Here is a 115,343-nt window from a genome sequence, read left to right as displayed (position 1 = left end):
AGCTATCGACGATTCTTGGGTAGAACCCGGGAAAGTATTACGTGAAACCACTTTAACCACCCAAGGCGGTTTTGCAGCTATAGATTTTGTAGCAAGCCATAACATGCAATACGTGCATTTTGATGCCGGTTGGTACGGAAACGAAATGGATAACGCTTCTGATGCCACTACGGTTACTTTAGACCCCAAACGTTCTAAAGGTCCTTTTGATATTGAAGCCATTTGTAAATATGCAAAAGAAAAAGGGGTAAAAGTGATGCTTTACGTAAACCGAAGAGCCTTAGAGGGAAAAGTAGATGAAGTTTTTCCTGTACTTAAAAAATGGGGCGTTTCTGGAGTAAAATATGGTTTTGTAAGAGTGGGAGACCAAGATGCTACTACTTGGATGCACGAAGCGGTTAAAAAAGCAGCAAAGTACCAATTGGTTATAGATATACATGATGAATACAGGCCAACGGGATTTTCTAGAACCTACCCTAATTTATTAACCCAGGAAGGCATTCGAGGTGATGAAGAAACTGTGCCAAACGAACATACTTTAATAACCATGTTTACCAGAATGTTGGCTGGAGCAGCCGATAACACCGTGTGTTACTACAACAAACGCGTAGATAGAATGGGCTCGCACGCTTCACAACTGGCAAAAACGGTGTGTATTTTTAGCCCGTTACAATTTTTATACTGGTATGATAAAGCACCAGCAGCCCCAATTAAAGAAGATGGACTTTGGGGTGATACTAAAACTATTGGTAACGAGCCAGAATTAGAATTTTTTAATAATGTGCCTACCACTTGGGATGAAACCAAAGTGTTACAAGCCGAAATTGCAGAAATAGGAGTTATTGCCCGCAGAAAAGGAAGTGATTGGTTTGTTGGTTGTATCAACGGAACAACAGCGCACCAAGTAGAAGTAGACTTTTCATTTTTAGAGTCAGATGCTAAATATAAAGCCAAAGTATATACCGATGACGAAACGGTTAAAACTAGAACGCAAGTTAAAATTGAAGAGATTGAAGTATCAAAAGATTCAAAATTAAATTTAGATGTGAAAAGTAACAATGGATTTACTATTCACATCACTAAACTATAGTAAATTAAAAAATGATGAATAAAAAAACTTTTTTAAAATTATTATCTGTTGTCCTGGTTATAGGTATAGTGTCTTGTAAATCAAAAGACGATCAGAAAATTGCAGAGAAAAAAGAACTACCCACTAAACGCCCAAACATCATCTTTATGATGTCTGATGACCATGCGTATCAAGCCATTAGTGCCTATAGTGATCGTTTAATTAAAACACCTAATATAGATAGAATAGCAAATGAAGGAATTAAGTTTACCAATGCCTGTGTATCTAATTCTATTTGTGCACCGTCAAGAGCTACCATTTTAACAGGTAAACATTGCCATATTCACGGGAAAGTAGATAATGTATTTCCTTTCGATGAATCACAAACTACCTTTCCGCAGTTAATGCAACAAGCAGGTTATAAAACAGCTATGTTTGGGAAATTACACTTTGGAAATAATCCGAAAGGTGTTGATGAATTTAAAATTTTACCCGGACAAGGGCGTTATTACAATCCTATTTTTAATACAAATGATGGTCAAATTACTGTTGAGGGATATGTAACCGATATCATTATGGACATGACATTAGAGTGGTTAGAGGAAAACAAGGATGATGACCAACCATTCATGTTATTCTCTATGCAAAAAGCACCACACAGAGAGTGGTTGCCAGCTCCCCGTCATTTTAAAGAATACACTAAAAAAACATTTAAAGAACCAGAAACTTTGTTCGATAATTACGAAGGAAGAGGTACTGCTGCCAAAACAGCCGAAATGAATTTGTTAAAGCACATGAATTGGGCTGGAGATGCTAAAATTTACCCTGAACTTATGAAAGAACTCGGTTTAAAAGACGAATCGGGTTGGGATATTGAAGCTTTTCATCGTGAAGTTGGAGCAATGAATGAAGAACAACGTGCCGTTTGGGATTCTGTTTATGGTCCTTTAATGGAAGACTTTAAAAAACAATATCCAAACATGAACGACACTGAGTTGATGAAGTGGCGTTACCAACGTTATATGCAAGATTATTTAGGGTGTATTGCAGCGGTTGATGAAAACGTAGGACGTTTATTAGATTATTTAGAAGAATCTGGTCTTGATGAAAACACCATAGTAATTTATACTTCAGACCAAGGTTTTTATTTAGGAGAGCATGGTTGGTTCGATAAACGTTTTGTATATGATGAGTCGTTTAAAACACCATTGCTAATCAAGTGGCCAAATGTTATTGAGCCAGGTATTACCAACACCGAAATGGTTCAAAATTTAGATTTTGCACAAACCATTTTAGAAGCAGCTCATATAGAAGCGCCAAGCGATATGCAGGGAGAAAGTTTAATTCCTCTATTATTAGGTAATGATGAAGAGTGGACTAGAGATGCTGTGTATTACCACTATTACGAATACCCAGGAATTCATATGGTAAAAAGACATTACGCCATCATCACTCAAGAATATAAATTAGCTCATTTCTATTATGATGTTGACGAATGGGAATTATACGATCGAAAAAAAGATCCAAATGAAATGAAAAACGTTATTAATGACCCTGCTTACGCCGATATAGTAGTTAAACTAAAAAAACAACTTAAAGAAATGCGCGCGCATTATGGTGATAGTTCAGAGTTAGATCAAGAAATTTTAAGAAAATACCTTGAAGCAAAAGATAATCCAGATATTGAAACCGTACCGCTTCATTAAAAAAACATAAAATACAGTATGAAACTTATATCTTCCATATTTTTAATTCTAATGCTAAGCGGTAATTTCTTGGTAGCACAACAAATAGGAGATCATCCTAGGTTGTTTGCAACAAAAGAAGACAGGCAAGCTGTATTACAAAAAATAGAAAATGAAGATTGGGCAAATGCCTCGTGGAATTACCTCTTAAAAGAAATTGATGGTTATGTAAACCGTCATATAAAAGACCCAGAATGGATAGTGTCTCGCTTAGCAATGTACTGGAAAGATGGAGAGAGATACACCCAATGTTATATAAAAGGTCAAGATTGGGATTATGGAGAAGGCAATGCCCCCGTACCAACAGTACGTCTTCCTGGAATGCGTAAATGGAACGATTATGTAAATGTACCATTAGAAGACCGTACACCATATAACGAGACTGGAGATATGTGGGGCATAAGTCGCTCCAGTGGCGATAAAACTCCTGTTTTGGTACCGTATAAAAAAAGCGGTCACATGATTCGCCAAAACAATATGGAAATTTTAAAACTGGCCGAAAAATCTGCATTTGCTTATTACATAACTCAAGATGAAAAATATGCCAAATTTTCATCAGATATTTTTTGGACCTGGCTTTTGGGAACCTATTATATGAAACCACCTTTAGATCCTACTGAATCTGCAGGAGGCCCCGGTGGATACAAACCTGGAGGTATTTTAGGATATTATGATTATGAAGTTATTCATGATGACAGACAAATTCCTGCAGCCATTATCTATGATTTCTTATATAATTACTTAAATAAACATCCGCATGAACATTTAAAGACTATTAAAAAAAATACAGTTGATGTAGCCAGTACAGTTTTTAAAAGGTTTATAGAAATAGGATTGGTTAGAGGTGGTAAAAAAGGCAATTGGAATGTTAACCGATATAAAAATATTATTGGAAGCATACTAGTTTTAGAATCTAATAATTTCTATAAAGATGGCAAAGGGCGTGAATATTATATTCCGTTTTATACAGAAAAATCAGGTAAGCATTATGCAGGATTACCTGAAATTATGGCAAACTATAATGAAGTAACTGGTTTGTGGCCGGAGTCTCCAGGCTATGCATCGGGCATGATTCCTTTTGTTTTAGATATGGGATTGAAACTGTATAAATCGGGCGTGAATACGCTATCTGGTAACCCAATAGTAAATAAAGCAGCATTAGCAAATTTAGGTTGGTTAGATGCTCGTGGTAATTTGGTGCTTTTTGGAGATATGAGAGGAGGTCCACCAAACATGTCGGCTTTTGAATCTTTGTTAACTTATGCAACATGGGAAGGTGACACCGAAACAGCCAAAAAAATGGCAACCGTAATTAGAAAAAACATAGCCTCTGGCTATTACGATAGAACACAATCTGATTGGAAAGGAATTCTATTTAATCAACCACTTCCTGAATCAGGTAATGAAATACCCTTTCATAGGGCAGCTTATTCACCATTCCACAGGCATATTATTATGAAAAATGGAAATGATGAAGAAAACGGATTAATGTTTACTCTTTATGGAGGAAAAAAGAAATCACATTTATCAGAAAATGGTTTAGCAATGCAGTTTTATAGCAAAGGTTGGGTTATGTCTCCCGATGCTTCTGCCTACGAATCGTATTGGTCTAAAGATGCGGGTTATCACCGAGGTATAACTGGGTCTAACACAATAGTACCTGGTTATAAGTCTGGCGAGATAACGATTAACGCTATGGATCCATGGGTAGACACTACTAAAAGTTTTTATAACACCAACTATACTTCCAATAAAGTTTCTTTTGCCGATGTATCTGCCAATGAAAAAAGACGTTTGGTAGCTATGATTCGTACTTCGGAAACATCAGGGTATTACGTTGATATTTTTAGATCTAACCAAGACGATAACGATTACATCCACCATAACTTAGGAAATGTAATGGAGCTGAAAGATGTATCGAATAATACATTGACTTTAGAGCATGTAAACAATTTGGGCACTGAATACGATAAAAACTATAACTTTTTCAAAAACCAAAGAAAAGTAGATTATACTAATGATTTTAATGCCACTTGGACGGTAAACAATACACAACCTGCTTTGGTAACAGATATGTGGATGATGGGACAAAAAAATAGAGAAATCTATACTGTTGATGCTCCACCAACTACTTTAAGAGATGATGTAACTCCCGGACAGGTTAATAAAAGTCCAGAAACTACACCAACTTTAATAGTAAGACAAAATGGAATTAATGGAAGTAAAAATCCGTTTGTTTCTGTTTTTGAATCGTATGAAACTGGAAAAAAGCACATAACCAATATTTCTAAGCTTGGGCAATTTGTTGATATGGTAAGTTTAAAAGTAGAATCTAAAAATAGCACGCAAATAATTTGTAATTCTATTGATGAAAACAAGCTTTACAAACCATCAAAAAACATCACATTTAAAGGAATATTTGGGGTGGCTTCTGAAAAAGATGGAGACTTTGAATACTTGTATTTAGGAAAAGGAAAGGTGCTTCAAAAAGAGAACTATAAAATAGAAGCCATAAACGGAACAGTTTCTGCAGAGTTAAAACAGGTTAATGGAGTGTTTTATTATACCGCAAACAAGCCTGTTTCAATTCAATTAAAAAAGGGAAAAGCAAAAACTTACCCTGCAGGTAATAATGTGAAAATTCAATAAAATAAAAAGAATGAATACACTAAAACTATATATTGTTTTAACAGTTAGTTTTTTAATGAGTTCTAGCACATTGATAGGGCAAGAATTAGGACACCCTAGAATTTATATAACCAATGATACTAAGGAAGATTTTATAAAAAATCTTGAAAATGTTTCGTGGAAAAAAGCACTGGTTGAAAAGAAAATTAAAAAGCTAGAAAAGTACATTAAATTATGGAATGAAGACCCTACATGGTTGGTGTCTCGTTTACAAATGAACTGGAAAACTAAGCATGATAAAGTGTATTTAAAAGGCGGAAATTTTTCACATTCCGAAGGTTCAGCGCCCGTGCCAACCGTTAGGTATTCGGGTACTCGAGATTGGGCTACTGATTACAAACGTCCAAAACTTGAGGATGTTGAACCTTATTTTGATGACCCACGCGGACTTTACTTAGAGCATAAAGATACAGGAGAAAAAGAATGGATTCACCCATCAAAAGCGGGGTTTGCTATTGAAAAAATCAATCAAGAAATAATGCAATTGGTTGAAGATGCTGCTTTTTTATATTGGTATACTGGAGATGAAATATATGCCGAATTTGCAACGCCTGTGTTTTTTACATATATAAATGGTATGTATTACAGAGATGCACCAATAGATTTGAATAAGTCTAATCAGCAATTTATTTCAGGGTTGGCCACATTCGAGGTTATTCACGAAGGAATTGTTATTCCGTTGGTAACAACTTACGACTTTTTATATAATTATTTTAAAACGAAAAACAGAGATTTATCAAATACCGCAGCGGTATTTCAAAAGTGGGCAGATCAAATTATAAAATATGGCATTCCCGATAATAACTGGAATTTGTTTCAAGCCCGATTTTTAACCTATATCGCTTTAGTTTTAGAAAATAACGAGGCTTACAAAAACGGAAAAGGACGCGAATATTATTTAGATTATACTTTTAATATTTCAACCGACAGACAAATTGCTGTAAGCGAATCTTTAAATGTTTACGATCAAGAAACTGGTATTTGGCCAGAGAGTCCTACCTACTCAGTGCATGTAATAACTACACTTTTAAAAATATTTACCTTGTTAGACCATGTAACTAATGAAAATGAAATAGCTAAGTACCCCATTTTAGAAAAAGCAGTGTGGGCTTCATTTCAATACTTATTTCCATCGGGTTATATGATTGGTGTTGGTGATGGCGGACATAAAATTTTACCTCCAGAAAATTTCGAGCTTTTAATAGCAAATTACAGAAAGTACAATCAAAAGGAAAAAGAAACACTAATTTCTGGGTTTTTATCAGAGTTTATATCAAAGAATCTTTATAAAAGAGAAGCTAAAGATTTATTCAATTTATTCTATTATGTTGATGATGTTGTAGATGCACAGGCTAATTTAGAAGCCATTACAACACCAACATTTTACGCACCTAATATTAGTGTGTTTAATCAAAGAATAGGAACAGGTAATGATGCTGTTATGTTATCTACAGCGGGGTCTTTTGGTAATCATGCTCATGCTAACGGAATATCAATTGAGTTGTTTGCAAATAATTATGTGCTAGGGCCAGATTCTGGTAAAGGTCCAAGTTACTGGCATCCTACATTTAGGAATTATTACGCTAGAATGCCAGCTCACAATACTGTAATTGTAGATGGAAAATCTAATTACAGTAACATGCGTACTTATCATCCGTTTTCATTAGATAATAGTTTTCCAAAATCTGGCAAGTCAACTATTTTTGATAAACTTACGTATTCAAAAGTGTCTTTTTTAGAACCAGAAACGGTATCCTATCAACAGCGTTTTTCAGCAATTATTAAATCGAAATCCCAAAAAGCCTATGTGGTTGATGTTTTTAGATCTAAAAAACAAAAAGAAGGAAAGCAAAAACATGAGTATTTTTATCGTAATATAGGGCAAACCTTAGATGTTTATGATGATAATTCAAAAGCTCTAAAGTTTCAAAACACAAATGATTTAAGCTCAAAACTTGGCGATTTAAAAGGCTATGACTTCTTTTCAGCTAAAAAGAAAGCAGTCACATCAAAAGATGTAAAGGCGGTGTTTACTTTAGCAGAAGCCAATAATCCAAAAAATAAAATGAAATTATGGATTAAAGGGAGCCCAAATCAAACCATTTACAAGGTAAAAGCACCAAACTCAAATGCTTTAAGTAATGGTACTGCTCCTAAAGAAATTTTAAAAGATTCGTTACATACTTTAGTTATTAAAAGAGAGGAATCTGCTTGGAATAACCCTTTTGCAGTGGTTTTTAATCCTTATAAAGAGGACGATTTAAATCCAGTAAAAAACGTGTCCTATACTTCGTTAAAAGACTATCCCAATGCGCAAATTATTGATGTGTTATTATCAGACAATATAACCACAGATAGAATAGTTGTAAATGCTTCGGAAAATGATATTGCAAAAACCGAAGATTTATATCAAAAAGGATTGCTTTCGGTTATAAGAACATCAAAAAGTAATTCACCTTTAGATTTTATATTTTTATCTGGTGTTAGCAGAGTAGATTATAAAAAGTGGACTATAATTGCATCTGCAAACCCAGTAACTGTATCTATTGAAAAAGTTGATGATGGTTATCTTATTCAAAACGATAACCCAGTTACTATTAATTTACCTTACAAAAAAGGAGAAGAACGCGCTAAAATATTGTTGTATAAAGATGGAGAAATAGTGTCTACAAGAAAAGCAATGTTAAATAGAAACAACCCAGAACAACAATATTTTAAATTAGAAAAAGCTTATGATAAAGTTATAGTAGCAAATTAAAATAAAAAGATGAAAAAGAGTATTTGTATTATAGTATTGTTGTTTGTTGTTACCCTATCCTATGGGCAACAAAACAATAAAAAAGCAGGTAAATTTACACATGAGCTAATTTATAAAATAGTTAATAAGGATACCTTAAAACTACAAATTTATAATCCTGTTAATTTTAATTCGAAAAAAACATATCCAACCATAGTATTCTTTTTTGGAGGAGGTTGGAATGGCGGAACCATTTATCAATTTTTAGATCAAGCCAAATATTTTGCATCTCGAGGTATGATTTCTGTTTTAGTAGATTATAGAGTGAAAAATAAACACGGTACTACACCTTTTGATGCCGTTAAAGACGCTAAATCTGCAATGCGATTTTTAAAAATAAATGCTGAAAAATATAACATTAATGTAAATAAAATAGTTGCTTCTGGAGGTTCTGCTGGTGGGCATTTAGCTGCGGCAACCACTTTGATAGAAGGACTAAACGATTCTACCGATAATTTGTCTATTAGTCCAAAGGCTAATGCACTTGTTCTATTTAACCCTGTTATCGATAATGGTGAAGGCGGCTATGGATATGAAAGAATTGGTGATAGATATATGGAAATTTCACCCCTGCACAATATTAAAAAAGGGGCGCCACCAACTATCTTTTTTTTAGGTGATAAAGACAAACATATTCCTGTATCAACCGCATATAAATACAAAGAAAAAATGGAAGAGGTAGGAAGCAGATGTGAGGTTATAATTTATAAAAATCAACAACACGGATTTTTCAACAAAGGAAAGCAAGAAAATGATAGATGCTATAAAGAAACCGTGAGAGAAGCCGATATATTTTTAGAATCATTGGGCTATTTAAAAGGAAAACCAACTATTTAATTGATTAATAAATTTTTATAATGAACAAACCTTATATTTTTTTACTACTACTATTACTTGTTTTTTCTTGTAACACAAAAGCAGATATCAAACAACTTTATGTTTCAACAGAAGGAAAAGATATCAATGCAGGAACTAAAGAACAACCATTAGCAACCATAGCCAATGCTATAAAAAAGGCAACTGTGTTGAAGGCAGAAAATAAAGACGTTAAGATTGTTATAAATATACTTCCCGGTGATTATCGCTTAACAGAAGCCATTAAAATTACACCACAATTAAGTGGTTTAACCATTAAAGGAACCAATGCCCAAGAGGTACATATTAAAGGTTCACAATTATTGGTGCCTAATTGGGAAAAATACAGTGATAATATATACGTAACTTCTGTAGATGAAAATTTAGATTTTGACCAACTGGTAGTAAACAAACAAGCTCAAATTTTAGCACGTTATCCTAATTACGATGAAAGCGGACATTACTGGCAAGGGTATGCCGCCGATGCTATTTCAAAAGAACGATTGGCTTCTTGGAAAAAACCTGAAGGCGCATTTTTTCATGCTTTGCACAAAGGCAGATGGGGTGGTTTTCATTACGAAATTACCGGTGTTGATGAAAGCGGAAATGCTATTTTAAAAGGAGGGCATCAAAATAACCGAGGGTCAAGATATCATGATGAATACCAAATGGTGGAAAACGTTTTTGAAGAATTAGATAGCCCCAGAGAATGGTATTTAGATAAAGAAAACAACAAGCTATACTTTTGGCCATCTAAAAATGTGAATTTAGAAAAAGACGAGTTTGAAGTTGCCATTTTAAAAGATTTAATTCAGGTTGAAGGTACGCTTGAAAACCCTGTTAAAAACATAACCATTAGCAATATTACTTTTGAAAATACTCAAAGAACTTTCATGGAGGAATTCGAACCTTTATTACGAAGCGATTGGACCATTTACCGTGGAGCAGTAGCATTTTTTGAAGGTACAGAAAATTGCAAAGTTGAAAATAGCGTGTTTACCAATTTAGGTGGTAACGTTATTATGGCTAGTAAGTATAATAAAAACTTAATAGTAGAAGGTAACCATATTTATAATTGTGGTGCCAGTGCAGTGTCTTTTGTTGGAGACCCATCGGCTGTAAGATCACCGTCTTTTAATTATGGTCAATTTGTAGATTTAAAAGATATGGACACTATCCGTGGTCCAAAAAATGAGTTATATCCCCGTGAATGTTTGGTAGTTAATAACTTAATTCACCGAATAGGTCGTACAGAAAAACAAACTGCCGGGGTGCAAATTTCTATGGCAATGGATATTAATGTACGCCATAACAGTATTTACGATGTGCCAAGAGCCGGAATTAATATTGGAGATGGTACATGGGGCGGTCATATTTTAGAATTTAACGATGTGTTTAACACGGTTTTAGAAACTAGCGATCATGGATCGTTTAACTCTTGGGGGCGCGACCGTTTTTGGCATCCTAACCGTCGTAAAATGGACAGCATAACCACGGCAATTCCCGATATGTACACTTGGGATGCCATTAAAACCACCATTATTAGAAATAACCGTTTTCGTTGTGACCATGGTTGGGATATCGATTTAGATGATGGTTCTTCAAACTATCATATTTATAATAATTTAATGCTTAATAGCGGACTTAAATTACGCGAAGGTTTTAATCGTGTGGCCGAAAACAATATCATGGTAAACAACTCCTTGCATCCACATGTGTGGTTTGCAAATAGTGAAGATGTATTTAAATACAACATTGTGGGTGATACCTATCAAGATGTTGGGCTGTTAGGATGGGGAAAAGAATTAGATTATAATTTATTTCCAACCGAAGAATCTATGATGAAATCTCAAATTTATGATAGAGATTTGAATAGTGCTTTTGGAGATCCAATGTTTAAAGATCCTAAACATTTAGATTTTTCAGTAGCTGAAAATTCACCAGCTTTAAAATTAGGTTTCAAGAACTTTCCAATGGATCAATTTGGAGTTCAAAAAGCCTCGCTTAAAAAAATAGCAAAAACACCAGAAGTTCCAAAACTAAAAGACCCTTCAGAAAGTAAAAGTAGTCCTGTAGTCGCATGGTTGCGTAATCAACTAAAAAGTGTAGAGTCTGAGCAAGAACAATCGGCCTATGGTTTAAATACTGCCGAAGGTGTTATTGTGTTACGCATCTGGAAACCTAGTCCTGCTGTAAAAAATAACGGCATTAAAAAGGGAGATGTAATACTTGAAGCCAACGGGCAAAAGGTGAAAAATATTCAAGATTTCTTTAAAATAAATTCAGAAAATAAAACAGACAAGCTAGATTTGGTTATCATGCGTAATCAAACAGAACAAGAAATAACTATTAATACTAAATAAATAAAAATGAAAACTTTAAAAAACATAGTACTATTTGCATTGGTTGTTGTAATGGGCACCAATTTAGGGTTTGCACAAAGCTCTAGTTCTAAAAAGCTCTCTGACGATGAGCGCATGGCTTGGTGGAGAGATGCTAAATTTGGTATGTTTATCCACTGGGGAGCTTACTCTATAATTGGTGGAGAACGTGGCACAAAAATAGCTGGAGGAGGTGCAGAATGGGCCATGGACAAGTTAGATTATACGGTTGAGGAATACGAGAAATTCCCAAAAATGTTTAATCCTGTTTTGTTTGATGCTGATGCTTGGGTGAAAATGGCTAAAGACGCAGGAATGAAGTATATTGTAATTACTTCTAAACATCATGAAGGTTTTTGTTTATGGGATTCTAAAGTAACAGATTACGATATTATGGATACCTCGCCATTTAAACGAGATATCATAAAAGAATTAGCAGAGGCTTGTAAAAAACAAGGTATTAAATTTTGTTTTTATTATTCTATTGTAGACTGGCATCACCCACATGCGCAAGGTAATTTATATCCTAATTATAATATTGCACAGCATGATGATCCATCGGTGGTTAACCCAAAGTTTCCTAAGTATTTCAAAAATTATATGAAGCCTCAAGTAAAAGAATTACTAACCAATTATGGCGATGTTGGAGTGGTTTGGTTTGATGGAGATTGGATTTCAGATTACACTACCGAAATGGGTAAAGAACTTTACGATTTTATTCGCGAAATTCAACCAAATACCATTGTAAACAACAGAGTTGATAAAGGTAGAAAAGGAATGGAAGGAATGGATGCAGAAGGTGATTTTGCTGGTGATTTTGGTACGCCAGAGCAAGAAATTCCAGATACCGGAATAGATGAAGATTGGGAAGCATGTATGACAATGAACGGCACTTGGGGTTACAAACCAGATGATAATAAATGGAAAAGTAGCGAAGATTTAATTCAAAAATTAGTAGATATTGTGTCTAAAGGCGGTAACTTTTTGCTAAATATAGGGCCAGATGGTTACGGAAGATTTCCTGCGCAAAGTATTCGACGTTTAAACGCTATGGGACAGTGGACACAAAAAAATGGAGAGGCTATTTATGGAGCATCGGCTAGTCCTTATGAAAAACCTAAATGGGGACGCTACACTGCAAAAGATGGTGTGATTTATGCTCATGTTTTCGATTGGCCAAAAAGCGGATTATTAAAACTTCATAAAGATATTAAGGTTAAAAAAGCAACGTTATTAACCAATCCTGATGTTGAACTAAAAACATTAGGTACATCAAGGGAATTATTAGTTGAAGTGCCAACTTTAGCACCAGATAATCCTGTTTCTGTGGTAAAAATAGAGTTGGCTAAATAATACCACAAAAAATAAATAATTAAAAGGTTAACAGGCAAGCAATTCATTATTGCCTGCCTGTTTTCTTTAATAATAAAATTTTATAAAATACAGTGAAAATTCAATTTGGTGAATTACCTAATTACTTATTATTTTATAGAATTTTAAAAATAAATAAGATGAATGTTCTCAAGAAAATAATTGTTGCGCTGTTAATTCTTTTAAATGTTTTTCAAGGAGTTGCTCAAACTAATTCTTATGCAAAACCAGAATGGGGGTATTACAGTGCAAAAGACGGGTTTTTATTTGCACATGTAGTTAAATGGCCAAAAGATGGTAAATTGGTTATAGATAGAACAATTAAACCAAGAGAAGCAAGGTTGATTTCAGACCTATCAAAAAAAATGAAAATAAAATTAATTAATGATAAATTAACCATTTTTTTACCAGAGAAAGCTGTTAATACTGATGAAACAGTAATTAAAATAAAATTAATGCCAAATGAAGATTGGGCCAATTTAAAAAGATACAAAAAAGTTAATGAGGCATTGAAAGCTCCAGGAAAAAAAGAAAAACGAGTGGTGTTTATGGGGAATTCCATAACAGATAGATGGGTCGATTTTCGTCCAGAATTCTTCACTAAAAACAATTATATAGGAAGAGGCATTAGCGGACAAACCACATCGCAAATGCTCCTAAGGTTTAGGCAAGATGTAATAGGTTTAAACCCTGAAGTTGTAGTAATACTTGCAGGAACCAATGATATTGCCGGCAATACAGGGCCTATTACAGTACCAGAAATAGCCAATAATATTTTTTCTATGGCAGAACAGGCAAGAGCACATAATATAAAAGTGGTTTTGGCTTCGGTCCTACCTGCAAGTAATTATTCTTGGAGCCCTTCTGTAAACCCCGTTGATAAAATTGTAGAGCTCAATAAATTGATAAAGACTTATGCCGAAGCTAACAATATGGTGTATCTAGACTATTATTCTGCAATGGTTAATGAAGATAAAGGGTTAATAGAAGCGTATGGAAGGGATACTGTGCATCCCAATGCGAAAGGCTATAGTGTAATGGAACCTTTGGCTAATAAAGCCATAAAAAAAGCACTTAAAAAATAGAGAAAGTATTGTGTTATACTGAACTAGGTTGATTTTTTTAGTTAATATTTGTTCGTTTAAAAGTCAGAAAAATAGTTTGAACTAGGTCTGATTTTAAATAGTAAGTCTAGATAAGAGATATTGTTAAAAACTTAGCAGAAAAAAGTAATTTGCATCAGCCTAAAACCAAAATTAATTGTTTTGGAGATTCTATTATAATAGGTGAAGGTAATGGTAAAAATTATCCAAATTATTTGAATAAGTTATTAACCAAGTAATGGTTGGTCTATTAATCTACTTAACTTAAAGATATATATATGTTATTAGTCTATTCTCTTTTAGTTAAAAGTTTAATAAAATTAGATTTGCACAAACAAAATAATACTCATTTTATGAAAAAAACAGCATTATCATTTGCTTTAGTTGTTACTATGTTTAGTTGCAATAGCGTTAAAAATATTAATACATCTTCAGTAACAGAGGCCGCAACATTATTAAGCTCGTTAAGTTCAAACTCTACAGTACAACAAATCTCTACACTTTTTAATTTATTAGATAGTAATGAAGATGAGGCTATTAGCAAAACAGAAGCTATAGGTTCTGTAGCCGAAAACTTTGGTGTTTTAGATACAGATAGCAATTCTAGTTTAAACCTTACAGAATTAACAGGTTTACTAAATTTATTAAAATAGTTTTTAGATTAAAAAAATAAAAAGGGTATAGCTAAAACTATACCCTTTTTTTGTTCAATATAATGATATTGTTTTTTCTTGCTATTTCATCAATAGAATCTCTGTTTTTATTTCAGAATTTTTAAGGTTTCTTTTTAGTAGAATTAATAGTAAAACATTTAAAAATAGTAAAATAGCAAGAAAAGTTAATATTGTTGTTTTTCTACATTTTTTTTCAATATATAACACTGTTTTGAGATAAATGAATCATAATTTAAAGTCATTTGTCATTAGTTTATATGTTAAAAAGTTCTTATGGTCTAGTTTTGTACAAACTAAACTAAATATTTTAAACAATGAAAAAGAACTACTATTTAACTAAATCAATTGTAATTGGTTTTTTATTACTGATTGTGCAACAACTACAAGCCCAAACAGTTACTGTAAATTCTTTGGAGGATTTATTGCCATATTTAAAGCAAGATAATGTAGATGTTAAATTGGCTCCTGGAAATTATTCTATTAGCGCTTTTGATATTACTGCAGGCAAATTTTCTAATCCATTGCTTTTATTTGAAGGTTCCAATAGTACTTATGATTTTACAGATGTTAAAATTAGTATTAATACTTACGTATTTACAAAATTTGGAAATGTAGATGTTAAAGAAATTCAAATATTAGGCAATAACAATGTACTTAAAAATTTAACCATTGAAGATATAGGTAATACTAGGCCAACTAAAACAGCATTAGGAATTGCCATGGATGGTAGGGATAATTTAATAGAAGGTTTTCATTTAACCGTCCGTGGGTCATATCCTTATGGTTACGGAGATGCTTTTGGTAAAGGAGGAACAAATACAGTTATTAAGCACTATAAACATTCGGGTATTTTAATAAGAGGATTAAGAAACCATCTAAAAAACACTACAGTAATTTCACGTTCTTATGGGCATTGTGTTTTTATGCAAGCAGCTAGTTATCCTATAATAGAAGGTTGTTATATAGAAGGTGAAATGCGTACCACAGATGATATGTTAGCAGAAACCTCTGGACCTGCCTATGATGTAGATTTTATGACCACTTGGGGTTACAAGCTTCCCGCAGGTTATATGATGAGTTTGCAAGAAGGCGGTATTAGAGCGTATAATGCTGGCACCACATATATTGATGGTGTTGAAATTCAAAGAGGAACAGATAATCCTACTGTTAAAGATTGTACTATTAAAAATGCAAGAACAGGAGTTGTTCTTGCCCATGCCACAGGAAAAAAATATGTTGAAAATTGTGTGGTTTTAGGGTGCGAATCAGGCTATTCTATAGGTTCTGGTATAGTTTTAAATTGTGGTGCCGATGCAATTTACGGGCCAGTGTATAAAAATGCTTATGCTAGCGATACTGGGTATAATGCAGATATAACCATTTTACCACCAAGTGATGATTATTACAATGGCCATGGTGCAGTAGCCTATATTGGCGGTAAAGAACATAACTTAACGTTTAGATCTGAAGAAACAGATTTTCCAAGTGATTTAAAAATAATGATGGCAGGAGATTTACAAGGTTTAAGAGTGCTTAACGGAAGCAATCCATCACAGAACAATCATACGGTAAATGATGTTTTTCTTAAAAATATGACTAACTTTCCAGTAGTTTTACATGCCGATGCCACTAATAATCTAGTACAAGAATGTAATATTGATGATGTAGTTAATAATGGATCAGGTAATACCATTGAGGCAATAGATTGTAATTCTACTAATTTAGCATTAACAGGAGCAGCAGTTCAGTCTTCAACAGCTTATACAGGTTTAGCAAATAGAGCAATAGATGGTAATACCGATGGTAATTTTAATAATGATTCGGTTACTCATACAAATGCTTCAGATACTGAGGCTTGGTGGCAAGTAAATTTAACAGAAGAAAAACCTATAGGAGATATTGTTGTTTGGAATAGAACAGGAAGTCAAAGCTATATTGATAGATTAGCCAATTTTGAAGTTAAAGTTTTTGATGCTAATGGAGTTGAAACATTTTCGCAAACATTTACTAATGATGCCCCAAACCCTTCAAAGACTATTAATGCCGGAGGTGCATTAGGAAAGGCTGTAAGGATTATTCAATTAAACAGCTCTAATGTGCTGTCTTTAGCAGAAGTACAGGTGTTTGAGTCTTCTTTATCTGTAGAAGATAAAAGTATTTCTTCAATAAACTTATACCCAAATCCAGTAAAAGACGAACTTAAAATTTCTTTAAATCAATCCAATGTTAACGCAGCTAATACTAATTTGGTTTTATATACTTTAAGTGGGCAAAGAGTTTTAGAAAAGAAGGTTATAAACTCTAAAGAAGTTACTTTAGATTTATCTCACTTAAATAAAGGAGTGTATCTTTTAAAAATTAGTGATAGTAAGATAATTACAACTAAAAAAGTAATTAAAATGTAGTTAGTAAATTCAATAAAAACTATAAAAAAATAATTTTCTAAAAGGCTTGGGGTTTCTATCCTAAGTCTTTTTTGTTAATAATAGACAATAATTTCAAGCTCAAACAATAAGTATAAATTCTTTATATAAATTTACTAGCCTATTTGCAGCAAGATAAAGTAGATGCTAAATAATAAGGTAAAAAAAAATAAGCTGTTCTTATTTTAAAATGGGCTATAATTTATCTAAGTAGATTCATAGTTTATACCCAAAATAATTAAGAATTTTTAATATTGTTTTTAAACCGTCATTACGCTAAAAAACAAAAATAAATCAATGCAAAAACACTATATATTTTTATTCATAGCACTTATAGTAACAGGTAATTTAATTTCTCAAACAATTCCGTATACAACAGGTAGAATAGTAATAAGTTCTGATGGGAACGAACATGACCATGATGATTGGGCAGCAACTCCATTAACACTTGCTTTGTTAGCATCTCAAAGCTTGCAAGATAGCTTAACGGTTTATACGTTTAGTGATCATATTTGGGGGAGCAACCATGATAAAACTGATGGTAAAAAGCAAATGCAAATTAGTGCTCTTCAAGGAAAAAAAATTTATAATTTCAAAAATAGTAACTTCATAGAGGCTGTGGAAAAACCAAATAAAGCTATAAATGCCATAGTGCAACAAATAAACAAATCTAACAAGAACAGTCCATTAACAATTATAGCTGCAGGCCCTATGGAGGTTGTAGGAAGCGCCATAGCTTTGGCAAAAACAGAAAAACTAAAATTTGTAAGACTCATTTCGCATTCTAATTGGAATAACAATCATTCAGATAAACCACATAATTGGGAAAAACATTCTGGTTGGAGATGGAATGAAATAAAAGAAAAGTTTCAACCTTATGGTTTAATTTTTGATAGAATTTTAGACCAAAACGGAGGTAAGGATTATGAGGGCTTAAAAGCACCTAAAGAACAATATGATTGGATGAAAACATCAAAGATAAGACAACAGTCTAAAAAACAAAAAAAACAATTAGATTGGTTGTATAGCAGGCAATTAACATGTGTAAAGAAAGGTGATTTTGACCCCTCAGATGCGGGCATGATTGTTTACCTTTTAACAGGGAAGCAAAAAACAAGCCCTGAAGATGTTAAGCAAATTATAGAAACTCCTAAATTTTAATCTAAATAGAATAACTAAGACTTAATTAAAAAATGAAAAGTAAAAATGTACTAAACTATTCAATACTAGTAGTATATGTTTTTTTGTTAATGGGCTGTAAAGAGTCTAAAAAAGAAGTAGAAAATATTCCAAAAGAATCTAAACCAAATATTATACTCATAATGGCCGATGATTTAGGGTATGGAGAATTATCAAGTTACGGAAGCCCAAAGGTTAAAACACCTAACCTTGATAAATTGGCAGAAAAAGGAGTTAAGTTTACAGATTTTCATGCTAACGGACCGGTGTGTAGCCCTACAAGAGCCGCATTAATGACAGGTAAATATCAACAAAGAACAGGGGTAGAAGGTGTTATAACTGCAGTAGGACATAGAGAAGTAGGTTTAAGCTTAGATGAGATTACACTTGCCGAAGAACTAAAAAATCAAGGATATGTAACAGCAATGTTTGGTAAATGGCACTTAGGCTATGCAGAACCTTATAACCCAACATATCAAGGATTTGATGATTTTACAGGCTTTGTTAGTGGTAATATAGATTATCATTCACACATCGATCAAGCTGGATATCTAGATTGGTGGAAAAACAAGAAAATAGAAGACGAACCTGGTTATACCACAGATTTAATTACGAAATACGGTAAGAAATTTATAAAAGAAAACAATCCTAAAAAAACAGGAAAACCATTCTTTTTATATCTAGCACAAGAAGCTCCACATTATCCTATACAAGGGCGCAATGACAAGCCTTTAAGAAAAGAAGGTAGTGGTAAGTTTATTAGGAAAGTACCAAAAGATAGTGTGCCAATTATTTACAAAGAAATGATTGAGTTAATGGATGAAAGTGTAGGTGAAATTATAACAACCTTAGGAGAAGAAGGCCTCAATGAAAATACTATGGTTGTTTTTTGTTCAGATAATGGTCCCGCCGGAAGCAGAGGCGATAGCGGGGGCCTAAGAGCGGCAAAAGCATCCATTTATGAAGGAGGACACCGTGTGCCTGCCATAATAAGTTACCCAGGAAAAGTTAAAGAAGGGTGGGTAAGTAAAGAAACAGTATTGACAATGGACTTTTTGCCAACCTTTGTAGATTTTGCAAATGGAACGCCATCTAGTAAAAATATTGACGGTATAAGTATCAAAAATCATTTATTAAAAAATGAAAGCTTACCTAAAAGAGATTTGTTTTGGAGTTTTAAAGGAAAAACAGCTATGCGCAGTGGTAGTTGGAAGTTAATTGAAATTCCAAAAGAAAACCAAATAGTTTATGAGTTGTACAATTTAGAAAATGATTTGGCCGAAACCAATAATTTAGCTTCGTCTAACCAAAGTTTAGTAGAACAAATGAAGCAAAAAATGAGTGATTGGAAAAAAGATGTAAGACAAGGTGTAGAACCTGTCGCTAACTAAATAATCAATAAATTAAATTTTTGTTAAATGATAAAAAAGTTTGTTCCTTTTGTCTTTGTATGTTTTTATACTGTTTTTTATTCTTATCATTTATTAGCACAAAATAATAAAAACACTAATCAGCGTCCTAATATCATAATTGTTATTACCGATGATCAAGGAAAAGGAGATTTAGGTTGCGAAGGCAATCCGTACATTAAAACACCTGCTATTGATAAATTTTATTCAGATGCAGTTCGCTTTACCAACTACCATGTGTCTACAACCTGTGCACCTACTCGAGGCGCTTTAATGACTGGGCGTCATACCAATAGGGTAAATGTTTTTCATACCATAACAGGGCGTTCACTTCTTTTTGAAGATGAAGTCATCCTACCTCAAATCCTGGCTCAAAACGGCTATATAAATGGCATGTTTGGTAAATGGCATCTAGGAGATAATTATCCTTACAGACCAGAAGACCGAGGGTTTTCAGAAGTGGTACGTCACGGTGGTGGAGGTATTACCCAAGGACCCGATTATTGGGGAAATGATTATTTTGATGATACTTACTGGCATAACGGTAAACCCCAAAAGTATAAAGGCTATTGTACAGATATTTTCTTTTCTGAAGCATTAAATTTTATTGAAGAAAATAAAGATCAGCCGTTTTTCTGTTACATAGCTACCAATGCACCACATGCACCATATAATGTAGATAAAAAATATATTGATATGTATGCAGAATACAATGAAATTTCAGAACGTACACGTCGGTTTTATGGCATGATTACTAATATAGATGAAAATTTTAAAGCCTTAGAAGCCAAACTTAAAGAATTAAAAATTGACGATAATACTATTTTAATATTCACTACCGATAATGGTACTGCTGCAGGCAGAAGTGTTTATAATGCAGGCTTAAAAGGAGGTAAAGGTAGTGTTTATGAAGGCGGACACCGAGTGCCACTATATATACGTTGGCCCAACGGACAACTTACAGGAGGAAAAGACATTGATGAGTTAGTTGCTCATTATGATTTACTACCCACTTTTGTTGATTTATTAGGCCTTGATTTCAATCCTGTTAAGCCTTTAGACGGTAAAAGCTTAAAACCATTAATAAAGGAAGAAAACCCAAAGTGGGAGAATCGTATTTTATATATGGACACCCAAAGAAAACAGAATTTAATCAAATACAAGGCTTATACCGTAATGGATGATAATTGGAGGTTAGTCAATGGTAAAGAGCTTTATAATATAAATCAAGATTTAGCTCAAGAACATAATGTTATAAACCAATATCCAGAGGTAACTTCAAGATTAAAAGAAGGTTATGAAAAATGGTGGCAATCCATTATGTCAGAAACTCCAAATGAACGTTATGCTTATATAAAGGTGGGGTCGTCAAAAGAAAATCCAAGTCGTATTTCATCACATGATATGCTAACAGGTAAATTTGGTCATATGTGGCACCAATACGGGGCTGTAACTGCATCACAGGCCACAGGTAGATGGAAAATAGAGTTTGTTGAAGATGGTGAATATACCATAACATTAAGACGTTTTCCTCGAGAAAGTGGTCTACCCATTAATGCTGTTTTTCCAGAAACAGAGAAAACCATTAAATTAGATAGGGCAATGCCTGCCAGTGTAAAAAACGATTTTACAGAAGCTTACTTATATGTAGCTAATTTAAGTAAGTCTGAAATAATTAAAGAAAATCAAGAAGAAGTTACCTTTAAAGGGTTTATTCCCGAAGGTAAGTATGATATGGAAGCACAATTAATAGATAAAAATAATAGAGTACATCCAGCATACTATGTATATATTGAAAAATTATAAAATGATAAGACAATTTAAAATAACAGCATTTTTATGTTGCGTTATAAGTATTGCTTCAGCCCAAGAAATTAATAAAATTCCATTGCCAGAAAATTTAGAACAAGGCTATCCAAGAATATATATTACGCAATCTGAAAAGAAATCATTGCAAAAAACAATTAAAAAAGAAGCTTGGGCAAAAGAGGTGCTTTCAGGTATTCATAACCGTATAGATAAACATGTAGAACGACATATCTCAAACCCCGAGTGGATGGTTTCCAGACTAATGATGTATTGGAAAACAAAAGCCACCAATGTTTACGTTAATGGTATTTACTATTCGCATGCCGATGGAGAGGCGCCTGTGCCAACGGTGCGTTTTACGGGTTCTCGAGACCATACCACCAATTATGTAATGCCAGATTTAGAAGATATTTTACCTTATATGGATGATGAACGAGGACTCTACCTACGAAATAAAACCAAAGAAGGAAGGCCTTTAGAGTGGGTAGAACAGTCTAAAACAGGAGGTATTATACATCGTCATAACCAAAAGTTATTGGGATTAGCGCGTGATGCAGCTTTTTTATATTGGTTTGAAGATAAAGAACCATTTGCAAAATTCGCATTTGATATTTTTGATACTTACATGATGGGGATGTATTACCGTAATGCACCTAAGGATTTAATGAATGGACACATTCAAACCTTAGTGGGTATGGAATGCTTTCAAGTGATTCATGAAAGTTCTTTAAAAATAGCTTCAGAATTATATGATTTTTTACATCAGTACATTGAACAAAATTATCCAGATAAAATTAAAATTTATGATGCAACTATAAAAAAATGGAATCACCAGATTATTAAAAATGGTGTGCCACAAAATAACTGGAATTTGCATCAGGCTAAAATCATCTTAAAAGCAGCTATGGTGCTGCAAAGCGATGAAAATTATGAAGATGGAAAAGGAAGAGAATATTACATTAATTATATTCTAAACGTAACTTCACCTCGCCAATGGTCTTTAACAAAGTTGTTAGATTACGGATACGATAAAGACAACGGTGTTTGGGCAGAATGCCCAGGGTATTCATTTGGTGTAACTAACGATGTCATGCGTTTTGTTTATGATTTCGATAATACATTCAACCATAACATTCTTCCATATTTACCAGTAATGGAAAAGGCTGTAAAAGTATTGCCACAGTATTTATTCCCTAACAGACAAACCATAGCTTTTGGAGATAGCTATTATGGTTCTTTAAGAACAGACGCTATAAGTGATATTATTCGTATTGCTCAAAAAAACAACAATACGGAACTAGAGAAAGAATTTACAGAAATGTACCGTTTGTTTACTGAAGCTTCAAATCAATCAAACCGCAAGAGAAAACCAAAAGCCGATATCAGTTCGTTTTTTGCTAGTAAACCTCTTGTATTAAACAAAAAGTACGGTACAGCAAAACTAGAAGATTACATTACACAAACCTTTTACGCCCCCAATGTAAGTTGGCATGTACAACGTATGGGGCAAGGCAAAAATGGTATGATGGTGTCTTTAAACGGTTCTTTGGGTAACCACATGCACGCCAATGGAATTAACATGGAATTGTATGGAAAAGGATTTGTTCAAGGTGCAGACCCTGGAAAGGGCGCTGGCTATCTTCAGCCTATTTACTTAGAATACTATTCGCAATTCCCTGCGCACAATACTGTAATGGTTGATGGTGCCTCTTCATACACCGAAATGTTGAGTTACCACGCATTCGATTTAATAGGTGAATATCCAAAATCGGAACAAAAAGATGGATATTATTCTGATATTACATACTCTAATGTTTACTTTTTAGAACCAGAAACCAGAAGTGACCAAACCCGATTGGTAAGTATTGTAAAAACAGGAGAGGAAACAGGGTATTATATTGATATATTCCGTTCCAAAAAACAGCGTAAAGGTGATAAATTTCACGATTATTACTATCACAATTTAGGGCAAACAATGAAAGTGATGGATGTCAAGGGCAACCCTTTAAAACTTACTCAAAGTGAAGAAATGGGCTTTGCGGGAGGACATTTATATGCTTTAGATTATATGTGGGATAAAAAATCTTTAAAAACCAATAAAGACTACCAAGTAGAATGGAAAATAGATTTTGAAGATGGTAAAGACGATGTTTTTATGAATTTATGGATGAAAGGAACCCAAGGTCGTGAAGTGTTCTCAATAAAATCGCCTCCAAATAAGGCTTTTAAAGGTAATCACGGTTTACCATACCAAGTAGATAAACAACCGTATTTAACTTTTGTAGCAAGACAACACGGAGCCGCTTGGGAGAAACCCTTCGTATCAGTTTATGAACCTTTTACAACTTCTAAAGGTAAAAGCATTAAAAGTATCTCTAGTTTTGAAGATGAAAACGGAAATAAAGAGTTTGCGGGCTTAAACATTAGCCATAAATCGGGTCGTCAGGATATCGTATTTTCATCAGCAAATCATAAAAAAGTGAAGTATAAAGATATTGCTACCGATGCCACTTATATGGTGATTGCTAATGAAGAAAACGATGATTGGGTAATCTTCGTTGGAAACGGAAAAGAGGTTACGGCAAAAGGTTATACAATTTCAGCTACTACATACGGAAATATTGTTTTGAAACAACAAAATGGTCAGCTCATGCTACATAATGAGGTACCTGTTGAAATCATTCAAAACTCTAAAAAAGTAAAGTTTGATGTTGGTGATTATAGGGTAATTAAGTTTAAATAAAACAAATCGATTTTTAAATGAAATTAAGCATAAAATCTATTAAAATAATATTTGCCTTAGTGTGTTTCCCGTTAACACTAACGGCTCAAAAGCCTAATGAACAAGAGATTCTTGATACATTTCCAAACAAGGAAACCGTAGTGTATAAAACGGTAAATGGTCAAGAATTAGACATGCTTATTTTTTATCCAGATGCTAAAAAAATGACATCTAAAAACCCATGGATGATGCATGTTCATGGAGGAGGATGGGCTGGTGGCAGTAAATACAATATCCTTAAAAAAGCATTTTTAGGTAGTCTAAAATCTTTATTAGAAAATGGAGTGGTTTGTGTAACCATTCAATACAGAAAGGCAAAAAGAAATTCAAATGCCTACGATGCTGTAGTAGATGCCAAAGATGCGGCGCGTTTTCTTTTAAAAAATGTTAAACGTTTCAAATTAAATAAAAAACGCTACGGTGTTTGGGGTGGTTCTGCTGGGGGGCACTTGAGTTTAGTAACTGCTTTAGGAGATAACTCTGATTTTATAGGAGATGCAGAATTCATTAAATACAAACCCAATTTTAAATGTGTGGTGTCGTACTTTCCTTTTACATCTTGTGTGAATCCTGACCTTAGACCAGGTTCTATTTTTGAAGACGGTAAATTATTTGAAAGATTGTTGGGAGCACCTTTAGAAGAAAAACCAGAGTTGGCAAAACTACTAAGTCCAACCGAACTTTTAAATAAGAAAAGTCCACCAATTTTATTAGTACATGGTGACAAAGATACTGTATTGCCTATCATTAATTCTACATATATGGTAAAGGTTGCTAAAGAAAAAAAGGCTGATGTAGAATTGTTAACCATTAAAAACGCAGCCCATAGTTTTCACGGAGAAAACCTTTCACCATCTATCAAAGAGTTGAATGATGCAGCTACAAAATTTATTCTTTCACATTTAAAATAACTTTCATAAGGTATGAAATTAAATAGAGCTCACTTAATCATATATTTTGCCATTTTAACAATGTCTATTTGTAGCTATGGACAAAACCCAATCTTAAAATTAGGAGAAAAAGATTTTATGTATGCTGCAGATCCATCAGCCGAAGTTTATAACGGAAAAGTATACGTCTATTGTTCTCACGATCAAGATACCGCTGTAAATTATAGTACTATGCAAGATTACATCGTGCTAGAATCTGATGATTTAAAAACCTGGAAAAACCACGGTGTAGTTTTAAAACCGCGTGAATACAGTTGGGCACACGGACAAATGAATGCTCCAGATGTGGCGTATAAAAATGGTTGGTATTACTTCTATTTTCCATATAACAAAACCCATATAGGTGTAGCTAAAAGTAAAACGCCTGTAGGTCCTTGGGAAGAAGCAGTAACCGATAAAATAACAACCATTTTTGATCCTACTGTTTTTATTGATGATGATGGACAAGCCTATATTTATGGTAGTGATACTAAACAGGATATTGGAGACAAAGGCAGGCATGTTATGGGAGCAAAACTAAAAGATAATATGATAGAGCTTGATGGTCCATGGATGCGTTTAAGTGAAGAAACCGTTGCAGAGGCAGTGCATTGCTTTAAGCGAAATGGTAAATACTATTTTATGGCACGTAAAGGCTGGAGAACGGGTTATTGGATGGCAGATTCACCACTACCTACAAAACCTTATGCAGAGTTTAAAGGTTACATTACCAAAAGACAAATAGATGCTCCTACGCATATGTCGGCCATAGAATTCAAAAATCAATGGTACTATTTTTATCAAAGAGGAGATGTAAATAATGGAACATTTCACAGGCGGTCAGCTTGTTTTGAAAAGCTAAAGTTTAATAATGATGGTACTATAATTCCTATAGAATACACTTTAGGAGAAGGAGTTAAAACCAATAAACCCGTAACACCAATAAAATAATAGTGACTCAAAAATCAACACATATGAAACTTAAAACCGTATGGACGGCAACATTTTTAGTTCTTATAATAATTGTAAGCTCTTGCGCGAATAACGAACAGAAAACCCAAAGCAAAAATTCTAATTTAAAACTGTGGTACGATGCTCCGGCTGCCAACTGGAATGAAGCTTTACCATTAGGAAATGGTCGTTTAGGAGCCATGGTATTTGGTAATCCTACAAATGAAAATATTCAACTTAACGAATTAACACTTTGGGCAGGCGGACCTCATAGAAATGACAACCCATTAGCTAAAGGTGCTCTTTCAGATATAAGAAAATTATTATTCAATAAAAAATATGAAGAGGCGCATCGTTTGGCAAACGAAAAGTTTATTTCTAAAGTAGCCCACGGCATGCCTTATGAAACAGTTGGGAATTTAAGGTTGAATTTTAAAAATCAAGATAGTGTTTCTAACTATTACCGTGAATTAGATATTGAAAATGCTATCAACACCACCAAATATACCATTGATGGTGTGGAATTTCAGCGTGAAATTTTCACATCTTTTCCCGATGAGGTTATTGTCATGAAACTAACGGCAAATAAAAAAGGAAAAATTAGTTTCAATGCAACAATGGATCGTCCAGAGCCTGCAAAGGTTTCAATATTTACTGAAAATGATAATGTGTTAGTAATGACTGGTTTTGGAAGTGATAACAAAAACAAACGTTTACCAAAAGAAGCACCTACTATTGAAGGTAAAATAGAGTTCGATTCTCGTGTAAAAATTGTGCCAGAAGGTGGAAAGTTAACGGCATCAAACGATGCGTTGGAGGTTGAAAATGCAGATAGTGTTACCTTATATATTTCAATAGCCACCAACTTTGTAAATTACAAAGATGTAAGTGCCGATGCGCATAAGCGAGCAGCTAATTATTTAGCAAAAGCAGAAAAGAAAGATTACAAAGATCTGGTAAAAGGCCATACCGATTTTTATAAAAATTACTTTAACAGAGTATCATTAGATTTGGGGACTTCAGAAGCAGCTAAAAAGCCAACCGATGTGAGGATTAAGGAATTTAGAGATGGTTTCGACCCAGCATTGGCGGCTTTGTATTTTCAATATGGAAGATATTTGTTGATTTCGTCTTCCCAACCTGGGGGGCAACCTGCCAATTTACAAGGCCTGTGGTGTAAAGATTTAACACCTCCTTGGAAAAGTGCGTACACCATAAATATTAATACAGAAATGAATTATTGGCCTGCAGAGGTTACCAATTTAACCGAAATGCACGAACCGCTTATAGAAATGGTAAAGGAGCTTTCTGTTACTGGTCAGGAAACCGCTGAAGTAATGTATGGTGCTGATGGTTGGGTTACACATCACAATACCGATTTGTGGAGAATTTGCGAACCAGTAGATGGTGCTACTTGGGGTATGTGGCCAATGGGCGGCACTTGGTTAACACAACATGTTTGGGATAAATATATGTTTAATGGTGACTTAGAATATTTAGAAACCGTTTACCCTACCATGAAAGGCGCTGCCAAATTCTGCTTAAGTGTTTTAACTCCAGAACCTGAAAATGGGTGGTTGGTAATTGCGCCCTCAATTTCTCCAGAACACGGACCAAGTATTCGTAAAAAGAATATTACTATAGATGATGGTACAACTATGGACAATCAGTTAGTGTTCGATATGTTAACCAAAACAATAGAAGCCGCTAAACTGTTGAATAAAGATGCCGATTTAGTTAAGAAAATGGAAACTACACTAGCTAAATTACCACCAATGCAAGTTGGGAAACACAACCAACTTCAAGAATGGTTGGAAGATTTAGATGACCCTGAAGACAATCACCGTCACGTATCTCATTTGTACGGTTTGTTTCCTTCAAATCTAATTTCACCTTACAGAACTCCAGAATTATTTAAAGGGGCAGAAAATACGTTGATTCACAGAGGTGACCCGTCAACAGGTTGGTCTATGAACTGGAAAATCAATCTTTGGGCACGTTTGTTAGATGGTAATCATGCTTATAAACTCATGGGAGATCAAATAAAATTGGTAGGAAGACCAGGTTCAAAAGGTGGTGGTACTTATGCTAATATGCTTGATGCACATCCACCATTTCAAATTGATGGAAACTTCGGTTTTACTTCTGGTTTAACCGAAATGTTAGTGCAAAGTCACGATGGGGCTATTCATTTAATTCCAGCCTTACCAGATGTTTGGAAAGACGGAAAAGTGTCTGGATTAAGAGCACGAGGTGGTTTTGAAATTGTAGAATTGGAGTGGAGAGATGGTAAAGTGGCGAAGGCTATCATTAAATCTAATTTAGGAGGAAATCTTCGAATTCGTTCATATAATGAATTAATACTTCAAGATGGAGGTGATTTGAAAGTGGCAACTGGAGAAAACCCGAATGCGTTTTATCAGGTGCCTAAAATTAAGAAACCATTAATTTCAAAAGCAGCCAATATTGAAGAAGTATCATTAAAGCCAACGTATTTGTACGATGTAGAAACCAAGAAGGGCGAAGTGATAGTAGTGTTACAAAAGTAATAAGGTTTAAACAGTATGAACGTAATATGTGTTTGTATCTAAGTACTTAGGTTTTTAGTCGAATTTAAAAGTAACACAAGAATAAAATCAACTAAATTTTTGATTTTAATTTTAATACACAAAAAATGAACTATTCTAAAATTATAATAAGTTTTGCGCTAGCTGCTTTCACATTTGTTTTAAGCGCTCAAAATACTAAGCCAATTACCGTTGAAACTCTTTTAAAAGACATGGTTGATAGAGACGCTATTGCACGATTTCCAACAACCAACTTTAGGTTGAAACAGGAAAGCAGTTATAACAGGGCTTCTAAAACTCCCGAGGACACAGAAGGCTGGTTTATAAATCATGATTTCAACAGTAAAGAAACCGACCATAATTTTGTAAGAACAGAGGAAAAAAACGGAAAAAAAGAATGGGTATTAATGGAGCATATTGGTCCTGGCGCCATTGTTCGAACTTGGATGCCCTTTTTAAAACCCGATAAACCCGATACCGATATAAACATAAAAATATATTTAGATGGTAATGATGAGCCCGTTTTTGAAGGCAATATGTTGGGCTTGTTAGATGGAACAAGTGAAATTCCTTATCCATTGGCGCATCAATCATTACGTTCTGCGGTGTCTTTTTTCCCTATTCCGTATGCTAAAAGTTGTAAAATAACAACCGATGCGATGCCTTTCTTTTATCAATTTACCTATAGAGCATACGATGATTATACACCAATAAAAACCTTAACGAAAGAAGATTTCAATAACGCCATGCCACTTACTAAAAAGGTTGGCGAGTTATTGTTGAATCCTAAAAAGGTAGAAAACGGAGAACAGGTTTCGTTTAGTGCTAGATTGGGTTCCAAAAAAGAAAAGTCGGTAGCATTACCAAATGGCACTGGTGCCATCCGTGAGTTAAGTGTTTCGTTAGACAATTATAAAAACCCTGAAGTAACCCGTACCGTAGTTTTAAAAATGGAGTTTGATGGAGAAGAAACGGTTTGGTGCCCCATAGGAGATTTTTTTGGTAGTGGTATTGGTTTAAACCCGTACCAAGGCTGGTATAGAACAGTGAACGAAGACGGTACTATGACCAGCAGATGGGTAATGCCGTATCAAAAATCAGGAAAAATATCAGTTGTAAACTTAGGTAAAAAATCCGTTAAAGTAAATGTGAAAGCTACAGTGGGTTCTTGGCAATGGGATGACGACAGTATGTATTTTAACGCAGCATGGAGAGGACAATATCCTGTATCCACACGTCCGTATTCAGACTGGAATTATGTAATGCTTAAAGGGCGTGGTGTATATGTTGGCGATGCTTTAACAATAATGAATCCTGTTGAAAAATGGTGGGGAGAAGGCGACGAAAAAATCTGGGTAGATGGTGAAGATTTTCCATCTATTTTCGGCACAGGAACAGAAGATTATTATGCCTATTCTTGGGGAGGACGAAGTACCGATTTTTACGAGCATCCATTCCATGCGCAACCAAAATGCTACGTTTATAATAAGTTAAACCGAAAAACAACCAAAGAAAGAAATACTTCAGGTTACAGTACCGAAACGAGAAGTAGAGCACTAGATATTATGCCGTTTAGTAGCTCGTTGCACTTGGATATGGAAATTTGGAGCTGGACCGATTGCGAAATGGGATATGGTGTAGGCATGTATTGGTATGGTGATAAGCAAACCACATCGAACAGAATTCCAGATGAAAAGGAAGTTTTAAATGTGCCACCATTACCTAAAGGGTTTCCTAAAAACTAAATCAACAATCAATCAAAACTAAACTTAATAATTAATGCAAACCATCAAGAAAATCTATTTTATCCACCTAGTAGCGTTAACCTTTTTATTGGTTAGCTGTCAAACAAAATTCAAACACGAATTCAACAAAAGTGATAATGGAGTAACCATTCACCAAGACAGTACCATTATCAACATAGAAGTCATTAACGAATCGATTATCCACATTAATAAGATGAGGTTGGGCGATAAACCATCAACACTTCCGGATTATGTTACGGTTTTAAAGCCTCAAAAAGTAAATTGGGAGGTTATTGATGCAGAAGATGTTCTAACCATAAGCACAGACTCTTTAAATGTATTAGTGAATGCGAATGGCATTATTGAATACCAAACCAAAGATAGTCTAAGCTTAGTGTCTGAAACTAACGAGCTCACCTACATCAAACCAAATTCTAAAGAAAACAAAGTCTCGCAAGCGTTTTTGGCAGGTGATGAGGCATTGTATGGCTTAGGGCAATTTCAAAGTGGTATCATGAACTGGAAAAATGTACCCATCCGTTTGCAACAATACAATCAGGAAATTGCTATTCCGTTTTTAGTGTCAACTAAAGGCTATGGTATTTACTGGCATAATTATAGCCTTACGGACTTTAACAAACCTCAAAACGAAATTGAGTTTGGTTCAACTGAAACTGTTTCAACAGAAAAAAATAATAAAGAAGCATCGGTTGAAGGTGAAAAAGAAGATGTAGCAGCGCATATTACCAAAACCGAAGCAGAACAAAAAAATATTCGCGAAACCACATTTACACCTGCAAAAACGGGTGAATATACCTTTTTAGCCTTGAGTGACAATGGCGGACGTATGCGAGGTGAAATAAAAGTTACTATCGATGGCGACGATATCATCAACTACGAAACCATTTGGATGCCACGACGCTATTCTGGTAAAAAACATTTAGAAGCTGGAAAAACCTATAAAGTGGTGTTTCAAAATACGGGAGCCAAAATTCCTGGAAGATTATTTTATAATGAACCCGATTTTAACAAAACGGTATTCAGCAGTACACAAGGTAATGCCATCGATTATTACCTAGTTCAAGGAGGAAATCCAGCCGAGGTTATTTCAGAGTACCAAAACCTTACCGGAAAAGCGCCTTTATTCCCAAAAACGGCATACGGTTTTTGGCAATGTAGAGAGCGTTACCACAATCAAGAAGAGCTGTTAGAAAATGCTCATGAAATGCGTGAGCGAGAAATTCCTGTTGATAATATTGTGCAAGATTGGTTTTACTGGCCAAAAGGTACCAAAGGACCTGAGTGGGATAGAGCAAAATATCCAGACCCAGAAGCTATGGTTGAAGAACTTACCAAGTTGAACTTGAAATTGATGGTTTCGGTATGGCCAGAGGTGAAAAATGAAGCTTTAGAGAAAAAATACAACCTAAAGAAAATTAAAAGTAGCAACTATATTGATATTTACGATAAAGGGGTGAGCGAACGCTTTTACCGCATGTTGAGCGACTCGATGTTCCATTATGGGGTGAGTTCCATTTGGTTGGATGGTACAGAGCCAGAAGGCGTAAAAGACGCAAAAGCCATAACTGCCGTTGGTCGGTTTGAAGAGGTTCAAAACCCATATTCCTTGGAGGTTACTCGAGCGATGTACGAAGGGAGAAGAGCCGAATTTCCAAACCAGCGTGTGTTTAATTTAACGCGTTCAGCCTATGCGGGTCAGCAACGTTTCGGAGCGACCTCTTGGTCGGGAGATGTGGAAGCATCATGGGAGCAATTAGAAGAACAGATTTCAGCAGGCCTTAACTTTACCATGGCTGGAATTCCGTATTGGACACATGATATTGGTGGCTTCTTCAGAGATTCAAAATCTATAAACCCAAGATTCGATAATCAGTACACCAATCCAGAATTTATTGAGTTACTTACCCGCTGGTTTCAGTTTGGAGCTTTTAGTCCTATTTTTAGAATTCACGGGTATAAATCAGAAACCGAAATCTGGCGATACAACCAAGAGTTTGAAGATATTGCTCGAAAGTTCATTGATATACGCTACCAACTGATGCCTTACATTTATTCCGAAGCTTGGAAAGCCACCTCACAGGGTAAATTAATTATGGCACCATTAACGTACCAATATCCAAACGATAAAAACACCTGGAGCATAAAAGACCAATTTTTATTTGGAGAATCTATGATGGTGGGTATCGTTACCGAATACAAGAAACGAACTATGGATATGTATTTTCCAGAAGGGACTTGGTATAACTTTTGGACGGATGAAAAAGTTGAAGGAAACCAAAACATTACTGTAGATGCACCACTTGATGAAACCCCCATTTTTGTAAAGGCGGGAAGCATTTTGCCTATTGGCCCTAAAGTTGAAAACGTTACCGATAGAACTCAAAAGCCAATATTTATTGTAGTTTATCCAGGAAAGGATGCCAAATATACTATGTATTTGGATGATGGCGAATCTTATAATTACGAACATGGCACGTATTCTGAAATTATATTTTCTTATTCCGAAGCTACTAAAACGCTAACAGTTAAAAAGGGTGACGGGTCTTATTACGATTTTGAAACCACACCGATAGAATTTGCTTTTCAAATGGTAGGTAAAAGAAGTAAAGAGGAAGCATATTTCTTAGGTGAAGATTTAACAATTCAGTTTTAATGATGAACAAAATTTCAGTATACATATTATGTGTTTTAACCAGTTTTGGAGTAAACTTCAAGATTGAAGCACAGAAACAGCAGCCCAATATCATTTTTTTAATGACCGATGACCAGCGTTGGGATAATATGGGATGCTATGGGCGACCAGAATTTTACACACCCAACATAGATAAGCTAGCAGAAGAAAGCGTGGTTTTTGATAATGCCTACTATGCTGTGGCTATTTGTATGCCTAGTCGTGTAACTATGATGACGGGCCGTTACAACTCCAATCATCGTGTGGGGTTTGTAGCGCCATATGACTATACTTTGTCACAAGCCGATTTTGCAAAAAGTTACCCAGCCATATTAAAAAAAGCAGGATATCGTACCGGATTTGTAGGTAAAGTGGGCTTTACAGTTTCTGAAAAAGCACAACGTCCTAGTACTCCAAAAGAACATTTTTACAAAGAAAATATGCGTAATACTTTCGATTTCTTTGCCGGAAGTGAAACGCGTCCCGATAAAGGTTTAGTGTTATGGCCAGAAAACGACCAAGGGTTAAAAGACATTTATCGAGAAGACAGAACCAATACCGGAAGAACCCTGAAAACAGGCGAGGCTATGCTTCGTTTTTTAGAAACACAACCAGAAGACCAACCATTTTGTTTGTCGGTAAGCTTTTATGCTGTAAAACATGATTCTGATAAACATATATATATGCCGCATTATGAGCAGTTTAAAGACTATGATTTTTCAGTTCCTGAAAATTGGGTAGAAGGTACTAACGAGGAGTTGCCTAAAGTAGTTAAAGAAAATGCAAGAGGTTATTATTTGCATGAACAACGATCTTCAACACCAGAAAAGTATCAGCGTTTAGTACGTCGTTTTGCAACACAAGGCTATACTGTAGATGAACAAGTTGGGAAGTTGATTGAAAAATTAAAAGAAAAAGGAATTTTAGAGAATACAATTATAATTTACACTAGTGATAACGGTCGCTTTCAAGGATCTCATGGACTTTTCGATAAATGTTTGCTTTATGATGAGTCGGTAAAAGCTCCTCTAATTATTTATGATGGCCGAAAGCCAAAATCTCAACGAAAAAGAAGAGAAGATGCTTTAATATCTTCAGTTGATATGGCACCAACCATTGTGTCTTTAGCAGGCCTGAAACCTCCAAAAAGTATGCAGGGATGCGATATTACTGGGATATTAAATCAAACCGAAGATTTGTCGAAATGGAGAGACGCTGTTTACATGGAAGACTTGTTCTTAGTTGATATGTTTAAGGCTAAACATAATCCTAAAGCAGACGAAATTAATCAGGAGTTGATAAAGAATAACAAATCTTATAGAGCTCGAGGAGTAAGAACCAAGCGTTGGAAGTACTTTGTGTATTACGAACATACCCCCAAAATTGAAGAACTATATGATGTTGTTATGGATCCACAGGAGCAAAATAATTTAGCTAATAGTCCTCAGCACGCTCAAATTTTAAAAGAGTTAAGAGAGAAGACAGAAGAGTTATATAAGAAAGCTATATAGTCATGTTACATAAATATTCATCATGAAAAATAAAATCAATATTCTCATTGTGTTTGTTATAATGGTTGGTATGGTTCAAGCCCAAAGCTTACAAGAAAACTCAACTAACGATTGGCCTGTATTAACAACGTATGATGCTCATCATTTAGCTAAAATAGCCATGCCTATTGGAGGTATTGGTACGGGTACAGTTGCCCTTGGAGGTAGAGGAGATTTACGCGATTGGGAAATTATGAATACAGCCGCTAAAGGTTATATTCCAACCAGTGAAAAACTAAGATACATCGGACCATTTTTTGCATTGTACACTCAAACTGCCGATGGTAAAAAAGATACAAGAGTACTAGAAGGACCATTGGATTATTCGTTGTACGAAGGGGCTTTTGGGAGTCCTACCGTAAATCATGGTTTTCCTCGTTTTGAATCTTGTAGTTTTAAGGCTGCGTATCCTTTTGGACAAGTATTGCTTTCTGATAAAAAAGTGCCGCTAGATGTTCGTATCAAAGCATTCAACCCTTTAATACCTGGTGATGTCAACGCTAGTGGAATTCCCATTGCTGTTATTACTTATCAATTAATAAATACTACAGATAAAGCAGTTTTTGCATCCGTCTGTGCTAACATGCCCAATTTTATTGGAGAAGATGGTTCGGTAAGAGAGCCTATAGGGAGAGGTAATGCTTTAATTCCTGTAGGAGCTAAAGAGAATAAAAATGTTTTTAGAAAAGATAAAAATGCCCAAGGTATTTATATGAGTTCTGAGGGTGTAGAAAAGGATTCTGAAGCTTGGGGAACCATGGCTTTATCAACTTCTAGTAACGAAAATGTTACCTACCGTACGTCTTGGGGAAAAGAAGTGTGGGGGAATTCACGTTTAGATTTTTGGGATGATTATAGTGTTGATGGTCGTATAAATAATAGAGAACATAATGGAGAAGACAGACCTATGGCTTCTATGGCTGTAGAAGTATCGGTGCCAGCAAATACAAGTCGTGAAGTAACTTTTTATCTTACTTGGCATTTTCCTAATAGAGAAACTTGGACTCCTGCAGAGGATGGTTTGAGTAATATGTTAACCAATTATTACACCACTCAATACAAAGATGCTTGGGATGTAGTTGAAAAGACAATGCCACAACTACCAAACCTTGAAAGTAAAACAAAGGAGTTTGTAAATGCTTTTGTAAATAGTGATTTGCCAAAGGTTGTAAAAGAAGCGGCTTTGTACAACACATCAACATTACGTACCCAAACTTGTTTTAGAACTGCCGATGGACATTTTTACGGATGGGAAGGGACTAGCAATACCAAAGGAGTTTGCCATGGAAATTGTACACATGTGTGGAATTACGATCAGGCAACACCTTTTTTGTTTGGAGAGTTAGCACGTTCTATGCGCGAAATAGAATTTGCTCATGCTACCGATGATAAAGGAATGATGAGTTTTCGTGTGAATTTACCTCTAGAACGTGCCAATGAATTTGGTAGACCTGCTGCCGATGGTCAGTTGGGAGCTATCATGAAAATGTATAGAGATTGGCAGTTGAGTGGAAATGATGCCTTGCTGAAAAAACTTTGGCCAAAAGTAAAAAAAGCTATGGAGTTTTGTTGGATAGAAGGTGGTTGGGACCCTAATAAAGATGGTGTGATGGATGGTTGCCAACATAATACAATGGATGTACAATACTTTGGACCTAATCCTCAAATGGGAATTTGGTATTTAGGAGCTTTAAAAGCAGCATCAAAAATGGCAGATTTTTCTGGTGATAAAAAATTTGCAAAAACTTGTAATACGCTGTTTAAAAAAGGAAGCAAGTGGATGGATGAAAATTTGTTTAATGGAAAATATTATGTGCATCATATTGAACCTCCAAAAAGCAGAGATGATATTGCAGCTCCATTGCTAAAAGGATTGGAATCTAAAGATTTAGAAAATCCTGCATACCAATTGGGTAAAGGTTGTTTGGTAGATCAGTTGGTAGGTCAATTTATGGCTCATATTTGTGATTTGGGGTATTTAACCAATGAAGAAAATATTAAAACAACTTTAAATAGTATTATGAAATACAACTATAGAGACGATAGTAGTTCTGGTTTTAATAATATGCGTTCGTTTGTGTTGGGTGATGAAAAATCATTGGTGATGGCTAGTTATCCTGGAGAAAGACCCTTGTATCCGTTTCCTTATTTTACGGAAGCGATGACAGGTTTTGAATATACTGCAGCTATTGGTATGCTGTACGAAGGACAAACAGAAAACGGTTTAACAAATATTAAAAATATTAGAGACCGTTATGATGGATTAAAACGTAATCCTTTTAACGAGGCAGAATGTGGGAACAACTATGCTAGAGCTATGGCAAGTTGGGGAGCAGTTATTGCGCTTTCAGGGTTTCATTACTCCGCTGTCGAAAAATCTATTCAGTTTACAGCAACTCCAGGAAATTATTTTTGGTCAAATGGAAATCAGTATGGAACCGTAGAAATAAAAAATAAAGGAAATGAAAAACTAGTATTGCTTAAGGTTTTAAAAGGGGAGTTTTCATTAAAATCAGTAAAGCTGAAAGGATTTGGCAGCACATCATTTAAACATGAAAAAGTGCTAAAAGAAGGAACATCACAAGAATTTATAATTCAAAAGTAAAAACATAAAAAATGAAAATCATTTTAAAACTTATGGTTTTAATGATGTTGTTTTTTAGCAATGTTATCAATGCCAAAGACATCAAAATAAAATCGTTAAAAGAGCTAGCCAAATATGCTGCAGAAAGCGGAAATACCATTACGATGGAGCCCGGAGTCTATAAATTAACAGATTATTTAACTCCTGAAATTGTTAAAACTCGTAAAAATAATAAAGAATATCAGTATATCACTTTTAGTGGAAGCAATAATATTTTCAATTTAAGTGGCGTAGAAATAGAGTTAGATACCGAAATTAGAACTTGGTTAAAACCACCTATTCATTCAGATGAGTTTTTAGTTACGGGTTTGCATAATACTTTTGTTGGGTTGACTATTAGATGTGTTGGAAACGGAACATCCCCAGGAGGTACAGTGTTACAAGTTGCTGGAGAAGCCAATGTTTTAAGAAATATTACGTTGCACGTAGCAGGTTCTTATCCTTATGGATATGGCGATTTATTTGGAAAAGGAAAACAAAAAGAAACTACTGTAAAACACAGAAAACACAGCGGACTTTTAGTAACAGGAGATGAAACTAAATTGTATGGTTGTAAAGTACTAAATCGTTCTTTTGGTCACTGTTTTTTTATTCAGCAACATCCTAAAAATGTATATTTTGAAAATTGTTATGCCGAAGGTGAAGTACGCTCCACAGATGAGGTATTGGCAGAAACATCAGGGCCTGCTTTTGATGTGAATTTTAAAACATGGACTCAAAATCGTGAGGGGAAATATGTTGTAACTCCTGGTTATATGAAATCGCTTTGCGAAGATGGATTTAGAACTTATGGAACATGTGAAAACATCACCTTTAAAAATTGCACCGCCAAAAATACCAGAGGCGGATTTGAACTTCGTTTTAACAAAGCACATGTAGAAAATTGTACAACTATTGGAACTGAAAGAGCTTATTGGATTGGAGATAACACCAAATTGATCAATTGTAAAGGCGATGCTAATTACGGGCCTTTATTGTTTGTTGAGGGAGACAATGTAGATGTTGAGCTGATGGTTGATTCGGCAGAATCTGATAGAAAAGTACATTCATTAATCACTGTTTTAGGAACTGATAATAAAGTAGTACTAAAAGCTGCTGATGGAAAAAAGAGAACACAAGAATTACCAATTTTGGTAGGGTATACACCTCCAATGCACGGTGAATCTATGTCTCCTTATAGTCAAGCTGAAGTAAATAACCTTCATTTAATAAATAAAACAGGAATGCCTGTATCTGTTGGAGAAATGGCCGCAGATTGTACCATTGAAACCAATGGAAAGGTTATAGAAAACAAGGGTCAGAATAATCAAATACTAGAAAAATAATTTATGAAAAAGCGTCAAGCAGTTATCGTTTTTGTTTTTTTGTTGCTGTGTAATTTTATTCATGCTTCAGAAATTAAAATCAGCTCCTTAAAAGAATTAGTAACCTATGCTGCCAAAAGTGGTAATACCATTGTAATGGAACCGGGAGTTTATCAAATGGAAGATTATTTAACTTCAGAAGTTATTAAGAACACCAAACCCGATAAAGTGGGTAGGTATGCCATGATAAAGTTTTCTGGAAACAATAATGTTTTTGATTTAACGGGAGTAACTATTGAAGTTGATACAAAATTGTTAAGTGTTTTTAAAGCACGAGTAAGTGAGTTTTATGTAGAAGGGAGTCATGTACACATCAAAGGATTAACGGTTACAGATATTGGAAACCATCCAACGGCAAAAGGAGGACATTCGTTTACAGTGGCTGGAGATGATGCGGTGATAGAAAAAGTAACCTTAAATATGAGCGGATCTTTTCCTTATGGCTATGGCGATTTATTAGGAAAAGGGAAAGGCGCTTTGGTGCCTTTAAAAAAGCACAGTGGTATGTGCATAGAAGGGTTAAATGATAAAATTATTAATTGTTCTATTTACTCCAAATCTTACGGACATTGCTTTTTTGTGCAAGGTGGTCGTAATGTACTTTTTGAAAATTGTTATGCAGAAGGCGTCACTAGAACTACAGACGATATGCTATCTGAAATTTCAGGGCCAGCATTCGATGTAAATTTTGAATCGGTTTATAAAAATTATGCAGGTGAAAATAAAATAACACCAGGGTATACAAAATCTTTAAATGAATGTGGTTTTCGTATGTACGGAAAAGGTGGTGTAAACGCTATTAAAACAGGTGCGGTAACTGCTATTAATTGTACTGCCAAAAATACACGTATTGGTTTTGCTTTTGCTAAAATTACAGGAGATGTTTTGATTAAGAATAGTAAAGCTATAGGATGTGAATTAGGATATAATGTGGAAGGATTAACGGTTGAAAATAGTATAGGAGATGCAGCAAACGGACCATTATTATATGTAAATAAAGGAGAAAAGACAACGATAGAATTAGCATTGTTACCCACGGAATCTAAAACCAAAGTACACGTATTGGCTGCCATTGCTGGAGATAATCACAATATCACCTTAACTAATTGGAGAAATATGAAAAGAGGGCAAAATCTCCCTATAAAAATAGGAACAACACGTCCGCCAGCAAATAATGGTTTTTCTCCTTTAGGAAGTACCGCTACCTCTGGCGTGGTATTAAATAATTCAACAGGTATGCCAGTAGAGCTAAATACAAAAACAAGTCTATGTAAAATACAAACCAATGGACAGGTTTTAGATGAAGGCATAAATAATGAGATAATAAAAAATTAAAATAGTTATTATGAAAATACAACGTAAGGTAGTGTTACTTTGCAGTTTAGTTATCTTTTTAGGACTAACTGCATGTTCACAAAAAGCAGTCGAAAAAGTAAAAGTGTATCCTGCCCCCGAAGGTATTGAACTATCCAAAACTTTTAAAGTAAGTGTTGAAGGACAGAACGTTCCAGTTTACACTTCTAAAATCCCACCAGATAATCCAATTCCACGGTTAAATCCAAATCGTGGCGATTATGGATTAGCATCCATTGCTTTTTTCGATATGAATGAAAGCGTAACGGTTTCAGTAAACTATACTGAAAAAGTCAACTCGGTAAAAATTTTACCAACTTCGTATGGAATAAAACCTAAGTTTGAAGGAAATACAATTACTTTTGAAATAGACCAACCTGGTCACGTAACCGTAGAGGTTAATGATGATTGGCACGAATCCTTACATATTTCAGCTAATCCATTTGAAGAAAATATTCCAGACCCAAACGATCCAAATGTCATTTATTTTGGACCAGGAATACATAATGTTTCTCAGGTAACCATTTCAGATAATCAAACTATTTACATTGCAGGTGGAGCCTATATTCGTTGTGGAGTACCAGAAAAAGAAGAAGAAATTGAGGTGAGAGGTCATTTAAGAAAAAAGCCAACCTTTATTCTAGAAGGAAAAAATGTAGCAATTAGAGGTCGTGGTATTATAGATCAAAGTGCTATCCCTAAAAAGATAAGACGGTATACTATTTTAGCTCATAAAGCAAAAGAGGTAACTATTGAAGGTGTAACTATTTTTGATCCAAGCCATTGGACTATTCCTATTCAAAGTTGTGACAATGTTCATGTAGATAATATAAAAATTATTGGCTGGAGAGGAAATGCAGATGGTGTAGATATTACAAGTAGTAGAGACTTGTTAGTAGAGAATTGCTTTATGAGAACCTTTGATGATGCTGTGGTAGTGAAATCTTTTGGAGGCCATGGAGAGGTTAACAATGTTCACACACGTAAATGTGTGGTGTGGAACGAATTAGCTCATTCTTTAAGTATTGGAGCAGAGGTACACGAAAATATTAGTAATGTTCTTTTTGAAGATTGCGATGTGATTCACGATGTTGGAAGAGAAACGGCTTTAAGAGTATACCATTGTGATGATGCAGTAATTAGTAATGTAACTTTTCAAAACATAAGAATAGAAGAAGCACGCCGATTAATCTCCTGTTGGATAGGAAAGACTAGATGGACAGAAACAGAAGAGCGCGGTAACATTCGTAATGTTTTATTTAAAGATATTACAGCTACATCAGCGCCAATTGATACCACCTTAACGGGGTTTCAAGATGGGCCTGATTGGAAACCTTACATTATAAAAGACCACGCCAGTATGCAACTTATTGGTTTTGATGAAGAACATACAATTGAAGGTGTTGTGTTCAATAATGTAATACTAGATGGTAAACCTATTACTAAAGAACAGATTACAGTTAATGAATTTGTGAAAAATGTAGAGATTAAATAGATGAATTATTAAAATGAAAAATATTATAACTCTTTTTTTATGTTTTACAGTAATGAGTTTTGCTCAAAACCCAATATTCACAAGTGTATTCACTGCAGACCCATCACCTCATGTTTGGCCTAATAATCCTGATAAACTGTGGGTATATACATCTCATGATGAACCAGGGTCTAACAACCATTATGGAATGACAGGCTATCATGCTTTTTCTACTACCGATATGGTGAATTGGACAGACCACGGGCGTATTCTTCATCTAGAAAATGTAGATTGGGCAGAAAGTCATGCGTGGGCTATGGATGCAGCATATTACCGTGGAAATTACTACCTGATTTATTGTATGAAGGAGGCCGGAATTGGTTTGTTTAGAACCGGAATTGCGCGTAGCGACAGACCAGAAGGTCCTTTCACAGATTTAGGGTATGTAAAAGGTGTTGAATTTGGGCAAGACCCAGCTTTGTTTATCGATGATGACGGAACGCCATATCTGTTTTGGGGGCACGATAGGCATTGTTACGGAGCAGAATTAAACAAAGATTTAATGTCTATTAAAAAAGAAACTTATATAGAGTTAACACCACAGTTGAAGTATGTATTTGAAGGACCTTGGGTACACAAACGCAACGGAAAATATTATTTAACCTATCCCGGATTAACACCTAGACGTTGGCCAGAAAAAATGTTTTATGCAGTGGCAGACAAACCGCTTGGGTCTTATGAATTTAAAGGTGTTTTTATTGATGATTTTAAAGGACAAAGTGGAACCAATCACGGTGGTACAGTTACCTACAAAGGAAAAGACATCATGTTTTATCACAGTGCGTGGTTGTCTGGTGGTTTAAGTGAAACACGTTCTGTAATGGCAGATTATTTAAAGTATGATAAAGATGGAAACATCCTCCCAATTGTACCATCAAAAAAAGGTTTAGGTAATGCTAAACGTACCAGAACTACACTTAAGTTAGAAGCAGAAAATGGTTTTGCTGCTGGAGGAGAGTTATATAATGTTATTGTGGATACTTGGATAAAAGACTTTAGCGGAAGAGGCTATGTAACCAATTTTGATAATCCGTATGACCACGTCTCAATATTAGCACAGGTAGCAAAACCAGCAAAATATCGTTTTAAAGTAAGATATGCTTCACCAGATGGCGAGTCTAATCACAACATTTTAATCAATAGTCATTTGTATCGTGAGTTTAAATTTCCGCAATCAAAAGAATTTACAGAAATAGATTTTGGTATAGTCAATTTAAAAGCAGGAGATAATTTGGTTAGAATATTCAGAAGTGATTGGAAACCAACCAAAGGCGATTTAGCAATCGATTATATCAAGTTAGAACAGGTTTTTGAAGATGAACTATAAAACAAGTATCAAACAACTATAAATTATGAAAAAATTATTAATAATAGTGCTAATGGTAGCACAAACCACCTTCATTTTCGCTCAAAATGTTACCGTAAATTCTAAAGATAAAGGTGAAAAATTTGAACATTTTTGGAGTAAATGTGTGGGGGCAGGTCGTGCCAACGAAGGGTTACGCGCTGGTTGGTTAGAACAATTAGAGAAAGTGCAAAAGGAATGTGGTTTTGAGTATGTAAGGTTTCACGGAATTTTTCACGATGATATGTTTCCTGTTTTTGAAAAAGACGGAAAGTATACATACAACTGGCAATATATTGATGATTTATTTGATAGAATGTTAGATTTAAACGTGCGTCCGTTTGTAGAACTAGCATTTTTTCCTAAACCATTAGCAGCCAAAAACAGTAAAACCCAATTTTGGTGGAAAGCCAATATTACGCCTGATGAGTCTAAATATAACGAGTGGTATAATTTGGTAAAAGCATTTACACAACACTGTGTAGACCGTTATGGTATTGATGAAGTTCTTACTTGGTATTTTGAAGTATGGAATGAACCAAACCTACACTATGGCTTTTTTGATGGTACTAAATCGCAATATTTCGAATTATACAAGCAATCGGTTTTAGCAGTGCGTTCTGTAGATAAGCGTTTAAAAGTAGGAGGACCATCAAGTAGTAATTTTGTTGCAGATGGTCGTTACAAGGGTGAAGTAGAAAGTAGAGATGGCGATTTAATTACGTTTACTGCAGATAATATTAACGATTTAGAATGGAAGGGCTCCTGGATAGTAGACTTTTTAGAATACTGCGAAAAAGAGAAACTACCTGTAGATTTTGTGTCAACCCACCCATATCCAACCGATTATCCATTTAATCCAAGAACAGGAAAAGGAAAGGATTTTTCTAGGTATGTTAATTCAACAAAAGATGATATTGAATGGTTAAATAAAACCATTAAAAATAGTGCATATCCAAATGCAGAAATTCATTTAACAGAGTGGAATACAAGCCCAAATAGTAGAGATGCTATGCACGATTTTTTACCACCAGCAGCATACATTACAAAAGTAAATTTAGATTGTATAGGAATGACAAATTCTCTTGCCTTTTGGACATTTACCGATATTTTTGAAGAAAAAGGAGGGGGAGAAAGTATTTTTCATGGAGGTTTTGGTATGATAAATTATCAAGGTTTGGTGAAGCCCTCCTACCATGCCTACCGTATGTTAAATCAATTAGGTGATGAAAAATTGTATAAAAACGATTATTTATTTATTAGCCGTAAATCGGGTGATGGAAAAATTGTTGCTCTTGCTTACAACTATCCAGAAGATCATTATAATGCAGTACCATCAAGTATTAGAAAAATTGATCAATATGAGCGAGGTTCAACCAGACAGTTAAACATGAAACTTACCAATTTAAAACCAGGTACACAGTTTAAGTTAGAAACATTAGACAAAGACCACGGTAATGTTTATAAATATTGGGAGAAAATGGGTAAACCAGAACCACCAACACGCGAGCAAATTAAAGTAATGAAACAATATGCCGAAAGTTTAAAAACAGAAATATTTACTGCTAATGCTAAAGGAGTGGTGTCTATTAATAGAGAATTGTCGCCATGGAGCTTGGTTTTAATTAAACAAATCAACTAACTTAAACATAGTATTAGTTGTTGATTTTTTTCAGAACCTTGAGAGTAATAGAATGCTTTCAAGGTTCTTTTTTTATGGTATAAACCCTACTTGGATTTAAAGTTATAAAACTTGCATCATAGTTTATATTAAAATCCTTAAGTGCAGTGTATTTTTACGTGTTAAAAATGTTATTCAATTTTAAATTAATAAATAAATGCTCCTTAAACAAAACTTTTTTCAATTTGCTATATGTAAAAATAGTCTGTGTTTAGTTACGGTGTTGCTTATATCATGTTTAGAATTAACAGCACAAACTATGGTTAACTCATTGCAAGAACTATTGCTTTATTTAGATGATAATAACGTACATGTTAAACTAAAACCGGGCACATATACCATTTCAGCTAAAGATATACATGAAGGCCATTTTAAAAGTGCTACAGTAGTTAAAAATCAAGCTAACGTGCTTTTTCTTTTTGAAGGAAATAATAGTATTTATGATTTTACAGGGGTTACTATAAATGTGAAAACCGAAGTGCTAAGTGCTTTTCCTAGTAAACGAGAAGAACTCTATGAAATTCAAATTATAGGTAATAAAAATATATTAAAAAACCTTACTATGGTTGATGAAGGGTCAGTTCATGATGCACCAACCAGACGCGCTACAAATATTGTTATGGATGGTGCAAGTAACAGAATTGAAGGGTTTCATATTACAACAAGAGGAGCTTACCCATATGGTTATGGAGATGCGTTTGGAAAAGGTGGTAAAAGTGTGATAAATCACAGAAAGCATTCATCATTTTTAATTCGTGGATACAAAAATCATGCTAAAAATTGTACCATAATACATCGTTCTTATGGGCATGCTATGTTTATGCAAGCTGCCGACTGGCCTATTATTGAAGGTTGCTATGTAGAGGGTGAGATGCGTTCAACAGATGATATGTGGACCGAAAAGGGAATGGGGTCTGAAGCCGATAAGGTAGATTTTAAAACCGTTTGGGGGTATAAATTACCAAAAGGTTATATGATGTGCTTGGGAGAAGAAGGTATCAGAGCGTATAATGGTGGAGAAACTATTATAGATGGAAAGGAATATAGAAGAGGAACATCAAACCCAACCATAATAAATTGTACTGTAAAAAACATGAGAGCTGGGGTAACATTAACGCATGCTACTGGTAAAAAATACGTAGAAGGCACAACGGTTATTGGTTGTGAAAGAGGATTTTGTATTGGTTCGGGCAATATTGTAGATTGTTATGCCGATACACAATACGGTCCTGCCTTGGGTGTAGATTATGAAAGTGATCAAGGTACAAAAGCAGATATTACCTTGTTGCCTTATGAAGGAAAATCATATAACGGAAGCGGTCATGCTGCTATAATTATTGGTAGTAATCATAAAATTATCTTGAGAAACGCGGTGGGTAATGCCAATAAAAACTTAAAAATAAATATTGGAGGCGATAATAAAACTATAGGCCTTTTAAAGCGAGACGAAAACTATTCTGCTTCAAATATTATACTTCATAATTTTACAGACTACCCTGTGGTTTTAGATGATAATAGTAAAAACTGTACAGGAGTATCAGTAGGACAGGTTATTGATGAAGGAAGTAATAATCATATTTTAAAAATAGTTAATTCAATAAAATAATTAATATAAGGTTAATGCCTTTATACATTTAAATAAAAGACTAGTTAAACATGACAAACAAATTAATTACATCAAATTTGAAAAATAGTTTAATCTTTTTTGGATTATTGTTTTCAATAAATTTAATAACTAATGCCCAAATAAAAGTTGGCTCTTTAGAAGAGTTGATACCCTATTTAGATGATGATAACGTCAATGTAAAACTAAAACCAGGTGTTTACTCTATTACGGTAGAAGATGTTGCTAATGGCAAATACAAAAAAGAAGTAAAATTAAAAAATATGAGTAAAGTATTATTGCTTTTTGAAGGTAGTAACAGTACATATGATTTTACAGGTGTAACCATAAATATCGAAACTAAAGTACTTCAGGCTTTTGGTAAGTACCAAGTGCACGAACTGCAAATTATAGGAAACAATAATGTACTTAAAAATTTAACCATGATTGATGATGGTTCGGTACACGATGCACCAGCAAGACGTGCCACTAATATTGTTATGGACGGAAAAAATAACAGAATTGAAGGTTTTCATGTAACAACAAAAGGTTCTTATCCATATGGGTATGGAGATGCTTTTGGTAAAGGTGGAAAAGTAGTAATTCCACATCGTAAGCACAGTGCTTGTTTAATTCGAGGTGAGTCCAATCATTTAAAAAATTCTAAATTTATCCATAGAAGTTACGGGCACTGTATTTTTATGCAAGCGGCTAGTAACCCTTTAATAGAAGGTTGTTATGTAGAGGGTGAAGTTCGTAAAACAGACGATATGCTTGCTGAAACATCAGGACCAGCTTTCAATGTTGATTTTATGACGGTTTGGGGGTACAAACTGCCTAAAGGTTACATGTTAAGTACAGGTGAAGCAGGAATTAGAGCATATAATGCAGGAGAAACCATTATAGATGGTAAAGAATACAGACGAGGAACATCTAACCCAACAATTTTAAATTGCACTATCAAATACATGAGAACAGGTGTAACCATAGCCCACGCCACAGGAAAAAAATATGTAGAAGGATGTACTGCAATTGCTTGCGAAAATGGGTTTTCTTTAGGTTCTGGAGAGGCCGTAAATTGTAGTGCCGATTGTGTTTTTGGTCCTGTGTATTCTACAACATATGAAAGAGATAAAAACTATAATGCAGATATCACCATTTTGCCAGCTAGTGAACCCTATTATAATGGTTCTGGCTCTGTAGCGTATATTGGAGGTAGTAATCATAAAATAACCTTAAAAGGAGGAGATGAAACAGTAGCGGAAGGTTTATTCATAAAAGTAGGAGGAGATAAAAACAGTATTCGTCTTATGCACGGTAATTTTCCTCACCAAAATGATTTTAAAGCTCATAGTTTTAACCTGAATAATCAAACCAAATTTCCGGTAAAATTATCACATAAAAGTGAAAATGTTAAAGTGAAATCTGTAGGTAAAATAACAGATTTAGGTGTTGATAATAATATCGAACAAATAAATAAATAATGTAAATACAAAAAATGAGGTTAAAAAGAATAACTATAGCTTTATTTATAGTGTTATTAATGGTTTCATGTAAATCTTCATCTGTTAAAGAAGCAACAAAACAGCATACAAATTTTGTAATTATTTATACAGATGATTTAGGTTATGGAGATTTATCTTGTTATGGCGCACAAGGGTATAGCACTCCAAATTTAGATAAAATGGCTAGTGAAGGTATGCGCTTTACAGATTTTTCGGTGTCAAGTTCTATCTGTTCTCCCTCAAGAGCAGGTTTACTAACAGGACGTTATGCCGAGCGTTGGGGGTATAAAGATGGTGTGTTTTGGCCTTATAGTAAAGATGGTATGCCCGCTAGCGAGGTTACAATAGCCGAAATTCTAAAAGAAAAAGGCTACGAAACAGGAATGGTTGGGAAGTGGCACTTAGGTCATAAAACCGAATTTGCACCAACATCTCAAGGGTTTAATATGTATTATGGTATTCCTTTTAGTAATGATATGTGGCAGGATCCAGAAATGCCATTGGCTGATACTGTTGTTTTTAATGAAGGGCTTTCTTTAGAAGATTTTAAAACCAAAAATCCTAAAAAGAAATTTAGAAACAAAGTGCCTTTAGTTGAAGGTAATGAAGTAATTGAATGGCCTGTAGATCAGGCATTACTAACTAAAAAATATACCAAAAAAGCCATACAATTTATTGAAGATAATAAAAGAGAACCATTCTTTCTTTACTTCGCTCATAGCATGCCTCATATTCCGTTATATGTTTCAAAAACATTTAAAGGAAAAACAGAACGCGGTCTATTTGGTGATGTTATTGAAGAAATAGATTGGTCTGTTGGAGAAATACTAAAAACTTTAAAAACAAATGGTTTAGCCGAAAACACATTAGTAATTTTTGCGTCAGACAACGGGCCTTGGATAAGTAAACAACCAAATGCAGGAACTGCAGGCGGATTAAGAGATGGAAAATTCTCGCCTTATGAAGGCGGAAGTAGAGTGCCTTGTATTGTTTGGCAACCAGGTTTTGTGCCACAAGGGGTGGTTTCTAATCAACAAACATCAACATTAGATATACTTCCTACAATAGCTAATTTAGTAGATAAAGATTTACCAAACAATCGAGTTATTGATGGCATTGATATTACACCTACTTTAACTGGAAAATTACAGAATATAAAAAGAGAATATTTTTTATATAGAGGTAATAATGCTATTAGAGTTGGCAATTGGAAATATGTAAAAACCAAAAAAGAAGAACAACTTTTTAATCTTTTAACGGATAAAGAAGAAACCAAAAATCTTATAGAAGCGCATCCAGAAAAGGCAGAATTTCTTAAATCTAAATTAAAATCTTTGTTAGCATCCTTATAAATAAATAGTTTTATGATACATGCTTTATAAGAAATGAATCATAATTTATAAAGGTTTTTTATAAGATAAATACATTTGTAAAACACCAAAATTAAATCCAGAATAATTCTATTTTATGAGAAAATCTTTAAATATCTACATGTATTATTGTTTTGCTTGTTTGTTACTAGTATTTCTAGCAAGTTGTAAAGCAGATAAAAAAGAAGTAGAGGTTAAAAATGAAAATATAAAGCCAAATGTAATTGTAATTATGGTTGATGATGTAGGGTATGGAGATATAGCAGCTCATGGAAATAAGTGGATTAAAACACCAAACATAGATAAATTGCATAGCCAAAGTGTACGTTTAACAGATTATCATGTAAGTCCAACTTGTGCACCCACACGTGCAGCATTTATGACAGGGCACCACAATTACAGAACAGGGGTATTTTTCACTATTAAAGGGCGCTCGCTTATTCTTGAAAAAGAAAAAACCATGGCGCAGGTGTTTAAAGAAAACGGTTATAATACAGCTATGTTTGGTAAATGGCATTTAGGTGATAATTATCCGTTTCGTCCTCAAGACAAAGGGTTCGATGAGGTTTTAATGAATAATGGTGGTGGTGTAGGGCAAACTATGGATTATTGGAATAATGATTATTTTGATGATACCTATGTTCATAACGGTAAATTAGAAAAATTTGAAGGTTATTGTACAGATGTGTGGTTTGAAAACGCAAAAGAATATATTGGTAAACATAAAGACAAACCATTCTTTTGTTACCTGTCTACCAATGCAGCACATTCACCATATTGGGTAGATAATAAATATTCAGACCCTTATAAGGATAATGAAAATATCCCAAATGCAGCATTTTACGGCATGATTGCTAATATTGATGAAAACCTTGGCAAGCTAGTAGATTATTTAAAATCTATTAATTTAATGGATAATACCATTCTTATTTTTACTGCAGATAATGGTTCTGCAGCAGGAAACAAAATGGGTAAGGGGCAAGACAGACTAGATGGTTTTATTGCTAAAGGCTATAATGCTGGTATGCGAGGTGTAAAAGCTAGCATGTATGAAGGCGGACACCGAGTGCCATTTTATATTCATTGGAAAAATGGCGGGATAAACATAGGTAAAGATATAAACGATTTAACCGCACATTATGATGTGTTTCCAACTTTGGTAGACCTATGTGGGTTAGAACTTAAAGAAGATTTAAAGTTTGATGGTTCTAGTTTAGTACCTCTAATGAATGGTGATAATTCTAATTTTGAAGATCGAATTGTTTACGTAAATACGCAATTTTCTACAGATCCAGTACCATGGAAACGTACTGCTTTAATGCATAAAAATTGGAGATTGGTTGAAGGAACTGAGCTTTACGATTTAAAAACCGACCCCGAACAACGAATAAATTTAGCAGAAAAATTCCCAGAAAAAGTAGCAGAATATAAGGCAGCGTATGATAAATGGTGGGCAGAAATATCGCCTACTTTCAAAGAAAAACCATATTTTATTATTGGTAATGAAGCTGAAAACCCAACAACACTATTTTGCCATGATTGGCACAGTGAAACATTTACACCATGGAAACAAGATCACATACGTATGGGGCAAATCAACAACGGGTTTTGGCGTGTAAAGGTTGAAGAACCCGGAACTTACACCATTAAATTACGTCGTTGGCCAGAAGAAACGCATTTACCATTAGGAGCAAAAGCACCTGTGCGTCCTGCTCTTGAAGGAACTAGTGTTACCCCAAGTAAAGAAGGTAAAGCCTTAAATATCACAAATTCTAGAATTGAAATTCAGGACATTAAAATGTCTAACCCCGTTAATTTAGATGCTGAGTATGTGGAATATACCGTTAAATTAGAAAAAGGAGAAACTCATTTAAAAACCTGGTTTACTTTAGATTCAGGTGAAGAATTAGGAGCTTATTATGCTACTATTAAAAAAGAAAGTTAACATTAAACAATAATATAAATTAATGAAATATTATAAACTTTTAAAAAAGACCTTAATTACAGCATGTTTGTTCTTAATTGTACTTTCGGGCTGTAAGAATAAAACAGAATCAAAATCAGAATCTGTAAAAGAAACTAAAAAACCCAACTTTCTATTTGTTTTAGTTGATGACCAATCACCGTTTGATTTACAAACATATAATCCTAATTCTATTCTAGAAACTCCAACAATAAGTAAGTTGGCTCAAGAGGGTATTGTGTTTGATGGAGCTCGCCATATGGGGTCTATGAATGGAGCTGTTTGTACACCATCTCGCCACATGATTATGAGCGGACGCACCTTATGGCATTTACCACCAAGTGCAGAGTTTCAAAAACAAACAGATCCGCATGAAATAGACGAGCAAACTATAGGAGCGGTTTTTAATCGCGCCGGTTATAAAACTATGCGTACTTGTAAAAAAGGAAATTCGTATCCTGGAGCAAACAGGCAATTTAGTGTTGTAAAAGACGCCACAAAACGTGGTGGTACAGAAGAAACCGGTAGCGCGTGGCATGCAGAACAGGTGTTAACTTATTTAAACCAAAGAGAACAAACCAAAGAAGAAGATCCGTTTTTTATCTATTTCGGTTTTTCACATCCTCATGATACCCGAAATGGAACACCAGAATTGCTAGAAAAGTATGGTGCCATTAATCATAAAGATAAGAATTCATTACCACCATTAAATGAAAAACAGCCCCAATTGCCACCAAACTATTTAGAAGAGCATCCGTTTCATCATGGTCATCCAAATTTAAGAGATGAAGAAAGAGTAAGTGGCGTTTGGAAAAATAGAGATGAAAATACTATTAGAAATGAATTGGGTAGAGAGTTTGCTTGTTCAGAAAATATAGACATTCAATTAAATAAAGTTTTAACAAAACTAGAGGCCATGGGGGAATTAGATAACACGTACATTATCTATACCGCAGATCATGGTATGGCAATTGGACGTCATGGTTTACAGGGAAAACAAAATTTATATGAACATACTTGGAGGGTGCCTTTCATTGTAAAAGGTCCTAATTTGCCTTCAGGAAAACGAGTTAAAGGCAATATTTACTTATTAGATGTGTTGCCAACATTATGTGATTTGGCTGGTATAGAAGCACCAGAGACTGTTGAAGGTGAAAGTTTTGTACCTGTTTTAAAAGGAGAAAAAGAAACAGTTAGAGATGTTATGTACGGTGTTTATTGTGGCGGTACTAAACCAGGTATTCGTGCAGTTAAAAAGGGCGATTGGAAGCTTATAAAGTATGATGTTATGGGTGGTGCAGTAAGAGAAACACAACTCTTTAACATAGCAGAAAACCCTCATGAATTTTTACCAGAACACGGTAAAGAAGGAGAGATGTTAACCAATTTAGCAAATAATCTAAAATATGCCGATAAGTTAGCTGAAATGGAAGCTCTTTTATTAGAACAGATGGAAAAACATGATGACCCTTACCGCTTGTGGAACCAACCACAAGTTAAGTAAATGGAAAGCTGTTTTAGTTTTAATAAGTGCTGTATTCTTAATTTAGAATGCAGCACTTTTTGTTATTATCACCTTTATATTAATAAATATGAGTAATAAGTTTAAGTCATGGCATCATAATTTACAGTATTATTTACAATCTATTCATAATATTATAACAACTAACTAAATTAAATAACATTATAATTATGAATGATAAAAAAAAGAGGTTTTTCTTTCTTTTCATCTTTTTAGTACTACCTCTTACTTCCGTTTTTGCACAATTGGTACATCCTGGTATATCTCATAGCATGTCTGATTTAGAACGTATTAAAGCTATGGTAGAAGCAGGTGAGGAGCCTTGGGCTTCAGAGTTTGCAAATTTTAGTTCCAATAGTAAATCTTTATGTAGTTACACAGTAAAAGGTGATACTAGTATTACAGAGATAACTAATCATAGTGATTTTCAAAATGATGGTTATGCAGCATATTATAACGCGCTCATGTGGTATATAACAGGAGATGAATGTCATGCAGAAAAGGCTGTAGAGATATTTAATTCATGGGTAAATGTTACTAATACAACTGGTATTCCGCTAAATCAAGGTCGAGGCCCTTGGAAAATGTGTGAAGGTGCAGAAATTATAAAACACACATACGATGGATGGTCTATAGCAGATCAACAGAAATTTGCAGATATGTTGGTTTATCCCGGATATTCTACAACAACTGTCCCCACTGGTAATAAGACATTTTACTGGAATCTTTACCAAGGCGATCCAGGGCGTTATGGTAATCAAGGGTTATTTGCATATCGTTCACTAATGGCAATGGCTATTTTTTTAGATAATGAAATAATGTATGATAGAGCCCTTCGTTATTTGCAAGGGTTACCGCATAGAGCAGATGATTTAGCTTACCCTTCTGGACCTCCAGACCTTAACACAAACACCCCATACAATGACTGCGAGTATATAGAAGAACGTAATAGTACGGGTAGACTTAATACAATAGAAGATTATGGTTACAATGAAGTTATAAGTAACTATATCTATGAAAATGGACAATGTCAGGAATCGGCTAGAGATCAAGTACATTCTTCTGTAGGTATTCAAATTATTGCATGTATGGCTGAAATGGCTTGGAATCAAGGGGATAATTTGTATGGGCATTTAGATAACCGTTTATTAAAAGGTATAGAGTTTTTTTTCAGGTATAATGTAGGCGCAGATCAGTTTAGTGCTTATGGGCATCCAGATTGGAACCCTACTGTTGCCTCAGGGGAGTTTTTAGAACGATGGGATCGAACTGGTCGGTTCTTGGCAAAAAAAATAAATCCGCACGTAGTTTGTGATTATACTAGAGATAGTAGAGGTGAAGATGTGCTAGATCCATGGTATGAAATGGTATTAGGGCATTATAGAGATCGCATAAATTTACCATCAAATAATTATGAATGGACATTAAAAGGTCTGGAAATTTATCAGGACGTAATAGGTTTTGAAGGAGAGCACCGACCTTCAGAATTTCATGGTTGGGGTGGTTTGAAATTCCATAGAGTAAGTCCCGGAGATCCTATAAGTGGTTTTGATTTAAATGGACTTCCTGTGTTTAAAATGAATGATTTAACAGCTACCATTGAAGCTGAGAATTATGATTACTTACCAATAGATGGAGAAGGTCTGGTTTACAGTGATGATGACATAAACAATTCGGGTGGCGAATATAGAACCACAGAAAGTGTTGATATTGAAGCTAAATCTGGAGGTGGGTACAATATTACATCAATTAAATCTGGAGAATGGCTTACATATACTATCGCAGTTCCTGAAAGAGCCACCTATAGCATTGCTATTAACTATGCAGCTTCACAATCTGGAGCAACCATGAAGTTTGCTTTTAATGAAGAAGAAAAAACTACAGATTTACAAGTGCCATTTGGAGCCCCTAACTCAACAGGAGAAACAGATTGGAAAAGCTATATCATTGCCGAAGATATTGTTTTAAACCAAGGAGTTCAGAGTTTAAAAATAATGTTTAATGGCACTTCGGATGCGTTTAAATTAGATAGCTTTTCAATAAACAAAACAGGCATAACTAAAAGTGACCAAACCATTCAATTTTTTACAATTTCAGATAAAGTAGTTGGAGGTGCTGATTTCAATCCAGAGGCTACAGCAAGTTCTGGGCTTGATGTTAGTTACTCCAGTTCAAACCCTTCGGTGGCAACTATAGTAGGTGGTAAAGTGCATATTGTAGGAACAGGTATTACAACCATTACAGCTAATCAATCTGGGAATGAATTATATTATCCTGCACCAAGTGTATCGCAACAACTTCGTGTGGTAGAAGCCGTAGCGGGGACATTAAATTTAGATGTAGAAGCAGATGCCTATGTGCATTTATCTAATGTAAATACCAATTATGGCGCTGCTACGGTTTTAGTAACTAAAGGCGAAGGTAGGTATGCTTATTTGAAGTTTGATTTAAGTAGCGTACCCGGAACTATTATATCGGCTAAACTTAGAATTTATCAAAGAACAGGTTTTAGTCAGGTACGTACAGTTTACGATGTGGCGGATGATAGTTGGACAGAGACAGGTATAACATGGGCTAATAAACCAGATTATAACAATCAGCGATCTAGTGCTACAACTACCTCTACATGGAGTGAATGGGATGTGTCGTCATACGTAGCACAGGAGTACAATGGTGATAAAACAATCACATTTGTTGTAAAAGACGATAATAATAATTCAAGCGGTATTGATTTTCGTAGTAAGGAATTCGACCCCACATTAGTACCAGAACTTATTGTAGAGTATGCCAGTGAACCTTTAAGTATTAATGCTGTAGAGCAAAGTCTAAAATTATATCCTAACCCAGTTAATATTGAGTTTTCTCTAAGAGACTGTATGGGGTCAAATCTGTCAGTTTTTAATTTGTTAGGAAAGCAGGTGTTATCGGTTGATATTAAAAAAAATGAAGAAACTATTGATGTTAGCAATTTAACTAGTGGAGTTTATTTTGTTCAAGTAAAGAATAACGAAAAAGTGATTACCAAAAAAATTGTTAAGAAATAATGAGAAAAAAAAGTATCAATAATAAAATGTTTTTAAAACTTAGTCAACCGTTTTGTTTTGTGGCTCTTTTGATTTTGACTATAAATAGTTTTTCTCAATCCATTGTGGTAAATTCAACTAATTACAAGCAAACCATAGATATGATAGGAGGCGATATGGAGCGTAGTTCAAAGGCTATTCAAAATGCTCAGAATAAAGCAGATATTCTTCAGTGGAGTTTCAAAGATATCAATTTTAATGTTTGTAGAGTGCAATATGATAAAAACCAAGAATTGACTGAGGGCGTTAAAAATTGGGCGTTTTATGATAAGCAAGTTACTACTATGCAAGCTATTAAGGAAATAAACCCAGATATTAAATTTTTTGCCACAATGCGTTCAGATTACGATGGGTATGGTGATGATAATAATATGCCAGATTGGATACATACCTACAGTACAAAAGCAACTAATGTACAAAAATACGGAGTTTTTTTAGCAGATTATTGTGAATACATGAGTCAACAAGGGGTGCCTATTTCTATTCTTTCAACAGCAAAAGAATGGATGTGGCATGTTAGAGCATCAGAGGCCAAAGATATTATAAATACACTATATACTGAGTTGGATAATCGTGGAATTGATAAACCAATAATTATAGATCAAGGATTTTGGAGTATAACCGCAGGATTAACCTATTTAAATGATGTACAATCACTTGGAACTAAAGATTTATATAGTGGTTTTTGTAGTCATAACTATTCTAATTTAGGCCCAGAAAAATGGGTGGAAATAACAGAAAAAGCAATTGCTTTAGGCAAGCCAATGTATGATGATGAAACAAGTACGGGTAGTGGGTCTCCAACTTATGGGGAAGAAAGACCAATGTGGAAACAAATAGACGAGTACATTAAGAAAGCACAACGTTATGAAGCCGGTTTAAGTGGAGAGGTTTATTTTGAAATTTGGTCTCGAGGTATTGATAAAGAAACAAGAGCTATTTATTTTTCTAATAATGGAACAGGTAGAAGGCTTCGAGGGTATTATATGATGAAACATTTTTCTAATAACATTTTAAATCATAAATATCTTACAACTTCTGTAAATAATGCTCCAGATGTTTATACAATCACCTTTAGGAAAGATAACAAAATAGTACTTTGGGTAATTAACGAAGGTAATACTAGCTATACACTTCCAATTAAAATGGACCAATCTACCATTACTAGTGAAATTAGTACACATTATTGGACAAACAATACACCAATAGAAGGTGTAGAAACTACTTATATAGCTTCGGGAAATACGTTTATTCCTACAATAGAATCTGAAAGTATGAATTGCTATATTTTTAATGTTACTGAAGACGATGTGGATGTATGTAGTTTGCCACAAACAACTTTATATGAAGCAGAGTGTTATGATGAAATGTTAGGAGTAACTACAGAACCAAATACAGAGAGAACAGAAAGTGTAACGAATATAGAAAATGGAGATTGGATTAAATTTGAAGCTGTAGATTTAGGTAGTGGAGTTACTAATTTCAGCGCAAGGGCAGCTTGTAATACATCTGGAGGTTCCATAGAAGTTAGAATAGGTAGTCCAACAGGAACTCTAGTAGGAACTATTTCTGTAGTAAATACTGGTGGAGATCAAAATTGGGATAACTTTTCTACAACTACAAGTGTGCTTTCTGGAGTTAAAGATTTATACTTGGTTTTTAAAGGAGCTACATCAAGTTTGTTTAATCTCAATTGGTTTAAACTAGAGCCAATGCCAGCATCAGTAGTACTTAATGCAGAAACCTCTAATAAAAAGGTTAACTTAACTTGGTCTCTACAAAATATAGTGCCTGCTATTCAAAACATTTATAGAAACGCTCATTTTAGTGAAACAGGAAAAAGCTTAATAGCTGAAAATGTAGTAGGTACTAGCTATACAGATACGTCTGTAAATAATGGTGAAACGTATTATTATTGGATAGAAGCTGTCAATTCATCGGCAACTATTGTGCAATCTAATTTTGTAGAAGCAACACCTTCAATACCAAATTTAGCTCTGGCTTCAAGAGGATGTATAGCTACACAATCATCAACTGGTTGGGATGGTTTTCCAGAGCTAGCCATTGATGGGAATACAGATGGTAATTTTAACAATGGTTCTGTAACACATACTTCGGCAGATGCCATTTTAGATCCAGAACCATGGTGGCAAGTAGATTTACAAGCTAATTATAACATAGAGACCATTAGTGTTTATAACAGAACTGGTAGCAATTATGGTGATAGATTAAACAATTTTACTATTGAAGTTAAAGATGCCAATGGAAACACAACTTATAGTCAATTTTATACAGAGCAACCAGATCCTCCTTTATTAACTATTAATACAGAAGGTGTTGTAGGAAGGGTAGTAAAAATATCTAAAACATCATCAACGGCGTTATCTCTTGCCGAAGTTGAGGTTTATGGAGAGGGTACAGCCTTATCTAACAAAAAAAATGAATTTAATAATAGGGTGAGATTATATCCAAATCCAGTAAATAATAATTTTTTTTTAAGCCATTGTATAGGGGCTAAACTATCCATTTATAACATTTTAGGAAATAAAGTATTAACAACTAATGTTAAGCAACACAATCAAACAATAGATGTTAGTCATATAAACAACGGGGTTTATTTAGTGTGTGTGAATAAAAATGGTAGGCTAATAACAAAAAAAATAATTAAAAACTAAATTAAATAACTATGCTAATAAAAATGAACATTTTAAAAAGAGAAAATTTAATGTCCTTTTTAAGAAATACATGCTTTGTGCTTTTGTTTTCCATGTCATCAATCTTTAGTGTTTCGTCTCAAACAGAAGTAACAGTTTCCAGTATTGCAGAATTAGCTAGTGCAGCATCTCAATCAGGACAAATTGTAACAATGACACCAGGCGTTTATGAAATGAGTGATTATTTAACCCCAACGGTTATAGCTAACAATACCCCAGCAGATGAGTTTGGTAGAAGAGCTATGATTCGTTTTAGTGGTAGTAACAATACGTTTGATTTTACAGGGGTAACTATTAATGTAGATACCGAACTTTTAAACGATTTAGGAGGGAGTGTTATTGAGTTTCATTTAACTGGAAATTATATACATTTTAAAGGTTTAACTGTTACAGATATTGGTGATAGCCCTACGGCAAGTGGAGGGCAATCTATGACGGTATCTGGAGATAACATTACGGTAGAAAATGTTACGCTCAACATGAGTGGTTCGTCACCTTATGGCTATGGTGACCTTTTAGGAAAAGGAGGAGGAAGTTTAGTAGCAATGCGAAAACATAGCGGCTTGTTAGTAGGCGGGTTAAATGTTTCTATTATAGGATGTAGTATTTACTCAACCTCTTTTGGTCATTTATTTTTTGTACAAGGTGGTAGAAATGTGCTTTTTCAAGATTGTTATGCCGAAGCAGTAACTAGAACAACAGATGATATGTTAGCAGAAACCTCAGGTCCTGCTTTCGATTTAGATTTTGAGGCCGTATACCCCAATTATGAAGGTGAAAAAGTAATTACTCCAGGTTATACTAAGTCTCTAAGTGAGTGTGGTTTTAGGGCTTATGGTTCTGGTGCAGGAAATACAACCGAAGGAATAACACTTGTAAATTGCACCGCAAGAAATACACGTGTAGGTTTTGCTCTAGAAACAGGAGGACCTCTTTTAGTTAAAAATTGCGAAACTACAGGCTGTGAGGCAGGTTTTAATGTTAAGGATGTTACTATAGAAAACAGTCGTGGTGATGCTGTAAACGGACCATTACTATACCTGTCTGGAGATGATTCTAATGTTGAATTAGAGCTAATACCAACACTTCCAACAACTACACTCCACGCAGTGGCTACTATAGCTGGAAATAATCATAATGTAACACTAACAAAGTTTAATGATGAAACCAGAGCACAAGACCATAAAATTTTAGTTGGTGCAACCAGACCAACAGGCACCAATCCGTTTTCTCCCTTAGGTAGTAGTGCTACCTCTGGTGTTACCTTAAATAATTGTACTGAAATGCCTGTAGAAATCCTTTCAACTACAAGTTCTAGTATTGTTAATACTACAGGAGCAGTTACAGATAATGGCTCAGGAAATACAGTTATTACTAATTCGTGTACTGGAATAGAAAATTTAGATTTTAATGATGGTACTTTCACATATAGAGTATTGAGTACAAATCCCAATGAATGTGAGGTTACAGGGTTTGTCTCTGGTCAAGATATTGCTAATGCAATAATACCAGAACAAGCTAGTAATAATTCTATTCCGTTTAATGTGGTATCAGTTGGTGTTGGTGCTTTTCAAGATAATACTATAATTACCAATGTAACGCTTCCAAGTAGCGTAGTAAATATTGGTACTGAAGCGTTTCGTAGTTGTACAAACTTAACAACTATAAATTTAGAAAATATTATCACATATGGAAATTCTAGTTTTCAAGGTTCTGCTAAATTAGCCTTATCTCCTTTAAATTTAACAAAAGCAACAACTGTAGGTAATTATGCCTTTTATCAGTGTAGTTTAGTTACTTCTGTTATAATTCCTGGAACGGTAACTCTAGGGGTTGGCTCACTTAGAGCAACAGGTATTACTTCTTTTACCATTCCTAGTGAATGGACGGTACTTCCAGACCAAATGATAAGAGATTGTAAATCAATCACCTCAGTAAATATTCCAAGTACAATAACAACAATGGGGGTAGCATCTTTTAGAGGTTGTACAGGAATAACAGATATACAGGTAAATTGGGTCTCATCTTCTAGTATTCCTGATGCTACCGTAAATAATTTGTTTAGTGGTTTAACTTTAAGTAATATAAACTTGCTTGTACCATCAGGGACAGCACAATTTTATGAAGAGGCACCCATTTGGACAGACTTTAATATACAAGAAGGGGTGTTAAGTACCAAAGATGCAGCTTTAGAAGCTAATTTCAGTATTTATCCTAATCCAACTAAGGGCATAGTTTCAATAAAAAACAAACAATTAAAGAACGCTACTATTTCAGTTTATGATTTAAACGGAAGTAATTTATTTAACAAAATAACAAGCACTTCAGAAATTCAAATAGACATATCTAACTTGTCACAAGGTGTTTATTTACTCAAAATTAAAGCAGGAAATAATCAATTTATAAAGAGGCTGGTAAAGCTATAAGTTTCTTAAATGGTTATAAACTAGATCTCTAGTGTTTTATAAATGGTATTTAAGTCTTTGTTTGTGAGAATTTAAAACAAACAAAAAGCTCTTTTAATCTAAATGAGCATTGTTTTATAGGTTTTGGGTAATAAATGATACTTTAAAAAAGGCTTTTTTTATTAATTGTGGTCACTAACTAAAAATTTATTAATTAACTAAAAATTAATGTATTATGAAAAAAACATTACAATTATTGGTTGCTTTATTAGTAACAGCAACAATGAACGCTCAAGCAGTAGGGCTAGAATTTGCAGAAGGAGATTTTAATTTCAGAGTCACAGTATCTGTTGCTGATGGTGGTGCTACTAATGAAGTAGAACTTATTAGTTGGGCTAATGCACCAACTTCTGATGTAGCTGTGGTTGTCCCAGAAACAGCTACTCCTACTGGGGCATTTTTTCCTTTTACGGTTACCTCAATAGGTGATGGTGCTTTTAGTGCTAGTGGCACTAAAGGAGCAGGGCGTAATCCAGCAAATGTATATGTAACAAGTGTAACTTTGCCAGCATCTGTAACTACTTTTAATGGGGCTCACCATTTTAGAGATAATCCTAACCTTTCATCTATCAATCTAGACAATATTGTTGTTTTAGGTAGCAATACTTTTGTTGGTTGTACTGGTTTAACAGGAGAGATTAATTTACCAGCATGTAAGGATCTTGGTGCTTACCCTTTCTTTAATTGCAGCAATATAACAGCAATAAATGCTCCTGTTGCTGAAAGTGCTGGAGCTGGTGTTTTTTATGGAATGGATGGGGTTAGAGAATATAATGTTCCAGCTACTCTTACAACTATTGGTAATCTGTTTTTAGGTGATGATGATCCTACCAATTCTTTAGAGCAAGTACAACTTAATTGGGATGCAACACAGCTTGCAGCGGTTAACTTTGCTAATGATTCTAAATTTTTTAGAAATGAGTGGGCTAATCATCCTACTAATCCTAATGAGCCAGGAAGTGCTGGTGATACTAGTGGTTTTGCTGGTAATTATGCAGGTATGGGAGTTCCTGAGCTTACAGGTATTTTTGAAGGCACGCCAGTTAAAATTTATGTGCCAGTAGGTACTAAATCTGCGTATGAAGCTCATTTATCATGGTGTAGGTTTCCTTCTGCAAGTATTATAGAAGGTGAAATGCCAGAGTTATTAAGTACAAAAGAGGTTGCTTTAGAGTTAGGCTTTAACATGTATCCTAACCCAACAAGAGATGTTGTTGTAATAAAGAATAAGCAATTAAGAAACGCTGCAGTTACAGTTTATGATTTAAACGGTAGAGCCTTATTAAACAAAACAATAAGTGCCGCAGAATCTCAAATAAATATTTCTAATTTATCAAACGGTATTTACTTATTTAAAGTAAAAGCAGACAATGGTGAGTTTACTCAACGTATTGTTAAGCAATAAATAATTAATTAAATAATAATATTTCAAAAAGTCGTAACATTTGTTACGGCTTTTTTTATTCTTCTACATTACTAAAACTATCTCATTAAAAATTATAAGTAAAATATTAAAGGTTAAATATTTTTAAATACTAAAAACAGAGTTTAATATTAAAAGAACTATTATTTATAGTCTATGCATAAATAGTTATACATTTAAAATTTATTTTTTGTCAAATTGCATAGTAAATCTAAAGAACAGATAATTTAATATGAAAGCAAAAATAATAGTAGCATTTTGTATAACAGTTGCTTTGCCTTGGGTTTTGTTTGCCAACGTAAAAGTAAATAGTTTGTTTGCTGATAATATGGTTATTCAACGAGAGGCTCTAGTACCTGTTTGGGGTTGGGCAGATGCAAATGAGAAAGTGATTGTAACCACAAGTTGGGGAGAAGAGGTTAAAACTGTTACTTCCGCAGATGGTAATTGGCGTGTAGATTTACAAACGCCAAAAGCAGGCGGTCCATTTACTATTACCATTACGGGTAAAAATAAAATTGAAATTAACAATGTCTTATCTGGTGATATTTGGTTATGTACAGGACAATCTAATATGGATTTTTCTATGTCTAAGTTTATAAACAATGCTAGAGAACCACAATACCAACCGTTGGTAGAATATATAAGAAAAGAAGTTGCTACAGCAAAAGACGATTGGATACGTCATATAGAAGTACCTCAAGCAACGTCGCTTTTCGAAAAGAAATTATCTTTTAAAGATAACTGGCGAAGCGTAAATCCAGATCAAATAGGAAAAATAACTGCCACAGGTTACTTTTTTGCTAAAGAATTAAGAAAGCATGTGAATGTGCCCATTGGGTTGTTAGAATGCTCTTGGGGAGGTTCGCGCATTCAACCGTGGATTTCCGAAGAAACTTATATGGCAGACAAAAACCTAAGAGATTATTTTAAAGCAAGTCGGTCTAAAGCAAAAGCTACTATAAAAAAATTAGAGGCTAAAAATTATAAAGATAAAGCCTACCAAAAAGCCTTAGAAAAGTGGGAAAATAACGGAAAAAAAGGTAAGAAGCCTAAACCAGCTACTAACCCAAGAAATGAAAAACAAGAACCTGCAACACTATACAACGGGATGCTTTCAGCCATTATACCCTATGCTATAAAAGGTGCTATTTGGTATCAGGGAGAAAGTAATGCCGTATTTAAACCAAATGAATATGAATATTATTTAACCACCATGATTAATAATTGGAGAACCGATTGGAATCAGGGTGATTTTCCATTTTACTATGTACAATTAGCGTCCTGTAAAAGAGCCAACCCAGAAGCAGATGCAGGTTGGGCTATTGTTAATAATCAACTAAGGAGAACGTTGCAGGTGCCAAATACGGGTATGGCAGTTTTACATGATATTGGAGAAGCCAAAGATATTCATCCGCATAATAAAATGGATGCAGGAAAACGGTTGGCGCTATGGGCATTAAAAAATGATTATAGAGTAAATGTTGATGCAGTTAGTGGTCCATTATATAAATCGTTTCAGGTAAAAGGTAGTAAAATTCAAATCGAGTTTACAGAGGTGGGTTCTGGTTTAATAACAGCACATAAACATTTGCTGCACAAACCTTTTATGGTAGATGAACCTTTAGGAGCTTTTGAGATAGAAGATGAAAATGGTATTTGGAAACCAGCAAAGGCTAAAATAATTTCAAAAAATCAAATTGAAGTTTGGAATGAGTCTATTACTCAACCCATAAACGTTCGTTATGCATGGTCTGGTACTCCAGTTGGTGCTAACCTTTATAACAAAGAAGGATTACCCGCAGCAGTATTTACAACCAAAAAATAAAACCAATAAATAGAAATCTAAAAAAGACTATTAAAATTATAATGAAAAAAAACAAATTAAACTTAAGTGTTACTCTATTAGGAGCTTTTTTAATATGCAATACGCTATTTGCCCAAAAAGTAGATTTAGTTTACACAACACCATCACAGCGATGGGTAAAAGCAAAAAAGTTTTTAAAGAAGGATGTAGAAAAGGTAGATGTTGTTGTATATACAGATAGCCTTTTACAAGCAATAGATGGTGTAGGAGGAGCATTTAATGAATTAGGTTGGGAAGCCATTTCAGCATTACCAAAAGAATCCGCCAACCAAGTTTTTAATGCGTTATTTTCAAAGGAAGGTTGTAATTTTTCAATGTGTAGAATTCCACTAGGAGCCTCAGATTATGCATTGAGTTATTATTCAAGTAACGATGTACCCGAAGACTTTGAAATGCGCGATTTTAATATAGATAGAGACCGATATATTTTAATTCCATATTTAAAGGAAGCTTTAAAAGTAAACTCAAATTTACAAATATGGGCATCGCCATGGTCGCCACCTGCATGGATGAAAGTAAATGAGCATTACGCCATGAGAAGTGGTGAGTTTGGTAATGCTATAAAGGGGAACAAAATGCATCCAGGAGCTAAAATTTTAAACAATGCAACGGGTTTTAAAATGCAAGAACGCTACTTAAAGGCCTATGCCTTGTATTTTTCAAAATTTGTACAAGCTTATAAAAATGAAGGTATTGAACTATTTTCTATTCAACCACAAAATGAAATAGCTTATCAACCCAACTGGCCTAGTTGTACATGGAGACCAGAAGATATGGCCTATTTTATTAATGATTTTTTAGGCCCGCAATTTGAAGAAGATGGACTTGATACTGAAATATGGCTGGGTACAGTTAATTCGGGAGACCCTAATTATGTTAAAACGGTTTTAGAGTATAAAGATGCATCAAAGTATATCGCAGGAGTAGGATTTCAATGGGGAGGCGCAAAATCTATTCCAACAATTCATAAAGAATATCCTGATTTAAAGTTAATGCAAACCGAAAATAAATGTGGTGAACATGAAAACAACTGGACATCGGTAGAGCGTTCATGGAAAGATTTGGTACACTATATTAATAACGGAGCAGGCTCTTATATGTACTGGAATATGGTTTTAGATGAAACAGGAAAAAGCGCATGGGGTTGGCCACAGAATTCTATGGTGGTAATTGATAAAAATTCAAAATCAATAAAATACACAGATGAGTTTTATTTATTCAAACACCTGTCTCATTTTGTACAACCGGGAGATTATTATTTAAAATCTTCAGAAGGAAAAAATCATTTAGCATTTAAATTAAAAGATGGTCGCATATTGATGTTAGTATACAACCCAGAATCTAGCTTAAAAGAGGTGAATTTTAAAGTTGGAGATAAAACATTTGGGGTAGAACTTCAACCTACATCAATAAATACCGTAGTAGTAAATAATTAAAATTTAAAGCGCACATAATATTATAAATCTTAAAATGAAAGTATTAAAAGGTATAATTTACAGTTTAATTTTTTGTAGTGTTTTAACTTTAAACGCACAAAATAATATTCAGGTTGATGTTAATCAACAAGGTGAAAAATTTGATCATTATTGGAGTAAAATGGTTGGAGCAGGTAGAGCCAATGAAGCTTTACGTGCTGGTTGGTTAGAGCAAATGGAACAAGTACAAAAAAACTGTGGATTTGAGTACGTTCGTTTTCATGGTTTGTTTCATGATGATATGTTTCCAATAGTAACAGAAAGAGGAAAAAACCATTACAACTGGCAATATATAGATGATATTTTTGATAGATTATTAGAACTAAATGTACGCCCATTTGTAGAATTAGCTTTTTTCCCAAAAAGTATGGCTGCTGAAAATTCTAAAACGGTTTTTTGGTGGAAAGCCAATGTTACACCAGCCGATGATACATTTGAAAAATGGCACGATTTAGTAAAAGTCTTTACACAACATTGTGTAGACCGCTATGGTATTGATGAAGTATTAAAATGGTATTTTGAAGTTTGGAATGAGCCCAATTTATATCCACATTTCTGGGATGGAACCAAATCACAATATTTTGAATTATATAAACAATCGGCTATTGCAGTAAAATCTGTTGATAAACGTTTGAAAATAGGCGGACCTTCTACTAGTAACTTTGTGCCCGATACTCGTTTTGATGGAGAAACTACTAATCATGATGTGTCTGAAGCTGTTTTCAACGCAAAAGATATTAATGCCCTTAAATGGCATGGAGTATGGATTGAAGACTTTCTTAAATATTGTAAAAAAGAAAATTTACCAGTAGATTTTGTAACAACACACCCTTACCCAACAGATTATGCTTTCAATCCTGAAACTGGAAAAGGAAGAGGACTTACTCGTTATGTACACTCAGTTAAAGAAGACCTAGAATGGCTTAACAAAACCATAAAAAAAAGTGCTTTTCCAGATGTTGAAATTCATTTAACAGAATGGAATACTAGCCCAAGTAGTAGAGATGCTATGCATGATCGTTTACCTTCGGCAGCTTATATTGTTAAATCTAATTTAGACTGTATTGGGTTAACAAACTCTTTATCTTTGTGGACTTTTACAGATATTTTTGAAGAAAAAGGAGGCGCTTCAAGTATTTTTCACGGTGGTTTCGGTATGATAAATTTTCAAGGCTTAGTGAAGCCCTCGTACCATGCTTACAGAATGCTACACCAATTAGGAAATCAAAAACTATATAAAGATGATTATCTCTTTATAAGTAAAAAATCAAAAGACAATAAAATTGTAGCGTTGGCTTACAATTACCCAAAAGAATATGAAAATGCAGTACCTTCTGGTAGCAATAAACGAGAAACAGGAACATCAAAACACTTAAATTTTACACTAAAAGGATTAAAGGCTGGTACTATGTTTAAAATTGAAATTTTAGACAAAGATCATGGTAATATTCACAATTTTTGGGAAGCCATGGGTAAACCAGAACCACCTACAAGAGAAGAAATTAAAATTATGAAAGAATATGCAAACACCATGAAAACAGATTATATTAAAGCTGATAAAAATGGTGTTTTAAAAGTTAAACATGAAATAACTCCTTGGAGTTTAGTATTGATTAAACAAATAAATTAAAGCCCTATTATATGAAGATTCTAAATGTACTACACTTGTTTAAATTGTTAATTATAGCACTTTTTTTGGTGTCTATTACCAGTTGTAAAAATGCTAAAACCTTCACTATCAAAAATGAATCGGTAAAAGCTACTCTTATTTATGAAGAAGATTTTAATAAAGATTTGAAAAATTGGCAGGTAGAACAAATGGAAGGGGGAACCGTAGAAATTAAAGATGGAAAATTAGAAATAAACGATGTTAAAGGTTGCACCGTTTGGTTAAAGAAAAAGTTTGAAGGACCTATTATTATTGAATACGATGTATTCATTATTGAAAATGGAGGAGCCAATGATAGAGTATCAGATTTAAATTGTTTTTGGATGGCTACCGATCCTGAAAACCCAGATAATTTATTTGCGAACTCTAAAAAACGTGGTGGTAAATTTTCAAACTATGATAGCCTACAATTGTATTATATGGGAGTTGGTGGAAACAACAATAAAACCACCCGTTTTAGACGTTATGTAGGTAATGGCGAAAGACCACTATTGCCAGAACACGATTTAAGTGATGCTAAATATATGTTAGAACCCAATACCCCTTATCACATAAAAATTGTAGCCAATAAAGGATCAATTCAATATTATAGAAATGATGTTTTATTTGCCGATTTTGAAGATGAAAATCCTTATACTTCGGGGCATTTTGGATTTAGAACGGTTAAAAATCATATGACCGCAGATAATTTCAAAGTATATAAAATAATTTCAGAATAACATCTAATCTAAATAATAGTTTTTTCTGGCATGAATCTATAATTTTTCACAATGAAGTTTTACAAAAAACTACTAATTATTTTTGTTGCGTTTTTGTTTGTTGGACACAAAACTGGCAAAAAATCAATTTACCATAAAGATTGGATTGATTTTAATAAAAACGGGGTAAAAGATATTTATGAAGATGCTAAAGCGCCTTTAGAAGCTAGAGTGCAAAATCTTATTTCGTTAATGAATGTAAACGAAAAAACCTGCCAATTAACAACGCTTTATGGATTTGCAAGGGTTTTAGAAGATGAAATGCCTAATGACAAATGGAAAAAACGTGTTTGGAAAGACGGTATTGCCAATATTGATGAACACTTAAATACCATTTGGAATCAAGAAAAAACACATACAAAATATGCGTATCCGTATAGCACACACGCCGAAGCCATCAACACAGTACAAAAATGGTTTGTTGAAGAAACGAGGTTAGGTATTCCGGTAGACTTTACTAACGAAGGTGTTCACGGTTTATGTCATGAACGTGCTACACCTCTACCAGCTCCTATTGGTATTGGCAGTACTTGGAATAAAAATTTGGTACGTAAAGCAGGAGAAATTGTAGGGCGAGAAGCAAAAGCATTAGGTTATAGTAATGTATACGCACCTATTTTAGATGTTGCAAGAGATCAACGTTGGGGACGCGTTTTAGAATGCTACGGAGAAGAACCGTTTCATATTTCTGAAATGGGAAAACAAATGACTCTTGGAATTCAATCCCAAGGTGTGGCTTCAACCTTAAAACATTTCGCCGTTTATAGTATCCCAAAAGGCGCTAGAGATGGCGATGCAAGAACCGATCCGCATGTGGCGCCTCGCGAAATGTTTCAACTACATTTATATCCTTTTCAAAAAGTAATTAAAGAGGCTGCTCCCATGGGGATAATGAGTAGTTATAATGATTACGATGGCGTACCTATAACAGCAAGTAAATATTTTTTAACCGATTTACTTCGTCAAAAATTCGGCTTTAACGGTTATGTGGTTTCCGATAGTGAAGCGGTAGAATATGTTTCAGAAAAACATAGAGTAGCTAAAGATTACAAAGAAGCCGTACGTCAGGTAATTGAAGCAGGACTTAACGTGCGTACTACCTTCAGAACACCAGAGTCTTTTATTGAACCGTTACGTGAATTAATTGCAGAAGGTGCTGTTTCTATAAACACAATTGATGAGAGAGTTGCTGATGTATTACGCGTAAAATTTAGATTAGGACTTTTTGATAATCCATATGTTGAAAACCCAAAAGATGCCGATAAATTAGTACATACCAATGAAGACCAAGCGTTTTCAAAACAAATCAATCGAGAGTCGTTAGTACTTCTTAAAAATGAAAATAACACGTTACCATTAAATATTGATAATTTAGATAATATTTTGGTTACAGGGCCATTAGCAAACGAGGTGAGTTTTACATATAGTCGTTATGGTCCTGCATTTAATCCTTCGGTTTCGGTATTCGAAGGCATAAAACAATATGCAGGTAATAAAGCAAATGTTGTCTTTGAGAAAGGATGTGATATTGTAGATCCTAATTGGCCAGGGAGCGAAATAATTCCAACACCATTATCGGTAAAAGAACAGGCAGATATTGATGCAGCGGTTAAAAAAGCAAAACAATCTGATGTTATTATTGCTGTTGTTGGTGAAGATGAAAAACGCGTTGGCGAAACAAAATCTAGAACCAGTTTAGGCTTACCTGGGCGTCAGTTCCAATTGGTACAAGCCTTATATGCAACCGGAAAACCAGTAGTTTTAGTATTAATAAATGGACAACCATTAACCATAAATTGGGAAAATAAATTTTTACCAGCCATTTTAGAAGCTTGGTTTCCAAGTACGGCAGCCGGTGAAGTTATTGCCGAAACTTTATTTGGAGATTATAACCCAGGTGGCAAATTATCGGTTACCTTTCCAAAAGCAGTGGGGCAAATCCCTTTAAATTTTCCTTACAAACCAGGGTCGCAAGCAGGTCAACCAGGTGCAGGACCAAATGGTTATGGGAATACACGAGTTTTAGGTCCGCTGTATCCCTTCGGATATGGTTTAAGTTACACAACTTTTGAGTATAGTGATTTGGTGGTAACACCCACTATAATTAAAGCGCAAGCCAATGTGAATGTTTCATTTAAAGTTAAAAATACAGGACATAGAGCTGGTGATGAAATTGTTCAGTTATACATTAAAGATGAAGTAAGTAGTGTAACTACTTATGAATCTGTGCTTAGAGGGTTTGAAAGAGTTCCCTTAAAACCTGGTGAAACAAAAACTATTAATTTTACACTTCAGCCAGACGATTTAGCTATTTTTGACAAAAATATGAATTGGACGGTTGAACCTGGTTATTTTGAGGTTTTAGTAGGAAGTTCTTCCGAAGATATAAAACTTAAAAAGCAATTTAAAGTAGTAGCCGTAGATGAATAGACTAATTTATAAAACATTTAAAAAGTAAAATAATTAACAATTATGACAAAGATTTTTGCTCTAAAAGGGAAGATTCAAAATTATGCATGGGGAGGTAAACAATATATTCCAGATTTACTAGGAATAACACCAGAAAATAAACCATATGCCGAATATTGGTTAGGAGCTCATGTAAATGCGCCCTCAGTTGTAAAGAGCGAAACAGGGTTGGTTAATTTAGATACTTTTTTAAACAATAACTTAGAAGAAAGCTTAGGAACAAAGGTTACAAACCAATTTGGTAGACTCCCGTTTTTGTTTAAAGTACTTGATGTAAATGATATGTTATCTATACAAGTACACCCAACTAAAGCAGAAGCCGAAAAAGGATTTAAACGCGAAAATGAACTAGGAATCCCTATAACAGCTCCTCATAGAAACTATAAAGATGATAACCATAAACCTGAAATTATGGTTGCTTTAAGTGAGTTTTGGTTGCTTCACGGTTTTTTAACTGAAGATAAATTAAGAAAGGTCCTTAATTCAGTACCTGAATTTAAAGAGTTTTTACCAGTTTTTGATAACGAGAGTTATTTAGGTTTGTACCGTACAGTAATGGAACAAACAGAAGAGGAAACTAACAGAATTCTAAAACCTTTAGTAGAGAGAATATTACCGCTTTATAAAAAAGGTGGATTAAGTAAGTCAGATCCAGCTTATTGGGCAGCAAAAGCTATAGATACAAGTAATCATAATTCTATTGATAAAGGAATTTACTCTATTTACTTCTTTAATATTGTTAAAGTTGAAAAAGGAGAAGCGGTATTTCAAGATGCAGGAATTCCACATGCTTATTTAGAAGGGCAGAATATGGAGCTTATGGCTAATTCTGATAATGTATTAAGAGGTGGTTTAACACCAAAACATGTTGATGTGCCCGAGTTATTAAAGCACGTGACTTTTGAAGCTACAGTCCCAAATATATTAAAAGGAGAAGCGCAATCTGACGGTCTAGAACGCATATATAAAAGTCCCGCACCAGATTTTGAGTTGAGTCAAATAAAACTTTCAAACAACAATGTTTATACTTCAACATCAAGCAGTGCTCAAATTTTAATGGTTTTAGAAGGAGATGTTGAGTTGTCTGAAGAAAACGAAAATGTCATTAATTTAAGTAAAGGAAAATCGGCTTTAATTTTAGCTAACTGTAAGTATGCTATAACAGCTAAATCTTCAGCTATAATTTTTAAGGCTACAGCACCATAAGTGTAATTCAACTTAATTAAAATCGAGTTAAATACTCTTTAGTTGCTAGATATATCAGACGAATCTCTTACAACCAATTTAGCATCTAAAATTTGCTTGTTTAAAGATTGCTTTACAACATCTTTTTTCATGTGTTCTAAAAAAGTTAAAGCAGCAAGTCTTCCTATTTCTTTACTATGTTGGTTTATGCTAGAAATAGAAGGTTTAATTAGAGCGGTAAAAGGTTCGTCTCCAAAACCAACCAATGCCATTTCTTGTGGGATATTAATTTTATTTTCATTTAATACTTGTAAAGCACCTAAAGCAGCATAATCACCAGCAACATATACGGCATCTGGTTTGTTTTCTAAGTTTAAAAGTTGTTGCATTTTAGCTCTTCCGTCTTCAATAGTTAAGCTACTTTCAATCAACAATTCATCTTCTAAAGGCAGGTTGTGTTTTTTAATAGCATCAATGTATCCTTTAATCCTGTTATTAAAAATTCTAGTACGTTTAAATCCACCAATATGGGCAATCCTTTTACATCCTTGATTAACCAAATGCTCAATTATCATATGGCTACTTTCATAGTCATTAATTCCAATATAATCTACATTTAAATCGTTTTCACCACGGTCAAATAAAATAAGCGGGATGCCCTTAGATTTAACCTTTTCATAATAATCTAGCTTAACGGTTTCATTAGCCATAGAAGCAATTATGCCATCAACCTGTGTAAATAATAATGCGTCTATATTATCACATTCTTTTTTATAAGATTCGTTTGATTGGGTAATGATGATATTGTATCCTTCTTTATTTAGAACTTCTTCAATACTTTGAATAACCGATGAAAAAAAATTACTATTGGTTCTGGGTACAATAACACCAACCAAATTACTTTTTCCTTTTCTTAAAGCACTAGCTAAATGATTTGGCTGATAGTTTAAATTTTTAGCAACTTGCTTAACGGCTTTTTTAGTTTTTTCACTAATTCTAGAATCGTCATGAAGTGCTTTAGAAACAGCTGCAGGAGAGATATTTAACACATTTGCAATATCTTTTATAGTAGCTTTTTTTTTGTTTGCCAATTTTTTATATATTTGCTTAATCGTTTAAGCAAATATATTGTATTACTACCTATAATCAAAACCCCATAGCTATTTATTGAGTTTTGATTTATTTTTAAAATATTGCTTAAACGTTTAAGCAAACTAATTAATGTTAAAATAAGAATTAAAAAAATGAGTAAAGTAGTCACATTTGGAGAAATCATGTTAAGATTAGCTCCACAAGGGTTTTTAAGATTTTCACAAGCAAATAATTTTGATGTTGTTTATGGTGGAGGGGAGTCTAACGTAGCTGTTTCTTTAGCTAACTATGGTGTAGATGTAGATTTTGTTACACGTTTACCAAAAAATGATATTGGTGAGTGTGCCATGATGGAAATGCGTAAACGAGGTGTTGGTGTAGATAAAATTGTTTGGGGTGGAGACCGTTTGGGTATTTACTTTTTAGAAACGGGTGCTGTATCTCGTGGTAGTAAAGTAGTGTATGATAGAGCACATTCTGCAATGTCTGAAATTGAATCTGGAATGATTGATTGGGATGCTGTTTTTGAAGGTGTTGAGTGGTTTCACTGGACAGGTATTACACCAGCCATTTCTCAAGGTGCTGCAGATGTGTGTTTAGAAGCTGTAAAGGCTGCCAGTGCTAAAGGTATTACTATTTCTACAGATTTAAATTATAGAGCCAAACTTTGGAAATATTGTGATGCTGCTCATAGAGAAGCTATCATGACAGAGCTAACGTCTTACTGTGATATCGTTTTAGGAAACGAAGAAGATGCCGAAATGCACTTTGGTATTAAGCCAGAAGGAATTAGTGTACAAACTGAAGGACATAATGTAAAAGCTGAAGCATTTTTATCGGTTTGTCAACAAATGATGGAAAAATTCCCAAGAGCTAAAAAGGTTATTACAACATTGAGAGGCTCTATTTCTGCATCTCATAATACTTGGGCAGGTGTTTTATACGATGGTAAAAAATTATACGAAACACGCCAATATCAAATTACCGATATTGTTGATAGAGTAGGTGGTGGAGATTCTTTTATGGGAGGACTAATTTACGGATTATTAAAATACCCAGAAGATGATCAAAATGCATTAGATTTTGCTGTAGCAGCATCTTGTTTAAAACATACAATTAAAGGTGATGCTAACTTAGTAACAGTGGCAGAAGTTGAAAAACTAATGGGTGGTGACGCTTCAGGGCGTGTAGCTAGATAATATTAGTTTTTAATTGTTGAACTGTTGAATCGTAAGATAGATTTTTCAGTTCAACAAATACACAAATCAACAATAAAACATTAAATAAAATGGCACAATTTACAAGATTAGAAGTTGCTCAGGCAATGAAAGATACAGGAATGATTCCTTTATTTTTTCACAATGATATAGAATTAAGCAAAAAAGTACTAAAAGCATGTTATGATGGTGGTGCTCGCTTAATGGAGTTTACCGCTCGTGGCGATTTTGCTCACGAAGTTTTTGGTGAATTAACCAAATATGCCATAGCAGAATTACCAGGTATGATTATGGGTGTAGGTTCTGTAACAGATGCAGCACAAGCATCATTATATATGGCTTTAGGAGCTAACTTTATTGTAACTCCAGTATTAAGAGAAGATATTGCAATTGTTTGTAACAGAAGAAAAGTACTTTGGTCTCCTGGTTGTGGTACATTAACCGAAATTACAAGAGCTGAAGAGTTAGGATGCGAAATTGTAAAATTATTCCCTGGTGATATTTACGGACCTCAATTTGTTAAAGGTATAAAAGGACCACAACAATGGACATCTATTATGCCAACAGGAGGTGTTGCTCCAACAGAAGAAAACCTAAAAGCTTGGTTTGATGCAGGTGTAACCTGTGTAGGTATGGGTTCTAAATTAATTTCTAAAGAAATTATTGCAAATAAAGACTATGCTAAATTAGAACAAGATGTTAGAAACGCTCTAGCTATTGTTAAATCTGTTAGATAGCATACATTTGGTTTGATTAACAAGAGCCTCAATTTATTGGGGCTCTTTTTTTTTATTCTGAACATAAATTCGTTAATTCGCATCACATTAAAACATCAAATAATTTAAAAATGAAAATAGAAAAAATTTTAAGCCTTTTTGCATTGGCTTTATTAGTAGTATCATGTAATCAAAATGGAGCGCAAAACAAGCCTTTAGAAACACAAGCAGATTCTCTAAGTTATGCTATTGGTATGGATGTAGCTAGAAATGTAGGTGTTAGTTTTGATGCTAGTGAGTTTGATCATGATCTTTTCTTTCAAGGCTACAGAAATGTTATTGATTCAGCAGAAGTTAAAATAGATCAAGCTGCAGTTCAAGGTATTATTAGAACTTACATGCAAAAAAAACAACAAGAACAGTTTGAAAAACAACAAGCTGAAGCTGCTCAAAAAGCAGAGGAGCAGTATGGAGATTTAAAAGCCGCTGGAGAAAAATTAATGGAAGAAAATATTTCTAAAGAAGGTGTACAAACTACAGAAAGTGGTTTACAATATATTGTTTTAAAAGAAGGTGATGGCGAAAAACCAACAGCTACAGATAGAGTTAAAGTACATTACCATGGTACATTATTTGATGGAACTGTGTTTGATAGCTCTGTTGATAGAGGAGAACCTGCAACCTTTGGAGTAGGACAAGTAATTAAAGGATGGACAGAAGGTTTACAATTAATGTCTGTAGGATCTAAATATAAATTCTTTATACCACAAGAATTAGCATATGGTCATCAACAAAAAGGACAACACATTAAACCATTCTCTCCATTAGTGTTTGAAGTAGAATTATTAGAAATAGTTAAATAAAACTATTCAAAATAAATTTTTAAAAGCAGGAAGAGTTTTCTTCCTGCTTTTTTTTGTTTGTGCTATTATAGTGTAATAAAGCAATCAAGGTTGTAACTTTGCAAAAAATATAAACATGAGTCATAAAGCAGGTTTTGTAAATATTATAGGCAATCCAAATGTTGGTAAATCAACATTAATGAATGCTTTTGTTGGTGAAAAATTATCAATAATAACATCTAAAGCCCAAACTACCAGACATCGTATTTTAGGTATTGTAAATGGCGATGATTTTCAAGTGCTAATTAGTGATACCCCTGGAATTATAAAGCCAGCGTATGAATTGCAAGCCTCTATGATGGACTTTGTTAAGTCTGCTTTTGAAGATGCCGATATATTAGTTTATATGGTTGAAATTGGTGAAAAGGAACTTAAAGACGAAGCATTTTTTAAAAAAATAACCAATTCAAAAATACCAGTTCTATTACTATTAAATAAAATTGATAATTCTAATCAAGAACAGCTAGAAGAACAAGCCGAATTATGGCAGAAAAAAGTGCCTAATGCAGAGTTTTTTCCAATTTCGGCATTAACTGGCTTTAATGTAAAAGAAGTATTTAATAGAATTATAGAGTTACTTCCAGAATCGCCCCCGTTTTATCCAAAAGATCAATTAACAGATAAACCAGAGCGTTTTTTTATAAACGAAAGTATAAGAGAAAAAATTCTACTTCACTATAAAAAAGAAATACCTTATGCTGTAGAAGTGGAAACTGAAGAGTTTCATGAAGAAGAAACTATTATTAGAATCCGGTCAGTTATTATGGTTGAACGCGAAACACAAAAAGGAATTATTATAGGTCATAAAGGAAGTGCCTTAAAACGTGTAGGGGTTGAAGCTAGAAAAGATTTAGAAAAATTCTTCGGAAAACAAATTCACTTAGAACTCTATGTAAAAGTAAACAAAAACTGGCGCAGTAACCAAAATCAACTAAAACGTTTTGGTTACAATAACAACTAAAAGCTAATCATTACTTTATATTTAAGTAACTGTAATTTTACATTTGTAAAATACATTTGTACCATCAAAGTTTGTTAAGCTTTTTGAGTTAGTTAGTTTAGTTATAAAAAGTCTTAGTTAAGTTCTTTAGTTAAGGCTTTTTCTTTTTTTAATATTTGGTTCATAAAATCATTAAGCTTATGCATTTCATTTTTATTAGAGTTTTTTCCAATACTTCCTGCAAAATATAGAGTAAACCAAATAATTACCATTAATACCATAATACAAATTTGTATTATATAATCATTACCAAGTTTCCAATTAGTATATGCCCAAATACCAAAGCCAATAAATAAGCAAGCTACTATAAAATGCAAAAACATAAACATAGTCCAAACTGTTGGGTTAGGACCAAACAATCCGTATAAAAGGCTTGTATTGTTATCTATTTTATCAATTTCTAAATGGAGTTGAGGTGTCCAAAACTGTTGGTCTTTTTTAGGGAATTTTATAAAAACATGATTATCTAATCTGGTAACAACAAATTCAGAATATTCTTTTTTGGCATTTTCAAAAGCTTTTAATACAACTTCGTTATTTTTATTAAGCTCTTTTTTAAATCTAGGGCGTAAAACTATGTCGTTACTTGTTGGCATTTAGTTGGTGGTTTAATATTGTTAAAGTACTATTTTTTATTTAAACCCTAATAGTTTCTAAAAAGATGTACTTTTGCAAAATGTTTCAAGCAGAAACTCAAATCTTTAAAGTATATGAGTAATATAGTAGCAATTGTAGGAAGACCAAATGTAGGGAAATCAACATTTTTTAATCGTTTAATCCAAAGACGTGAAGCCATTGTTGATGCTGTAAGTGGGGTTACTAGAGACCGTCATTATGGTAAAAGTGATTGGAACGGAAAAGAATTTTCTTTAATTGATACTGGAGGATATGTTGTTGGTAGCGATGATATTTTTGAAGCCGAAATTGATAAACAAGTAGAATTAGCTATTGATGAAGCCGATGCCATTATTTTTATGGTAGATGTAGAAACTGGTGTTACAGGAATGGATGAAGATGTTGCTAAACTACTACGAAGGGTAAACAAACCTGTGTTTTTAGCTGTAAATAAGGTTGATAACGCTAAAAGAGCCGAAGATGCAGTTGAGTTTTATTCATTAGGATTAGGAGATTATTATACTATTGCCAGCATTAACGGTAGCGGAACAGGAGAATTGTTAGACGCCTTAGTAGAGGCTTTACCAGAAAAAGAAGAGGTTGAAGAAGATGAGTTACCAAGGTTTGCAGTTGTTGGTCGTCCAAACGCAGGAAAATCATCGTTTATAAATGCTTTAATTGGTGAAGACAGGTATATTGTTACTGATATTGCAGGGACAACGCGTGATGCTATAGATACCAAATACAACCGTTTTGGATTTGAATTTAACTTAGTAGATACCGCAGGTATTCGTCGTAAATCTAAAGTTAAAGAAGATTTAGAGTTTTACTCCGTTATGCGTAGCGTACGTGCTATTGAACATGCCGATGTATGTTTACTTGTAGTTGATGCCACTAGAAACTTTGACGGACAAGTACAAAATATTTTTTGGTTAGCAGAACGTAATAGAAAAGGTATTGTTATTCTTATTAATAAATGGGATTTGGTTGAAAAAGACCATAAGTCTGTTAAAGAGTATGAAAAATTTATTCGTAAGCAAATAGAACCTTTTACAGATGTGCCTATTGTGTTTATTTCAGCATTAACAAAGCAACGTATTTACAAAGCCATAGAAACAGCTGTTGAGGTTTATAAAAACAGATCTAAAAAAATTAAAACTAGTGAACTTAATGAGGTTCTTCAGCCCATTATAGAGCATTATCCACCACCAGCATATAAAGGTAAATTTGTAAAGATTAAATACATTATGCAATTGCCAACACCGCAACCACAATTTGCATTTTTCTGTAATTTACCTCAATATGTAAAAGACCCTTATAAACGATTTTTAGAAAATAAACTTCGTGAAAATTTTGGATTTACGGGTGTGCCTATAAGTGTTTATATGCGTAAGAAATAAATTGTAATTACCAGCTGCCACCAGCACCACCACCAGAAAAACCGCCGCCGCCGAAGCCACCGCCAAAACCACCACCTGAAGACCATCCGCCCCCAGAGCTGCCCCAGCCGCTTCTGCCACTGCTAGATGAGCGTCCCATGTTGCTTAATATAATAGCCTCTAAAATACTGGTGCCATTAGTTCTATTACCTCTATTTCCACCAGATCCTCCACCGCGACGTTTTGAGATAGAAATTAGAATGATAAAGAAAATAAAAATGAACAGTATAAAGAAACCTACAGGAAAATCATTGTTGTTAGATTTTCTGCTACCTTGGTACTCTCCGTTTAATACTTCAAAAATGGCATCACTACCTTTATCTAACCCAGCATAATAATCACCTTTTTTAAATTCAGGAATAATAACATTTCTTATTAATTCACCTGTAATACCAGCGGTTAATTTATGCTCTACACCATAGCCTGGTGATATCCATATTTGTCTGTCATCTCTAGCAAGTAATACAAATACACCGTTATCTTCTTTTTCTTGTCCAACACCCCATTTATGAGCCCACCTTGGTGCTAGTAAACCTATGTTTTCTCCTTGTGTTGTTTTAATTATGGTTACAACAATTTGGGTAGAAGTAGTGTCTGAATATTTAATTAATTTTTGTTCTAAATTACTTTTTTGAGTAGGGTTTAATAAATTAATATAATCATAAACACTAGTTTGAAATTTTGGTTTATCAGGAATGTCAAACTGTGCAAAAGATATATTAAATGAAAAAAGAGCAAAACAAAGTATTGAAGTAAAAGAAATAGTTTTTATTTTAAAATACTGTTTGCTAAATATTGATAAGTGCATATTTATTTTTAACCTTTTGAAATTTCGTTTGACAGTTCGTTAGTGTCAGAATCGGTGTATGGGAAATATTTTTTTAATTGCTCACCAGACATTAAGATGCCTTCAACCAAACCTTGTTTAAAATTACCTGTTTTAAAATGCTTTTGAATGATGTCTTTGGTGCTATCCCAAAAATTATCAGATACTACATCGTTTATACCTTTATCACCATAAATAACAAAGTTTTTGTCTTCAACAGCTACATAAATTAATACCCCATTTAAATCTTTGGTATTGTCCATTTTTAAAGAGTGAAACACCTCTAGGGCTCTGTTAGTGGCATCGCCATTGGCCGTTTTTTCAATATGAACACGTATTTCACCAGAGGTGTTTAACTCTGCTTTTCTAATGGCTTCAACAATTTCCTCTTCTTCAGATGCAGAAAGAAAATTTTCAATTTTAGACATACAGCAATTTATTAAAATTCCATTTCTTCAACTTCAACGGGTTTTTCGGCACCAACTTCAGCATCAAAGTATGGTTTTTCATCAAAATTTAAAATACCAGCTAGAATACTTCCAGGAAACTGTCTTACATGATTGTTGTATGGACGTATAGCTTCGTTAAATCTGGTTCTGGCAGTTTGTATTGTGTTTTCAGTGCTTGTTAACTCGTCCTGAAGTTTTAAGAAGTTTTGATTAGTTTTTAATTCAGGATATCTTTCAACAGTAACCAATAAACTTTTAAGCGCGCCACTTAAACCGCCTTGAACTTGGTTGTATTGTGCTAATTGCTCTGGTGTAACTTTTGAAGGGTCTATAGTAATAGAGGTAGCCTTAGCACGGGCATTTATAACAGCCTCAAGTGTACCTTTTTCAAAATTAGCGGCACTTTTTACTGTGTTTACTAGGTTTCCTATTAAATCATTTCTTCGTTGGTAGGATGTTTGAACATTTCCCCAAGCTTCTTTTACAGTTTCGTCAAGTTGAACAGCCGTATTGTTAAATCCTTTTCCCCAAGAATACAGCCCTATAACTACTATTCCAACAATAATCCATGGTAAAAATTTTTTCATGATAAGTTATTTATATAATTTGTTAATGGTTAATAGTATGACACTTAGTTTTAAAAAAAGTTACAAAAATAAAAGTTCTTTTTAAGTTTATAAAAGCTAAAGGTGTTCTTTAATTTTTATTAATTGTACTTTTATTTCTTCTAATTTGCTTACAATTTCAAAGTTGCTAAGCGCTTCTTTTTTCTCTTCTTTTAAATGAATTTTAGCGCCTTCTAAAGTAAACCCACGCTCTTTAACTAAATGGTAAATAAATTTAAGGTTTTTTATATCTTCTGGCGTAAACTTACGGTTACCTTTTGCATTTTTTTTAGGCTTAAGTATATCAAACTCTTTTTCCCAAAAACGAATTAAAGAGGTATTAACACCAAAAGCTTTGGCAACTTCGCCAATACCGTAATATCGTCTTTCTGGTAAATTTATATGCATTAATCTAAAGATTGATTTTCTAAGGATGCGTGTTCTAGTAATTTACTAAATTCTTCGGCAGTTAAGCTTCCGTAATAGAAGTTAATAGGGTTAATTCGTTTACCATCTTTAAAAACTTCATAGTGTAAATGTGGGGCTTCAGACCTACCTGTACTACCTACAAAACCAATTAAATCACCTCGTTTTACCTTTTGGTTTTTACGTACATTGTATTTGTAAAGGTGTGCGTATAAGCTAACATAACCAAAACCATGATCTATACGTATATGATTACCATAACCACTGGCTCTAGAGTCTGCTCTAACTACTTTCCCATCACCACTAGCATAAACAGGGGTGCCTCTAGGGGCTGTAAAATCCATACCCCAGTGCATTTTTCTAACTTTAGTAAAGGGGTCTGTACGCATACCAAAACCAGATGCCATTCTAGTTAAATCTTCATTGCTAACAGGTTGTATGGCAGGAATTGCAGCTAATAATTTTTCTTTTTCTTCGGCAAGAGAAGCAATTTCATCAAGCGATTTAGATTGAACCACAATTTGCTTTTGAAGAATATCTAAGCGTTTGTTAGTTTCAATAATTAATTCAGAGTTATCAAAACCTTCTAAGTTTTTATACCTATTAATTCCTCCAAATCCAGCTTTTCTTTGTGCTTCGGGTATGGGGTTGGCTTCAAAATAAACGCGGTAAATATTATTGTCTCTTTCAGCAACACTAGCTAAAACAGCTTCAGCTTCAGCCATTTTTTTATTTAATATATCATATTGTAACTGCATATTCTGCAATTCACGTTTTAAAGCTTTTTCTTTAGGAGATTCTATATATTGGCTAGCAATAAAAACAAACCCAAATCCAAATAAAGCCGATGCTAAAAGAAACACAGTTATATACTTTAGTGTACGTCTTTTTTTTCGCTCAATTTTTCGGTAAGAAAGCGATTCTGGATCGTAGTAATATTTTACCTTACTCATTACGTTATTTATACTATTTTTGCATCTAATAATTTCAAGCCCAAAACTTGAGTTTTATGCTTAACGACCAAACTTGATTATTATTATTTTGATGTTTGTTAAAGACCTATTAAATGTAATAAGCTTAGCAAACACCAAAATTTAAAAATAGAATTTGGTGAGTAAAGATAAAAATTGTTTTACAATTTATACAATTAATAAAATTTATACGTGTGAAGTCACAAGAGATTCGATCTAAATTTTTAAGTTTTTTTGAAAATAAAAAACATAGTATTGTTCCATCTGCACCTATGGTGTTAAAAGATGATCCTACTTTAATGTTTGTAAATGCAGGTATGGTGCCTTTTAAAGAATATTTTTTAGGTAACTCACAACCCAAAAGCAGCAGAATAGCAGATACCCAAAAATGTTTACGTGTTTCTGGTAAACATAATGATTTAGAAGAAGTTGGTTATGATACATACCACCATACCCTTTTTGAAATGTTGGGGAATTGGAGTTTTGGAGATTATTTTAAAGAAGAAGCCATTGCTTGGGCTTGGGAGTTACTAACGGAGGTTTTTGGTATAGATAAAGATATTTTATACGTTACTGTTTTTGAAGGTGATGAAGGCGATAAATTACCTATGGATACCGAAGCGTATGATTTTTGGAAAAAACACATTTCTGAAGACCGAATTTTAAAAGGAAATAAAAAAGATAACTTCTGGGAAATGGGAGATCAAGGTCCTTGTGGCCCCTGTAGCGAAATTCACGTAGATGTCCGTTCTGCCGAAGAAAAAGCTAAAGTAGATGGTAAAGATTTAGTAAATATGGATCATCCACAGGTTGTAGAAATTTGGAACTTGGTTTTCATGCAATACAACCGTAAAGCCAACGGTTCATTAGAGTCTTTACCAAATAAGCATATAGATACTGGCATGGGCTTTGAGCGTTTATGTATGGTTTTACAAGGCGTTCAAAGTAATTATGATACCGATGTTTTTACGCCACTAATTAGAGAGGTTGAAGCCATTACACATAAAGATTATGGTAAAGATGAAAAAATTGATGTAGCCATTAGAGTTATTTCAGACCATGTACGTGCTGTAGCATTCTCCATTGCAGATGGGCAGTTGCCAAGTAATATTGGTGCAGGTTATGTAATACGAAGAATTTTACGTAGAGCCGTGAGATATGGTTTTACATTTTTAGACAAAAAAGAACCATTCATATATCGTTTGGTTGATGTTTTGAGTAAAAAAATGGGAATAGCTTTTCCCGAATTGAAATCTCAAAAACAACTTATAGAAAATGTTATTAAAGAAGAAGAAAATTCTTTTTTAAGAACACTAGAACAAGGTTTAATTCTTTTAAATAGAATTGTTGAAGAAACTAAAGGCAATACGGTTTCTGGTGAAAAAGCTTTCGAATTGTATGATACCTATGGTTTTCCAATAGATTTAACCTCGTTAATTTTAAATGAAAAAGGTTTAAAATTAGATGAAGCAGGATTTGAAAAAGAACTGCAAAAACAAAAAGAGCGTTCTAGAGCAGCAAGTGAAATATCTACTGATGATTGGACGGTTTTAGTTGATGATGCCGAACAAGAATTTATAGGTTATGACACCTTAGAAGCTAACGTAAAAATTACACGATACAGAAAAGTAACGTCTAAAAAAGAAGGCGATATGTATCAATTGGTATTTAATTTAACACCTTTTTATGCTGAAGGCGGTGGGCAAGTAGGTGATAAGGGGTATTTAGAAGATGTAAACGGTGATGTAGTTTATATTATAGATACCAAAAAAGAAAATAACGTAATCATTCACTTTGCTAAAAATTTACCTAAAAATGTTGAAGCGTCGTTTAAAGCCGTTGTAGATGCTAAACAACGTTACCGTACAGAGTGTAATCACACAGCAACTCATTTACTGCATCAGGCATTAAGAGAAGTGTTAGGAACTCACGTAGAGCAAAAAGGTAGTGCGGTACACTCAAAATATTTACGTTTTGATTTTTCTCATTTTTCAAAATTAACTGTTGAAGAATTGCGCGATGTAGAAAACTTTGTAAATGCTAGGATTGATGGTAAATTACCTCTAGAAGAAAAACGAAATATCCCAATGGAAGAAGCCATAGCCGAAGGCGCCATGGCACTTTTTGGTGAAAAATATGGCGATACCGTAAGAGCAGTTCGTTTTGGGCAATCTATTGAGCTGTGTGGTGGTACTCATGTAAAAAACACTGCCGATATTTGGCATTTTAAAATTATCTCTGAAGGAGCAGTAGCTGCAGGAATAAGACGTATTGAGGCTATAACTAATGACGCTGTTAAGGAGTTTTATCATGAAAATAATAGAGCTTACTTTGAAATGAAAGATTTGCTTAACAACGCCAAAGAACCAGTAAAAGCACTTCAGAATTTACAAGAAGAAAATGCAAAATTAAAAAAGCAAATAGAATCTCTTTTAAAAGATAAAGCTAAGAATATAAAAGGCGAATTAAAAAGTGAATTGACCAATGTAAACGGTATTCAATTTTTAGCTAAAAAAGTAGATTTAGATGCAGCTGGAATAAAAGATGTAGCTTTTGAATTAGGAAGTCAGTTTGATAATTTATTCTTATTACTAGGGGCAGAGCAAAACGGAAAAGCCCTATTATCTTGCTACATTTCTAAAGAATTGGTAGCAAGCAAAAACTTAAATGCAGGACAAGTTGTGCGCGAACTAGGAAAACACATTCAAGGTGGCGGTGGCGGACAACCATTCTTTGCAACGGCAGGAGGGAAAAACCCTAGTGGAATAAATGACGCTTTAAAAGCTGCTAAAGACTATTTGAAATAACAATTTATCATCCTGAACTTGTTTCAGGATTTTTTAATTTTAAATGAACCTTCAAACTAAAATATTATTAAACAAACAATCTCATAATCTAATAGATTACAAGTCTGAAATATTTTTACTAGGTTCTTGTTTTACAGAGCATATAGGTAGTAAGTTAGGGTATTTTAAATTTAAGTCTAATGTAAATCCCTTTGGCATTTTATTTCACCCAAAAGCTATTGAAAGTTTAGTTTTAAATGCTGTAAAAGGTAAGGTTTATTCTAATAAAGATATCTTTTTTAATAATGAACAATGGCATTGTTTTGATGCGCATTCTAAATTAAGTAATGCTTCAAAAGATGAATTGCTGAGTTGTTTGAATAAACAAATAAAGTATACAAATAAATACATTCACAAATCAACTCATATTATAATAACCTTAGGAACTGCTTGGGTTTATAAATATAAAGAAACAAATAAAGTTGTGGCTAATTGCCATAAAATACCCCAAAGAGATTTTTTAAAAGAAATACTTTCTGTTGAAGATGTTAAGCAATCTTTACAACATTTAGTAGACTTAATTAGAAGTGTTAATTCAAAAACTTCAATAATTTTCACCGTTTCACCTGTGCGTCATTTAAAAGATGGGTTTATTGAAAATACGCTAAGTAAATCACATCTTATTTCTGCAATTCACCAAGTAATAGAGCCCCAAAAAAAACTTCACTATTTTCCTTCTTATGAAATTATGATGGATGAATTACGAGACTATCGTTTTTATAATGAAGATATGATTCATCCTAATCCTACAGCTATAAATTATATTTGGGAAAAGTTTAAGCTTGTTTGGATTTCCAAAGAGGAATATAAAATCATGAATGAAGTAGATGTTATTCAAAAAGGACTTCAACATAAGCCATTTAATCCAAAATCTGAAGCACATAAAGAATTTCTTCAAAAATTAGAACGTAAAAAACAGGCGTTAAGCAAAACCTTTCCACATATTTCTTTTTAAAGTACTAAGTCCAAAGTCGTATAAACTAAATTAAAAAATACGCAATTCATCGTATTGATGCGCGCTTGTCATTGTTGCAGTTTTGTTATGCTATTAATCATAAAATAATTCAACAATGAAAAAATTAAACTTATTCTTGCTTTTGCTTGTAACAATTACGTTAGTAACCTTCTCTTCGTGCTCTAGTAGTGATGATGGAGGAGATGGTGGTAATGCGCCTTCAGGATTGTTAATTGCAACGGTAGATGGCAAATCTTTTAAATCTTTTGAGTTATCATCGTCAGCTACTATTACAAATACAGCTTCTACTAAAAGCTTGTTAATAATAGCTACAAATAGTGATGGTAATGCATTTTCAATGACCATTTTTGGTTATGAAGGAGCAGGAACGTATGAGTTTACCGGAGCCAATTTAGCAATAACTAATGTGGCATCTTATTCAGAGACAGATGTTAACTTAAGCAATCCAACAGCTTCAACAACAGAAATTTGGCAAGCTCCTTATGATGATACTTTGGTAGGAACCATTTCAATAAGCGAAGAAACAGACACTAAAGTTATTGGCACCTTTAGTTTTAAAGCCAAAAATGTTAACGGAGATGGTTCCATTAAAAATATAACAGAAGGCTCCTTTAACCTAAATAAACAAACCACATAAAATACAACTAAACAAAATTCAACAATGAGAAATTTAAAACATATAGTGATGCTAGTAGCAGTTTTGTTATTAGCTCACGCCGGATGGACTCAAAAAACAACCCCAGATTATCAATATGCTTTTGATGGTCAAGTAAAATGGCTAATGCTTCATGAATCTGGAACTTTATTAGCTTCAACAGGAGAAGCCTTGGCAGGCATTCGCCCTAATAGTAGCGAAGTATCATTTAAATTAGAGCGTTTAAAACGTGTAAAAGAAGAAAACTTAGAGTTTGTTCCAAACACGCCTTACTTAATAGTTAAACCACGCGGTATGTTTACACATACAGTTGTAGTTGACGTAGTAAAAGGAAAAATTGTATTTGATTCTAAAGCCGAAAAATGGCAAAACGGTGTAACTAGCCGACATTTTTTAGACCCAGAAATGATGTTTGTGGTTAATGGAATGCATAAAGAAGAAGGACTTGGACAATATAAAGCTGGTGTGGGTTTGTACGATTTAAAAACAGGAAAACTTGTTAGAATTTTTGAACGTAAGCCATCAAACCCTATGACTGGGCAACCAGATATTATGGGTAATAATATTATTATTCCAGGATTAAAAAATGTGGAATGTTACGATATTAATTCTGGTGCAGTAAAATGGACTGCCGATGTTAAAAATGCTACCCAAATAGTAACAAATGAAGATTCAAAAGAAGTATATGCTTTCCGTTCAAAAGGCGATAACACCGTAGTTTATAAAGTTAATGCAGATACAGGTGCTTCTTTATGGCCAGAAGGTAATAAAATTAAAGGGGTTATTTCTACTATAGAATTTACTAAACATGGCTTAGCTATAGTAACAAATATTTTAAGTGGCGGAAGTAAATTAGCAAGTAAATTAAAAGGCTCAGGTACTTCAAAAGTGTATTTGTTAGACTTAAATTCTGGGGCAGATTTATGGGATAAATCACCTAAAACAAAAGGTATTATTAACCATTTTTATATTGAAGATGATGGTATAATTTTTGGGGTATCAGACGGCGGAATCAACAAAATTGCTTTTGATGGAACACCGCGCTGGAAAAAACCTTTAAAAACAGGTCCTGGTATTCAAATAATGGCAACAGTTCCTAAAGGCTTATTATATATTTCTGAAACCGATGCCGATATTATTGATATGGCAACTGGTGAGTCGGTTTTTGGTAAAGCTATCAAATATAAACGTTCGGCGGCAGTAGCTTCTGCCTATGATCAAATAAGAGATCGTTTTTTAATTACTTGTAAAGATGGCGTTTATGAAGTAGATGGTAATAACGGAGAGTATAACTTAATCTCTAGCGGAACTAAGTTTGAAGGAAAAGAAGACCCTACAGGTATTGATGTAAGAAAAACGGGAATATTACTTACAGCCTCACAAAACTTAGAAATGTTAGATTTTCAAGGAGATTCTAAATGGCATACTTATAAAAGAGCCCCAGGTAAAAGTGCTTTTGGAGCTATTGTAATGGGAGCTATAACAGCAGCATCAATGACTATGGCATCTGCCCACTCATATAGAGCAGGAGCCATGAAAGGTGCTGGAGTACCTTCTTATAATACAGTATTACAAAGAGAAGAGGCGGCAGCAGATATGTTTAGTGATATTGCAGATGCATCTTTTCAGGAAATGATGAAGCGTTTTAAAGCAACTAAAGCTACGGCAAATTCATCATTTATTTTAACTAAGGTAGATGGAGGTGTGGCTCTAGTAAAAGTAGATAAAGACTCTGGCGAAACAATGAATGAAATTGTTATAGAAGATAAAAATCCAATGTATGAGGTTGATGATATTGCTGGATTCCTATATTTCAAAGATAAAAGTAACAATATCAGTGCATACGATTTAAATAAGTAAATCTTGTTGTTGAGATTTGTACGGTTAGGCGTAGTAAATTATTTTATTGCGCTTAATCTTTTTTAATAACAGTTTATCGATAATTTATTTAACATATAACATATAGTTGTAGATTTAAAATGCTATTAATCAGTTCATATCAAAAACATCAATTGTATAAATCTTATTATAAAAGATATGCGGTTGGTGTTTTTTTTATAACTATTGCCAACCTTATTAACATCAAAGGCAGATGAGTATAGATTCTAATTTGGTTTTTGAAATAGCAATTTGTTTGAGCATTTTAGGGTTGTTAATTTATATTATAATAACCCATAGAAATACTTTAATATCAAAAGATGAAGCTTATTTAATCAATAAGGAATTGAAAATAAAATTAAAATTAGCTGAGAACAAAAGTGAGTTGTTAAATCAAAAAAATATTCTTGTAGAAGAAATTAATGAGTCAATTTTCCCCCAATTTTTTAAAATTATCAAACAACTCCTTTTACTTCAAAAGGCTATATTAGAGGAACATCAATAAATTTTTTTATGAAAAGAAAGTTACTCTCACTTACTTTTTTGTTAGTTGTTTCGTTTTGTACTTCCCAAGATAATTCTAAAATAATAGACAGTCTTAAAAAGATAATTAAAAGTAAACCATCAGATTCACTTAAAATCAAAGCTTACGGAGATTTGTGTTGGTATTACAGAACAATATCATCAGATTCTGCTTTTAAATATGGAAAATTAGCCTTAAAACTTTCAAAAAAAACCAATAACAAAGTAGGAGAAGCTCAAGCATATAATGATTTAGGCATACTACATTATGATTTGGCAGATTATAATGAAGCTTTACAGCATTATACTGCCTCATTAAAAATTAGAAACGCATTAAATGATACTTTAGGTTTAGCTGCACTTTATAACAAAATAGGGCTTGTACACCAAAACACGTTTAAGTTAGATTCTGCTATTTTTTATGCTACCAAAGCTTTAAAAATATATGAATCTAAAAATAACATGAGGTATGTGTCTTACATAAAGTCTAATATTGCCAACATTTACAGAGGGTTAAAACAGTATAAAAAGGCATTAGAAACGCATCTGGAAATTGCAGAAGCAAATAAAAGTACAAATGATAATTTAGGGCTAACAAGAAGTTACAATAATATAGCTAATGCCTACTTGCATTTAAAAGATACTATACAAAGTGAGGTATACTATTTAAAAAGTATAAACATAGCCAAAACGTATAATTATAAAAAGGAACTAGCAACACTTTATAATAATTACGGAGGTTTATTACGAGATATGCAAGAGTACAACAAGTCTCTTAACTATAATATAGAAGCCTTAAAAATAAGAGAAGCATTAAAAGATAATTATGGTATTACTAGTTCTATATTGAGGCTAGCCACATTAAATATAGATTTAAAAAGGTTAAATAAAGCTCAAAATTATTTATATAGTGGTTTAAATTTGGCAGAAAAGTACAATTTAAATGAACTAAAAATTGATGCCTATGATAAAATGGTTATTTATTACACTTACAGAAAGAACCCAGACAGTGTAATGCATTATAGAAATTTATTTAAAACCTTAAATGATTCTATTTATAACACAAGAATAACAAAAGAAGTTGCCGAAATTCAGGAAAAATATGATACTGCACAAAAAGAAAAAGAAATACAAACTCAAAGAGCAAAAATTGCCGAAAAAGAGCTTAATTTAAATAGAAAAAACACACAAATTATTGGGCTTGTAGTACTAACTTTATCTTTGTTTGTTTTAGGATATTTACTCTACAATCAACAGAAATTAAAAAACAGACAATTACAAAAAGAGAATGAACTTAAGCAAGCTTTGTCTAAAATAGAAACCCATAATAAACTACAAGAGCAACGTTTAAGAATTTCAAGAGATTTACATGATAACATTGGCGCACAATTAACATTCATTATATCTTCAATAGAAAATTTACAGTACGGATTTAAAATTACAAATGATAAGTTAAAGGACAAACTAACCAATATAAGTGCCTTCACAAAAGAAACAATTAATGAATTAAGAGATACTATTTGGGCAATGAATAAAAACCAAATAACAATTGATGATTTGCAGGCAAGAATTTCTAATTTTATAGATAAAGCTAATGTATCGGCTACAAATTTAAGTTTTAATATAAATTTAGATAAGGATATCTCAAAACATTTAGTGTTTACCTCAGTAAAAGGAATGAACATTTACAGAATTATTCAAGAAGCTGTAAATAATGCCATAAAACACGCAAAGGCTTCAAATATTAATGTTCAAATTGAAAATATCAAGCATAAAGTAATATTCAAAATTAAAGATGATGGAAAAGGGTTTAATATAAATAATGTTGATGAAGGCAATGGGCTAATAAACATGAAAAAAAGAGCAGCAGATATTGAAGCTGAAATAGTATATAAAAGTGAAAAAGAAAAAGGAACCAAAATAATATTAACCCTAAACCATGACCATTAAAGTAGCCATAACAGATGATAATAGCTTTTTAATTAAAGCTGTAAAAGAAAAACTATCTTTTTTTAAAGATATAAAAGTGAGTTTTACAGCTATTAATGGTCATGACTTATTAGAAAAATTAGAAGAAAATCACAATCTAGATTTAATTTTAATGGATATAGAAATGCCAATAAAAAATGGTGTTGAAGCTACAGAAACTGTAAAACAAAAGTATCCGCAAATTAAAATTATTATGCTTACTGTTTTTGATGATGATGAAAATATTTTCAACGCTATAAAAGCCGGAGCAGATGGATATTTACTTAAAGAAGTAAACCCGAAAAATTTATACAACGGCATTAAAGAAACCTTAAATGGAGGTGCAGCAATGACACCATCCATTGCTTTAAAAACACTTAAATTACTTAGACATCCAGTTAATTTTGAAAGTTCAGATAAAAAAGAAGAAATAACATTAACAAACCGAGAGGTAGATGTGTTAGAGCAATTAAGTAAAGGCCTAAGTTATAATGCTATTGCCAATAATTTAATCCTTTCAACCGGTACCATAAGAAAACATATTGAAAATATTTACAGAAAGTTGCAGGTGCATAATAAACTAGAGGCAGTGCAAAAAGCCAAAAAGAATAACTTAATATAAACTTTCTTTAACTTTAAGGTAAACTAAAACAAAACTACCTAGTTTATATTTGTAGTGTTAATTTTCATCATATAAAATGCATTGGTTAGACTTCTTATGTCGAAGGAAACTAATGTTTTTTTTTGCTCTAAAAAGTTGCCTAAATTAGCATATGCGAAAAATTCTATTTGGTGTTGTAATTACCTTGGTAATCCTATTTACGTTTAAGTATTGTAATGATAAAAGAGAAGACAAAATAGTGCTTCAAGAAAGTTCTGCCCTAATTCAAGAACAAATTAAAAATGTGGGTAAACTAATTGTTACAGAAGGTCATTTTAGTGAAGTGTTCAATTATAAAAATTCAAAAGAAATTTTTAGTGAATATTTTACATCCGAAAAAAAAGCACTGGTTGTTGTTAACGCAAGCGTTTCTATAGCTTATGATTTAAGTAAAATTGAATTTAAAGTAGATGAAACCAATAAAAAACTTCATATTTTAAATATTCCAAAAGAGGAGATTATCATCAATCCAGATTTAGAATATTATGACGTGCAATCAGATTTTTTTAACCCATTTGAAGCCAAAGATTACAACAATATAAAAAATGCGGTTAATGCTTCTTTAGCAAGTAAAATAGAGACTTCCGATTTAAAAAAGAATGCTAAAAACCGATTAATAAGTGAACTTTCAAAGTTTTACATATTAACCAATTCTTTTGGGTGGACACTTCAATACAATGAAACACCCATGACTTCTTTAGAATCACTTCAAAATTTAAAACTATAATTTTCTAGATAAACTTTGCCAACCCCCACCATTAATAACTTCAATGCCATGTGGTCTTAAAATACTACACGCACTTCCAGAACGCATACCACTAGCACAACAAGCAATTACGGGTTTGTTCAGCTTTCTAAGCTCATCAATTTTAGAGTTTAATGTTTGTAGCGGAATATTTTTAGAACCTTTAATAGCTCCTTGCTGATATTCTTGAGGTGTTCTTACATCAACAATTATAGCACCTCTGCTTTTAAAATCTTCAATCATATTTTTTTTATTCCCAAATAAAGAATTTAGTAGTCCCATTTTTCTAATTTTAGGCAAATATCCTTATTAATTTATTAAAGTTATGTAACATCGGTTACCATGTAATTTTAGTATATTCAACAAAATATTTGTAATAAGTTTACCAAATGAACAAGTCTTATTTACAAAGTGTTTATAATCAAATTAAACCTTATATACACAGAACTCCCGTGTTAACTTCACAATTATTAAATGAAATTAGCCAAGTAGAATTGTTTTTTAAATGCGAAAACTTTCAAAAAATGGGGGCTTTTAAAATGCGGGGTGCAACCAATGCTATTTTAAATTTAACCAATGAAGAACAGAATAAAGGAGTGGTTACACATTCATCTGGAAATTTTGCACAAGCCTTATCATTAGCAGCAAAAAGTGTTGGTGTTAAAGCTTATATTGCAATGCCCAAAAATGCACCTCAAGTAAAAAAAGATGCAGTTTTAGGTTATGGAGGCATTATTAGAGAGTGCGAGCCTAATGCTTTGGCTAGAGAAGCAGAAGCAGATAAAATCCAGAAAGAAACAGGCGCTACGTTTATTCATCCTTCAAACGATATTAATGTTATTTACGGGCAAGGAACAGCTGCTATAGAACTACTAGAAGATTATCCTGAGTTAGATTATATTTTTGCTCCAGTTGGTGGTGGTGGCTTGTTGGCAGGTACTATTTTAGCAGCAAATGCATTTTCAAATACCTGTAAAGTAATTGCCGGAGAACCCAAAAATGCAGACGATGCTTATAGGTCTTTAATTTCTGGTAAAATTGAATTTAACCAAACCACCAATACAATAGCAGATGGTTTACGAACAAATTTAGGAGATAAAAATTTCCCTATTATAAAAAAACATGTTGAGCGTATTATTTTAGTAAAAGAAAACCAAATAATAGAAGCTATGAAGCTAATTTGGGAACGTATGAAAATAATTGTAGAACCTTCTAGTGCTGTGGCTTTAGCGGCAGTATTAAAACATAAAAATAACATTAAAGGAAAAAAGGTTGGAGTTATTCTTTCTGGTGGAAATGTTGATGTCTCAAACTTGCCTTTTTAAATTAGAAATATTGTAATTTGCAACCATGATAGAACCATATGTTAATTTAACAATTGAAGATAAAGTAGGTGTTATTGAGTTTTTTCATCCCAATAGAAACTCAATGCCTAGTGATATTTTGCATCAATTAGAGCAAACCATTATTAATGCAGGGAATAATGAAGCTATACAAGTAATCATTCTTAAAAGTGGAGGAAATAGAACATTTTGTGCTGGCGCTAGTTTTAATGAATTAATTGCTATTGAAAACGCAGAAACTGGTAAACAATTTTTCTCTGGATTTGCAAATGTTATTAATGCCATGCGCAATTGTCCTAAATTAATTATTGGTAGGATACAAGGAAAAACTGTTGGAGGTGGAGTAGGTTTAGCTGCTGCAACAGATTATTGTTTAGCAACTCAGTATGCATCTGTTAAATTAAGTGAATTAAGTATTGGTATTGGGCCATTTGTTATAGAGCCTGCTGTGTCTAGAAAAATTGGTAAAACAGCTATGTCTTTAATGACTATTAGTGCCGAAACCTTTTTTTCGGCCAATTGGGCAAAAGAAAAAGGTTTATATGCAGAAGTATTTGATACAGCCGAAGAACTTGATGAAGCCGTAAAAGTATTAGCTGAAAATTTAAGCTCTTATAATCCAGAAGCTTTAAAAGAAATGAAAAAAGTTTTTTGGGAAGGTACAGATAATTGGAATACCTTACTGCAAGAACGTGCCGCTATTAGTGGAAAGTTGGTGTTAAGTAAATTTACCAAAAAAACCTTAAAACGTTTTAGAAAAGATTAACTATAAACCGTTTTGTTTTTAATAATTTCTAATCCGTCATCAATTAATTTGCCAACTTCGGGTCTGTTTTGTTTTATCTTTTCTAAATGATTTAAAATGCTTTTACAAAGATTTTCTTCATTACTAACATAAGCTAATTCATAAATTTCAACAGGTAATAACCAATCAATAGGGTGGTTTTCAATAAGGTTCTCAAATACTTTAGTTCTAGAAATGGTTGTGTTCTTACCAACTCTATAGTCTCTTATTTGTTGATATAAAGCTTCTAATTTAAGTTGTTCTTCAGTTTTTTTAATATGAATAGTTTTTTCTGAAGGAACGTGAGTAATTAAGTCAAAACTATTTAAATCTGCAGGACCAGAAAAAGCAGAAACAATGTCTTTACCAACTGCCATATCATAAGTACCCCAATCTGGATAAAAAAGAGTTTTATCTTTATAAGTAACAGTACAATTTTTAAAACTGATTAAAATAATTTTTCCTTGTAGGTTGCGTTTTCCAGTAATTATTTCACCAGAAACAGTAATACCTCCTTCAAATTCAAGAGTCACAATTTGTTCTTCGTAAATGTTATAAGCGGCCAAATCGCGCGGACTCATATCTTCAATAGCTAAGTTAATTCCTTTTAGTTTCCCTATAGGGCAACCAAAACCTTTTGGGTGCGTTTCACAGCCATGACCAACGAGTTCTTTTTCTCTATAAGCCAGTGCTGTTTTTCCAGTAGTTTGAACGTATATTGGTTTGTTTTCGTTTTTAATAACATTAGTGAAAATACCTGAAATCTGAATACCTGTGCTCAATTCAACAGTTCCTAAAGCTTTTGAGTTAATGAGTTTATTAACTCCAGAAAGTCCTCCTTTTCTAACCGCCATAGTATTGGCAAATTCTTCTAAAACTAAACTTAAATGAGCAAAATCTGGTGTAACGAAAAGCTGAGGTTGTGGTTTGGTAATATCAAAATTTTGGTAAGTAGCCTCAATATTATAAGGGAGTTTTTTTACAGCTTCTGTCATACACCATTCGCTTTCTCCAATGGAGGATAGTAAACCTGCACCATAAATTTTTGGATTTTCAACAGAACATATAAGTCCGTATTCAACCGTCCACCAATGTAAATTTCTAATAAGTGCCATTTCACTAGGTTCTCCCATATTTTTTTGAAGGGTTTCAACGTGTTTTTCGGCTTTTTTTATGGCTTCTTTTTTAGAGTTTGGAGCTTCTTTAATTATTGATAAATGCCTAACGGCTTCGTATAATTCGTAATCTTTAGCAGATGAAATGGCTTTACAACCTATTTCACCAAAACGTCTTAAATATTCGGCATACTCTGGGTTTGCTATTATGGGGGCGTGTCCTGCTCCCTCATGGATAATATCTGGAGCGGGCGTGTATTCAATATGTTCTAATTGTCTAATATCGCTAGCAATAACCAAAACATTGTATGCTTGAAATTCCATAAAAGCATTTGGAGGAATAAATCCATCTACAGCTACTGCTGCCCACCCAATGTCTTTTAAAATACGATTCATACCGTACATGTTTGGGATGCTATCAACAGAAATTCCTGTTTTTTGCAATCCTTTTAAATAAGAATTATGTGCTACCTTACTTAAAAAACACACATTTTTTCTCATTACATATCTCCAGACAGCTTGGTCTATAGCAGAGTATTCCTCATAGTTTTGAGGTTTTATAAATTGTTTTAAATGTTTGGGTAATTTTTTTAAAACAGGGTTTATTTCAATTAAATTTTTCATGTAAAATACAGCTAGTAATTATGTAAAAATAAGAAATTAATATAATAAGAAGTTTATTTTAATTTTTATTCAATAAAAATAGGTTTTATGTGAATATTATTTAATAAAAAAGAATTGCATGTAATTAATACAATCTAACTTTTAAAACTAAAGTTATTGTATTAGTTCAAAGCAAAAATAATTGAAGAAAGGGTTAATATTAACTAATGGTTAGTTAATAACGGACACGCAAAGCCTTATTTGCTAAAAAAAAGCCACTTTAAAGTGGCTTTTCTAATTTTATTGAGTTACTCCTGGAGGATATTTTTCCATTATTTTGGTAACAAACTCTTTAATACGTTCTTCCTTTTTTTCTAGGTTTCTACTTAAATAACCTGTTCCCATACCTTGCCAAATCAATTCTTTTTTGTTAGCATCAATTAAGTCTATAAATAAAGTGCCTTGTGTACTAGTTGTAACAGATGGCTGATTCCAGCCCCATCCCCAACCAGGTCCCCATCCGGGGCCCCATCCCCAAGCACCATAGCCCCAGGCGTTATTGTAAACATCAACACGCTGTTGAGATTTTGTGAATAGGCTAACTAACAAGTCGGGATTGTCTGATTTCGTGTAACCTTTAGCTAGTAATTCTGCTTCAATGGCTCTAAGAATTCGCCGTTTATCTAAGTCGCTAATTTCAGCTTTATCAATTCCTGTTTTAAAAAAAGCAAAAGTTTTGTAGTCTTCAAAACTTGCGTTTTTATCGTAATCTGCTGCAACCCTCACAGAGGAACAAGATGTAACCACAAATAGAATGGCTAATAGTGGTACGATTCTAAAAAATGTTTTCATAATGCAAAATTTTTAACGGTTATAGTAAATTTAAAAAAACAATTATTAACTGTGTTAGGTTTAGCATTCATTTTAACAAATAAAGCTTTTAGCAAATAATGGTTATTAAATTTAATAGCATCAAGAATCATACCAAGAGAATTACAAATAATTCTTTTTGTTAAATTTATTTTTACTTGTTTTTGCGTGAAGTAGAAAGGTTAAAACCATATGGGCAATGTCTGCAACCACTTTCACAACAATACCCTCTTTTTAAGTGGTATTGTTCTGTAAAACAGCGATAGCCTTCAGGAGTTAGGTAGTAATCGCCATCTTCTATTGGAATTATTTTTTTCATTTTAGCAAAGATAAAGTAAATTGGATTGATTTTTGAGTTACAAAAGGCAATGATTTTAATTTCAAAATATTTGGTGCCCAAAGGGTATTTAGGATTAACTTTATTTCCGTTTGTGTTTTTAAAAGCATCTTATTTAAAACTTAATAAAGTACTTATAAATCACGAAAAAATACATCTTCGCCAGCAACTAGAATTAGCAATAATACCATTTTACGTAATTTATATTTTAGAGTTTTTTGTACGACTACTCCAATACAAAAAATGGCATTTGGCATACAGAAATATTTCTTTTGAAAGAGAGGCTTTTAGTAAAGAGCATGATTTAGAATATTTAAAAAACAGATCTTTTTGGGCGTTTTTAAAGTATCTTCGCAAAAATGAATTTTAAGTTAGAAAATAGTATAAACCAGTCTGTTGTATTAAAACCAGATAGCGGGGTAGAACTTTGGGTAAAAAGAGATGACAAAATTCATTCTTTTGTCTCTGGCAATAAATACAGAAAGTTAAAATACAACCTTTTAAAAGCAAAATCATTAGGGCATAATACGCTTTTAACTTTTGGAGGAGCCTACTCTAATCATATAGCAGCTGTAGCTTATGCAGGTAAAATGTATAATTTTAAAACTATAGGTATTATTAGAGGTGATGAGTTAAAAAATAAAGTGGATAAAAATGAAACACTTCGTTTTGCTAAATCTAACGGTATGCAATTTGAATTTGTATCAAGAGCGTTATACCGAAAGAAAACAGATAAAATATTTTTAGAAAATTTAACGGCGTTTTTTGGCAATTTCTATTTAGTACCAGAAGGAGGAACCAATGAATTGGCTGTAAAAGGTTGTGAAGAAATTTTAACCAATGAAGATGCGTGTTTTAACTATGTTTGTTCTGCGGTAGGAACAGGCGGAACCATTTCCGGACTTATAAATTGTTCAAAACCTAGTCAACAAGTTTTAGGCTTTCCAGCATTAAAAGGTGACTTTTTAAAAGAAGATATTAGTAAATTTGTAACGAAAACAAATTGGAATTTAATTACCAATTACCATTTTGGGGGGTATGCAAAAATAAATTCAGAATTAATAAAGTTTATAAATAACTTTAAAATTCAGAATAACATTCCTCTAGATCCTGTTTATACAGGAAAAATGATGTTTGGTATTATTGATTTAATTAACAAAGGGTTTTTTAAAAAAGGAACAAAAATTTTAGCAATTCATACGGGTGGTTTGCAAGGAATTGACGGAATGAATTCAGTTTTAAAAAAGAAAAATTTACCATTATTAAATAAATGAAGAGAGTATTAATTATATTATGTTTAGGTTGTTTTGTTTTTAGTTGTAAAACTAGAAAGATAGAAAGTACTAAACCAGAAAAGCCTAAAACAGAAGTAGTTGTAAAAGCAGAAGAGAAACCAGTAGAGGTAGCTAAACCTAAAAAGGTATATGCCAATGATACCGAAAAATATATTGACACATACAAAGCCATTGCTCAAAATGAAATGCAATTGTATAATATACCGGCAAGTATTACTCTAGCTCAAGGTATATTAGAGTCTGGTTCAGGAAAAGGTAGATTATCTATTAAAGCAAATAATCATTTCGGAATTAAATGCCACGATTGGACAGGGGCAAAAATTTATCATGATGATGATAAAAAAGGCGAATGTTTTAGAAAATATAAAGATGCCAAATATTCGTTTAGAGATCATTCTTTGTTCTTAGCAGATAGAAAACGATACGCTGGTTTATTTAAACTTAAAAAAAATGATTATAAAGCATGGGCAAAAGGCTTAAGAGCTGCTGGTTATGCTACAGATAGAAAGTATCCGCAAAAGCTAATCTCATTAATAGAACGCTATAAATTATATGAATATGACAGGGAAGTTTTAGGTGATGACTATAAGCCAATAGAAACACCAAATGAGGTGCCAGAAACCTATGTGGTTGTTAAAGGAGATACGCTTTACTCCATTTCAAAAAGATATAATATTCCAGTAAAAGAACTTCAAAAAATAAATGGTATAAACGGAACCACCTTAAGTATAGGGCAGGTTTTACAAGTAGAACCATCTTTAGAAAACTAATATTTAATGATTTACCAAAGAAGCAGTGCTTTGTTTACCGAAGCAGAAAAAGTTATTCCAGGAGGTGTAAATTCGCCAGTAAGAGCTTTTAAAGGAGTAGGTGGAACTCCCATTTTTGTTAAAGAAGCCAAAGGTGCTTATTTATATGATGAAGACGGAAACCAATTGATAGATTATATCAATTCATGGGGTCCTATGATTTTAGGGCATGCCTATAAACCAGTGGTTGATGCCGTAATTAATAAGGCTAAAAAAGGAACATCTTTTGGAATGCCCACAGAAATTGAAACTAAAATAGCCGAATTAGCAGTTTCAATGGTGCCCAATATTGATAAAATTAGGTTTGTAAACTCTGGAACCGAAGCCTGTATGAGTGCTGTAAGGTTAGCAAGAGGTTATATAGGAAAAGATAAAGTTATCAAATTTGCAGGTTGCTATCATGGTCATAGTGATTCTTTTTTAATACAAGCGGGTAGTGGAGCTAGCACGTTTGGTACACCAAATAGCCCAGGTGTAACACAAGGTACTGCTAAAGATACTTTACTAGCAAAGTATAATGATATTGATAATGTTAAATCACTTATTGAAGCTAATAAAGATGAGATAGCTTGTATTATTATTGAACCCGTGGCGGGTAATATGGGTTGTATTCCACCTAAAAAAGGATTTTTGAAGGCCCTTAGAGAAGTTTGCGATGCTCATAATATTTTGCTAATTTTTGATGAGGTAATGACAGGGTTTAGACTGTCAAAAGGAGGTGCTCAAGAGCGTTTTAATATTAAAGCAGATATTGTTTGCTTTGGTAAAGTTATTGGTGGTGGCTTACCTGTAGGAGCCTTTGCTGCTAGAAATGAAATTATGAATTATTTAGCACCTTTAGGACCAGTTTATCAAGCTGGAACTTTAAGTGGAAATCCACTAGCTATGGCTGCTGGTTTAGCCATGTTAAAAGAGCTGAATAATGATGCTGATATTTTTAATAGATTAGAAGAAAAAACGAAATATTTACATGAAGGAATTAACAAAGTTTTAAAAGCAAATAACGTTGTTCACACTATAAATAGAGTTGGTTCTATGATTTCTGTTCATTTTTATGAAGATGCGGTAGTAGATTTTGATTCGGCAGCTAAAGGAAACAATAATACTTTTAAAAAGTTTTTCCACGGATTGCTTAATGAAGGTATTTATATTGCCCCAAGTGCCTTTGAAACCTGGTTTATTACAGATGCGTTAACTTATAAAGATTTAGATTATACAATAAACGCTGTTAATAAAGTAGCTAAAGATTTATAAAATAAAAAAAAGGCAATTCAATATTCTGAATTGCCTTTTTTACTAACAAACTATAATCAATCAACAAACTAAATTTTACATTTTTTTTCGGCCTTCACCTTTCTTTTTGTCTTTGCCTCTTTTTGCCATTTTTGCTTGTGCTTCTTCCCATTTGGCATATTGATCTTCATTTAAAATCTTTTTCATTTTAGCTTTCATTTCAATTTGCTTGTCTAGTCTAGCATTAGCCATTTTTACACGCTCTTCTTTGGTAGGCTTTTTTAATTCACCACTTTCTTTTTGGGCTTTACGTTCTTCCATCATTGCTTTTCTTTCAATAGCGTTAGCTAATAAAATTTCTTTAACTTGTGCTTGTTGCTTTTCAGTTAAATCTAAATGAAGGGTCAATTTTTTTGTTTGTAAAGTAGCGGCTTCTTCTGGAGTAAGGTTCATCATTTGTTTTCCTCTATCTCCTCGGTTTCCTCGATCTTTTCTGTTTTCTTGAGCAAAAGCTTGAATAGAAATAAAAGCTAAGGCAATTAATATTATTTTTTTCATTTTACTAAAATTTAAAAGTTTATTTGCCTTTTTGACTTTAGTAGATAAGAAAGGTTTAATTGAATGTTGTTTTTAACTTGAAATTAACAATCTAAATTTGAGGAAATTAAAAGAAGAATATTTTCAAATTACTTAAAAACAGGGATTTTTAAATGAATTCCTGTTTGAAAATCTGGGGCATTATTAATTACAAAATCTTCTTTAAAAAACAAGCTTAGTTTGTATTTTGAATGACCATAATTATAAATGAAAGACCAAGTTGATAATGTATTATAAAGTGTAGCAACACCATTATGCCAACCACCATTTATTTCCTTCCACTTACCTCTAAGGCTGTAATAGCCAGCTTCTTCTTTTTTATTATATCTAGTTTGTAGTTGAAAATTAATGCCAAAGGAGTTATAGTGTCCCTTTTTGGTAAATTTGGTAATTTCTGTGTTTCCTTCAAATGTTCCTAAGTATGGATTATTTCCTAAATCTATTGCATCATCGCTAAACTTAATTAAGTTTTTACGTAGTACATTTATACCAAGACCAAAGTTTAATTGATATTTGTTTTTTAAAGGTAAACGTTTAATCAAATTAGCAGAAATACCTAAATCTAAAGAAGGATTATATTTTGATGTGTTTATGCCTAAGTGGCTTCCAAAATTAAGGTAAATATTGTTTTTTTCGTTTATTGAAAGTTTGGGATAGTAGTAATGTGAAAACTCTATACCACCAATAAAGAAATCGTTATTTTCAAACTTTAGTGTATTTCCATTGCGGTCTAAATATTCAAAATTAACTTTATTTAATCCGTAATATCTTCTTCCAAACGGATCTTCACCACCAGCAATATTACTATGAAACCACTCTATAGTTTCGTCATTTGTGAAAATTGAAAATGGATATTTTCCTTTTGTTATTAAATAAGAACGTAGTGTAATACCTATTTCTTGTCTTTTGGTTATAGGAATATTTAAGGTTGCTCTAAATTCTTTAATAACAGCATCAACAACAATATTCATGTAATCTGCAGGTGTAGTTTCTTGGTCTATAAAATAGAAATTTCTATGGTACCAAATTACGTTACTTAATTGCTCCCTTATTTCGGGGTCTTTAGGGAAATAAGATTCTACATACGGATGAAAAGTATTGCCACTTGTATAATTAAAAGAGAACGTTTTGTTATTTGATGGTTTAAGTTTAAAATTACTATTTATTCTAGAATTGAAGATGCCAAAGTGATGTGTTGCTAAAAGCGAAGGATTATCTATACCATTTTTAATAGACAAGCTATCTTGTTTTTGACCAAACAATGTAGTTGTAAATGTTGCTAAAATGATAAAGATAGCTTTTTTAAACATTGAGTAAATATAGAATAATTATAGCCACAGATATTTTTTTTTGGAGTAAAAATGAAGTTAAAAGAACAAGAATTTCTTAAAATATTTATAAAATTTAAGTTTAGCTGTTAAACCTTTCTAAATATGTATGGCAATATGGTTTTTTTGTCGTCAATTTGTATCATAATTTGATTTTCATAGAGAAGAGAACTCTATATATTTTGATTTTGTGAGAAGAATTAAAATGGGTTCAAATCATATTTAGTTAGTTAGTTAGTTTAGTTGAAAAAAACCAGTAGTTATTTTATAAGGCTACTGGTTTTTTTTCTTTATTATTATATAACTAAAATTTAAATAACCTCTACAAATAACCCTTCTTCTGTTTTTTCTACTTTTGCTAATTTATTTTTGGTAAGTTCTTTAATAGACTTATCCCATTTTTTATTTGATAAACCAGATTGTGATTTTAATTCTGCTAAAGGTAATTTTTCAACCTTCTTTATAATATCAAAAATTGCTTTTGCCTCATCAGTAAGGGCTACTTGCTTTTTCTCTGGGCGCATTTGGGGGAAGAACAATACTTCTTGAATAGATTCATTATTTGTTAAGAACATAATAAGTCTATCCATACCAATACCCATTCCAGAGGTTGGAGGCATACCATATTCTAAGGCACGTAAAAAGTCAAAATCTATAAACTCTGTAGCTTCATCATCACCTTTTTCGGCTAATTTTAATTGGTGCTCAAAACGCTCACGTTGGTCTATGGGGTCATTTAATTCAGAGTAGGCATTGGCTATTTCTTTACCGCAAACCATGAGTTCAAAACGTTCTGTTAATTCAGGATTATCTCTGTGCTCTTTACACAGTGGACTCATTTCTTTTGGGTAGTCTGTAATAAAGGTTGGTTGTATGTAGTTGCCTTCACATTTTTCGCCAAAAATCTCATCAATCAATTTGCCTTTACCCATGGTTTCATCAACCTCAATACCCATATTAATAGCAGCTTTTCTAATCTCATCTTCGGTTTTACCTGTAATATCAAAACCAGTAAAATGTTTAATAGCATCTGTCATGCTAACTCTGGCGTAAGGCGCTTTAAAATCTACCTCATGTTCACCAAAAGTGGCTTTTGTAGTTCCGTTTACTGCTATTGCACAGTGTTCTAAAAGACGCTCACAGAAATCCATCATCCAGTTGTAATCTTTGTATGAAACGTAAATTTCCATAGCTGTAAATTCTGGATTGTGAGTTCTGTCCATACCTTCGTTTCTAAAGTTTTTAGAAAACTCATAAACTCCATCAAAACCACCAACAATTAAGCGTTTTAAGTATAACTCATTAGCAATACGCATGTATAAAGGCACATCTAACGCATTGTGATGTGTAATGAAAGGTCTTGCCGCAGCACCTCCAGGAATTGGTTGTAAAACAGGGGTTTCGACTTCAAAATAACCAGCATTGTTAAAGAACTCACGCATAGCGTTGAAAAGCTTAGTGCGTTTAACAAACACCTCTTTAACATGAGGGTTTACAACTAAATCTGCATAGCGTTGTCTGTAACGTTGTTCTGGATCAGTAAAGGCATCATAAACTACACCATCTTTTTCTTTTGGTAAAGGTAATGGTTTTAAAGATTTGCTTAAAAGCGTAAAGTCTTTAACTCTAACACTTTTTTCGCCTACTTTAGTGGTAAAAAGCTCACCTTCTATACCTACAAAATCACCAAAATCAATTAGTTTTTTAAAAACGTCGTTGTATTTGGTTTTGTCTTCACCTGTACAAATTTCGTCTCTGTTAAAATACACTTGTATCTTTCCTTCGGCATCTTGTAACTGAGCAAAACTAGCTTTTCCCTGCACTTTAATCATCATTAACCTTCCAGCAATAATAACTTTTTTGCCCTCTTCAAAATTGTTTTTTATTTGTTTAGAGTTGTGGTTTACTGGATATAAATTTGCAGGATACGGATTAATACCTAACTCACGTAATTTTCCTAATTTTTCTCTTCTTACAAGTTCTTGCTCTGATAATTGCATGTTACTTTATTTTAAAAGCTTACCATTTTGGTAAGTGGGTGCAAAATTACATTATTTAACCCAAGAATAAAATAAAGACCTCTAAGGATTATTAATAATCTTTAGAGGCCTTTTAATAACTTACATATTGTATTAGTTTGCAGCTACAACTACACCTTTTATTTTTAGTGTTTTTTGTGTTTCTTTGGAGTTTGATATTACCGTAATAGTTTTGGTAAAATTCCCTAGTTTTTTAGTGTTGTAATTAATTTTAATTTTGCCAATATCTCCAGGAAGAATAGGTGTTTTAGAGTAAGAAGGTACCGTACAACCACAGCTTGTTTTTACTTCAGAAATAATTATAGGTACATCACCTGTGTTTGTAAATGTAAAAGTTTTTAAACCACTAGCGCCTTGTTGAATTGTGCCGTAATCAATAATTTCAGATTCAAATTCAATACTAGCCACATTTTCTAATTTTACTAAATTTTGAGCTTGTGATTGATTAGTAATTCCTATATATAATAGGATTAATAAAGTGCTTACTGTTTGTTTCATAATTAAAATATTTTTTTGATTAATATGAAAACAAACCTATAGCAAATACTTTGGGATTAATATTTAAATGAGGTTGAAATTGGTACTAGTACCTGGTTTGAATTTTTTAACTATCTGTTAAATAGGTTTTTAACATCTTCTCTGGAGTTTACGTTTAGTTTTTTATAGATGTTGTTAACATGTGTCTTAACTGTACTAATGCTTACAAAAAGGGTGTCTGCAATTTCTTTGTTACTGTATTCTTTTAAAATTAATTCAAGTACATTCTGCTCTTGTTTGGTAAGTTGCTCTTTAGCTTGAGAATGAAGTTTTTTCTTTTGTGCTCTATATTTTGAAAGGTACCATAAATTGATGCTTAGAGAAATTATAAGCAAACTAGTAATTAAATATGTCCAATTAAATGTAGAGGATTTTCGGCTAGGGTTTGCAATAAATCTATCAGAAGAGATTTCAGCTTCGTATTGTTTGGTGTATTTTGAATAAGGGTATTCATTGTTAAGTCTTTCTAGCAAATGATCATAATATGAATTGGTTTGTAAATCTTCCAAATAAAAATTATGAAACGGACTGCCTCTCTCTGATAGAAATGCATAAATATACAACTCGGCAAGTGGTTCGTTTAATTGCTCGCCGTAATCTTGAAGTGTTTTAAACCATTTTTTGTTATTAAGGTCTCTATTAGCCTTACTTCTAAATTCGGAATAAGCAAATTTCATTTCTTCCTTTAGGGAGTCAATCTTTATAAAAGCAGCAGCTTTTGGGTTTGTAGATTTAATATCACAAAACATTTGAGTATCGAATGATAAAGGAAAATGTATAGTATCTGTGTGTTGTGCAATGAATAAAATGTCCTTGCTATCAAAGCAATGTCCGTCAAAATGATTGCCATCAATTTCGTTACTGTCACAGTTATCCACGTGTAATTTATAAATACAGGGATGAGGTTCTAGTTGGTTTCCTGAAAATTGAAAAAAACCATTGCTGTTTACCGTTGTTTTAGATATAATTTGTTCGTTATCAATATTTTCTAAAGTTCTATAATCTTCAATAATCGATAAATATACATCTCCCTGCCATCGCTCTGTATCTACATAACCACTAAAATAATACTGAGCAAAACAGCAGTGACTAATACAAACAAATAGTGAAATTGATGTTAAGAATTTCATTGTACTAAACTACTATATTTTCTGATAAATTAAAATGTAACAAGAATATTAAATTGACGACAAACCAATACATCAATCGAATAAATAAATTAAAAATGAGTTTTTGGAGAGTTTTACTGTCTATTATTTGTCCGCCTTTAGCTGTATTAGATAAAGGTTGTGGGTCTATTATTATTGTGTTTTTATTATGGCTTTGTGGTTGGGTTCCTGGAGTTATTGCTGCCTTAGTAATTTTAAATAATCCTAATAGATAAATTTAAAAATATTGTAATTTTGCAGTCTATGAATAAGACAGTAGAACTGCAAGATTTAGGATATAAAGACTACAAACAAACTTGGGATTACCAAGAGCAGTTGTTTAAGGGTATTGTTGATGCCAAAATTAAAAATAGAAGAGAAGGGACTAATTTAAAAACTAGCAACTACTTTCTGTTTGTTGAGCATCCGCATGTATATACATTGGGTAAAAGTGGAGATTTATCAAACCTACTTTTAAGTGAAGAGCAGCTAGCAGAAAAAGGTGCTACATTTTATAAAATTAATCGCGGTGGAGATATAACCTATCACGGTCCAGGACAAATTGTAGGCTACCCTATACTAGATTTAGAAAACTTTTTTACTGATATTCATAAATACCTGCGTTTACTTGAAGAAATGATAATTTTAACCTTAGCAGAATACGGTTTAAAAGCGGAACGAAGTGAAGGGGAAACAGGTGTATGGTTAGATGTAGGGACACCGTTTGCGCGAAAAATTTGTGCAATGGGGGTTAGGGCAAGCCGTTGGGTAACTATGCATGGTTTTGCGCTTAATGTTAATGCAGATTTAGGATATTTTGACAATATAATTCCTTGTGGCATACGTGGAAAAGCAGTAACGAGTTTAAATGTTGAGTTAGGTAAAAAAACGGTTAATGAAGCCGAAGTAAAGCAAAAGTTGATAAAACATTTTACTGCGCTATTTGAAGCAGAATTTATTTAGTTCCTGTAGGTTTTTAAGATGATTTTGTTTTAATTTATATTATATGCTTGATTGTAAGTTGTTAAAAACCAGGCGAATAAATAAAATTAATACTTTTCTGGTATAAATGTTTGATAATTTATGGGAGGTCGAACGTAACTTTTATAATCTGGTAATTCAGGAAGTTCAACGGGTTTAATATCCATTTTTTTATAGGGAATCTTACTTAAAACATGGCTTATGCAATTTAAGCGAGCACGTTTTTTATTATCTGAATTTACTACATACCACGGTACTTGTTTCGTATCGGTATGAGCAAACATGTCATCTTTAGCTTTAGAATATTCTAACCATCTGGAGCGAGATTCTAAATCCATAGGGCTAAATTTCCAACGTTTTAATGGGTTGTTTATACGGTTTTTAAAACGTTTTTCTTGTTCTTCATCGCTTACTGAAAACCAATATTTTAAAAGAATAATACCCGAACGAACCAACATACGTTCAAACTCAGGGCAGGAACGTAAAAACTCTTCATATTCATCTTGGGTGCAAAAGCCCATAACTTTTTCAACTCCAGCTCTATTATACCAACTTCTATCAAATAAAACTATTTGTCCTGCATGAGGTAAATACTCAACATAGCGCTGAAAATACCACTGTGTTTTTTCTTTTTCGGTTGGAACGCCTAAGGCTACAACTTTACAAATACGAGGGTTTAAAGGTTCTGTAAACCGTTTTATGGTGCCGCCTTTACCAGAAGCATCGCGTCCTTCAAAAATGATGACTACTTTTAAACCTTGGTTTTTAACCCATTCTTGTAGATGAACTAGTTCTGTATGAAGTTTTTTTAATGCTGTTTCGTAATCTTTGGTTGAAATAGTTTTTGACATAAATAAGAGTTAGTTATTACTCTCAAATTTAATAATTTAATTGTAGGTTAATTTTCAGCATTAAAAAAAACTTTATAAAAGTGCATTTTCTTTTCTTCGTCATAGCCACGTTCAAGATATTCGGTAGAAGCATCAGGAGCATCAATATCTAGTTTAATTTGAATGTTGGTGTCTAGTTTTATATCGGTTTTTATTTTCTTTTTTTCTTTGTTTACAACAGCTTCAGCAATATCAAACTGATTTCTAATAATTAGGTTTTGTTCGCCTTCAAACTCTTTTTTATAATTATCAAATTCAAGTTTGTGTTTATCTTCTTCAAAAATTTCGTCTTTAAAGCGTTCTACATTAACTACTTCGTTTTCTTTAAAAAAGTCGATAGTTTTGGCTAAAAACGTATTTTGTTCCTGGGCACCATAAGTAGTTTTTATTATTTCTGATGAAAAATCTTTACACAATTCAATATACTGCTGGGTGTGGCTATTGGCATCATCGGCATATTTAATATTTAAAAAATGGTTAATCCAATATTGTGCATCGTAATTGTTATTATCTACACTAAAAATAATATTGCCTTCAGCATCGGTTTGATTTAAAATTAGGCAACCTTTATCAACTTTTTTAGAGTTTATTCCTTTTTGTACTAAGACATCATAACTATTATTTTCTAAAAATGTTTGAAAGAAATTAACCTTATTTTCAATTTTAAAAATTCCCAGAGCGTTGGTAGTTATATCATTAAATTCTATACCCTCAAAAAGGGCTACTAGTACATCGCCTGTTTTTATATTTGCTGAGTTTGATTGTTCATATAGGTGCATTACAATATGCTTTGAAACTTCAACAAAGGCTTCTTCATTATTAAAAATTTGAGAGCTATAATTATTAATTTCGTTTAAACTTATATTGGCATGATGGTTAAACCTATAGGTTTGTACTGCACTACTAAAGGGTCTTAACAAAAAAGGTAACATGAGGTCATAACTGGCTTCATCAAATTCAACAGTTTTTTCTGAAAATGCATTTTTAGTATCGTTATGTTTGTTACCTACTTTATGGATGATAAATTTTGAAATGGAGGCGTTTTTTCTTGAAATCATAGTTTAAATTTAAGATTACAATAGTAATAATTTTAAGAAGAGAAAACCATAAAAAATAGCGCCAAAGTATAAAACTTTGGCGCCTAAGATTTGAGGACTTCGGGTAATAGTAGTATTACCGTAATTTAATTTTTTATACCTTGAATAAACAAATTGAAATAAGAGAGGGGTGGAGTGTCATTGTATGTGTATGATTAATAGCTGGCTTAAAGATAAAAATTAGTTTCTTAACAGCAAATAATTTCGGACAATTTGATTTTTTTTACTAAAGCTAGTTGATTTGATATAAAATTATTGAGTTGCTGTCTCCTTTAGTTACAAGTTCTAGGTTTCTGTCTTTATCTATATTGTCTAATTGAATTAAAGAGTTTCCATAAACCGGGAAGTTGGGTATTAATTTAGATAAACTATCAAAAAGATATACCTTATGAGATTGTTTATCTGTAACCGTTACATAAATTTTATCGTTTATATAGAAAATTTCGGGTTTAGAGTAATTACCAAAATCTAGTTCTGTGGTTTTGCTTTTTATGGTTAGTTTGTTCTCGTTTAATGCTACTAGTGTTTTACTTGTAGTAGTTAAATAGTGGTTCTTGGTGAATCCTAAATTTTTTAATGATACGTTTCCATTTGTACTTGCAGAATATAAATTACCATCGTTTGTGGTGGTGGTAAATTGATTGTTATACAAGAAAATAGGTTGATTTGAAAATAAAGCGTTTGTTTTAGGTTTTACACGTGTGCGTCCGGTTCTATCTAAAATGTATAATTTGTTTTCTGTTTTAAAAGTTAAATAATCTTTGCTGCCAATTCTAAAATGTTTTGGCTGAGAAATAATATTGTTATTAGCAGATTTAAATGTAAAGCCTTCAACAATTTTAGATTGTACATTGTACATTAAAAGGTTTTTGCCTTGTGTAATAAGTAGCCTGTAATTCTTTTTATTGTCATAATCAAAAACAGACAGAGGTTGGGTTATTTTGTCATTAAATTTACGCGGAAATGGAGCTACATCTCTACCTTTTCTGTCAATTATATAAACTCTATTAGGGGTTGCAAAACAGAGTTGTAACCTGCCATTTTTATAAATATCTATTTGGTTAATTTTCCCTAAAACTGGGCCGTGTAGTTTCTTTTTCCAAAGAATTTTTCCTTTGTTAGAAATTAAATATAGATTGTTGTTAACGTCTTGAACCACAATTTCTTTTTGCTTGGTAATATGGTTAGTAACAAATTGTGGATTGTTTAAAATATCGGCATCAAGTTTAATATTCCATTCTTCTGACACAGAGTTTAAAGAAGCTCTTGTTTTGCTCTTTTTTATCACACCGTTTACGTGGGCAAAATTATTATCGTAAATAAATTGTAGAGCAGAAGTGTGGTATTTATCCAAATTATAATCTAGCGTTTCTTCTAAATTAATATTAATAATTTTATTTAAGGTTGAAGGGGTGTAAACACATAAAAGTGAGGACTCATCACTTAAATTTTCTTTTATGTTTTTATAATAGCTACGTTCACTAAACGTAGTTTTGTTTTGGTAATTGGCTATAATGGTTTGTAGAAACTCTTTAGAATCTGCAAACACAAAAAAGTTATCTATTACACAATACACATTAGCGTTATTGAATGATATAAAAGGAGTGAAAGTTTTTGAGAAAATTAATGGAGAGTCAAAATCATAAATATTAATTTCTCTATAAGTATCAATAATGTTTCTGTTGCCAATAAGAGCATCTTTAGTAGCAATGTTGTCAATAGAATTTAAAACAATAGCTTGCTCTTTTCCTTTGTAAATAATACCTACTTCAATAATGTCATTAAATAAACTAGGACTTACGTAAGTAGAATCTTTTTGATTGTAGGTAATTAAATTAGATTCAAAAGATTTAAAATCATTAAAAGTAATGCTCATAAAACCATCACTGTTTGAAGGGGTTATAGTTGCCGTTAAGTTTTCTTGCGGAATGGTTTTGTTAAATAGGTTGATAATACTATTTAATGAGTCTGTTGCTTTTGTGATACCATTCAAAATAATTTCATTTTGGTTAGCATCAATATCTAAAGCAACGTAGTTAGTAAAGTTTTTAAACTTAAGGTTTTCTTCTAAAAAGAATTGCTTAATGAAGTTTGAATTTGGTTTAATAATAATAGAACATGTTTTGTTGTTGCCAGTTGTATTATATATTTTTTTAAGTTCTTGGTTTGTTTTAGAATCAGTAAAAACACCATCTAAAATGTTTTTAGAGGTAGATGCAAAAAATGTACTATCAACAATTGTACTAAATAAGGGTTGATTGTTTAAAACAGATTTTACAACAGTTTTATTTTTATAGTTTAAAGTTTCTTCTGTATAATTTTTTAATGAGTCAGTTTTAAATAAGTTAGGATGGTTTTTAGTTATAATAACATACTGTAAACTGTCATTTGAGTCTTTTGAAAAACATAATAACACATTGCCTAAGGGGTTTATAAGCGATGAGTTTTCTAGAGTTTTTTCTAAATTTTTATAAGTATTAGTTTTTGAAATTTTCTGTAAAACATCATTGTTAGAAATGGTGTTTTTAAGACTTTCAAAGTTTGAAGTTTTTATTATAATAGAACTTTGTTCTGGAACAAAATCAATAAGTTCTACACGTTTAGTTTTTAAGTTAGTACAGCTTTGAAGTGAAATTAAAAATAAGAGGGCTAAGAAATAGGGTTTCATTAACAAATTAATTTGCAGTAAAGATAATAACTTATAAATCTAATTTTAATTGTTCGGGTAATAATCTAAAAGACTTCCTGTGATATTTTGTTATACCATATTTTTTTATGGCTTCTCTGTGCTCTTTGGTAGGGTAGCCTTTATTTTGTTTCCAATTATACATGGGATACTCATCATGAATTTTGTTCATATAAAAATCTCTATGGGTTTTGGCTAAAATAGATGCGGCAGCAATACTTAAATATTTACCATCACCTTTTATAATAGTCTCAAAAGGAATATTTTTATAGGGTTTAAATTTGTTACCATCTACAATAATAAATTCAGGATTAACAGATAATTTTTCAATAGATTGATGCATGGCTAAAATTGAAGCATTTAAAATATTAATACTATCAATTTCTTTCTGAAAAATATGAGCAACACCAAAGCTTAAAGCGTTAGATTCTATTATAGGTTTTAAAAGTTCTCGTTTTTTTTCGCTTAATTGCTTCGAGTCGTTTAACACAGTATTCTTAAAATTTTTAGGTAAAATAACAGCAGCCGCAGTAACAGGGCCAGCAAGACAACCTCTGCCTGCCTCGTCTGTGCCACACTCAAATTCAAAATTAGAATGGTTAGCTAATAACATATTTTCAATTTAATTGTCAAATCTATAATAATATGTATAAATAATTATGCATGTATAATATGTTTAGGTGTTTTATATGGCTTATATAAAGATTGTTTAATAAAACATGTTAAAATTATTAAAAACATTAAAAAAATATAAAATTTAATGCTTTTTAATAAAAATTTAGTAATTTTAAAAAACCTGATAAAAAACAGTTTTTACTATGTTTTTTGTCTGTTTGTTTGTTTTTTAGTTTTAATATTTAGATGTTTGTGACTGACTAACTCAAAATAAATATTCTTGTTTAATATTTAAAATAAGGCCAACAACATGTTTGTTGGCTTTCTTTATTTAAAATAATTAGAGACTCTTTCCGTTCAAATAATTACTTTTGCTTGTTGAAAAAAAAATTATAAAATACAGTTAGAAAAATTTCGTTATAATCGAGTATGTCGTACATGTCAAATACCTTAACTATTAAAAGAAATAAAACCATTATAAAAACTGTTTTGGCATGTTTTTTTGTTTGTATTTTTAATGCAGCACATGCTCAAGGTAATCCAGAAGGAAACTCCAGACCTCCTAGAAAAGAACAAGATTCTGTTTCTAACACTAGAAATGCTAAAAAGGAACAAGAAAAAAAAGCCAATATAACAGAGTATCAAATTATTTCTGTAGAAAATGATACTACTTATGTAGATACAACCTTAACAATTAAAAAAGAATATAAATTTAACTACTTAAGAAAAGATAATTTTGGGTTAATGCCATTTGCTAATTTAGGGCAAACATATAATAGTTTAACCTACAATTTTCAAAATACCAATTTAATGCCAGGTTTTGGGGCTACAGCTAGACATTTTAATTATTGGGAAATAGAAGATATAAACTATTACAGAGTACCAACACCATTAACTGAACTGTTTTTTAAAACAGCTTTTGAGCAGGGGCAATTGGTAGACTCCTTTATAACCATTAATACATCACCTCAATTTAACTTTTCAATTGCATACAAAGGATTAAGGTCTTTAGGTAAATATCAAAACGCTTTAACCAGTACAGGTAACTTTAGGTTTACATCAAACTATCAATCAAAAGATAAAAGATATAATGCGCGCGGGCATATTGTAACCCAAGATTTAATGAATCAAGAAAATGGCGGATTAGAAGATACAAGCGTAACAAACTTCACAAATGGCGATGAAGAATTTATAGACCGTTCTATTTTAGAAGTAAACTTTGAAAACGCAGAAAGTATTTTAGTAGGTAAAAGGTTTCATTTAGAACATGATTATAAACTCATTCAAAAAGACTCCCTTTCAAAAAACGAAATTAAAATAGGCCATATAATGTCTTTTGAAGATAAGTACTTTCAGTACGATCAATCATCAAGTGAAACAAGTTTCTTCGGAGAATCTTTTGTAAGTTCAGATATTAAAGACAGAAACACACTAGAAAACTTTTACAATAAAGTATATTTAAACTACAGTAACAATTTAATAGGAGACCTACAATTCAATGTAAGTAACAATAATTACAACTACGGTTACAACAAAGTAATAGTTCTAGATAACACAACAATAACAAATCGTTTAAAAGGCAATGTATATTCTGTAGGCGGTAAATACAAAAAACAATACAAAGGTTTTGAGTTAGATGGAGAATTTGGCTTAAACGTAGCAGGAGATTTTGATGGTAATTTTATAAAAGCAAAAGCAACATTTAATCTAAACGAAGAAATTGCAGCATCAGCATCAATAAACCATAGCTCGCAGGCCCCAAAATATAATACGCTATTACACCAAAGTAGCTATAAAAATTACAATTGGCAAAACAGCTTTAATAATATAGAAACACAGCAACTAGCATTCAATCTAAAATATAAACAACTAGCAAATATCACAGTAGATCTTAACACAATAACAGACTATGTGTACTTCAAACAAGACAATAACATTACAGACACAGAGCAAGCAATAAAACCCTACCAAAACAATAGTACCATAACCTACTTAAGAGCCAAACTAGAAAACGAAATAAAATTCGGTAAATTTGCATTAAACAATACAATCCTATACCAAAACGTACAAGACAATAATAATACGCTTAACGTACCAGAACTAACAACCCGTAACACACTCTACTTTTCAAGTCATATGTTTAAAAAAGCCCTATTTATGCAAACAGGACTTACATTAAACTATTTTACAAAATACTATATGAACGCCTATAATCCTGTTTTAGCAGAATTCTATGTTCAAAATACCCAAAAATATGGAGACTTCCCACGTTTAGACTTTTTTATAAACGCAAAAATCCGTCAAACACGTCTCTTCCTAAAAGCAGAACACTTCAATTCATCATTTACAGGGTACAACTATTTTTCAGCACCCAATAACCCGTACAGAGACTTTATAGTACGCTTCGGTATTGTTTGGAATTTCTTTAAGTAACAATAATAGCGTTCCCCTTCGTTCCTTTGGGTCGGGCTTTCGGCAGTCGCTCCCTCCTTCGGTCGGGGAGCTTCAACAAATGCCTCAATCCCTAACGCACATATCACAAAAGCAAGTTCTATACATATAATCAAGTTCTATACATATAATAAAGTACCATTTGCATAACTTTCCATCAACAACAAATCAAAAGTCAGTAAATTTCTTAAAAAAATATTAGCTGTAAATAACTGATAATAAGTCAATAAAAAACAGACTAAAAAAAACCATAAAAAAAGATTAAAAAAGTCATTGCAAAAAGGAAAATAGGTAGTATGTTTGCACCCGCAAAACGAGGAAACAAATCTAAGTTAAGCGGATGTTCAGAATACGTAATGAGTTTT

The 115,343-nt window shown here is 33.1% G+C and carries 83 protein-coding genes (1 of these 83 running past the window's edge); 63 read left to right on the top strand and 20 right to left on the bottom strand.

Annotation, left to right across the window (positions count from 1 at the left end):
• From J1D01_RS08155 to manA, 41 genes are all read left to right on the top strand, one after another.
• A protein-coding gene (locus J1D01_RS08155) for a glycoside hydrolase family 97 N-terminal domain-containing protein (RefSeq protein WP_421150471.1) crosses the window boundary here: on the top strand, positions 1-1,090 show its 3' portion. Its footprint begins 893 nt before the window's first position; 1,090 of the gene's 1,983 nt are visible here — the last part of the coding sequence; its start codon lies off the left edge, out of view; the stop codon is at positions 1,088-1,090.
• An 11-nt stretch (positions 1,091-1,101) separates the two neighbouring features.
• The gene (locus tag J1D01_RS08150; RefSeq protein ID WP_421150470.1) at positions 1,102-2,775 is read left to right on the top strand and encodes a sulfatase; all 1,674 of its coding nucleotides are present in this window, start codon (positions 1,102-1,104) and stop codon (positions 2,773-2,775) included.
• 18 nt (positions 2,776-2,793) lie between these two features.
• Entirely contained in the window at positions 2,794-5,463 is a 2,670-nt protein-coding gene (locus tag J1D01_RS08145; protein WP_421150469.1) for a hypothetical protein, read from the top strand.
• Positions 5,464-5,473: 10 nt separating this feature from the next.
• A complete protein-coding gene (locus J1D01_RS08140) occupies positions 5,474-8,260 on the top strand; it encodes a heparinase II/III domain-containing protein (protein ID WP_421150468.1) in 2,787 nt (928 codons plus the stop codon).
• A 9-nt stretch (positions 8,261-8,269) separates the two neighbouring features.
• Positions 8,270-9,136 (top strand): alpha/beta hydrolase, encoded by an 867-nt coding sequence (locus tag J1D01_RS08135; protein WP_421150467.1) that lies wholly within the window; start codon positions 8,270-8,272, stop codon positions 9,134-9,136.
• A 20-nt stretch (positions 9,137-9,156) separates the two neighbouring features.
• Entirely contained in the window at positions 9,157-11,517 is a 2,361-nt protein-coding gene (locus J1D01_RS08130; RefSeq protein ID WP_421150466.1) for a PDZ domain-containing protein, read from the top strand.
• Between the two features lie 6 nt (positions 11,518-11,523).
• The gene (locus tag J1D01_RS08125) at positions 11,524-12,888 is read left to right on the top strand and encodes an alpha-L-fucosidase (RefSeq protein WP_421150465.1); all 1,365 of its coding nucleotides are present in this window, start codon (positions 11,524-11,526) and stop codon (positions 12,886-12,888) included.
• Between the two features lie 158 nt (positions 12,889-13,046).
• The gene (locus J1D01_RS08120) at positions 13,047-13,991 is read left to right on the top strand and encodes an SGNH/GDSL hydrolase family protein (protein WP_421150464.1); all 945 of its coding nucleotides are present in this window, start codon (positions 13,047-13,049) and stop codon (positions 13,989-13,991) included.
• A 371-nt stretch (positions 13,992-14,362) separates the two neighbouring features.
• Positions 14,363-14,662, top strand: coding sequence for a hypothetical protein (locus tag J1D01_RS08115; RefSeq protein WP_421150463.1), 300 nt, complete (start codon positions 14,363-14,365; stop codon positions 14,660-14,662).
• Positions 14,663-14,997: 335 nt separating this feature from the next.
• A complete protein-coding gene (locus J1D01_RS08110; protein ID WP_372937434.1) occupies positions 14,998-17,088 on the top strand; it encodes a T9SS type A sorting domain-containing protein in 2,091 nt (696 codons plus the stop codon).
• Positions 17,089-17,403: 315 nt separating this feature from the next.
• Positions 17,404-18,267, top strand: coding sequence for a hypothetical protein (locus tag J1D01_RS08105; RefSeq protein ID WP_372937435.1), 864 nt, complete (start codon positions 17,404-17,406; stop codon positions 18,265-18,267).
• Between the two features lie 32 nt (positions 18,268-18,299).
• Entirely contained in the window at positions 18,300-19,676 is a 1,377-nt protein-coding gene (locus tag J1D01_RS08100) for a sulfatase (protein WP_421150462.1), read from the top strand.
• 27 nt (positions 19,677-19,703) lie between these two features.
• Complete coding sequence (locus J1D01_RS08095; RefSeq protein WP_421150461.1) at positions 19,704-21,500, top strand: arylsulfatase; 1,797 nt, start codon at positions 19,704-19,706, stop codon at positions 21,498-21,500.
• 1 nt (position 21,501) lies between these two features.
• Positions 21,502-24,246, top strand: a complete 2,745-nt coding sequence (locus J1D01_RS08090) for a hypothetical protein (RefSeq protein WP_421150460.1) — start codon at positions 21,502-21,504, stop codon at positions 24,244-24,246.
• Positions 24,247-24,263: 17 nt separating this feature from the next.
• Positions 24,264-25,196, top strand: a complete 933-nt coding sequence (locus J1D01_RS08085; protein ID WP_421150459.1) for a prolyl oligopeptidase family serine peptidase — start codon at positions 24,264-24,266, stop codon at positions 25,194-25,196.
• A 12-nt stretch (positions 25,197-25,208) separates the two neighbouring features.
• A complete protein-coding gene (locus J1D01_RS08080; protein WP_421150458.1) occupies positions 25,209-26,165 on the top strand; it encodes a family 43 glycosylhydrolase in 957 nt (318 codons plus the stop codon).
• A gap of 23 nt (positions 26,166-26,188) precedes the next feature.
• The gene (locus J1D01_RS08075; RefSeq protein WP_421150457.1) at positions 26,189-28,714 is read left to right on the top strand and encodes a glycosyl hydrolase family 95 catalytic domain-containing protein; all 2,526 of its coding nucleotides are present in this window, start codon (positions 26,189-26,191) and stop codon (positions 28,712-28,714) included.
• 125 nt (positions 28,715-28,839) lie between these two features.
• A complete protein-coding gene (locus J1D01_RS08070) occupies positions 28,840-30,477 on the top strand; it encodes a glycoside hydrolase family 172 protein (protein WP_421150456.1) in 1,638 nt (545 codons plus the stop codon).
• Between the two features lie 34 nt (positions 30,478-30,511).
• Positions 30,512-33,151: a TIM-barrel domain-containing protein gene (locus tag J1D01_RS08065; protein ID WP_421150455.1), complete on the top strand. Its 2,640-nt coding sequence runs from the start codon at positions 30,512-30,514 to the stop codon at positions 33,149-33,151.
• Positions 33,151-34,680, top strand: a complete 1,530-nt coding sequence (locus tag J1D01_RS08060; protein ID WP_421150454.1) for a sulfatase-like hydrolase/transferase — start codon at positions 33,151-33,153, stop codon at positions 34,678-34,680. The genes J1D01_RS08065 and J1D01_RS08060 overlap by 1 nt, the downstream gene beginning before the upstream one ends.
• Before the next feature lie 22 nt (positions 34,681-34,702).
• Entirely contained in the window at positions 34,703-37,324 is a 2,622-nt protein-coding gene (locus J1D01_RS08055) for a GH116 family glycosyl-hydrolase (RefSeq protein ID WP_421150453.1), read from the top strand.
• 11 nt (positions 37,325-37,335) lie between these two features.
• Complete coding sequence (locus J1D01_RS08050; protein WP_421150452.1) at positions 37,336-38,688, top strand: hypothetical protein; 1,353 nt, start codon at positions 37,336-37,338, stop codon at positions 38,686-38,688.
• Positions 38,689-38,691: 3 nt separating this feature from the next.
• Positions 38,692-40,062, top strand: a complete 1,371-nt coding sequence (locus J1D01_RS08045) for a hypothetical protein (protein WP_421150451.1) — start codon at positions 38,692-38,694, stop codon at positions 40,060-40,062.
• 10 nt (positions 40,063-40,072) lie between these two features.
• Positions 40,073-41,575, top strand: coding sequence for a glycosyl hydrolase family 28 protein (locus tag J1D01_RS08040; RefSeq protein ID WP_421150450.1), 1,503 nt, complete (start codon positions 40,073-40,075; stop codon positions 41,573-41,575).
• 13 nt (positions 41,576-41,588) lie between these two features.
• Positions 41,589-42,941, top strand: a complete 1,353-nt coding sequence (locus tag J1D01_RS08035; RefSeq protein ID WP_421150449.1) for a family 43 glycosylhydrolase — start codon at positions 41,589-41,591, stop codon at positions 42,939-42,941.
• 25 nt (positions 42,942-42,966) lie between these two features.
• Positions 42,967-44,601 carry a GH39 family glycosyl hydrolase gene (locus J1D01_RS08030; protein WP_421150448.1) on the top strand — a complete coding sequence of 545 codons (1,635 nt, stop codon included), beginning with the start codon at positions 42,967-42,969 and terminating at the stop codon, positions 44,599-44,601.
• A 196-nt stretch (positions 44,602-44,797) separates the two neighbouring features.
• Positions 44,798-46,246, top strand: a complete 1,449-nt coding sequence (locus J1D01_RS08025; RefSeq protein ID WP_372936958.1) for a hypothetical protein — start codon at positions 44,798-44,800, stop codon at positions 46,244-46,246.
• A gap of 50 nt (positions 46,247-46,296) precedes the next feature.
• Positions 46,297-47,727 (top strand): hypothetical protein, encoded by a 1,431-nt coding sequence (locus J1D01_RS08020; protein WP_421150447.1) that lies wholly within the window; start codon positions 46,297-46,299, stop codon positions 47,725-47,727.
• 14 nt (positions 47,728-47,741) lie between these two features.
• Positions 47,742-49,100: a sulfatase gene (locus tag J1D01_RS08015; RefSeq protein WP_421150446.1), complete on the top strand. Its 1,359-nt coding sequence runs from the start codon at positions 47,742-47,744 to the stop codon at positions 49,098-49,100.
• Positions 49,101-49,215: 115 nt separating this feature from the next.
• Entirely contained in the window at positions 49,216-51,063 is a 1,848-nt protein-coding gene (locus J1D01_RS08010) for an arylsulfatase (RefSeq protein ID WP_421150445.1), read from the top strand.
• Positions 51,064-51,085: 22 nt separating this feature from the next.
• The gene (locus J1D01_RS08005; protein WP_421150444.1) at positions 51,086-52,585 is read left to right on the top strand and encodes a sulfatase-like hydrolase/transferase; all 1,500 of its coding nucleotides are present in this window, start codon (positions 51,086-51,088) and stop codon (positions 52,583-52,585) included.
• 188 nt (positions 52,586-52,773) lie between these two features.
• Positions 52,774-55,647, top strand: coding sequence for a DUF7594 domain-containing protein (locus J1D01_RS08000; RefSeq protein WP_421150443.1), 2,874 nt, complete (start codon positions 52,774-52,776; stop codon positions 55,645-55,647).
• On the top strand, positions 55,647-58,361 hold the full coding sequence (locus J1D01_RS07995; RefSeq protein ID WP_421150442.1) for a carbohydrate-binding protein: 2,715 nt from the start codon (positions 55,647-55,649) through the stop codon (positions 58,359-58,361). Before J1D01_RS08000 ends, J1D01_RS07995 begins: the two co-directional genes overlap by 1 nt.
• A gap of 23 nt (positions 58,362-58,384) precedes the next feature.
• Positions 58,385-60,826, top strand: a complete 2,442-nt coding sequence (locus J1D01_RS07990; protein WP_421150441.1) for a leucine-rich repeat protein — start codon at positions 58,385-58,387, stop codon at positions 60,824-60,826.
• A gap of 214 nt (positions 60,827-61,040) precedes the next feature.
• On the top strand, positions 61,041-62,270 hold the full coding sequence (locus tag J1D01_RS07985; RefSeq protein WP_421150440.1) for a leucine-rich repeat domain-containing protein: 1,230 nt from the start codon (positions 61,041-61,043) through the stop codon (positions 62,268-62,270).
• Between the two features lie 250 nt (positions 62,271-62,520).
• A complete protein-coding gene (locus tag J1D01_RS07980; protein WP_421150439.1) occupies positions 62,521-64,116 on the top strand; it encodes a sialate O-acetylesterase in 1,596 nt (531 codons plus the stop codon).
• 41 nt (positions 64,117-64,157) lie between these two features.
• Entirely contained in the window at positions 64,158-65,591 is a 1,434-nt protein-coding gene (locus J1D01_RS07975) for a glycoside hydrolase family 30 protein (protein WP_421150438.1), read from the top strand.
• Between the two features lie 34 nt (positions 65,592-65,625).
• A complete protein-coding gene (locus J1D01_RS07970) occupies positions 65,626-67,260 on the top strand; it encodes a GH39 family glycosyl hydrolase (protein WP_421150437.1) in 1,635 nt (544 codons plus the stop codon).
• Positions 67,261-67,271: 11 nt separating this feature from the next.
• On the top strand, positions 67,272-68,018 hold the full coding sequence (locus tag J1D01_RS07965) for a DUF6250 domain-containing protein (protein ID WP_421150436.1): 747 nt from the start codon (positions 67,272-67,274) through the stop codon (positions 68,016-68,018).
• 51 nt (positions 68,019-68,069) lie between these two features.
• A complete protein-coding gene (locus J1D01_RS07960) occupies positions 68,070-70,487 on the top strand; it encodes a glycoside hydrolase family 3 N-terminal domain-containing protein (RefSeq protein WP_421150435.1) in 2,418 nt (805 codons plus the stop codon).
• A 42-nt stretch (positions 70,488-70,529) separates the two neighbouring features.
• Positions 70,530-71,732, top strand: coding sequence for a mannose-6-phosphate isomerase, class I (manA, locus tag J1D01_RS07955; protein ID WP_372937200.1), 1,203 nt, complete (start codon positions 70,530-70,532; stop codon positions 71,730-71,732).
• A 38-nt stretch (positions 71,733-71,770) separates the two neighbouring features.
• Here manA and J1D01_RS07950 read toward each other — a convergent pair whose 3' ends face one another.
• A complete protein-coding gene (locus J1D01_RS07950; protein ID WP_372937199.1) occupies positions 71,771-72,802 on the bottom strand; it encodes a LacI family DNA-binding transcriptional regulator in 1,032 nt (343 codons plus the stop codon).
• Between the two features lie 153 nt (positions 72,803-72,955).
• Between J1D01_RS07950 and J1D01_RS07945 the strand changes: the two genes are divergently transcribed.
• The 4 genes from J1D01_RS07945 to era all read left to right on the top strand — a co-directional run bounded on the left by J1D01_RS07945 (position 72,956) and on the right by era (position 76,599).
• The gene (locus J1D01_RS07945; protein WP_076697884.1) at positions 72,956-74,002 is read left to right on the top strand and encodes a sugar kinase; all 1,047 of its coding nucleotides are present in this window, start codon (positions 72,956-72,958) and stop codon (positions 74,000-74,002) included.
• Between the two features lie 89 nt (positions 74,003-74,091).
• Positions 74,092-74,757: a bifunctional 4-hydroxy-2-oxoglutarate aldolase/2-dehydro-3-deoxy-phosphogluconate aldolase gene (locus tag J1D01_RS07940; RefSeq protein WP_076697883.1), complete on the top strand. Its 666-nt coding sequence runs from the start codon at positions 74,092-74,094 to the stop codon at positions 74,755-74,757.
• Positions 74,758-74,867: 110 nt separating this feature from the next.
• A complete protein-coding gene (locus J1D01_RS07935) occupies positions 74,868-75,599 on the top strand; it encodes an FKBP-type peptidyl-prolyl cis-trans isomerase (protein WP_421150434.1) in 732 nt (243 codons plus the stop codon).
• Between the two features lie 115 nt (positions 75,600-75,714).
• Positions 75,715-76,599: a GTPase Era gene (gene era / locus J1D01_RS07930; protein WP_421150433.1), complete on the top strand. Its 885-nt coding sequence runs from the start codon at positions 75,715-75,717 to the stop codon at positions 76,597-76,599.
• A gap of 113 nt (positions 76,600-76,712) precedes the next feature.
• On the opposite strand, the gene J1D01_RS07925 is transcribed toward era, so the two are convergent.
• Positions 76,713-77,234: a GTP-binding protein gene (locus J1D01_RS07925; RefSeq protein WP_372937196.1), complete on the bottom strand. Its 522-nt coding sequence runs from the start codon at positions 77,232-77,234 to the stop codon at positions 76,713-76,715.
• A 114-nt stretch (positions 77,235-77,348) separates the two neighbouring features.
• Here J1D01_RS07925 and der point away from each other — a divergent pair, with 114 nt between their 5' ends.
• A complete protein-coding gene (gene der / locus J1D01_RS07920) occupies positions 77,349-78,653 on the top strand; it encodes a ribosome biogenesis GTPase Der (protein WP_372937195.1) in 1,305 nt (434 codons plus the stop codon).
• 7 nt (positions 78,654-78,660) lie between these two features.
• On the opposite strand, the gene J1D01_RS07915 is transcribed toward der, so the two are convergent.
• The 5 genes from J1D01_RS07915 to J1D01_RS07895 form a co-directional block, all read right to left on the bottom strand.
• A complete protein-coding gene (locus tag J1D01_RS07915; RefSeq protein ID WP_372937194.1) occupies positions 78,661-79,500 on the bottom strand; it encodes a TPM domain-containing protein in 840 nt (279 codons plus the stop codon).
• 8 nt (positions 79,501-79,508) lie between these two features.
• The gene (locus J1D01_RS07910; protein ID WP_421150432.1) at positions 79,509-79,946 is read right to left on the bottom strand and encodes a TPM domain-containing protein; all 438 of its coding nucleotides are present in this window, start codon (positions 79,944-79,946) and stop codon (positions 79,509-79,511) included.
• A gap of 11 nt (positions 79,947-79,957) precedes the next feature.
• Positions 79,958-80,554 (bottom strand): LemA family protein, encoded by a 597-nt coding sequence (locus tag J1D01_RS07905; protein ID WP_076697875.1) that lies wholly within the window; start codon positions 80,552-80,554, stop codon positions 79,958-79,960.
• Positions 80,555-80,650: 96 nt separating this feature from the next.
• Positions 80,651-80,980: a MerR family transcriptional regulator gene (locus J1D01_RS07900; protein WP_372936794.1), complete on the bottom strand. Its 330-nt coding sequence runs from the start codon at positions 80,978-80,980 to the stop codon at positions 80,651-80,653.
• A complete protein-coding gene (locus J1D01_RS07895) occupies positions 80,980-81,951 on the bottom strand; it encodes a M23 family metallopeptidase (protein ID WP_372936796.1) in 972 nt (323 codons plus the stop codon). The genes J1D01_RS07900 and J1D01_RS07895 overlap by 1 nt, the downstream gene beginning before the upstream one ends.
• A 212-nt stretch (positions 81,952-82,163) precedes the next feature.
• Between J1D01_RS07895 and alaS the strand changes: the two genes are divergently transcribed.
• The 8 genes from alaS (at position 82,164) to J1D01_RS07855 (ending at position 92,202) form a co-directional block, all read left to right on the top strand.
• A complete protein-coding gene (alaS, locus tag J1D01_RS07890; protein ID WP_421150431.1) occupies positions 82,164-84,776 on the top strand; it encodes an alanine--tRNA ligase in 2,613 nt (870 codons plus the stop codon).
• A gap of 43 nt (positions 84,777-84,819) precedes the next feature.
• Complete coding sequence (locus tag J1D01_RS07885; protein WP_421150430.1) at positions 84,820-85,770, top strand: GSCFA domain-containing protein; 951 nt, start codon at positions 84,820-84,822, stop codon at positions 85,768-85,770.
• Positions 85,771-85,885: 115 nt separating this feature from the next.
• Complete coding sequence (locus J1D01_RS07880) at positions 85,886-86,428, top strand: DUF6252 family protein (protein ID WP_372936802.1); 543 nt, start codon at positions 85,886-85,888, stop codon at positions 86,426-86,428.
• A gap of 24 nt (positions 86,429-86,452) precedes the next feature.
• Positions 86,453-88,306: a PQQ-binding-like beta-propeller repeat protein gene (locus J1D01_RS07875; protein WP_421150429.1), complete on the top strand. Its 1,854-nt coding sequence runs from the start codon at positions 86,453-86,455 to the stop codon at positions 88,304-88,306.
• Positions 88,307-88,538: 232 nt separating this feature from the next.
• The gene (locus J1D01_RS07870; RefSeq protein ID WP_421150428.1) at positions 88,539-88,829 is read left to right on the top strand and encodes a hypothetical protein; all 291 of its coding nucleotides are present in this window, start codon (positions 88,539-88,541) and stop codon (positions 88,827-88,829) included.
• Between the two features lie 8 nt (positions 88,830-88,837).
• Entirely contained in the window at positions 88,838-90,796 is a 1,959-nt protein-coding gene (locus tag J1D01_RS07865) for a tetratricopeptide repeat-containing sensor histidine kinase (RefSeq protein ID WP_421150427.1), read from the top strand.
• On the top strand, positions 90,786-91,436 hold the full coding sequence (locus J1D01_RS07860) for a response regulator (RefSeq protein ID WP_372936810.1): 651 nt from the start codon (positions 90,786-90,788) through the stop codon (positions 91,434-91,436). The genes J1D01_RS07865 and J1D01_RS07860 overlap by 11 nt, the downstream gene beginning before the upstream one ends.
• A 151-nt stretch (positions 91,437-91,587) precedes the next feature.
• On the top strand, positions 91,588-92,202 hold the full coding sequence (locus J1D01_RS07855) for a DUF4230 domain-containing protein (protein ID WP_372936812.1): 615 nt from the start codon (positions 91,588-91,590) through the stop codon (positions 92,200-92,202).
• Here J1D01_RS07855 and J1D01_RS07850 read toward each other — a convergent pair.
• Positions 92,197-92,502 carry a rhodanese-like domain-containing protein gene (locus tag J1D01_RS07850; RefSeq protein WP_372936814.1) on the bottom strand — a complete coding sequence of 102 codons (306 nt, stop codon included), beginning with the start codon at positions 92,500-92,502 and terminating at the stop codon, positions 92,197-92,199. The genes J1D01_RS07855 and J1D01_RS07850 overlap by 6 nt on opposite strands.
• A gap of 107 nt (positions 92,503-92,609) precedes the next feature.
• Between J1D01_RS07850 and J1D01_RS07845 the strand changes: the two genes are divergently transcribed.
• Together J1D01_RS07845 and J1D01_RS07840 are read left to right on the top strand one after the other, a co-directional pair.
• Positions 92,610-93,545 carry a pyridoxal-phosphate dependent enzyme gene (locus J1D01_RS07845; protein WP_372936816.1) on the top strand — a complete coding sequence of 312 codons (936 nt, stop codon included), beginning with the start codon at positions 92,610-92,612 and terminating at the stop codon, positions 93,543-93,545.
• A 25-nt stretch (positions 93,546-93,570) separates the two neighbouring features.
• Positions 93,571-94,329 carry an enoyl-CoA hydratase/isomerase family protein gene (locus tag J1D01_RS07840; RefSeq protein ID WP_421150426.1) on the top strand — a complete coding sequence of 253 codons (759 nt, stop codon included), beginning with the start codon at positions 93,571-93,573 and terminating at the stop codon, positions 94,327-94,329.
• Here J1D01_RS07840 and J1D01_RS07835 read toward each other — a convergent pair.
• The 3 genes from J1D01_RS07835 to J1D01_RS07825 all read right to left on the bottom strand — a co-directional run bounded on the left by J1D01_RS07835 (position 94,326) and on the right by J1D01_RS07825 (position 97,254).
• Positions 94,326-96,086 (bottom strand): aromatic amino acid hydroxylase, encoded by a 1,761-nt coding sequence (locus J1D01_RS07835; protein WP_421150425.1) that lies wholly within the window; start codon positions 96,084-96,086, stop codon positions 94,326-94,328. The genes J1D01_RS07840 and J1D01_RS07835 overlap by 4 nt on opposite strands.
• 279 nt (positions 96,087-96,365) lie before the next feature.
• Positions 96,366-96,917: a DUF4136 domain-containing protein gene (locus J1D01_RS07830; protein WP_421150424.1), complete on the bottom strand. Its 552-nt coding sequence runs from the start codon at positions 96,915-96,917 to the stop codon at positions 96,366-96,368.
• Positions 96,918-97,089: 172 nt separating this feature from the next.
• The gene (locus tag J1D01_RS07825) at positions 97,090-97,254 is read right to left on the bottom strand and encodes a DUF5522 domain-containing protein (protein ID WP_421150423.1); all 165 of its coding nucleotides are present in this window, start codon (positions 97,252-97,254) and stop codon (positions 97,090-97,092) included.
• Positions 97,255-97,303: 49 nt separating this feature from the next.
• Here J1D01_RS07825 and J1D01_RS07820 point away from each other — a divergent pair, with 49 nt between their 5' ends.
• The 4 genes from J1D01_RS07820 to hemL are packed head-to-tail and all read left to right on the top strand — an operon-like array spanning position 97,304 to position 100,630.
• A complete protein-coding gene (locus J1D01_RS07820) occupies positions 97,304-97,642 on the top strand; it encodes a hypothetical protein (protein WP_421150422.1) in 339 nt (112 codons plus the stop codon).
• Positions 97,632-98,546 (top strand): 1-aminocyclopropane-1-carboxylate deaminase/D-cysteine desulfhydrase, encoded by a 915-nt coding sequence (locus tag J1D01_RS07815; RefSeq protein ID WP_421150421.1) that lies wholly within the window; start codon positions 97,632-97,634, stop codon positions 98,544-98,546. Before J1D01_RS07820 ends, J1D01_RS07815 begins: the two co-directional genes overlap by 11 nt.
• On the top strand, positions 98,543-99,337 hold the full coding sequence (locus J1D01_RS07810) for a glucosaminidase domain-containing protein (protein ID WP_372938332.1): 795 nt from the start codon (positions 98,543-98,545) through the stop codon (positions 99,335-99,337). The genes J1D01_RS07815 and J1D01_RS07810 overlap by 4 nt, the downstream gene beginning before the upstream one ends.
• 6 nt (positions 99,338-99,343) lie before the next feature.
• Positions 99,344-100,630, top strand: coding sequence for a glutamate-1-semialdehyde 2,1-aminomutase (hemL, locus tag J1D01_RS07805; RefSeq protein WP_421150420.1), 1,287 nt, complete (start codon positions 99,344-99,346; stop codon positions 100,628-100,630).
• Between the two features lie 75 nt (positions 100,631-100,705).
• Here the strand turns inward: hemL and J1D01_RS07800 are convergent, their stop codons facing one another.
• The 5 genes from J1D01_RS07800 to J1D01_RS07780 all read right to left on the bottom strand — a co-directional run bounded on the left by J1D01_RS07800 (position 100,706) and on the right by J1D01_RS07780 (position 106,240).
• The gene (locus tag J1D01_RS07800; RefSeq protein ID WP_421150419.1) at positions 100,706-101,167 is read right to left on the bottom strand and encodes a hypothetical protein; all 462 of its coding nucleotides are present in this window, start codon (positions 101,165-101,167) and stop codon (positions 100,706-100,708) included.
• Between the two features lie 128 nt (positions 101,168-101,295).
• A complete protein-coding gene (locus tag J1D01_RS07795) occupies positions 101,296-102,516 on the bottom strand; it encodes a hypothetical protein (RefSeq protein WP_421150418.1) in 1,221 nt (406 codons plus the stop codon).
• 329 nt (positions 102,517-102,845) lie between these two features.
• Positions 102,846-104,534, bottom strand: coding sequence for a lysine--tRNA ligase (lysS, locus tag J1D01_RS07790; protein WP_421150417.1), 1,689 nt, complete (start codon positions 104,532-104,534; stop codon positions 102,846-102,848).
• A gap of 132 nt (positions 104,535-104,666) precedes the next feature.
• Positions 104,667-105,071, bottom strand: coding sequence for a DUF1573 domain-containing protein (locus tag J1D01_RS07785; protein ID WP_421150416.1), 405 nt, complete (start codon positions 105,069-105,071; stop codon positions 104,667-104,669).
• Between the two features lie 110 nt (positions 105,072-105,181).
• Positions 105,182-106,240, bottom strand: coding sequence for a helix-turn-helix domain-containing protein (locus J1D01_RS07780; RefSeq protein WP_421150415.1), 1,059 nt, complete (start codon positions 106,238-106,240; stop codon positions 105,182-105,184).
• Positions 106,241-106,335: 95 nt separating this feature from the next.
• Between J1D01_RS07780 and J1D01_RS07775 the strand changes: the two genes are divergently transcribed.
• Both J1D01_RS07775 and lipB read left to right on the top strand, forming a co-directional pair.
• Positions 106,336-106,494, top strand: coding sequence for a YqaE/Pmp3 family membrane protein (locus J1D01_RS07775; RefSeq protein WP_076699640.1), 159 nt, complete (start codon positions 106,336-106,338; stop codon positions 106,492-106,494).
• Between the two features lie 28 nt (positions 106,495-106,522).
• The gene (gene lipB, locus J1D01_RS07770; RefSeq protein ID WP_372938538.1) at positions 106,523-107,221 is read left to right on the top strand and encodes a lipoyl(octanoyl) transferase LipB; all 699 of its coding nucleotides are present in this window, start codon (positions 106,523-106,525) and stop codon (positions 107,219-107,221) included.
• Between the two features lie 86 nt (positions 107,222-107,307).
• Here lipB and ppk2 read toward each other — a convergent pair whose 3' ends face one another.
• From ppk2 to J1D01_RS07750, 4 genes are all read right to left on the bottom strand, one after another.
• A complete protein-coding gene (ppk2, locus tag J1D01_RS07765) occupies positions 107,308-108,090 on the bottom strand; it encodes a polyphosphate kinase 2 (RefSeq protein WP_372938540.1) in 783 nt (260 codons plus the stop codon).
• Between the two features lie 47 nt (positions 108,091-108,137).
• Positions 108,138-109,187 (bottom strand): nucleoid-associated protein, encoded by a 1,050-nt coding sequence (locus tag J1D01_RS07760; protein ID WP_421150414.1) that lies wholly within the window; start codon positions 109,185-109,187, stop codon positions 108,138-108,140.
• Positions 109,188-109,458: 271 nt separating this feature from the next.
• Complete coding sequence (locus J1D01_RS07755; protein ID WP_421150413.1) at positions 109,459-111,894, bottom strand: ribonuclease HII; 2,436 nt, start codon at positions 111,892-111,894, stop codon at positions 109,459-109,461.
• A 31-nt stretch (positions 111,895-111,925) separates the two neighbouring features.
• Positions 111,926-112,525 carry a ribonuclease HII gene (locus J1D01_RS07750; RefSeq protein WP_421150412.1) on the bottom strand — a complete coding sequence of 200 codons (600 nt, stop codon included), beginning with the start codon at positions 112,523-112,525 and terminating at the stop codon, positions 111,926-111,928.
• A 440-nt stretch (positions 112,526-112,965) separates the two neighbouring features.
• Between J1D01_RS07750 and J1D01_RS07745 the strand changes: the two genes are divergently transcribed.
• On the top strand, positions 112,966-114,960 hold the full coding sequence (locus J1D01_RS07745) for a putative porin (protein WP_421150411.1): 1,995 nt from the start codon (positions 112,966-112,968) through the stop codon (positions 114,958-114,960).
• The last annotated feature ends 383 nt before the right edge of the window (positions 114,961-115,343 follow it).

The organism is Seonamhaeicola sp. NFXS20 (assembly GCF_049132085.1).
Classification (GTDB): Bacteria; Bacteroidota; Bacteroidia; order Flavobacteriales; family Flavobacteriaceae; genus Seonamhaeicola.
The sequence above is the reverse complement of the archived record's forward strand: the minus strand, read 5'-3'. Positions and strand labels throughout refer to the sequence as shown.

What these genes read in the sequence shown, in the direction of transcription:
- J1D01_RS07775 (WP_076699640.1), top strand. Translation starts at nt 106,336, where the DNA reads ATGAGTTTTTGGAGAGTTTTACTGTCTATTATTTGTCCGCCTTTAGCT.
- J1D01_RS07795 (WP_421150418.1), bottom strand. Translation starts at nt 102,516, where the DNA reads ATGTTTAAAAAAGCTATCTTTATCATTTTAGCAACATTTACAACTACA.
- J1D01_RS08150 (WP_421150470.1), top strand. Translation starts at nt 1,102, where the DNA reads ATGATGAATAAAAAAACTTTTTTAAAATTATTATCTGTTGTCCTGGTT.
- J1D01_RS07755 (WP_421150413.1), bottom strand. Translation starts at nt 111,894, where the DNA reads ATGAAACCCTATTTCTTAGCCCTCTTATTTTTAATTTCACTTCAAAGC.
- J1D01_RS08105 (WP_372937435.1), top strand. Translation starts at nt 17,404, where the DNA reads ATGCAAAAACACTATATATTTTTATTCATAGCACTTATAGTAACAGGT.
- J1D01_RS08025 (WP_372936958.1), top strand. Translation starts at nt 44,798, where the DNA reads ATGCTCCTTAAACAAAACTTTTTTCAATTTGCTATATGTAAAAATAGT.
- J1D01_RS07785 (WP_421150416.1), bottom strand. Translation starts at nt 105,071, where the DNA reads ATGAAACAAACAGTAAGCACTTTATTAATCCTATTATATATAGGAATT.
- J1D01_RS07995 (WP_421150442.1), top strand. Translation starts at nt 55,647, where the DNA reads ATGAGAAAAAAAAGTATCAATAATAAAATGTTTTTAAAACTTAGTCAA.
- J1D01_RS07860 (WP_372936810.1), top strand. Translation starts at nt 90,786, where the DNA reads ATGACCATTAAAGTAGCCATAACAGATGATAATAGCTTTTTAATTAAA.
- J1D01_RS08065 (WP_421150455.1), top strand. Translation starts at nt 30,512, where the DNA reads ATGCAAACCATCAAGAAAATCTATTTTATCCACCTAGTAGCGTTAACC.
- J1D01_RS08135 (WP_421150467.1), top strand. Translation starts at nt 8,270, where the DNA reads ATGAAAAAGAGTATTTGTATTATAGTATTGTTGTTTGTTGTTACCCTA.
- J1D01_RS07990 (WP_421150441.1), top strand. Translation starts at nt 58,385, where the DNA reads ATGAACATTTTAAAAAGAGAAAATTTAATGTCCTTTTTAAGAAATACA.
- J1D01_RS08000 (WP_421150443.1), top strand. Translation starts at nt 52,774, where the DNA reads ATGAATGATAAAAAAAAGAGGTTTTTCTTTCTTTTCATCTTTTTAGTA.
- J1D01_RS07830 (WP_421150424.1), bottom strand. Translation starts at nt 96,917, where the DNA reads ATGAAAACATTTTTTAGAATCGTACCACTATTAGCCATTCTATTTGTG.
- J1D01_RS07820 (WP_421150422.1), top strand. Translation starts at nt 97,304, where the DNA reads ATGATTTTAATTTCAAAATATTTGGTGCCCAAAGGGTATTTAGGATTA.
- J1D01_RS08010 (WP_421150445.1), top strand. Translation starts at nt 49,216, where the DNA reads ATGAGAAAATCTTTAAATATCTACATGTATTATTGTTTTGCTTGTTTG.
- J1D01_RS07780 (WP_421150415.1), bottom strand. Translation starts at nt 106,240, where the DNA reads ATGAAATTCTTAACATCAATTTCACTATTTGTTTGTATTAGTCACTGC.
- J1D01_RS08005 (WP_421150444.1), top strand. Translation starts at nt 51,086, where the DNA reads ATGAAATATTATAAACTTTTAAAAAAGACCTTAATTACAGCATGTTTG.
- J1D01_RS07745 (WP_421150411.1), top strand. Translation starts at nt 112,966, where the DNA reads ATGTCAAATACCTTAACTATTAAAAGAAATAAAACCATTATAAAAACT.
- J1D01_RS07800 (WP_421150419.1), bottom strand. Translation starts at nt 101,167, where the DNA reads ATGAAAAAAATAATATTAATTGCCTTAGCTTTTATTTCTATTCAAGCT.
- J1D01_RS08030 (WP_421150448.1), top strand. Translation starts at nt 42,967, where the DNA reads ATGAAAAAATTATTAATAATAGTGCTAATGGTAGCACAAACCACCTTC.
- lysS (WP_421150417.1), bottom strand. Translation starts at nt 104,534, where the DNA reads ATGCAATTATCAGAGCAAGAACTTGTAAGAAGAGAAAAATTAGGAAAA.
- J1D01_RS08100 (WP_421150462.1), top strand. Translation starts at nt 18,300, where the DNA reads ATGAAAAGTAAAAATGTACTAAACTATTCAATACTAGTAGTATATGTT.
- J1D01_RS08040 (WP_421150450.1), top strand. Translation starts at nt 40,073, where the DNA reads ATGAAAATACAACGTAAGGTAGTGTTACTTTGCAGTTTAGTTATCTTT.
- J1D01_RS07935 (WP_421150434.1), top strand. Translation starts at nt 74,868, where the DNA reads ATGAAAATAGAAAAAATTTTAAGCCTTTTTGCATTGGCTTTATTAGTA.
- J1D01_RS08110 (WP_372937434.1), top strand. Translation starts at nt 14,998, where the DNA reads ATGAAAAAGAACTACTATTTAACTAAATCAATTGTAATTGGTTTTTTA.
- J1D01_RS08075 (WP_421150457.1), top strand. Translation starts at nt 26,189, where the DNA reads ATGAAACTTAAAACCGTATGGACGGCAACATTTTTAGTTCTTATAATA.
- der (WP_372937195.1), top strand. Translation starts at nt 77,349, where the DNA reads ATGAGTAATATAGTAGCAATTGTAGGAAGACCAAATGTAGGGAAATCA.
- J1D01_RS08045 (WP_421150451.1), top strand. Translation starts at nt 38,692, where the DNA reads ATGAAAAAGCGTCAAGCAGTTATCGTTTTTGTTTTTTTGTTGCTGTGT.
- J1D01_RS08125 (WP_421150465.1), top strand. Translation starts at nt 11,524, where the DNA reads ATGAAAACTTTAAAAAACATAGTACTATTTGCATTGGTTGTTGTAATG.
- J1D01_RS07840 (WP_421150426.1), top strand. Translation starts at nt 93,571, where the DNA reads ATGATAGAACCATATGTTAATTTAACAATTGAAGATAAAGTAGGTGTT.
- J1D01_RS08070 (WP_421150456.1), top strand. Translation starts at nt 28,840, where the DNA reads ATGAACTATTCTAAAATTATAATAAGTTTTGCGCTAGCTGCTTTCACA.
- manA (WP_372937200.1), top strand. Translation starts at nt 70,530, where the DNA reads ATGACAAAGATTTTTGCTCTAAAAGGGAAGATTCAAAATTATGCATGG.
- J1D01_RS07960 (WP_421150435.1), top strand. Translation starts at nt 68,070, where the DNA reads ATGAAGTTTTACAAAAAACTACTAATTATTTTTGTTGCGTTTTTGTTT.
- J1D01_RS07825 (WP_421150423.1), bottom strand. Translation starts at nt 97,254, where the DNA reads ATGAAAAAAATAATTCCAATAGAAGATGGCGATTACTACCTAACTCCT.
- J1D01_RS08080 (WP_421150458.1), top strand. Translation starts at nt 25,209, where the DNA reads ATGAAATTAAATAGAGCTCACTTAATCATATATTTTGCCATTTTAACA.
- J1D01_RS08060 (WP_421150454.1), top strand. Translation starts at nt 33,151, where the DNA reads ATGATGAACAAAATTTCAGTATACATATTATGTGTTTTAACCAGTTTT.
- J1D01_RS07760 (WP_421150414.1), bottom strand. Translation starts at nt 109,187, where the DNA reads ATGATTTCAAGAAAAAACGCCTCCATTTCAAAATTTATCATCCATAAA.
- J1D01_RS07915 (WP_372937194.1), bottom strand. Translation starts at nt 79,500, where the DNA reads ATGCACTTATCAATATTTAGCAAACAGTATTTTAAAATAAAAACTATT.
- J1D01_RS08120 (WP_421150464.1), top strand. Translation starts at nt 13,047, where the DNA reads ATGAATGTTCTCAAGAAAATAATTGTTGCGCTGTTAATTCTTTTAAAT.
- J1D01_RS07750 (WP_421150412.1), bottom strand. Translation starts at nt 112,525, where the DNA reads ATGTTATTAGCTAACCATTCTAATTTTGAATTTGAGTGTGGCACAGAC.
- J1D01_RS07850 (WP_372936814.1), bottom strand. Translation starts at nt 92,502, where the DNA reads ATGGGACTACTAAATTCTTTATTTGGGAATAAAAAAAATATGATTGAA.
- J1D01_RS07910 (WP_421150432.1), bottom strand. Translation starts at nt 79,946, where the DNA reads ATGTCTAAAATTGAAAATTTTCTTTCTGCATCTGAAGAAGAGGAAATT.
- lipB (WP_372938538.1), top strand. Translation starts at nt 106,523, where the DNA reads ATGAATAAGACAGTAGAACTGCAAGATTTAGGATATAAAGACTACAAA.
- J1D01_RS07900 (WP_372936794.1), bottom strand. Translation starts at nt 80,980, where the DNA reads ATGCATATAAATTTACCAGAAAGACGATATTACGGTATTGGCGAAGTT.
- J1D01_RS07810 (WP_372938332.1), top strand. Translation starts at nt 98,543, where the DNA reads ATGAAGAGAGTATTAATTATATTATGTTTAGGTTGTTTTGTTTTTAGT.
- J1D01_RS07885 (WP_421150430.1), top strand. Translation starts at nt 84,820, where the DNA reads ATGAACCTTCAAACTAAAATATTATTAAACAAACAATCTCATAATCTA.
- J1D01_RS07980 (WP_421150439.1), top strand. Translation starts at nt 62,521, where the DNA reads ATGAAAGCAAAAATAATAGTAGCATTTTGTATAACAGTTGCTTTGCCT.
- J1D01_RS07835 (WP_421150425.1), bottom strand. Translation starts at nt 96,086, where the DNA reads ATGAAAAATTTAATTGAAATAAACCCTGTTTTAAAAAAATTACCCAAA.
- ppk2 (WP_372938540.1), bottom strand. Translation starts at nt 108,090, where the DNA reads ATGTCAAAAACTATTTCAACCAAAGATTACGAAACAGCATTAAAAAAA.
- J1D01_RS07945 (WP_076697884.1), top strand. Translation starts at nt 72,956, where the DNA reads ATGAGTAAAGTAGTCACATTTGGAGAAATCATGTTAAGATTAGCTCCA.
- J1D01_RS07925 (WP_372937196.1), bottom strand. Translation starts at nt 77,234, where the DNA reads ATGCCAACAAGTAACGACATAGTTTTACGCCCTAGATTTAAAAAAGAG.
- J1D01_RS07865 (WP_421150427.1), top strand. Translation starts at nt 88,838, where the DNA reads ATGAAAAGAAAGTTACTCTCACTTACTTTTTTGTTAGTTGTTTCGTTT.
- J1D01_RS08020 (WP_421150447.1), top strand. Translation starts at nt 46,297, where the DNA reads ATGACAAACAAATTAATTACATCAAATTTGAAAAATAGTTTAATCTTT.
- J1D01_RS07875 (WP_421150429.1), top strand. Translation starts at nt 86,453, where the DNA reads ATGAGAAATTTAAAACATATAGTGATGCTAGTAGCAGTTTTGTTATTA.
- hemL (WP_421150420.1), top strand. Translation starts at nt 99,344, where the DNA reads ATGATTTACCAAAGAAGCAGTGCTTTGTTTACCGAAGCAGAAAAAGTT.
- J1D01_RS07870 (WP_421150428.1), top strand. Translation starts at nt 88,539, where the DNA reads ATGAGTATAGATTCTAATTTGGTTTTTGAAATAGCAATTTGTTTGAGC.
- J1D01_RS08050 (WP_421150452.1), top strand. Translation starts at nt 37,336, where the DNA reads ATGAAAATCATTTTAAAACTTATGGTTTTAATGATGTTGTTTTTTAGC.
- era (WP_421150433.1), top strand. Translation starts at nt 75,715, where the DNA reads ATGAGTCATAAAGCAGGTTTTGTAAATATTATAGGCAATCCAAATGTT.
- J1D01_RS08035 (WP_421150449.1), top strand. Translation starts at nt 41,589, where the DNA reads ATGAAAAATATTATAACTCTTTTTTTATGTTTTACAGTAATGAGTTTT.
- J1D01_RS08115 (WP_421150463.1), top strand. Translation starts at nt 14,363, where the DNA reads ATGAAAAAAACAGCATTATCATTTGCTTTAGTTGTTACTATGTTTAGT.
- J1D01_RS08140 (WP_421150468.1), top strand. Translation starts at nt 5,474, where the DNA reads ATGAATACACTAAAACTATATATTGTTTTAACAGTTAGTTTTTTAATG.
- J1D01_RS08090 (WP_421150460.1), top strand. Translation starts at nt 21,502, where the DNA reads ATGATAAGACAATTTAAAATAACAGCATTTTTATGTTGCGTTATAAGT.
- J1D01_RS07970 (WP_421150437.1), top strand. Translation starts at nt 65,626, where the DNA reads ATGAAAGTATTAAAAGGTATAATTTACAGTTTAATTTTTTGTAGTGTT.
- J1D01_RS07880 (WP_372936802.1), top strand. Translation starts at nt 85,886, where the DNA reads ATGAAAAAATTAAACTTATTCTTGCTTTTGCTTGTAACAATTACGTTA.
- J1D01_RS08015 (WP_421150446.1), top strand. Translation starts at nt 47,742, where the DNA reads ATGAGGTTAAAAAGAATAACTATAGCTTTATTTATAGTGTTATTAATG.
- J1D01_RS08130 (WP_421150466.1), top strand. Translation starts at nt 9,157, where the DNA reads ATGAACAAACCTTATATTTTTTTACTACTACTATTACTTGTTTTTTCT.
- J1D01_RS08055 (WP_421150453.1), top strand. Translation starts at nt 34,703, where the DNA reads ATGAAAAATAAAATCAATATTCTCATTGTGTTTGTTATAATGGTTGGT.
- J1D01_RS07815 (WP_421150421.1), top strand. Translation starts at nt 97,632, where the DNA reads ATGAATTTTAAGTTAGAAAATAGTATAAACCAGTCTGTTGTATTAAAA.
- J1D01_RS07940 (WP_076697883.1), top strand. Translation starts at nt 74,092, where the DNA reads ATGGCACAATTTACAAGATTAGAAGTTGCTCAGGCAATGAAAGATACA.
- J1D01_RS07965 (WP_421150436.1), top strand. Translation starts at nt 67,272, where the DNA reads ATGAAGATTCTAAATGTACTACACTTGTTTAAATTGTTAATTATAGCA.
- J1D01_RS07985 (WP_421150440.1), top strand. Translation starts at nt 61,041, where the DNA reads ATGAAAAAAACATTACAATTATTGGTTGCTTTATTAGTAACAGCAACA.
- J1D01_RS08095 (WP_421150461.1), top strand. Translation starts at nt 19,704, where the DNA reads ATGATAAAAAAGTTTGTTCCTTTTGTCTTTGTATGTTTTTATACTGTT.
- J1D01_RS07855 (WP_372936812.1), top strand. Translation starts at nt 91,588, where the DNA reads ATGCGAAAAATTCTATTTGGTGTTGTAATTACCTTGGTAATCCTATTT.
- J1D01_RS07905 (WP_076697875.1), bottom strand. Translation starts at nt 80,554, where the DNA reads ATGAAAAAATTTTTACCATGGATTATTGTTGGAATAGTAGTTATAGGG.
- J1D01_RS08085 (WP_421150459.1), top strand. Translation starts at nt 24,264, where the DNA reads ATGAAATTAAGCATAAAATCTATTAAAATAATATTTGCCTTAGTGTGT.
- J1D01_RS07845 (WP_372936816.1), top strand. Translation starts at nt 92,610, where the DNA reads ATGAACAAGTCTTATTTACAAAGTGTTTATAATCAAATTAAACCTTAT.
- J1D01_RS07895 (WP_372936796.1), bottom strand. Translation starts at nt 81,951, where the DNA reads ATGAGTAAGGTAAAATATTACTACGATCCAGAATCGCTTTCTTACCGA.
- J1D01_RS08145 (WP_421150469.1), top strand. Translation starts at nt 2,794, where the DNA reads ATGAAACTTATATCTTCCATATTTTTAATTCTAATGCTAAGCGGTAAT.
- J1D01_RS07975 (WP_421150438.1), top strand. Translation starts at nt 64,158, where the DNA reads ATGAAAAAAAACAAATTAAACTTAAGTGTTACTCTATTAGGAGCTTTT.